At 70.8% G+C, this 115,343-nt stretch carries 92 protein-coding genes and 6 pseudogenes (2 of these 98 only partly in view); 45 read left to right on the forward strand and 53 right to left on the reverse strand.

All coding sequences use genetic code 11. The features are described from left to right. Both ACQF4J_RS44285 and ACQF4J_RS44290 read right to left on the reverse strand, forming a co-directional pair. A protein-coding gene (locus ACQF4J_RS44285; protein ID WP_427168336.1) for a response regulator transcription factor crosses the window boundary here: on the reverse strand, window positions 1–379 show its 5' portion. 311 nt of this gene lie to the left of the window's left edge; the window shows 379 of its 690 coding nt (coding positions 1–379); the start codon lies at window positions 377–379; the stop codon falls past the left edge of the window. Window positions 380–517: 138 nt separating this feature from the next. Beyond that, window positions 518–745 (reverse strand): hypothetical protein, encoded by a 228-nt coding sequence (locus ACQF4J_RS44290; RefSeq protein WP_427168337.1) that lies wholly within the window; start codon window positions 743–745, stop codon window positions 518–520. Window positions 746–1,368: 623 nt separating this feature from the next. Between ACQF4J_RS44290 and ACQF4J_RS44295 the strand changes: the two genes are divergently transcribed. The 4 genes from ACQF4J_RS44295 (at window position 1,369) to ACQF4J_RS44310 (ending at window position 6,207) form a co-directional block, all read left to right on the forward strand. Next, on the forward strand, window positions 1,369–3,627 hold the full coding sequence (locus ACQF4J_RS44295) for an MMPL family transporter (RefSeq protein WP_427168338.1): 2,259 nt from the start codon (window positions 1,369–1,371) through the stop codon (window positions 3,625–3,627). Further along, on the forward strand, window positions 3,624–4,337 hold the full coding sequence (locus ACQF4J_RS44300) for an LmeA family phospholipid-binding protein (protein WP_427168339.1): 714 nt from the start codon (window positions 3,624–3,626) through the stop codon (window positions 4,335–4,337). The genes ACQF4J_RS44295 and ACQF4J_RS44300 overlap by 4 nt, the downstream gene beginning before the upstream one ends. Window positions 4,338–4,414: 77 nt before the next feature. Next, the gene (locus ACQF4J_RS44305; RefSeq protein ID WP_427168340.1) at window positions 4,415–5,263 is read left to right on the forward strand and encodes an inositol monophosphatase family protein; all 849 of its coding nucleotides are present in this window, start codon (window positions 4,415–4,417) and stop codon (window positions 5,261–5,263) included. A gap of 200 nt (window positions 5,264–5,463) precedes the next feature. Continuing rightward, on the forward strand, window positions 5,464–6,207 hold the full coding sequence (locus ACQF4J_RS44310) for an SOS response-associated peptidase (protein ID WP_427168341.1): 744 nt from the start codon (window positions 5,464–5,466) through the stop codon (window positions 6,205–6,207). Window positions 6,208–6,252: 45 nt separating this feature from the next. Here ACQF4J_RS44310 and ACQF4J_RS44315 read toward each other — a convergent pair whose 3' ends face one another. Beyond that, entirely contained in the window at window positions 6,253–6,597 is a 345-nt protein-coding gene (locus tag ACQF4J_RS44315; protein WP_351573608.1) for a cytoplasmic protein, read from the reverse strand. Between the two features lie 22 nt (window positions 6,598–6,619). Here ACQF4J_RS44315 and ACQF4J_RS44320 point away from each other — a divergent pair, with 22 nt between their 5' ends. Further along, complete coding sequence (locus ACQF4J_RS44320) at window positions 6,620–7,240, forward strand: TetR/AcrR family transcriptional regulator (protein WP_351573605.1); 621 nt, start codon at window positions 6,620–6,622, stop codon at window positions 7,238–7,240. 6 nt (window positions 7,241–7,246) lie between these two features. On the opposite strand, the gene ACQF4J_RS44325 is transcribed toward ACQF4J_RS44320, so the two are convergent. The 4 genes and pseudogenes from ACQF4J_RS44325 to ACQF4J_RS44340 all read right to left on the reverse strand — a co-directional run bounded on the left by ACQF4J_RS44325 (window position 7,247) and on the right by ACQF4J_RS44340 (window position 10,378). Continuing rightward, a complete protein-coding gene (locus ACQF4J_RS44325; RefSeq protein WP_351573602.1) occupies window positions 7,247–7,858 on the reverse strand; it encodes a dihydrofolate reductase family protein in 612 nt (203 codons plus the stop codon). 74 nt (window positions 7,859–7,932) lie between these two features. Further along, window positions 7,933–8,775, reverse strand: coding sequence for a helix-turn-helix domain-containing protein (locus ACQF4J_RS44330; RefSeq protein WP_351573600.1), 843 nt, complete (start codon window positions 8,773–8,775; stop codon window positions 7,933–7,935). Between the two features lie 110 nt (window positions 8,776–8,885). Continuing rightward, window positions 8,886–9,487 (reverse strand): annotated as a pseudogene (locus ACQF4J_RS44335) (MFS transporter); the annotation flags it as partial. A gap of 21 nt (window positions 9,488–9,508) precedes the next feature. After that, window positions 9,509–10,378: an IS5 family transposase gene (locus tag ACQF4J_RS44340; protein ID WP_427168342.1), complete on the reverse strand. Its 870-nt coding sequence runs from the start codon at window positions 10,376–10,378 to the stop codon at window positions 9,509–9,511. A gap of 277 nt (window positions 10,379–10,655) precedes the next feature. Here ACQF4J_RS44340 and ACQF4J_RS44345 point away from each other — a divergent pair. Continuing rightward, a protein-coding gene (locus ACQF4J_RS44345; protein WP_427168343.1) for an IS5 family transposase occupies window positions 10,656–11,464 on the forward strand; the annotation gives its coding sequence in 2 pieces (ribosomal slippage) (window positions 10,656–11,013 and window positions 11,013–11,464; 810 coding nt in all). On the opposite strand, the gene ACQF4J_RS44350 is transcribed toward ACQF4J_RS44345, so the two are convergent. The 4 genes and pseudogenes from ACQF4J_RS44350 to ACQF4J_RS44365 form a co-directional block, all read right to left on the reverse strand. Further along, window positions 11,454–12,128 carry an MFS transporter gene (locus ACQF4J_RS44350; RefSeq protein WP_427168344.1) on the reverse strand — a complete coding sequence of 225 codons (675 nt, stop codon included), beginning with the start codon at window positions 12,126–12,128 and terminating at the stop codon, window positions 11,454–11,456. The genes ACQF4J_RS44345 and ACQF4J_RS44350 overlap by 11 nt on opposite strands. Window positions 12,129–12,190: 62 nt before the next feature. Beyond that, a pseudogene (locus tag ACQF4J_RS44355) lies at window positions 12,191–13,570 on the reverse strand (aldehyde dehydrogenase family protein). 67 nt (window positions 13,571–13,637) lie between these two features. Beyond that, a complete protein-coding gene (locus tag ACQF4J_RS44360; protein WP_427168345.1) occupies window positions 13,638–14,465 on the reverse strand; it encodes a thiamine pyrophosphate-dependent enzyme in 828 nt (275 codons plus the stop codon). Further along, window positions 14,465–15,217, reverse strand: a complete 753-nt coding sequence (locus ACQF4J_RS44365) for a thiamine pyrophosphate-binding protein (protein WP_427168346.1) — start codon at window positions 15,215–15,217, stop codon at window positions 14,465–14,467. Before ACQF4J_RS44365 ends, ACQF4J_RS44360 begins: the two co-directional genes overlap by 1 nt. Before the next feature lie 99 nt (window positions 15,218–15,316). Here ACQF4J_RS44365 and ACQF4J_RS44370 point away from each other — a divergent pair, with 99 nt between their 5' ends. Beyond that, the gene (locus ACQF4J_RS44370) at window positions 15,317–16,249 is read left to right on the forward strand and encodes a LysR substrate-binding domain-containing protein (protein WP_427168347.1); all 933 of its coding nucleotides are present in this window, start codon (window positions 15,317–15,319) and stop codon (window positions 16,247–16,249) included. 85 nt (window positions 16,250–16,334) lie between these two features. On the opposite strand, the gene ACQF4J_RS44375 is transcribed toward ACQF4J_RS44370, so the two are convergent. Then, entirely contained in the window at window positions 16,335–16,544 is a 210-nt protein-coding gene (locus tag ACQF4J_RS44375) for a hypothetical protein (RefSeq protein WP_427168348.1), read from the reverse strand. A 41-nt stretch (window positions 16,545–16,585) separates the two neighbouring features. Between ACQF4J_RS44375 and ACQF4J_RS44380 the strand changes: the two genes are divergently transcribed. Both ACQF4J_RS44380 and ACQF4J_RS44385 read left to right on the forward strand, forming a co-directional pair. Next, complete coding sequence (locus ACQF4J_RS44380) at window positions 16,586–16,801, forward strand: hypothetical protein (protein WP_427168349.1); 216 nt, start codon at window positions 16,586–16,588, stop codon at window positions 16,799–16,801. A 275-nt stretch (window positions 16,802–17,076) separates the two neighbouring features. Further along, complete coding sequence (locus ACQF4J_RS44385) at window positions 17,077–17,769, forward strand: hypothetical protein (protein ID WP_427168350.1); 693 nt, start codon at window positions 17,077–17,079, stop codon at window positions 17,767–17,769. Between the two features lie 115 nt (window positions 17,770–17,884). Here the strand turns inward: ACQF4J_RS44385 and ACQF4J_RS44390 are convergent, their stop codons facing one another. From ACQF4J_RS44390 to ACQF4J_RS44400, 3 genes are all read right to left on the reverse strand, one after another. Continuing rightward, entirely contained in the window at window positions 17,885–20,038 is a 2,154-nt protein-coding gene (locus tag ACQF4J_RS44390; RefSeq protein ID WP_427168351.1) for a hypothetical protein, read from the reverse strand. Window positions 20,039–20,136: 98 nt separating this feature from the next. Next, the gene (locus tag ACQF4J_RS44395) at window positions 20,137–20,433 is read right to left on the reverse strand and encodes a hypothetical protein (RefSeq protein WP_427168352.1); all 297 of its coding nucleotides are present in this window, start codon (window positions 20,431–20,433) and stop codon (window positions 20,137–20,139) included. 251 nt (window positions 20,434–20,684) lie between these two features. After that, window positions 20,685–21,191, reverse strand: a complete 507-nt coding sequence (locus ACQF4J_RS44400; RefSeq protein WP_427168353.1) for a hypothetical protein — start codon at window positions 21,189–21,191, stop codon at window positions 20,685–20,687. A 222-nt stretch (window positions 21,192–21,413) separates the two neighbouring features. On the opposite strand from ACQF4J_RS44400, the gene ACQF4J_RS44405 reads away from it, so the two are divergent. Further along, window positions 21,414–21,638 carry a hypothetical protein gene (locus ACQF4J_RS44405; protein ID WP_427168354.1) on the forward strand — a complete coding sequence of 75 codons (225 nt, stop codon included), beginning with the start codon at window positions 21,414–21,416 and terminating at the stop codon, window positions 21,636–21,638. Window positions 21,639–22,122: 484 nt separating this feature from the next. Here the strand turns inward: ACQF4J_RS44405 and manD are convergent, their stop codons facing one another. Together manD and ACQF4J_RS44415 are read right to left on the reverse strand one after the other, a co-directional pair. After that, entirely contained in the window at window positions 22,123–23,370 is a 1,248-nt protein-coding gene (gene manD / locus ACQF4J_RS44410; RefSeq protein WP_427168355.1) for a D-mannonate dehydratase ManD, read from the reverse strand. A 68-nt stretch (window positions 23,371–23,438) separates the two neighbouring features. Next, window positions 23,439–24,881 carry a gluconokinase, GntK/IdnK-type gene (locus tag ACQF4J_RS44415; RefSeq protein ID WP_427168356.1) on the reverse strand — a complete coding sequence of 481 codons (1,443 nt, stop codon included), beginning with the start codon at window positions 24,879–24,881 and terminating at the stop codon, window positions 23,439–23,441. Between the two features lie 324 nt (window positions 24,882–25,205). Here ACQF4J_RS44415 and ACQF4J_RS44420 point away from each other — a divergent pair, with 324 nt between their 5' ends. Next, window positions 25,206–25,403, forward strand: a complete 198-nt coding sequence (locus ACQF4J_RS44420; protein WP_427168357.1) for a hypothetical protein — start codon at window positions 25,206–25,208, stop codon at window positions 25,401–25,403. Between the two features lie 332 nt (window positions 25,404–25,735). On the opposite strand, the gene ACQF4J_RS44425 is transcribed toward ACQF4J_RS44420, so the two are convergent. The 12 genes and pseudogenes from ACQF4J_RS44425 to ACQF4J_RS44480 form a co-directional block, all read right to left on the reverse strand. Continuing rightward, a complete protein-coding gene (locus tag ACQF4J_RS44425) occupies window positions 25,736–26,176 on the reverse strand; it encodes a hypothetical protein (RefSeq protein WP_427168358.1) in 441 nt (146 codons plus the stop codon). 16 nt (window positions 26,177–26,192) lie between these two features. Then, on the reverse strand, window positions 26,193–29,603 hold the full coding sequence (locus tag ACQF4J_RS44430; RefSeq protein ID WP_427168359.1) for a CHAT domain-containing protein: 3,411 nt from the start codon (window positions 29,601–29,603) through the stop codon (window positions 26,193–26,195). Further along, a complete protein-coding gene (locus ACQF4J_RS44435) occupies window positions 29,600–30,910 on the reverse strand; it encodes a hypothetical protein (protein ID WP_427168360.1) in 1,311 nt (436 codons plus the stop codon). Before ACQF4J_RS44435 ends, ACQF4J_RS44430 begins: the two co-directional genes overlap by 4 nt. Then, window positions 30,907–31,899, reverse strand: a complete 993-nt coding sequence (locus ACQF4J_RS44440; RefSeq protein ID WP_427168361.1) for an AAA family ATPase — start codon at window positions 31,897–31,899, stop codon at window positions 30,907–30,909. The genes ACQF4J_RS44435 and ACQF4J_RS44440 overlap by 4 nt, the downstream gene beginning before the upstream one ends. Next, entirely contained in the window at window positions 31,890–33,191 is a 1,302-nt protein-coding gene (locus ACQF4J_RS44445) for a toll/interleukin-1 receptor domain-containing protein (RefSeq protein ID WP_427168362.1), read from the reverse strand. Before ACQF4J_RS44445 ends, ACQF4J_RS44440 begins: the two co-directional genes overlap by 10 nt. A gap of 37 nt (window positions 33,192–33,228) precedes the next feature. Next, window positions 33,229–35,268: a hypothetical protein gene (locus tag ACQF4J_RS44450; RefSeq protein WP_427168363.1), complete on the reverse strand. Its 2,040-nt coding sequence runs from the start codon at window positions 35,266–35,268 to the stop codon at window positions 33,229–33,231. A gap of 3 nt (window positions 35,269–35,271) precedes the next feature. Beyond that, a complete protein-coding gene (locus ACQF4J_RS44455) occupies window positions 35,272–36,366 on the reverse strand; it encodes a hypothetical protein (protein ID WP_427168364.1) in 1,095 nt (364 codons plus the stop codon). After that, window positions 36,363–37,496 carry a hypothetical protein gene (locus tag ACQF4J_RS44460; RefSeq protein ID WP_427168365.1) on the reverse strand — a complete coding sequence of 378 codons (1,134 nt, stop codon included), beginning with the start codon at window positions 37,494–37,496 and terminating at the stop codon, window positions 36,363–36,365. The genes ACQF4J_RS44455 and ACQF4J_RS44460 overlap by 4 nt, the downstream gene beginning before the upstream one ends. Beyond that, window positions 37,493–40,177 carry a hypothetical protein gene (locus tag ACQF4J_RS44465; protein ID WP_427168366.1) on the reverse strand — a complete coding sequence of 895 codons (2,685 nt, stop codon included), beginning with the start codon at window positions 40,175–40,177 and terminating at the stop codon, window positions 37,493–37,495. The genes ACQF4J_RS44460 and ACQF4J_RS44465 overlap by 4 nt, the downstream gene beginning before the upstream one ends. Next, window positions 40,174–44,127: a tubulin-like doman-containing protein gene (locus tag ACQF4J_RS44470; protein WP_427168367.1), complete on the reverse strand. Its 3,954-nt coding sequence runs from the start codon at window positions 44,125–44,127 to the stop codon at window positions 40,174–40,176. Before ACQF4J_RS44470 ends, ACQF4J_RS44465 begins: the two co-directional genes overlap by 4 nt. A gap of 107 nt (window positions 44,128–44,234) precedes the next feature. After that, window positions 44,235–46,535, reverse strand: coding sequence for a VWA domain-containing protein (locus tag ACQF4J_RS44475; RefSeq protein WP_427168368.1), 2,301 nt, complete (start codon window positions 46,533–46,535; stop codon window positions 44,235–44,237). Window positions 46,536–47,125: 590 nt separating this feature from the next. Next, window positions 47,126–47,248, reverse strand: a pseudogene (locus ACQF4J_RS44480) (transposase); the annotation flags it as partial. Between ACQF4J_RS44480 and ACQF4J_RS44485 the strand changes: the two are divergent. The 3 genes and pseudogenes from ACQF4J_RS44485 (at window position 47,235) to ACQF4J_RS44495 (ending at window position 49,702) form a co-directional block, all read left to right on the forward strand. Beyond that, window positions 47,235–47,648 (forward strand): sensor histidine kinase, encoded by a 414-nt coding sequence (locus tag ACQF4J_RS44485; RefSeq protein WP_427168369.1) that lies wholly within the window; start codon window positions 47,235–47,237, stop codon window positions 47,646–47,648. The pseudogene ACQF4J_RS44480 and the gene ACQF4J_RS44485 overlap by 14 nt on opposite strands. After that, window positions 47,645–48,854, forward strand: a pseudogene (locus ACQF4J_RS44490) (PP2C family protein-serine/threonine phosphatase). The gene ACQF4J_RS44485 and the pseudogene ACQF4J_RS44490 overlap by 4 nt, the downstream one beginning before the upstream one ends. A gap of 293 nt (window positions 48,855–49,147) precedes the next feature. After that, a complete protein-coding gene (locus ACQF4J_RS44495) occupies window positions 49,148–49,702 on the forward strand; it encodes a DUF3291 domain-containing protein (protein ID WP_427168370.1) in 555 nt (184 codons plus the stop codon). Window positions 49,703–49,728: 26 nt separating this feature from the next. Here the strand turns inward: ACQF4J_RS44495 and ACQF4J_RS44500 are convergent, their stop codons facing one another. Continuing rightward, window positions 49,729–50,820 carry a winged helix DNA-binding domain-containing protein gene (locus ACQF4J_RS44500; protein ID WP_427168371.1) on the reverse strand — a complete coding sequence of 364 codons (1,092 nt, stop codon included), beginning with the start codon at window positions 50,818–50,820 and terminating at the stop codon, window positions 49,729–49,731. Between the two features lie 21 nt (window positions 50,821–50,841). Beyond that, window positions 50,842–51,570 (reverse strand): alpha/beta fold hydrolase, encoded by a 729-nt coding sequence (locus tag ACQF4J_RS44505; protein ID WP_427168372.1) that lies wholly within the window; start codon window positions 51,568–51,570, stop codon window positions 50,842–50,844. 193 nt (window positions 51,571–51,763) lie between these two features. Here ACQF4J_RS44505 and tnpA point away from each other — a divergent pair. Both tnpA and ACQF4J_RS44515 read left to right on the forward strand, forming a co-directional pair. Further along, window positions 51,764–52,189: pseudogene (gene tnpA, locus ACQF4J_RS44510) on the forward strand (IS200/IS605 family transposase). Then, window positions 52,186–53,406 carry an RNA-guided endonuclease InsQ/TnpB family protein gene (locus ACQF4J_RS44515; protein WP_427168373.1) on the forward strand — a complete coding sequence of 407 codons (1,221 nt, stop codon included), beginning with the start codon at window positions 52,186–52,188 and terminating at the stop codon, window positions 53,404–53,406. The pseudogene tnpA and the gene ACQF4J_RS44515 overlap by 4 nt, the downstream one beginning before the upstream one ends. 225 nt (window positions 53,407–53,631) lie before the next feature. On the opposite strand, the gene ACQF4J_RS44520 is transcribed toward ACQF4J_RS44515, so the two are convergent. Beyond that, a complete protein-coding gene (locus ACQF4J_RS44520) occupies window positions 53,632–55,548 on the reverse strand; it encodes a lamin tail domain-containing protein (RefSeq protein WP_427168374.1) in 1,917 nt (638 codons plus the stop codon). Between the two features lie 206 nt (window positions 55,549–55,754). Between ACQF4J_RS44520 and ACQF4J_RS44525 the strand changes: the two genes are divergently transcribed. Next, window positions 55,755–56,591 (forward strand): hypothetical protein, encoded by an 837-nt coding sequence (locus tag ACQF4J_RS44525; protein ID WP_351803971.1) that lies wholly within the window; start codon window positions 55,755–55,757, stop codon window positions 56,589–56,591. A gap of 36 nt (window positions 56,592–56,627) precedes the next feature. Here the strand turns inward: ACQF4J_RS44525 and ACQF4J_RS44530 are convergent, their stop codons facing one another. Then, window positions 56,628–58,139 (reverse strand): carotenoid oxygenase family protein, encoded by a 1,512-nt coding sequence (locus ACQF4J_RS44530; protein ID WP_427168375.1) that lies wholly within the window; start codon window positions 58,137–58,139, stop codon window positions 56,628–56,630. A gap of 250 nt (window positions 58,140–58,389) precedes the next feature. Between ACQF4J_RS44530 and ACQF4J_RS44535 the strand changes: the two genes are divergently transcribed. After that, a complete protein-coding gene (locus tag ACQF4J_RS44535) occupies window positions 58,390–58,809 on the forward strand; it encodes a hypothetical protein (RefSeq protein WP_427168376.1) in 420 nt (139 codons plus the stop codon). 22 nt (window positions 58,810–58,831) lie between these two features. Here the strand turns inward: ACQF4J_RS44535 and ACQF4J_RS44540 are convergent, their stop codons facing one another. Further along, window positions 58,832–59,191 (reverse strand): hypothetical protein, encoded by a 360-nt coding sequence (locus tag ACQF4J_RS44540; RefSeq protein WP_427168377.1) that lies wholly within the window; start codon window positions 59,189–59,191, stop codon window positions 58,832–58,834. Window positions 59,192–59,290: 99 nt separating this feature from the next. Beyond that, on the reverse strand, window positions 59,291–59,821 hold the full coding sequence (locus ACQF4J_RS44545; protein WP_427168378.1) for a hypothetical protein: 531 nt from the start codon (window positions 59,819–59,821) through the stop codon (window positions 59,291–59,293). Between the two features lie 122 nt (window positions 59,822–59,943). Here ACQF4J_RS44545 and ACQF4J_RS44550 point away from each other — a divergent pair, with 122 nt between their 5' ends. Beyond that, on the forward strand, window positions 59,944–60,543 hold the full coding sequence (locus tag ACQF4J_RS44550) for a cation transporter (protein ID WP_351582004.1): 600 nt from the start codon (window positions 59,944–59,946) through the stop codon (window positions 60,541–60,543). A 98-nt stretch (window positions 60,544–60,641) separates the two neighbouring features. On the opposite strand, the gene ACQF4J_RS44555 is transcribed toward ACQF4J_RS44550, so the two are convergent. Further along, window positions 60,642–61,328, reverse strand: a complete 687-nt coding sequence (locus ACQF4J_RS44555) for a DUF1775 domain-containing protein (RefSeq protein ID WP_427168379.1) — start codon at window positions 61,326–61,328, stop codon at window positions 60,642–60,644. Beyond that, a complete protein-coding gene (locus ACQF4J_RS44560) occupies window positions 61,325–62,137 on the reverse strand; it encodes a hypothetical protein (RefSeq protein ID WP_427168380.1) in 813 nt (270 codons plus the stop codon). Before ACQF4J_RS44560 ends, ACQF4J_RS44555 begins: the two co-directional genes overlap by 4 nt. 264 nt (window positions 62,138–62,401) lie before the next feature. Here ACQF4J_RS44560 and ACQF4J_RS44565 point away from each other — a divergent pair, with 264 nt between their 5' ends. Beyond that, on the forward strand, window positions 62,402–63,472 hold the full coding sequence (locus ACQF4J_RS44565; protein WP_427168381.1) for a cation diffusion facilitator family transporter: 1,071 nt from the start codon (window positions 62,402–62,404) through the stop codon (window positions 63,470–63,472). A 36-nt stretch (window positions 63,473–63,508) separates the two neighbouring features. On the opposite strand, the gene ACQF4J_RS44570 is transcribed toward ACQF4J_RS44565, so the two are convergent. The 3 genes from ACQF4J_RS44570 to ACQF4J_RS44580 all read right to left on the reverse strand — a co-directional run bounded on the left by ACQF4J_RS44570 (window position 63,509) and on the right by ACQF4J_RS44580 (window position 66,945). Next, complete coding sequence (locus ACQF4J_RS44570; RefSeq protein WP_427168382.1) at window positions 63,509–64,699, reverse strand: beta-1,3-glucanase family protein; 1,191 nt, start codon at window positions 64,697–64,699, stop codon at window positions 63,509–63,511. A gap of 91 nt (window positions 64,700–64,790) precedes the next feature. After that, entirely contained in the window at window positions 64,791–66,062 is a 1,272-nt protein-coding gene (locus ACQF4J_RS44575) for a family 16 glycosylhydrolase (RefSeq protein ID WP_351803952.1), read from the reverse strand. 328 nt (window positions 66,063–66,390) lie between these two features. Continuing rightward, entirely contained in the window at window positions 66,391–66,945 is a 555-nt protein-coding gene (locus ACQF4J_RS44580; protein WP_351581994.1) for a hypothetical protein, read from the reverse strand. Between the two features lie 222 nt (window positions 66,946–67,167). Between ACQF4J_RS44580 and ACQF4J_RS44585 the strand changes: the two genes are divergently transcribed. From ACQF4J_RS44585 to ACQF4J_RS44595, 3 genes are all read left to right on the forward strand, one after another. Further along, window positions 67,168–67,929, forward strand: coding sequence for a hypothetical protein (locus tag ACQF4J_RS44585; protein WP_351581992.1), 762 nt, complete (start codon window positions 67,168–67,170; stop codon window positions 67,927–67,929). A gap of 73 nt (window positions 67,930–68,002) precedes the next feature. Then, window positions 68,003–68,410: a BlaI/MecI/CopY family transcriptional regulator gene (locus tag ACQF4J_RS44590; protein ID WP_351582011.1), complete on the forward strand. Its 408-nt coding sequence runs from the start codon at window positions 68,003–68,005 to the stop codon at window positions 68,408–68,410. A gap of 4 nt (window positions 68,411–68,414) precedes the next feature. Beyond that, the gene (locus ACQF4J_RS44595) at window positions 68,415–69,419 is read left to right on the forward strand and encodes a M56 family metallopeptidase (RefSeq protein WP_427168383.1); all 1,005 of its coding nucleotides are present in this window, start codon (window positions 68,415–68,417) and stop codon (window positions 69,417–69,419) included. A gap of 93 nt (window positions 69,420–69,512) precedes the next feature. On the opposite strand, the gene rfbD is transcribed toward ACQF4J_RS44595, so the two are convergent. From rfbD to ACQF4J_RS44610, 3 genes are read right to left on the reverse strand one after another with little or no spacing between them, the layout of a single operon-like run. Then, a complete protein-coding gene (gene rfbD / locus ACQF4J_RS44600; RefSeq protein ID WP_427168692.1) occupies window positions 69,513–70,361 on the reverse strand; it encodes a dTDP-4-dehydrorhamnose reductase in 849 nt (282 codons plus the stop codon). A gap of 32 nt (window positions 70,362–70,393) precedes the next feature. Next, the gene (gene rfbB / locus ACQF4J_RS44605) at window positions 70,394–71,377 is read right to left on the reverse strand and encodes a dTDP-glucose 4,6-dehydratase (RefSeq protein ID WP_427168384.1); all 984 of its coding nucleotides are present in this window, start codon (window positions 71,375–71,377) and stop codon (window positions 70,394–70,396) included. Beyond that, window positions 71,374–72,441, reverse strand: coding sequence for a glucose-1-phosphate thymidylyltransferase (locus ACQF4J_RS44610; protein WP_351581984.1), 1,068 nt, complete (start codon window positions 72,439–72,441; stop codon window positions 71,374–71,376). Before ACQF4J_RS44610 ends, rfbB begins: the two co-directional genes overlap by 4 nt. A gap of 453 nt (window positions 72,442–72,894) precedes the next feature. On the opposite strand from ACQF4J_RS44610, the gene ACQF4J_RS44615 reads away from it, so the two are divergent. The 5 genes from ACQF4J_RS44615 (at window position 72,895) to ACQF4J_RS44635 (ending at window position 78,624) form a co-directional block, all read left to right on the forward strand. Then, the gene (locus tag ACQF4J_RS44615; protein ID WP_427168385.1) at window positions 72,895–74,889 is read left to right on the forward strand and encodes a glycosyltransferase; all 1,995 of its coding nucleotides are present in this window, start codon (window positions 72,895–72,897) and stop codon (window positions 74,887–74,889) included. A 27-nt stretch (window positions 74,890–74,916) separates the two neighbouring features. Next, entirely contained in the window at window positions 74,917–75,513 is a 597-nt protein-coding gene (gene rfbC / locus ACQF4J_RS44620; protein ID WP_427168386.1) for a dTDP-4-dehydrorhamnose 3,5-epimerase, read from the forward strand. 224 nt (window positions 75,514–75,737) lie between these two features. Continuing rightward, window positions 75,738–77,000 carry an alpha/beta hydrolase gene (locus tag ACQF4J_RS44625; RefSeq protein ID WP_351581978.1) on the forward strand — a complete coding sequence of 421 codons (1,263 nt, stop codon included), beginning with the start codon at window positions 75,738–75,740 and terminating at the stop codon, window positions 76,998–77,000. Window positions 77,001–77,058: 58 nt separating this feature from the next. Beyond that, window positions 77,059–77,898, forward strand: coding sequence for a COG4705 family protein (locus tag ACQF4J_RS44630; RefSeq protein WP_351581976.1), 840 nt, complete (start codon window positions 77,059–77,061; stop codon window positions 77,896–77,898). Window positions 77,899–77,931: 33 nt separating this feature from the next. Then, complete coding sequence (locus ACQF4J_RS44635; RefSeq protein ID WP_427168387.1) at window positions 77,932–78,624, forward strand: DUF2461 family protein; 693 nt, start codon at window positions 77,932–77,934, stop codon at window positions 78,622–78,624. Between the two features lie 76 nt (window positions 78,625–78,700). Here the strand turns inward: ACQF4J_RS44635 and ACQF4J_RS44640 are convergent, their stop codons facing one another. After that, window positions 78,701–79,147 carry a hypothetical protein gene (locus ACQF4J_RS44640; RefSeq protein ID WP_427168388.1) on the reverse strand — a complete coding sequence of 149 codons (447 nt, stop codon included), beginning with the start codon at window positions 79,145–79,147 and terminating at the stop codon, window positions 78,701–78,703. 111 nt (window positions 79,148–79,258) lie between these two features. Next, window positions 79,259–80,674 (reverse strand): cytochrome P450, encoded by a 1,416-nt coding sequence (locus ACQF4J_RS44645; RefSeq protein ID WP_427168389.1) that lies wholly within the window; start codon window positions 80,672–80,674, stop codon window positions 79,259–79,261. Window positions 80,675–81,115: 441 nt separating this feature from the next. Between ACQF4J_RS44645 and ACQF4J_RS44650 the strand changes: the two genes are divergently transcribed. From ACQF4J_RS44650 to ACQF4J_RS44670, 5 genes are all read left to right on the forward strand, one after another. Continuing rightward, complete coding sequence (locus ACQF4J_RS44650; protein ID WP_427168390.1) at window positions 81,116–81,982, forward strand: DUF4132 domain-containing protein; 867 nt, start codon at window positions 81,116–81,118, stop codon at window positions 81,980–81,982. Continuing rightward, complete coding sequence (locus tag ACQF4J_RS44655) at window positions 81,979–86,892, forward strand: DNA-binding protein (RefSeq protein WP_427168391.1); 4,914 nt, start codon at window positions 81,979–81,981, stop codon at window positions 86,890–86,892. Before ACQF4J_RS44650 ends, ACQF4J_RS44655 begins: the two co-directional genes overlap by 4 nt. Before the next feature lie 91 nt (window positions 86,893–86,983). Beyond that, entirely contained in the window at window positions 86,984–88,144 is a 1,161-nt protein-coding gene (locus tag ACQF4J_RS44660; RefSeq protein ID WP_427168392.1) for an AAA family ATPase, read from the forward strand. After that, window positions 88,141–91,671, forward strand: coding sequence for a vWA domain-containing protein (locus ACQF4J_RS44665; RefSeq protein WP_427168393.1), 3,531 nt, complete (start codon window positions 88,141–88,143; stop codon window positions 91,669–91,671). Before ACQF4J_RS44660 ends, ACQF4J_RS44665 begins: the two co-directional genes overlap by 4 nt. Continuing rightward, complete coding sequence (locus ACQF4J_RS44670; protein WP_427168394.1) at window positions 91,668–93,533, forward strand: hypothetical protein; 1,866 nt, start codon at window positions 91,668–91,670, stop codon at window positions 93,531–93,533. Before ACQF4J_RS44665 ends, ACQF4J_RS44670 begins: the two co-directional genes overlap by 4 nt. Before the next feature lie 103 nt (window positions 93,534–93,636). Here ACQF4J_RS44670 and ACQF4J_RS44675 read toward each other — a convergent pair whose 3' ends face one another. Together ACQF4J_RS44675 and ACQF4J_RS44680 are read right to left on the reverse strand one after the other, a co-directional pair. Continuing rightward, complete coding sequence (locus tag ACQF4J_RS44675; protein WP_351806860.1) at window positions 93,637–94,929, reverse strand: cytochrome P450; 1,293 nt, start codon at window positions 94,927–94,929, stop codon at window positions 93,637–93,639. A 56-nt stretch (window positions 94,930–94,985) separates the two neighbouring features. Then, window positions 94,986–96,416 carry a glutamine synthetase family protein gene (locus ACQF4J_RS44680; protein ID WP_427168395.1) on the reverse strand — a complete coding sequence of 477 codons (1,431 nt, stop codon included), beginning with the start codon at window positions 96,414–96,416 and terminating at the stop codon, window positions 94,986–94,988. A 338-nt stretch (window positions 96,417–96,754) separates the two neighbouring features. Here ACQF4J_RS44680 and ACQF4J_RS44685 point away from each other — a divergent pair, with 338 nt between their 5' ends. The 11 genes from ACQF4J_RS44685 (at window position 96,755) to ACQF4J_RS44735 (ending at window position 107,865) form a co-directional block, all read left to right on the forward strand. Next, window positions 96,755–96,943, forward strand: a complete 189-nt coding sequence (locus tag ACQF4J_RS44685; RefSeq protein WP_142148151.1) for a ferredoxin — start codon at window positions 96,755–96,757, stop codon at window positions 96,941–96,943. Between the two features lie 3 nt (window positions 96,944–96,946). Then, the gene (locus ACQF4J_RS44690) at window positions 96,947–98,155 is read left to right on the forward strand and encodes an NAD(P)/FAD-dependent oxidoreductase (protein WP_427168396.1); all 1,209 of its coding nucleotides are present in this window, start codon (window positions 96,947–96,949) and stop codon (window positions 98,153–98,155) included. A 29-nt stretch (window positions 98,156–98,184) separates the two neighbouring features. Then, window positions 98,185–98,991, forward strand: a complete 807-nt coding sequence (locus ACQF4J_RS44695; RefSeq protein WP_351806862.1) for an acetoacetate decarboxylase family protein — start codon at window positions 98,185–98,187, stop codon at window positions 98,989–98,991. Window positions 98,992–99,025: 34 nt separating this feature from the next. Beyond that, complete coding sequence (locus ACQF4J_RS44700; protein ID WP_427168397.1) at window positions 99,026–100,489, forward strand: aldehyde dehydrogenase; 1,464 nt, start codon at window positions 99,026–99,028, stop codon at window positions 100,487–100,489. Then, window positions 100,482–101,417, forward strand: coding sequence for a 3,4-dihydroxyphenylacetate 2,3-dioxygenase (locus ACQF4J_RS44705; RefSeq protein ID WP_351806866.1), 936 nt, complete (start codon window positions 100,482–100,484; stop codon window positions 101,415–101,417). The genes ACQF4J_RS44700 and ACQF4J_RS44705 overlap by 8 nt, the downstream gene beginning before the upstream one ends. Window positions 101,418–101,452: 35 nt before the next feature. Then, complete coding sequence (locus tag ACQF4J_RS44710) at window positions 101,453–102,298, forward strand: fumarylacetoacetate hydrolase family protein (protein WP_427168398.1); 846 nt, start codon at window positions 101,453–101,455, stop codon at window positions 102,296–102,298. Window positions 102,299–102,326: 28 nt separating this feature from the next. Next, window positions 102,327–102,941 carry a TetR/AcrR family transcriptional regulator gene (locus ACQF4J_RS44715; RefSeq protein ID WP_351571706.1) on the forward strand — a complete coding sequence of 205 codons (615 nt, stop codon included), beginning with the start codon at window positions 102,327–102,329 and terminating at the stop codon, window positions 102,939–102,941. A 194-nt stretch (window positions 102,942–103,135) separates the two neighbouring features. Then, entirely contained in the window at window positions 103,136–104,596 is a 1,461-nt protein-coding gene (locus ACQF4J_RS44720) for an APC family permease (RefSeq protein WP_427168399.1), read from the forward strand. A 104-nt stretch (window positions 104,597–104,700) separates the two neighbouring features. Then, window positions 104,701–106,191 (forward strand): aldehyde dehydrogenase, encoded by a 1,491-nt coding sequence (locus ACQF4J_RS44725; RefSeq protein WP_351803275.1) that lies wholly within the window; start codon window positions 104,701–104,703, stop codon window positions 106,189–106,191. After that, window positions 106,188–106,913: a gamma-glutamyl-gamma-aminobutyrate hydrolase family protein gene (locus ACQF4J_RS44730; RefSeq protein ID WP_351571698.1), complete on the forward strand. Its 726-nt coding sequence runs from the start codon at window positions 106,188–106,190 to the stop codon at window positions 106,911–106,913. The genes ACQF4J_RS44725 and ACQF4J_RS44730 overlap by 4 nt, the downstream gene beginning before the upstream one ends. 16 nt (window positions 106,914–106,929) lie before the next feature. Next, window positions 106,930–107,865 carry a hypothetical protein gene (locus ACQF4J_RS44735; protein WP_427168400.1) on the forward strand — a complete coding sequence of 312 codons (936 nt, stop codon included), beginning with the start codon at window positions 106,930–106,932 and terminating at the stop codon, window positions 107,863–107,865. Between the two features lie 24 nt (window positions 107,866–107,889). Here the strand turns inward: ACQF4J_RS44735 and ACQF4J_RS44740 are convergent, their stop codons facing one another. After that, window positions 107,890–108,462: a MarR family winged helix-turn-helix transcriptional regulator gene (locus ACQF4J_RS44740; protein ID WP_351571692.1), complete on the reverse strand. Its 573-nt coding sequence runs from the start codon at window positions 108,460–108,462 to the stop codon at window positions 107,890–107,892. Between the two features lie 127 nt (window positions 108,463–108,589). Then, window positions 108,590–109,411 (reverse strand): GntR family transcriptional regulator, encoded by an 822-nt coding sequence (locus tag ACQF4J_RS44745; RefSeq protein ID WP_427168401.1) that lies wholly within the window; start codon window positions 109,409–109,411, stop codon window positions 108,590–108,592. Window positions 109,412–109,764: 353 nt separating this feature from the next. Between ACQF4J_RS44745 and ACQF4J_RS44750 the strand changes: the two genes are divergently transcribed. Next, window positions 109,765–111,216: a cellulose binding domain-containing protein gene (locus tag ACQF4J_RS44750; protein WP_427168402.1), complete on the forward strand. Its 1,452-nt coding sequence runs from the start codon at window positions 109,765–109,767 to the stop codon at window positions 111,214–111,216. 105 nt (window positions 111,217–111,321) lie between these two features. Here the strand turns inward: ACQF4J_RS44750 and ACQF4J_RS44755 are convergent, their stop codons facing one another. The 4 genes and pseudogenes from ACQF4J_RS44755 to ACQF4J_RS44770 form a co-directional block, all read right to left on the reverse strand. After that, window positions 111,322–111,867: an MFS transporter gene (locus tag ACQF4J_RS44755; protein ID WP_427168403.1), complete on the reverse strand. Its 546-nt coding sequence runs from the start codon at window positions 111,865–111,867 to the stop codon at window positions 111,322–111,324. Between the two features lie 373 nt (window positions 111,868–112,240). After that, a pseudogene (locus tag ACQF4J_RS44760) lies at window positions 112,241–112,396 on the reverse strand (PQQ-binding-like beta-propeller repeat protein); the annotation flags it as partial. Further along, window positions 112,356–114,392, reverse strand: a complete 2,037-nt coding sequence (locus tag ACQF4J_RS44765) for a WD40 repeat domain-containing protein (protein WP_427168404.1) — start codon at window positions 114,390–114,392, stop codon at window positions 112,356–112,358. The gene ACQF4J_RS44765 and the pseudogene ACQF4J_RS44760, both read right to left, overlap by 41 nt. Window positions 114,393–114,869: 477 nt before the next feature. Then, window positions 114,870–115,343: the 3' portion of a TetR/AcrR family transcriptional regulator gene (locus tag ACQF4J_RS44770; protein ID WP_351571679.1), read on the reverse strand. Its footprint extends 129 nt past the window's final position; 474 of the gene's 603 nt are visible here — the last part of the coding sequence; the start codon falls outside the window, past its right edge — the gene reads right to left on this strand; the stop codon is at window positions 114,870–114,872.

The following is a 115,343-nucleotide window of genomic DNA, read 5'->3' on the forward strand; positions in this document are numbered from 1 at the left end:
GCCCGGCGGCGCGTCGCAGCAGGCTTTTCACGCGGGCGACCAGTTCCTGTGGAGAGAAGGGCTTGGTGAGGTAGTCGTCGCCGCCGAGCTCCAGGCCGAGGATGCGGTCGGTCACGTCGTCCCGGGCCGTCACGAACAGCACGGGCGTCCAGTCGCCCTCCTCGCGCAACTGCCGGCAGACCTCCATGCCGTCCATGCCGGGCAGCGCGATGTCCAGGACGACGGCGACCGGTCGCATACGGCGTACGGCGGCCAGCGCGGCGTCGCCGGTGCTCTCGACGTGCACGCCGAAGCCCTCCCGGCTCAGGTAGCGCCGCTGCAGGTCGGCGATGTTTCGCTCGTCCTCGACGACAAGGACGAGCCCCTTGCTCTCCGGCATGTGCCTCTCTTTCCCCAGCCCGGCCCTCGATGCTAACCACCTGCACCGGGCCTGAGCGTCCGCGCGAGCGGCCCTTACACGCCCCGAACATTCGTCGAACCTTCCGCTCGCAAGGCGCGGCCAAGCTGAGGCCGTCGATCAAGGGGAGGACCTCATGAACCGCACGCTCGGTGCCGCATCCCGCCGCACCACCACCGTCGCCCTGGCCGTCGCGTCCACCGGCGCCGTGGCCGTACTGGCCTGGACGGCGTCGGTGGCCCGGCCGGACACCACGACATCGGCCGGTTTCTCCACCACGGCGGTCGCCCTCGCCGACGCCGAAACGACCGGCTTCACCGGCGCCGCGTTCCGTCCTGTGCCGGGCATGCTGCCGGCGGACCTGCGAGCAGACCTGCGCGCGCTGCCCACCATGCAGCCGGAGCAGCGGCAGAAGGCGGCGGCGAAGATCTGGCATGCCGCGCTGGCCGGCGGCTACGGAACCCCGGTGAAAGTCCGCGCCGAGGCCGCGCAGCGCCACTTCCAAGCGCTGCCTACACAACTACGCCATGACATTGCGGAGTTGAGAGGCCTCAGTGGCGAGGCTCGGGCAGAGGAACGGACGGCGATCCGCGACAAGGCGCTCGCGGGCGGATACGGCGAGCAGGTGCGGCATCGCCGAGCGCCACGCCGCAGCCCTGCAGCACGGCTGACCGCGAGCGGTACGCCCGTGCCGGCCCGTACGCCGCGCCCGTGCCGGCGACGCCGCGCCCGTGCCGACGCCGTACGCCGCGCCCGTAGCCGTGCCGACCCGGTCATCGAGCGGCAGCCGACCACCGGCAGGGTGTACCCCACCCGCGACCCGCGACCCGCGACCCGCGACCCGCGACCCGCGACCCAGGGCAGGGTCGCCGGTGCAACTCGCACCCCCCCGGGCACCCGCCCGCAGCCACGCCCCGACACCATCACCGACCCACCGCCCCGCACGCCGTGGGCTGAGAAGAAACGACGGCATGACCAATCAACCTGTCACCCCCCAGCAACCCGCCCGCACCGAAGCGCCCGAACGCGTCGGCCGGCTGCACCGGCTCGGCCGCTGGTGCGCACGGCGACCGTGGTGGGTGATCTGTGTCTGGCTGCTGGTGCTGCTCTCCGCACTGGCCGCCGACCGGGCCTGGGGAGGCAGTTACGACGACGACTTCGCCCTCCCGGGCACCTCCGTGCAGACCGGATCCGACCTGCTGGACGCGCACGGCTCCGCCGGCGTCCGCGGCACCGCCGCGCAGATCGTGCTGCACACCGGTACCGGGTCCCTCGCCGCCCATCGGGGCGCCGTGGACACCGCGGTCACCGAACTGAGGAAGCTGCCCGAAGTGATAACGGTGGCCGATCCGTTGAACACACCCGGCGCGGTCTCCGCCGACGGCACCACCGGCATCATGACGGTCCGCTTCACCGAGAACCCCGCCCGCTTCGCGCCCTCCTACCTGGACGGCGTCGACGACGCCGTGCACGGCCTGCGCGCCGACCGCGTCGAGGTCGAATACGGTGGTCCACTGGGGCAGTTGGCCCGACCGAAGGCCGCCGACCGCCTGTCTGAGGTGATCGGCCTCGTCACCGCCATCGTCGTGCTGCTGGCCGGGTTCGGCAGCGTGGCCGCCGCCGGACTGCCGCTGCTGACGGCGGTCGCCGGTCTGCTGACCGGAATCTCGCTGCTCGGCCTGCTGGCCGCGGCGTTCACCTTCGGCAACGCCGCACCCACGCTGGCCACCATGATGGGCCTGGGCGTCGGCATCGACTACGCCCTGTTCCTGATCACCCGGCACCGCCGGCTGCTGCGCGACGTCGACGACCCGGCGGAGGCCGCCGGCCGGGCCGTCGCCACCAGCGGCCGTGCCGTGATCGTCGCGGCGGCCACCGTCGCCCTCGCCCTCGGCGGCCTGTACGTCTCCGGCGTGACCTTCATCGGCACCCTCGGTGTCGCCGCCGGCCTGACCGTCCTGATCGCCGCCGTCGCCGCACTCACCCTGGCGCCCGCCTTCCTGGGGGTGGCCGGCCGCCGCATCGACCGCTGGCGGGTGCGCACCCCCGTCGACGAGCCGACCGGCACGGCCGACACCTGGCATCGCTGGGCCGCCACCGTGGGCCGCCGCCCCTGGCTCTTCCTCGCCGTCGGCGCACTCGCGCTGGCCGTCCTCGCGATCCCGGCCGCCTCCATGCGACTGGGCCACGTCGACAACGGCGCCGACCCGACCGACTACACCGACCGCCGCGCCTACGACCTGATCGCCGACGGCTTCGGACCGGGCACCAACGGACAGTTCACCATCGTCGCCGACCTCCGCGACGCGCACACCGACAGCGCCACGCTGTCCCGGACACTGCACGACGCCCTCGCCGCGGCCCCCGGAGTGGCCGACGTGAGCACACCGGTCGCGGCGGGCAACGAGCCGACGCTGCTCATCGCCACGGTCACACCCCGCACCGGCCCGCAGGATCAGGGCACCTCCGACCTGCTGCACCGCCTGGAGGACGACACCCTCCCAGACGCCCTCGCCGGCACCGGCGCCCACGGCTACGTCACCGGTGTCACCGCCGCCCAACTCACCTTCCGTGACGTGGTCGTGGACCGTCTGCCCGTCATCGTCGCGGTGGTGGTCGCCGCGGCCTTCCTGCTCCTGCTCACCGTCTTCCGCAGCCTCCTGGTGGCCCTCAAGGCCGCCCTGCTCAACCTGCTGTCGATCGGCGCCGCCTACGGCGTTGTCGTCGCGGTCTTCCAATGGGGCTGGGGCGGCTCGCTGTTCGGTGTGGAGGAGCCCGTACCCGTGGAGTCGTACGTGCCGATGATGATGTTCGCGATCGTCTTCGGCCTGTCCATGGACTACGAGGTCTTCCTGCTCTCCCGCATCCGCGAGTCCTGGCTGCACACGAAGGACAACCACCGCAGCGTCGCCACCGGACTGGCCGGTACCGCCCGCGTCATCACCTGCGCCGCGCTCATCATGACGAGCGTCTTCCTGGCCTTCCTGCTCTCCACCAACGTGGTGATCAAGATGCTGGCACTCGGCCTGGGCGTGAGCGTCATCCTCGACGCCACCGTGGTCCGGCTCGTGCTGGTGCCCTCCACCATGTACCTGCTCGGCCAGGCGAACTGGTGGCTGCCGCGGTGGCTGGACCGCCTCCTGCCGCACCTGGACCCCGAAGGCCCGGCACCCGCTGGAACCCCGGACGGCCAGGCCCTCCCGGCCCTCGCCAAGGAGCCGAACGGATGATCCGCGCCGCGTTCCGCCGACACCGCGCGCTGTCCATCACGGCCCTCGCCCTGACCGTCGTCCTGCTGGCCGCCACCGCGGCCGAACTCGCCGCCCGCACGATGCTGCAGGACCGCCTGGCCACGGCGGCGGGCCGGGCCCTCGGCAAGGACAGCACCGTCGACATCGACGGCGGCCCCGCTCTGCTCGCCCTGCTCGACCGGCACCTCGACGCGGTGACCATCAGCAACGACCACGCCACCCTGGGCCGTATCCCCGACGTCTCCGTCCGCGCCCGTCTTCAGGACGTACGCCTGACGGGGGAGCGCGCGGGCACCGTCGCCGCCGTCCACGCCCACGTCGAGATCCCCGCGACGTCCCTGCAGGACCTGACCGGTACTAACGGAAGTCGCCTTCCCGTCACGGACGTTCGCCTCGACGAGAAGGCCGACACCATCACCCTGGGCCTCGGCCAGGGCGGCCTCGGACAGGCGACCGTACAACCCCGCCTGCAGGACGGGCGCGTGGCCCTTCACCTCGAGAACGCCGAGATCCTCGGCAGACCCGCGCCGCCCCGATTCCTCGACCGCATCCAGAACACGCTCACGACCCGCACGGACGCCGACTACCCCCTGGGCCTCAAAGCCACCAGCCTCGACGTCACGACCACGGGCCTGTCCATCGGCCTGGACGCGGGCCACACACGGCTGCCGGCGAGGACGAGGACGTGAGCGTCGCTTTCTCAGCGCAGGTGAAGTGGCCGTGGTTGTGGCGGCACTTGGGGCCGGGCCCGTGAAAGGCTCGACGAATGGACCACGCCCTCGATGCTCCGCCCGTCGACCGGGAACTTCTGGACTTCGCCGTTCGCCTGGCCGGTCGTGCGGGACAGATGTCGGCGCAAGGCTTCTTCAGGGATGACTGGCACAGCAGTCTCAAGGAGGACGGCACCGAGGTCACCGAGATCGACGTGGCGGTCGAAGAGCTGATCAGGAACGAGTTGAGCAAGCAGGCGCCGGACGACGGAATCTACGGAGAGGAGTGCGGTTCGACCAGTGGGTCCTCAGGACGACGATGGATCATCGACCCGATCAACGGCACGACGTACTTCACCCACCGAGTGCCGCTGTTCTCGAACGACCTCGCCTTCGAGGACGAGTACGGACCGGCCATAGGCGTGATCAACATGCCGCTGAGCCGGCAAATGGTCGCGGCGGCCCGTGGGTTGGGCTGCTGGGTGCTGCCTGGTTCCACCCCGGATCTGCGGTCGGGTCGCCGCGCCCGGCTCACGGAACGGACCGCTCTGGGTGGAGCAAGGACTTTGATGCACAACCCGGCCGGTTGGCCCGAGGAACTCCTCTGCGGCCTCCACCGTCGGGTACTCCTGCTGCCTTCAACCGGCATGATCGTGGCCGTGGTCACGGGCCGAGCCGATGCCGGCATCATCGCCGGACCGCCGATGGGCTACGAAGACGTCGCCCCGATGCCCGTCATCATCACGGAGGCGGGCGGCCGTGTGACCGACCTGAACGGAGCGCCCGTCCTGGAAGGCGACATGTCGGTCCTCGTCACCAACGGCCGACTGCACGACGGGTTCTTGGAGTTGGTGCAGGGCTTGCCACACAGCCGCGACTACCGAGCCCTCGACGACGGCGATTGACGCGACCGACACCCGGCGAGCCGGCCCTGCCGTCTCTGTTCGTCGACGTCCTCCAGCCCACCGACGACGGAAGGCTGCTGCTCGCCCGCATGCCGACCCGCCCGCCCCGGCCGCCGGCACCTACCGGACGGTGGCGGCCGCCGGATGCGACACCCTACCGGCGTGCTTGCGTGGCACGGGCTTGGTGCGAGAGTGGCGGTATGTGTGGTCGATATGTATCCGCTCGCAGTCCGCAGGAGCTGGCCCCGCTCTTCCACGTGCCCGACGTGCCGGCCAAGGAGACGCTCGCGCCGAACTGGAACGTCGCCCCGACGGACGACGTCTGGGCCGTCCTCGAGCGGGCCCCTCGCGGCCAGCGTTCCTCCGACGTGGTGGTGGAGCGGGAGCTGCGGCCGCTGCGGTGGGGGCTGGTGCCGTCGTGGGCGAAGGACGTCAGGATCGGGGCGCGGATGATCAACGCCCGGGTCGAGACCGTGCACGAGAAGCCCGCGTTCCGTAGCGCGTTCGGCAGGCGCCGCTGTCTGCTGCCGGCCGACGGGTTCTACGAGTGGCAGCAGACCAAGGACCCCGGCACCGGCAAGGTGCGCAAGCAGCCGTACTTCATCCATCCCGAGGACGACCAAGTGATGGCGCTGGCCGGGCTGTACGAATACTGGCGTGATCCGGCCGTCAAGGACGACGACGATCCGGCGGCCTGGCTGATGACCTGCACCATCATCACCACCGAAGCCACCGACGCCGCAGGCCGCGTGCACCCCCGCATGCCGCTCGCCCTCACCCCCGAGCACTACGACGACTGGCTCGACCCCACCCACCAGAACGCCGACAGGCTGCGGGATCTGCTCGGCCGGCCTGCCGATGGCCACCTTGACGCCCGGCCCGTCTCCACTGCCGTCAACAATGTCCGGAACAACGGCCCGCAGCTCCTGGACGAATCCGCTTAATGAGCCTGCCCGATGCGCTTGGGGGCATTGTCCGGGAGGGCCGCCTCAGGGAGCGGACGGTCCCAACGCGGCATCCGGGCGCGGGGCGCCCGGCCGGGGTTCCTTGAGCTCGATGAACAGTGAATGGGTAGCCGTCTGACCGACGTTGCGGCCTTGATGTTCCTGCGCGTCCAGCCAGCGCGCTTGCCCCGCCTCCAGGGTGACGGGGACCTCTCGGCCGCCGGCCGCGATCACCCGCTGGAACGAGGACAAGGTCACCATGACGGTGTCCGGATGGGCATGCAGGTGCGTCGCATCGCCCGGTGCGTCGCGGTATTCCAGCACCCGCACGCGTTCGTTCTCCCACACGACCCGATACAGCTGCGGGTCAGTGACCACAGGATCGTTCATGGGACTACGGTACCATGACGGCATGGAAGTACCATATGAGTCGACGGGCCGAATCCGGCAGAAGCAGCGCACCCGTGACGCTCTTGTCGGAGCAGCCCGCTCCCTGTTGGAGAACGGACGCACCCCGACCGTCGAACAGGCGGCTGACGCCGCCGGCATTTCCCGCACCACGGCCTACCGCTACTTCCCCAACCAGAAAGAGCTGCTCCTGGCCGCGATACCGGCCATCGACCGGCCCAGCCTCCTCGACGAGGACGCACCCGATGACGTCCACGCCCGTCTCGACCTGGTGATGACCGAGCAGACGGAGATCCTGCGCAAGTGGGAGCCGCAGCTGCGGGCGGCGTTGCGGCTGTCTCTGGACCAGGAACCACAGACGCCGCGCGACGGCCGCCCGGTCCTGCGGCAGGGGAGAGCCATCACATGGATCGAGGATGCCCTGGCGCCGCTGGCGGAGTCGCACCCGCACATCGACCGCAGACGACTTGCCGTGGCCATTCGCGCCGGCTCCGGAATCGAGGCCTGGGTCTGGATGGTCGACATCGCCTCCGTGTCACGGACGGAGGCCGCGACCCTCATGCGAGAGTCGGCACAAGCGTTGCTGACCGCTGCCCTGGCACAACCCGGCGGCCTCGGTCGTTGAAGATCTCTAGCGTCGTACCTTGAACTTCAGGTGCAGCACCCTGTCGCCCTGGATGACCACGTGTGGGTCCTCCAGCAGATGCTGCTCGTCGATGCCGCCGAAATAGCGTCGGCCCGACCCGAAGACCACCGGGACCACATCCATCGCGACCTCGTCCACGAGACCGGCCGCGAGGATCTGGGCGCCCGCGTCGCCGGCGTTCACCGCGACGATCCGCTCTCCGGCGAGTTCCTGGGCCTTGTCGATGGCGGCCGCCACGCCGTCGACGAAATGGTAGGACGCTTCGGGGTGCCACCCCTCGGGCTTGGGCCGGTGGGACACGACGACCACGTGATCGCCTGCGGGTGGCTTGCCTTCCCAGCCGTTCACCTGGTCGAACAGGTTGCGGCCCATCACAATGGTGCCGATCGACTCCCACATCGACCGGACGTAGTCCGCCGACGCCCGTGAGACCTTGATGCGACTTCCGGTCCCGGAATGGTCGTACCGCTCGTCCGCGCCCACCTCGATCGGGACGTCCCCGCTGAAGTACCACTCGTGAAGGGGCCCGACGTCGCCCTTCTCGTCGGCGATGAAGCCGTCCACCGACACCACGCTGTGCATGATCACCGTACCCACGGGCCCTCCTCGACATCTCCTTGCGGTCTCGCCGCAATCCTTTCGCGGCTGGAGGGGTGCGGGCATGTAAGAAATCAATCGGCCGGCATCGGGCCCTCGTCGTGCGGACCTGTCGGCCCGGTCGGGAGTCGACGCCGCAGGGCCAGGTACTGCGTGGGAGTGTGGCCGGTGAAGTCCTTGAACTCCCTGCTGAAGTGAGCGTGGTCGAAGTAGCCCGCTGCTTGGGCGAGTTCGGACCAGTCGACGGGGCGCCGGGCGTCCACCGAGAGGATCAGGCGCGCGAAGCGGTAGATCCGCGCCATCCGCTTGGGGGTCACCCCGACATGAGTCCTGAACATGTTGGCCAGGTGGTTGCCACTCACCCCGGCGGCATCGGCCAGCGCGGCGACGGGGATCGTGCCGTGCGCGGTCTCCAGACGCCGGCCTGTGTGCTGCACCAGGTCGAGGCCACGTGCCGGGGCGTCGGCCAGTCGTGATCGCAGCTCCTCCTCCAGCACCCGCAACGTCTCGGCGGCCGACGCGGTATCGCCGACCCGGTTGCGGATCCGGTCCGCGGAGCGTTGCCAGAGGGCATCGGCCGGCGCCCAGCGGTCACGCAGCTCGCTGGCCGGCAGATCGACGAACGGGGACATCCCCCAGGGTTTGAAGTGCACGCCGACGAGCCGCACATGCGGGGGGTACTCGAAGAGGAAGCGCCTGGTCCACACGCCCATGAACCACGCATCGGTGAAGACTGCCAGTGGCACCGAACGGTCGGAGTCCCACAGCCGGACGGGTCCGCTCAGGTGCAGGAAGAAGTGTGCCGACGGCATCGGCGGAACGTTCATCAGCCGGTGGTGCGGCACCCCGGTCAGACAGTAGAGGTCGTCGATGAACTGGTCGAGCGGCGGAGCGGGCACCCGGCCGACGTATTCCATGGATTCAGTGTGGCTGTCGGGGTTCTTCAGCGCATCAAGCACAGGGGGCGGGGCGGTACGGCCCTTTCGGTGCCGTACCGCCCTCCTGTCACGGGTCCGACCGCGGGCTCGGCGGCCGGAGCGTTCGCGGTGGCCTCCGCCTGTGCCGCGGCGGCCCGGCCGGGCAGGGTGAGCACGGCCAGGAATCCGGCGACCGCCACGGCGGCGAAGAAGTAGAAGCCCCAGGGGTGGCCGATGCCGGCCGCCACGAGGACACCGGTGATCGACGGGCCGACGATGGAGCCGATGCGGCCGATGCCGGAGGCCGAGCCGAGGGCGGTGCCGCGGACCGAGGCCGGATAGAAGTTCGTCACGTACGCGTAGACCAGCACCTGGGCCGAGAAGACGAACACACCGGTGAGGAAGACGACGGTGTCGAGGAGCAGGTCGCTGTGCATCCTGACGCTGAGGCAGGCCAGCATGGCCACCGATATCGCGAACCAGCCGAGCGTGGTGTGCTTGATGCCCGCCGGTCGGCCACGAACCCGCCCAGCACCAGGCCGACGACGCCGCCGACGTTGAGGATGAGCAGTTGGGTGACGGCCGTGGGGACGGGGTAGCCGGCGTCGTTCATGAGCTTGGGCAGCCAGGTGTTGAGGCCGTAGACCAGGAGCAGGCCCATGAACGAGGCGACCCAGATGCCGATGCCGGCGCGGAGGTAGGCCGGCTTTAGAGGTCGTTTTCTCCCGTTGTTTCATCCCGGAATCTGCTGTTTGGTCTGCAGTATCGGGTCGCGCCAGGAGATGATGTTCTCGCTGGTGAGGCGGCGGACCATGAGGTCTGTCATAGCGATGTGGACCATGGCTTCGGAGCGGGCGGGTAGGGTTTCGTAGTCGCGGGCCAGGCGGCGGTGAAGCATGAGCCAGCCGTAGGTCCGCTCGACCACCCACCGCTTCGGGATCGGAGTGAATCCCCTGGTCCCGGGCGGGCGTTGCGTGATTTCCATGTCGATGCCGAGGCTGGCGGCGTGCTCGACGAGGTGCTGGCGGTAGCCGCCGTCGACCCACACCTTGCGGATGCGGGGGTGTTCGGCGGCGACCTGGTCCAGGAGCTGGTTGCCGGCGATGGAGTCCTGCACGCTCGCCGCGGTGACCAGCGCGGCAAGGAGGAGCCCTGTCGTGTCGGTGACGATGCTCCGCTTCCTCCCGACGATCTTCTTCCCGGCATCGATGCCCTGGCCGGAGACGAGCACGCTGGTGGAGGTCTTCACGCTCTGCGCGTCGATCACGCAGGCCGACGGTTCGGCCTCCCGTCCTTCCTTCTGCCGTAAGAGTTGCCTGAGCAAGCCATTGAGCTGGGCGAACACGCCTTCCTGCTGCCACCTGGCGAAGTAGCCGTAGACCGTGTTCCAGTGCGGAAAGTCGTGCGGAAGGTAGCGCCACTGCACCCCGGTACGGTCCACGTACAAGATCGCGTCCATGATGTCGCGCAGGTCGTGCTCGGGCGGCCGGCCGAAGTCCAGGGCCCGGCCGCGGCGCTCGAAACGCCAGGCCGAGAGCACAGGCTCGATCAACTCCCAACGGGCATCGGACAGATCACTCGGATACGGGCGTCGCTTCGGCATGCTTCCGGCGTACTGGCTGCGAACGAGTGCGCCCAGTCGCACACCAACGGCGGTCGAAGCACACGTCCTCGAAGACCGGGCATCCTGGGATGAGACAGGATTACGGCCTTTTCCGTCCCATCCGCAACCTCCCACGACTCGCCAGCATCCACTGTCTCCGCGACCTCGCCTGCACCGCCACCCACCGCTTAAGGAATCGCCTAATAAGCGGACGTGATAGATGAAAACGACCTCTTAGACAGCGTTTCTAATGGCGTGATCACTCGTTGAGCCGTGCATGACTGATCTGGTGGAGCGTTTGGTGCCGGACGAGTTGTGGACGCTGTTTCGGCGGGTGGTCCCGTCGACGGAGGTCATACGCCCGCAAGGTGGCGGGAGACGGCGGGCGGGGGACCGTGAATGTCTGGCAGCGATCATCTTCGTGGCCACCTCGGGCTGCACGTGGCGGCAGCTTCCGCCAGTGTTCGGACCGGCCTGGCCCACCGTCTACCGGCGCTTCGCCCAATGGAGTCGGGACCGTGTCTGGGCTCGGCTCCACCGCGTCATCCTCGACGAGCTCGGCGCCCGGGGCGAGTTGGATTGGTCGCGGTGCGCGATCGACTCGGTCAGCCTGCGGGCGGCAAAAGGGGGCCACTGACCGGACCGAATCCGACCGACCGCGGCAAGCTGGGATCGAAAATCCACCTGGTCACCGATCGGAACGGACTGCCGATCTCGCTGGGGATCTCGGGCGCCAACATGCACGACAGCCTCGGCCTCGAACCGCTCGTACGCGGGATCCCACCCATCCGATCCCGCCGCGGCCCACGGCGACGAAGGCCGGCGAAACTGCACGCGGACAAGGGCTACGACTACGACCATCTGCGCCGATGGCTCCGCAAGCGCGGCATCCGCCACCGCATCGCACGCAAGGGCATCGAGTCCTCAAAACGGCTCGGCCGACACCGCTGGGTCGTCGAGAGAACGGTCTCCTGGCTGGCCGGATGCCGTCGTCTCCAGCGCCGTTATGAGCGCAAGGCCGAACACTTCCTCGCCTTCGTCGGCATGGCCGCTGCCCTCATCTGCCACCGTCGCCTCACCAAATGAAACGGCGTCTACCGTAGGAGTTCGCCGAATGCGACGCGCTGGGCGCGCTTCCTTGGCGCGGACGAACGCCTCCGACTCCGGCAGACGGAACCACTGGACGGCCGCGATGACGAGTCCGGCGATGCCGAGGACGTAGAACAGGACCTGCCAGTTGTCGGTGACCTGCAGGGCCAGCAGGGACGTGATCACGGCACCGGTGTGGTAGCCGGTCATGGTCAGCCCGGCGTGCAGCGGGCATGTGCTCGGCCATCATCGTCAGCGACGCCGGCATGCAGGCGCCGAGAGCGATACCGGCGACGAGCCGGAGCGCGGCGAACATCCCGACGGAGGTGGCCAGGGGCACCAGGAGGGTGAAGACGGAGAACTCCACCACTGAGCCGATGAGCAGCAGCCGCCGTCCGAAGCGGTCGGCGAGCGGGCCGACCAGGACAGCGCCGATGGCGACGCCGACGAGCGAAAGCGTGGCGACCGTGGTGGCGTCCGCGGCCGTCATGCCCAGGTGACGGGTCTTGAGCAGGGTGGGGATGATGGCGCCGAGGACGACGAGGTCGTACCCCTCGAGCATGACGGTGATCCAGCACAGGACCACGGTCCAGACGTTGCGGTCGGACGTGCTCGTTCTCGAGGCGGCGCCGGTGGTGTCCGGCGCGGTGGTGGGTGTCATGGCTTCGTTCCCTCTGGAGCGGCTACGGGGGACGGGATGGAGGGCGGACGGGGGAGCGGGGATCAGAACGGGTAGTCGGCGATGTCCGGGCGGACCGTGACCCATTGGGTCTCGGTGAAGGCCTCGACGTTGGCGGCGGCTCCGCCGAACCGGGACCCGGTACCGGAGGCCTTGACTCCGCCGAAGGGCGCGTTGGGCTCGTCGCCGACGGTCTGCTCGTTGATGTGGACCTTGCCGGAGTCGATCCGGTCGGCGAGCTTCATCGCCGTACCGACGTCGCCGAGGATGCCGACGGACAGGCCGTACTAGCAGTCGTCGACGATCCGCGCGGCCTCCTCGAGCGTGGTGAAGCCGATGACGGGTGCGACGGGACCGAAGATCTCCTCGCGCCACGCCCGCATGTCGGTGGTGAGGCCGGTCAGGACGGTCGCCGGGTATCCGGCGCCGTCGATCTCGCCGCCCGCCACCAGCGTCGCGCCCGCCGCGACGCTGTCGGTGACGATGCCGTGCACCCGCTCCAGCTGCCGGCGGTCGATGATCGGGCCGAGCGCCACGTCTTCGCGGGCGGGGTCCCCGACGGGCAGCGCCCGCGCCTTCGCGGCCAGCGCGGCGCTGTACTCGTCGAGCAGCGACTTGTGCACGATGTGGCGGCCGGTGGTCATGCAGATCTGCCCCTGATGCAGATACGAGCCGAACGCACCGGCCGAGGCCGCCTTCTGCACGTCCGCGCCCGGCAGCACCACCAGCGCGTTGTTCCCGCCGAGTTCGAGGTGGGTCCGCTTGAGCAGACGGCCCGCCTGCTCGCCGATGGCGCGGCCGACCGGAGTGGAGCCGGTGAAGGAGATGACCCGTACCTGGGGTGCCTCGACGACCGCCTGGCCGACCGCGCCGTCGCCCGGCAGCAGATGCAGCAGTCCGGAGGGCGGCCCGGCCTCCTCGAAGATCCGGGCGATGACGACGCCACCGCTGACCGCCGGCGGGAAGTTGAACGGCGCGATCACGCTCACGATGCCGGCGGGGCGGCGCCGGGCGAACGACCAGCGGGCCTCCTCGGACGTCAGTACTTCTCCCTGAGGGTGCGTGGGCAGGCCCGCGCACTCGAAGCACTCGCCGATCGCTAGCTGCACCTCGAGCGCCGCCTTGGCCCGTACCGAGCCAGCCTCGCGTATCAGCCAGTCCTCGATCTCGGCGGCGTACTCGGTGAACAGCTCGCCCGCGCGACGCAGTACGGCCGCCCGCTGCCGCGGGGGCGTGGCCGCCCAGGACCGCTGCGCCTCGGCGGCCCGGGCGGCGGCGCGGTGCACGTCCTCGGGTGTGGCCAGGCCCACGGTGCCGAGCTGTGCGCCGGTCGCCGGTTCGGTGACCGGGTGTTCGCGGGTGGCGTCCTGCCAGCCGTCGCTGAGGAACTTCTTGCTCCAGACGTCGCTGTCCAGGAGTGTCATCGGTCTTCCTTCCGTCACCCGAGGGGGATGGGTTCTGCGAGGTGTATGCGTGGGGTGGGCGTCGTGGTCAGGACGGTGTTGTGAGCGCCGTGTCGACCTGGATCAGCCGGGGTCCGTCCGGGCGTCGGGACAGCGCCGCCCGTAGTTCGTCCACGCTGTCGACGTGCTGGGCGGACACGCCGTAGCCCTCGGCGATGCGGGTGAAGTCCAGGCCCGGGATGTCCATGCCGGGTGCGTCCGGGACACCCAGCAGGCCGCTGAACCAGCGCAGCGCGCCGTAGGTGCCGTTGCGTAGCAGCACCACGGTCACGGGCACGCGGTGCTGGGCGGCCGTCCACAGGGCGGTGATGCCGTAGTTGGCCGAGCCGTCCCCGATCACGCCGACGACCGGCCGGTCGGGCTGGGCCATGGCGACCCCGACGGCGCCGGGCAGGCCGAAGCCGAGTCCGCCCGCTGCCGGGAAGTAGTAGGAGCCGGGGCGTCGCAGGTCCATCTGGCGCCACCACGAGGAGTTCGTCGAGGTCGACTCCACCACGTACGCCGTGTCTTCGGGCAGTTCGTCCCGGAGGGAGGCGAAGACCTCCTCGGGATGCAGTCTCGTCCCCTGTGCGGTGGCCGGCGCGGGGGCGGGCCGGTAATCGCCCGCCGGCTCCGTCGACGCGTCGAGCAGCTTGAGCAGCAGGTCGATGACGGCGGCCGGGTCGGCTGCCAGAGCCTCGCCCATCGGCGCGCGGGCGGCGCCGGAGGCGTCCTCCGTGACCTGGATCAATCGCGTGCCCTCGGGCAGATACCGGCCGGGCAGGTACTCGTGATAGCGGAAGACCGGTGCCCCGAGCACCAGCACGAGGTCATGCCCCGCGAAAGCCCGGGCGACGGGTTCGATGCCCGCGGGCATCACACCGCGGAACTGCGGGTGGCGGTTGGGAAAGGCAGCCGGAACAGCGACGGTGCCGCCCACACCGGAGCCCCGAGCCGCTCGGCCAGCCGCACCGCGTCGTCGAAGAGACCGGCGGAGTCGATGTCACCGCCCAGCACCAGCGCGGGCCTGCGCGCTGCGGCGACCGCATCCGCCAGCCGGCGCCCCTGCTCCGCGCCGGGGACCGCGGCGCGGAGCACCGGTCGGTCCAGCACGGCCGACGCGTTCTCGTCCGCGTCCACCGCCCAGTCGTCGTAGGGGACGGAGAGGTAGGTGGGCCGACGCTGCAGCTGCGCCTCGAAGACGGCCTGGGCGAGGGCCCGGGGCACGTCCTGGGCACAGGCCGGCTCGGCCGCCCAGCCGACGAGCGGCTTCATCAGCGACGGGGCGTCGACGTTGGCGAGGTTGGCCTCCGGCCCGATGGCCGGCCGCACCTGCTGGCCGGCCACGACGACCAGGGGAGTGCGCGAGGCCACGGCGTTGGTGAGGGCACTCATCGCGTTGCCGGAGCCGGACGCGGCATGCAGGTTGACGAGCACCGGACGTCCCGTGGCCTGTGCGTAGCCGTCGGCCATGCCCACCACGGCACCCTCGTGCAGCCCCAGGACGTACCGGAAGCCCTCCGGCAGGTCGGCGAGGAAGGGCAGCTCGTTGGAGCCGGGATTACCGAAGACGGTGGTGAGCTCCTGGCGCTGGAGGAACTTATGGCAGACACAGCGCACGGATGGCACAGATGTTCCTTTCGTAGCGGCGTCGCAGTGACGCAGGCCACCACCGCACGACATTCGAACCAATAAATGTTGGCAGGCCGCGATATAGACTCGCTCGATATGAGCAGCTTCGATCTCAACCTCGCCCGCGTCTTCGTGCTGCTCTACGAGACCGGCAGCGTCACGGCGACGGCCGAAACCCTCCACGTCACCCAGCCCACGGTGAGCTACAGCCTGGCCAAACTGCGCCGGCACTTTGACGACGAGCTGTTCCGACGCACCGGCCGCGGCCTGACCCCGACCGCCGGTGCCCAGCGCCTCTACGAGCCCTTGCAGCGCGCGCTGGCCGGCATGGACGCCGTGATCCGCCAGGACGACGACTTCGACCCGGCCACCATGTCAGGGCGTTTCACCGTCGCCCTCTCCGACCTGGGCGAGGCCACGCTGCTGCCCCGGCTGGCCGCCGCGGCCCGCGAAAGCGCTCCCCGCGTCTCCTTCACCGTCCGCGCGCTGGACGTGGACGCCGCCGAGAGCCAGCTGCGCCGCGGTGAACTCGACGCCTTCGTCGCCACCCCGGTCCTCACGTCCCACCGCACCGTCCGCATCCCGCTCTTCCACGAGCGCTACGTCGGTATGGTCGCCGCCGACCACCCCCGCATCCGCGGCGCGTCCGTCACGCTGGCCGACCTCGCGGCCGAGCAGCACGCCACGGTGTACGGCCCCCACGGCCACGTCGTGCCCCGCTCGCTCCTGGCCACCCACGGCCTCCTTGAGCGCGTCGCCGTCGATGCCACGCGCTTCACGATGCTGCCCTACCTGCTGGAACACACCGACCTCATCGCGATCGTCCCAGAGTACGTCGGCGAGGTGTTCACCGCCTCCCACCGCCTCCGCCTCGTCAGGCTCCCGTTCGACACGGAACCGATCGAAGTGGCGCTCTACGCCCGGCACGAGGCATCACGCAGTCCGTCCCAGCGGTGGCTGGTGCAGTTCATGGCGGAGGTACTGGGGGAGTTGGTCAGTCCGGCACAGCTGCCGCCCAGCGCGGGCTGAATGCGGAAGCCGTGTTCCGGGCGGCGCGCCGGTCAGAAGGTTTAACGCGGTCCCGGGGTCCCGGTGGGAGCGTGCCGTTCGTCCCTCAGAACGCGGCCTCCTGGCCCCGGTCACGGGCGTGGCCTGCCTCGGTGACGACGCCGCTGCTGGCGCATGGAATCGCTGTCTGGCTGGTGGCCGCTTCATGGGCGCTCGCCGCGCCCAGGAACCGGCGACTGCCGAATATTACGGGATAGCCGCCGCGCTCGGCCTGCTGTTCGGTGCCCAGATGACCATGGACGTCCCGGCCGGGCATGTGCTGGCCCTGGTCACCTCCGGAGCCATGCTGGCAGCCGGGTGGCACTTCACCGGGTGTGGCTGCCGGCACTGGGCGCCTACGGGACCGTGCAGACGGTGCTGCAGACGGCAGAGCGATACCTGCCGGGTTCGCTCGCCGCACCACTGCCTGTCCTCACCGTCGGCGTGGTCCTGCTCGTCTTCGTGCTGCTGGCCAAGTGGACGAAGAGGAGCCACCCGACGGGAACGGGGCGGCCGCGGCGGACCGTCGGCTGAGGCTGGCCGTTGGGACGACGGGACCCGCTGCGGGGCCGACCGGCCCTCGCGCGGGCCCTCGCCGCCCGGTATGCAGGAATGAGGCGACGGGCGCCTTGACGAGGGCAGCCGCACGGAGCCGCCGGCGGTTGGTACGGGCAAGGGCGCGCGGCCAACCGCATGGACGACCGCCGCGCTACGTGCCCCGCGGATCCGGCGAAAGGCTCGCTTCCATCGACGCTCCCCATGGACGCCCCGACGCTCCCCATGGACGCCCCGATCGACAGGAGGACACAATGACCGAGCAGCAGTCATGCCGCAGGCGACCGCAAGCGCGTCTGCTCCCCTTCACGGTGGCCTCCGCCGCTCTGGCTCTCTACGCACTGCGGTTGCGCCCCCGCCTGCTGACGTGGGGCGCGACTCCGGACGAGACCGACCGCGCGTACCCCGGCGACGAGCTCTTCCCCGACGCCGACGGCACGTCGACCATGGCCACCACCCTTCCGGCGCCACCTGAGAAGGTCTGGCCCTGGCTGGTGCAGATGGGAGGAGATCGCGCCGGCTGGTACAGCTGGGACCTCCTGGACCACTTCGGAGAGCCCAGCGCGGATCGCATCGCGCCCGAGTGGCAAACCCTTGAGGAAGGGCAGCGACTGCCCGCGACACGGGACGGTCAGGCGTGGTTCACGGTGGTTCTCCTGGAGCCGAACCGCACGCTAGTGCTGCGTTCGGATCTCAGCCTGCCCTCTGGTCACTCCTTCGATCCGGACTGGGACCCTCGTCCGGTGGCGCGCATGGACGGCGTCTGGGGCTTCCATCTGCGGCCGACCGCCGACGGAATGACGCGCCTGGTGGTCCGCACCCGTGGGCAGGGCCGACCGCGCAGCCTCACCCGGCCGTTCGACCTGCTGCTGGGCGAACCCGCCCACTTCATCATGCAGACCCGGCAGTTCCACAACCTGCGTACCCGGCTCTCCGCAGTAGCGTGACACGTGGCCGAGCCGCTGGTGCGAAGGTCCGTCGGGCAGCGCAATCAGTTCGGAACGGAGAATTCGGGCGCGTGCAAGTTCGGGCACGGCGCGACTTGGCCGAGCTCGCCGAAACTCAACGCGGCTTCCCGTCATTCACATCGTTGGGGCCGGCTGTGAGGCCGCGTGCGTCCGGGGTCATGAGGAGGCTGGCGCCCTTCAGGCGGCGTGCCAGGGAGGCCCTTTGGGCGGCAAACCAGCCTCGGCCTTCCGCGGCGACGGATTCGAGGATCCGGAGGGCGGTGGAGACCCCGGAGGATTCGAGAGCGAGTTGGGAGAGTTGTTCTGGGTTCTCCAAGAGGCGGTCGAGGAAGTCATGAAAGTTCTCGACGACGATGTCGAGGCTCTCAGAGTTGACGAGGGAGAGGCGCAGAGCTTGGCCGAGGATCAGTTCGTCCGGGGGACGGGTCCCCGCACTGATGCCGGGGACCTCCTTGCCGATGGGCACGATCTTGCGGAGTGCACCGACGCCGCGGAGGCCGATCTGGGTGACGGCGACGGAGCCGATGGCGTCGTAGCGGAAGGCTCTGCGGTCTTCCCGGTTGTGGCGGGCGGTGATGAAGTCCATGGTCCACTCGTGCTGGCGGACGCCGCCTTCGGTGAGCAGGAAAAGGCGGATGATGTACGACGAGTAGCGGGGCGGGCCGTAGAGGTTGCGGGCCCTGGCGCACCCGGGGTTGGCTTCGGTGACGAAGAAGTACTTGCGAACGTCGTAATGGCTGAGGCCGTAGTGGTCGAGTGATTCCCGGCGCAGGGCCCGGAGATCGTAGTCGAGCCATTTGGCCATCTCGTTGTCGGTGGGGCGGTCGGCGAGGTAGTCGCGCCATTGTTGCCAGACCCGCAGTTCGTTCGCGTATCTGAGGCCGAAGGCCTGGACGTCGGCGGTGTGCGTACGGCGCTTGGCGAAGACCGCGTATCCCGCCCTGCCGGCCAGGATGCCTGCGACGACGAGCAGCGCTATGGCCCAGAAACCGGTGCCGGCGTCCACCGAGAGGAGGTCGCCGATACCGATGAGGGCTCCGATGCCGAAGGAGACGACGCCGACCCAGAAGGCGAGGGAGATCTGCGGCGGGACGCTCAGCTGCTGCTGGTAGGCGAAGAGGGTGCGGTTGCGCCAGGCGAGGGCGGTTTCCTCGGCATGCATCGCGACGAGCCATTCCAGACCCGACACATCATTCGTGCCGCCATAGGCGATGGTGAGTTCGTTGGCCAGGCTGAGACGTACGCCGGCGGAGTGCTGACTCCAGGCGGACAGCTCCTCGCCGTCGCGGAACTGGCGGTTGAACTGCTGGGCGATGACCTTGGAGATGTCGGCGTGGAAATCCTCGTGTCGCCGGGTGGGCCAGGCAATGCGGTAAGCCCCGGGGACCACGGCCGGGTTGAAGGGCACGGCACCGTTCACCCAGGTCGAGTGCCATGGCTGTGATCCTGGCGGGGTGGCGAAGTGGCGGCGGTCTTCGTCCGCCAGGCGTTCGCCGAGCCAGCGGCGTTCCATGCCGTACCGCGCGGCGGCGGTCCCGCCGGGGCCGCAGGTCAGCAGGACGAGGACGGCTGTGCCGACGCTTCCCCGGAAGAGGACCGCGAGGACGAGGATCAGGCCGAGGGCACCCAGAGCCGCGGCGGCCGTCAGGGCGGCCTGGTCTGCACCGGTGACATCCGGAGTGGCGGCAATGCGCTGCTTGGGTTCGACCGGGTCGGGGATGAAGAACTTGAGTGCCCTGTTCTGGCGGTCGCCGGCACAGCGTTTCTCCGCCACCTCCGCCGCGTCCCAGGCGTCCAGACGGTCCCGGGCCGCTCCGTGAATGATCATCTGGAGATGTCGCAGTACCTCCGAACGTCGGGTCGCGGGCAGTGCGTCGATACCGCTGAACAGCGAAAAGAGTTGTCCGTCCGCGTTCTCGGCCTCCGGTGGCCGACTCAGTAGCATCAGCAGCTGGCAGATGATGCGAACAGCCGGCCGGTATGCGTCGGGCCCCTCTTCGCCTGTCGGCCCACTGGCCTCGTCCATGTAAGCAGCCACTTGGCGGAGGCGCTCCATGTTCTCCTCGCCGAGGAGTTCGAAGGATTGGCCGCTGAGGATCGCCAGCATCAAGTAGTAGGCGCGTGCTGGAGTTCGCCCTGCGTCGAAGGCCTTCTCGAGGTACCGCAGGGCGCTGAGCCGGTTGTTGCTGTTCAGTTCGCGCACACCGGCCGTGAACTGCTCCTCAGGAGGTGCGTCGGCGCCAGGCATGTACACGTTTCCGTGGACGACTCCGAACTGGGGCCCCCACGAAGTGCCCCAATTGTTGAACGTCGGCCTTCCGCCGTCCGGCGGACCGGGCGGCGGGGTCATCGTCGCCCCGTGACGATGGTGATTAGACCGGCTACGGCTCCCGCGAGTCCGCTCACGTCTTCCACCAGGCCCTTGAGCTTGCGCAGGGCGCGGATGAAGGCGTTCTTCTGTTCCTCGTCGTCGGGCTCGGTGAGCTGGGCGGCCTCATCCAGGGCCTGCTGGGCGTCCGCGTAGGTGCCGTCGTCGACCTGGCTCTGCGCATGGGCCTCATCAAGGGCCCGGCGGAGGGCGGTGAGGTGGTCCGCGAGGGACGGCTCCGAGGGCTGCTCGTACCGGGGCGTCGAGATGTTCACATCGCGTTCGGCTTTGCCGATTTGAGGACCGTGGCTGTCGCCATAGTTATGGAATGTGATGTTATCAGACATTATTCATCCCCCAACCCAGAGATCTCGCTATATGCAGTGAATCTATGCCATATCCAAGCATGCAAATGACGTCCTGTCAGGCAAACGGGCAGCCCTGAAGGACCTCAACTGCCCTTCCCTTAGCAGGAGTTCCGTCGCACGGCCGGGTCTCCCCCCGGCAGGGAAGTTCGGGCTGCTGTTCAAGCTCTTGACGTCGACGTGGATGAGTTCGCTGGCCGGTCGCGTTCGTAGTGGCGAATGGGCTGGCCGGTGGATTGGTCGAGGCAGGCCGGGGGCGCGGGCCATGCCGGTTGAGGATGCGGTGCACAGGGGAGGAGGCGGCCAGGCTCGGGACCGGTCCGAGGCGAGCGGGGCCAGCTCTTGGGGACGGCTGGGGTGATCGACGAGTACTGAGTGCCGGCGGTGACTGCCTGGGGCTTGTCGGGGTTGGCGACGTTGTGAATGGTCGTGATGCGGCCTTCTGGATCGACGTCGAGGGTCAGCGTGGCGATCACGCGGTCCGGGCCGCGGAAGACCACGCCCGGACTGCCGTTGATCCAGGTGAGCTCCGACCGCATCTGGCCGGGCTCGATGCCCTGGTAGGGCGAGGTGGCGAGCGTGTCGGACCAACGGGCCACGGTCTTCGATCCGACGACCGGTTCGAGGGCTTGGCGGAACTTTCCGCCGCCATCGGTCCACAGCGTCACGCCTGGGGAGAGCGGCTCCTTGAGAAGATGATGTCGCCGCCCGCCGTCGCCGCGAAGAAGCGCTCCGTGACGTCGCGTTGGCGGGCTCCGGTAAGGATCGGCTCGGGGAGCCATGGCCCCGACGTAGGTCTCGCTCTGATGGCGAGTCGAACGGGACCGCTCAATCGCCACGTTGCATCCGAAGGCCAAGGGGCCCACCTGGACGCGGCGCGCGTTCGGCTCGTGCGCGTCGGTACACACAGCGGCGTCGAAGTCGCCAAGGCGCTGCCGGACGGAGTCGAGTTCCCTGGCGGTTGCAGCGTCCCGGCGGGGGCGGTGCTGTGGACCGGCGGCACCCATGTCTCACCGGTGGCCGCCCCCGCGGGTCTGACCACCGACGAATGCGATCGTATGGTCACCGACAGCGCAGTGCGCTCGGTCTCCCACCCGGAGTTGTTAAGGGTGTAGGCGAGGTCGTCGACGCCGGGAACGGCGACGGTGTACGCGATGCTGCCCAGGCCGCAGACCAGGGTGTCGGAGCGCAGAATTCCGTCGTCGTCCATCCGGACGGTCTTCGCGTCGGCGTCCACGGCCCGTGTCACGAATGGAACGTCAGCTTGCGTCTGGTGGTCGTTCGCACGGCGGGAAAGTCCGACACGAAAGAGGCGCCAGAGCCTTGAACGCAAAAGCGGCACAGCGGCACAGCGGCACAAGGTCTTCGTACTGGGCGCAGGCTATGCCGGACTCTCCGACCCGTACGACACCTTCACCGAGCGGCTCCGACTGCACATGACCGCCACCGGTCAGGACACGGCCGAGATGAGACTCCCGGAACTGGGCGGTGACCCAGCCACGGACGAAGGCGGCGCCGGCACCGTCCAGCAGACGAGGGGACCCGCGTCACGTTAAAGGGAGCGTTTGTCGGGCTGCACCGGAGCCTCGGGCCCGCCCGCTACCAGTCGTGGACCGTGCCGTCCCGGAGCCTGTTCACCGGCAGGTAGGCCGGCTGGTAGGGGAACCGGGCCGCTGCCTCGGTGTCGAGCTCGATGCCGAGGCCGGGGGTGTCGGAGGGGTGCAGCAGTCCGTCCTTGAACCAGTACGAGGTGCGGAAGACCTCCAGGGTCCGTTCGGAGTGCTGCATGTACTCCTGGATGCCGAAGTTGTGTATAGCGAGGTCGAGATGGAGCGCGGCCGCCATCCCCACGGGCGAGATGTCGGTGGGGCCGTGCATGCCGGACTTGATGCCGTAGACGCCCGCGAGGTCGAGCAGTTTCTTCATTCCGGTCACGCCGCCGGCGTGGGTGACCGCGGAGCGCACGTAGTCGATCAGCCGCTCGTGCAGCAACGTGGTGCAGTCGTAGACGGAGTTGAACACTTCGCCGATGGCCAGCGGTGTCGTCGTGTGCTGCCGTATCAGGCGCAGTGCCGCTTGGTCCTCGCCCGGTGTGGCGTCCTCCAGCCAGAACAGGTCGTACGGCTCCAGCGCCTTGCCCAGGCGAGCGGCCTCGATCGGCGTCATCCGGTGGTGCCCGTCGTGGAGCAGGGGCAGTTCGGGGCCGAACTCGGCGCGTACGGCCTCGAAGACGGTGGGGAGGTGCCGTAGGTAGGCGCGTGTGTCCCAGGTCTCCACCGCTGGAAGTGGGCGGTTGCTGCCTCCGGTGGCGCGGCGCGCGGGTTCGTAGTCGTAGCGCTCGCCGCCGCCGGCGCTGGAAGTGGCCACGCCGTACACCGAGTCGAGGCCTGGGATGCCGGTTTGGACGCGGATGGCGCGGAATCCCGCCTCCAGGTGCGCGCGGACGGAGTCGAGGAGTTCGGGCACGTCGCGTCCGGAGGCGTGGCCGTAGGCGAGCGCGCCGGTGCGCGACGCGCCCCCGAGGAGCTGGTAGAGGGGCATGCCTGCGGCCTTGGCCTTGATGTCCCACAGCGCAGTGTCGACGGCTGCGATGGCCGCCATCGTGACGGGACCGCGCCGCCAGTAGGCGCCGCGGTAGAGGTACTGCCAGGTGTCCTCGATGCGGGAGGCGTCGCCGTCGGTGATCAGCGGCAGGACGTGGTCCTCCAGGTAGGACCTGACGGCCAGTTCACGGCCGTTGAGGGTTGCGTCGCCGAGGCCGACGAGGCCGTCCTCGGTAGTGATGCGCAAGGTGACGAAGTTGCGTCCGGGACTGGTGACGATCACCTCGGCGGACTTGATACGCATGTCGGTTCCCCCTCTGTTCGGTCGGTTCGTCGGCGCCTGGTGACGGGGCCCGGCGGGGCCGGGAGTCGTCAGTGGGCGCGGATGCGCCGGGCCAGTTCGGTCTGGACCTCGGCGATGATCCGCTCGGGTGGCAAGGTCGCGTCGACCGTCATGCCGGCCTCGTCCTCCTCGAGCGGTTCGAGGTCGTCGAATTGGGTGGGCACCAAGGAGGCGGGCATGAAGTGGCCCTCCCTGCCGGCCACTCGGGACGTCGCCTCGTCCGGGGTGAGCGCGAGGTGGACGAAGAACACGTCCGGACGGGCCACGCGCAGCAGTTCTCGGTAGATGCGTCTGAGGGCGGAGCAGGTGATCACCAGTCCCTCGTCCGGGGCCGCCGCCCGCATTCGGTCGCCGATGGCGGCCAGCCATGGGCTGCGGTTGCGGTCGTCCAGGGGGATGCCGTTGGCCAGCGACTCACGGTTGCGCGGGGGATGGAACCGGTCACCCTCCTCGAACGGTACGCGGAGCGAGTCCGCCAGGTGGGCGCCGACGGTGGTCTTGCCGCATCCGCTGACCCCCATGACCACGATGGGAACGTGCCCGGCGTCGATGACGGCGGCCATGGCCGTGCGGAAACCCGACCGGTAGGCGCCGGGCAGCCCGTCCACGTCGAACTGGCGCAGCCCGGCGCGCAGTCGGGCCAGGACGACCGGGTCGTGCAGTCGCCCGCGCCGGATCTCGGCCATGATGGCCTCCGCGAAGGCCTCCGCGGCCGTCGCCAACCCCTGGTCGACGGCGTAGGCCAGTCCCATGTGCAGCCACATGGCGATCGGCTGCGGCCGTACCGGATAGCTCTGGACGATGTCGGCACCGACGGCGGCCGGGACGGGCGCCAGCCTTGGCTCCTCGTCCCCGTAGGACCACCGGTCGATGCGGTGGTTGAGGGCCATCACGACCGGGTGCGCCAGGCGCAGGAAGAGCTCGTTGCGCGAGCCGGCGAGGAGGCTGCGGTGGAAGGCGGCGTCGATGTCCCGGAAGCGCTGGCGGATCGGGGCGCCCTCTTTCCGGCGCGCGAAGTCCGGGTCCTCGCTGAGCGCGAGCAGGGAGCGGGCGTGGCTGGTCAGGTCGTGGCAGATCTCCGCGGACCGGCTCATCGCGGCCAGCCTGGCGGCGCGAGGCTCGATCACCTCGCGCAGTTCGGTGAGCGACCGCATCTGACTGGAGGGCGCCACCTCCAGTCGCCAGGCTATGACGTCGGCGTCCAGCAGGTCCCAACGTTCCAGTGGCTGTACGGTGGCGCCGATCCGTGGCTGCAGATTGACCAGACCCTTTTGGTGCAGTGCCTGTAGCGCCTCGCGGGCCATGGGCCGGGTGACCCCGAACTCGTGCATGACGGCGTCCACCGTCAGGTGCTGGTCGCGGGGCTTGCCGCCCTCCACGATCTGACATCCCAGCTGGCCGACCAACTTCGCCGTAGAACCCCGCAACGCGTCCTCGGACCCTGCGGGCAGGTCCGGTTCGGGACCAGTCATGGCACTGATGCTAGGTCACAGCGCTTCTCTGGTCAGTGCTCTGGTATGAGGTGAAAGGAGTGCGGGGAGCTCCAGGGGTGCACGACGGAGCGCGTTCACGGCAACAACTGCTCTCGAACAACCAGTTGGACCCCGTGATGATGCATCAGAAGCCTTTTCTGATAGTGCTCATATACGTACCGTGGTCGACATTCGAGATGCTCGATGGTGCCGGAGCACTGGTCGGAGTGCGCGTCCGAGGTGACGGCATCGGGCCGGTGCAGGCGCGCGGCAGCCGGAACATGGCTGCCCCATCCCGTCCTGACGCAGTCGCAGGAGAGCCGTATGCCCGAACCGACCTCACCCACGCCCCCGCCGGAGCGGTTGTCACTGCGCTGGGCCCTGATCCTGCTGGCCTCGGTCGTGGTGGGACTGCTGGCGGGCCTGCTGACCTACGCCGAGTCGGGCAACTGGCCCGGCTCGCTGCTGGCGGCCCTCGGTGCGAGCGGAGCGGCACTGACGACATTGCCCTCGCTGTTATGACGTCGCGCGCAACGACCGGCGCCGAGGCGGTCGATGCGGCCGGTCGACGCCTCGGTCGTGCCGAGGCGAAGCCGGGGTCTCGGGCGAAGTCTGCTGCCGTGATGCCGTCGGGATGCCCGGGCGGCCACTCCACCAACGCGATCCGGTAGGACCGACTGCGAGGAAGCCGCCGGCCGAGTTGATGAGGTTCACTCCGTCCGGCGTGAGCGCCGCCCGGATGTCCCGTGCGACCAGCAGGACGAGTCCAACACGGGGTGGGCCCTCTCAGGCGTCAGCTGCCACACGTCCCTGATGTGCTGTCTGGGCACGATCAGGGTGTGGCGCACGAGGACTCAGCGGTCCGCGACGACCGCCGCCGCGACGAAGACCAGGTCGACGAGCGCGATGACCCCGTAGAAGTTCATCATCGTGCGGGACAGGGCCACCGTGCCCAAGGTGACGCGAGGCAGATAGGGCCGGACGTCCATGGCGAACGGCGGCACCCCGGAGGTACGGCCCCGCACGTCGTCGTACAGCTCGCGGAACAGCCGCTCCTGCCTGAGGTAGTGGGAGTCCAGCAGCCAGAATCCGAGCACCGGGATCAGGCCCGCCGCCGCGAGCTGCCAGCTCAGACGGTTGACCAGGACCCCGAAGAAGACTCCGCCGACCGTCATGGTCCACCCCTTGATCAGGAACGAGCTGTTGCCCAGGCGGGTCACCACCGCCTGGATGAACTCCAGATGCTTGATCTCGTCGGACGTGTACGGTCTGGCGACGTCGCTGGTGGAAGTCACGGGCTCTCCGGTCGGTCTACGTGCCGATGTGCACGACATGGTGCGGTGGGCGCCGGTCCTGTGCCGGCCGGTGCGCGGCCTCGCTCGCCCGGTGCAGGGCGAAGGGGGCCAGATCGGGTCGGGGAATCCTGCCGCCGTCCAGGAGGACGCCGTAAAACCGTGTGATGAGGGCCTCGACTCCCGGGGCGGACGTCCAAGGCGGGGTGAGCGAGGTGACGACGTGTCGGCAGCCCGCCCGACGCAGGCCGCCGACCAGGGTGTCCCGGTCGGGCTCGCTGCCCGAGCCGCTGGACTCGCCGTAACCGGAGAGGACCGTGAGGCGGGTCCGGGAGAGGTCGGCGGCGGCGATGTCGGCGCCGGTGAGCGGCCCGTCCGCCAGTGCGATCGCCCAGCCGCCGGAATGCGGTACCGAGCGGGCTACCAGGTGGACGACCTCGACGCTGGCGGCGGCTTCGAGGACGGCCGAGCGGGTCGCCTGGCCGCCGGTGAGGAGGTCGAAATCCATGCCCGTGCCCGCGAGGACGCGCAGCTCCGCCTCGGCCCGTGCCGCCCAGGCCGTGTCGCTGGCCCCGGGTGAGACCACCACCACGGGGCGCACTCCGGCCGATACAGGGCTCGAGTGTTCGGTGCCGAGGAACTCGGACAGGCAGGAGACGTACGAGGGCACGGCGCCCGTGCCGTCCCGTGTCGGCGACCATGCCTCATGGACCGGGAGACGGGCGAGCGGCCCGGTCGGGCACCAGAACACCCGGCGTGGCCAGGAGGCGTCCCCGTTCCGGGCCGCGCGTTCGAGTTGCTCCGCCACCGGGCGGAGTGCCGCACGCAGGTCCGGATCGCCCGGGGACCACCGGCGCACGGTCGCGGCGGTGAGGCCGGGGAGGGATACGGCGGTGAGCGTCCCGTCGCCCAGGATCAGCGCGTCACCGCGCAGGTCCGACGCGAGGAGCACGGCCACCGGACCCTCCCGGCCCGCCCCACCCGGCAACCCGTCGACCAAGTGGGCGGAGAGCCGGGAGAGTTCTCGGCGCAGAGCGGAGCGTCGCCGCCAATGCGGCTGCCAGGAGTCCGCGTCCGGGCCGTGCAGGGAGCGTGCGGCTAGGACGACCCGGTGGACGGCGAGGCCCCGCTCCAGGAGGCGCAGCGCCTCGACGGGCGGCTCGCCCGCCGCAAGCGCGCAGGCGGCGGCGTTCTCCGCCGCGCCCGCCATGCCCTCCGTCGCGTCGGGGCGTCCGACGCGGTCGGCGTGGTCCCAGTCGGTCTGCTCCAGCAGCGCGAACCAGCGGTCGTGGGCCCGTACAGCCAGGGGCATCGCGTCCGCCGTGATGGCGAGCCGGGCGGCGGTGCGGGCCGCAGTGATCCGCTCGTCGTGGGGGCCGGAGTCCGCGGCGTCGAGGTTGAGCCGGGCCACCGCCTCCGTCTCCGCGGGATGGCGGCGCAGCCACATCTCGCTCGCCGCGACGCGGGCGAGACATGCGGTCAGTTCGACACGGGTCTCGCTTCGCGCGTCGGGCCCGAGGGCCCCACGGGCGAGAGCCACCGCTTCGTCGATCCCGGCCAGCGTGGATTCCGGCAACACGGGGCCGTCGGTCAGCCTCATGTAGTCCGACCAGGCACGCAGCAGTTCGGTCAGCGCCGGACCGAGTAGCGGTGGCGCGCCTCGGTCGTCCGGCGGCCCGGCATCGAGCCGGGCCCGGGTCACCACCTGCCGCAGCAGGCGCACCGCGGCGTAGGCCTCGTCGACACCGCCGGTAAGCTGCGCAAGCTGCCGCCAGGCCCGGGCCAGGAGCAGATGGGCGGGAACCGCCGCCTCGTCGGCGGGCAGCGGGGCTTCCAGGTCGGGGAGGAACAGGCCCGCCGCGCGCTCCAGGACGGTCCGGTCACCGTCGGCTGCATACTGCCGCAGGTTCTTGTCGAGCACCCGGGCGAGGAGTTGATACCTCGTCGGGAAAGCAGTCCCGCCGAGGCGGCGCATCCGGAAGGCGCCGTCCGGAGGGACGATGTGCTGGGCCGTCTCCCGGGCGTGGCCGTCCCTCCAGGGGTGGTCGAACCTCCACAGGCGGTCCTCGACGGCCATGACCCACTGGTGCCGCAGCGTCCCCGTCCGGCCGGTGAGGATCTCCCTGTCCTCCCGGAGGCAGCCCCGCAGGGGGACGAGCAGGGGTCTGGGCGCCCCGTTCCGGTCCGCCCAGGCGTTGAGGATCTCGACCTGGTCGTACACGGCGGGGGAGCCGAGCAGTTCCCGGTCGAGCAGGAACATCACGGCGTCCATGCGTTCCGGCCAGGGAACGGCGGCACCGGTCCGGTGGTGCGTGGGCCACAGTTCCTCCAGGTCGCGGACCTCGCAGCCGAGCCGGCGAAGGCGATCGTTCAGCTGGTCACGGACCTTCCGAGAGAAGGAGTCCTGGGAGGCGGACCGCAGGAAGACCGTCGGGCAAGCGCCGGGGAGCGCCGCATGCCGTACCGGCGGCGGGCGGTGGGCGGGGAAGGGGGCGTAAACATGGCCGTTCCCCGTCGTCAGACGGCTGGCGGGGGTGCAGCCGGACACCGCGACGTGTTCGCCGGGAGCGAGGTGGAGCGGTCGGGTGGGGCTGTCCGGACCGGTCCGCAGTTCGAGGACCAGGGGTTCGGTCGCCGGGACGCCGATGAGGAGGGCACCCGGCTCGCCCTCGGGGTCCCCCACGATGTGCAGCGTGTCTCCGACGGGCCGGACGGCGACGAGGGTGTCGGGTACCTTGCCCTCCCCCGACGCGGCCACCGCCCTCTTCACCAGCGCGACGTCCCGGCAGCCGATCTCGGGGACGTCGCGCGGGCCGGTCTCGGCGGTCGGTTCCAGGAACGACGCGACGGAGCGGAACTGCCAGCCGGTGACCGTGTGCCGCAGCCTCGGTGGCAGCCGCCGGGCCACACTGACGATCCAGTCGGCGATCGCCTCTCGGCCCTCTTCCTCGACCAGGGCGCGCAGCACGGACCGCAGAGCCTCCTCGGCCTGGCGCACTCCGGCTCCGTCGCCCTCGTCACGCGACAGGAGCCACAGCGCCTCCTCCTCGATCCGCATGAGCGGGGAGAGGTGGCGATGCCGGCTGGTGATCATTTCGGACAGCCGGTCCGCCGGGGCGACACCCGGCGGTGCCGCGCAGCGCGCGAGCACCTCCGGCAACTGGGGGCGCAGGGCGTGCTGGACGTCCACCCGGAGCACCATGGCCCGGGTGCTGCGGGTCGCCGTCCAGGCGCTGAACCAGAGGTCGGACTCCGCGCCGACGTCGGCCTGCGGCAGCAGCGTGACCCGCACGGCCCGGATCAGCTCGGGCTCGATCCGGACCGTCGTGCTCAGCAGCGTGGCCAGGTCGACCGCATGGGGCGGCGGGGCGGGCGGTAGGTCCCGCCACGCCTCCTCGGCGCCCTCGCCAGGGCTGGTGCGCGGGGTCATGGCCGTCCGCCCTGGTTCGACGACGGCCGCAAGGGGGCACCGCATCGCTCGCGCCAGGCTCCCACGTGGGCCGCCACGCGGCCGACCGTGGTGCCGCGGTCCCAGCTCAGCGCGGGCATGACGGCCGGCAGCCACCCCGGGAGGCGTCCCGGCGGCACCGGGAGCAGGGCCAGCGGGCGGGCCCCGGCGTGTCGTACCGTGTCGGCGAAGCGCTGCCACTCCTCCGGGGTGCCGCGGGCGGGATCACCCGGCGGACCGATCGTGCCGCAGTCGCTCAGCAGGAGGACCGCGCCCCCGCGGGACGGCGGCGCGTACTCCCCCCAGGTCCACGACGGTCCCGTGCCCGCGCCGCGGAGCGGGGAGTACGCGAAGTGGAGTTCCCGTGTCTTGTCCTTGCCGACCAGTGCGCGCACCCGGGTGCACAGCTCGGTCTGGTCCCGGGCGAACGGTTCCATGGCGGAGCCGTGGTCGACGAGGATCTGCACACCGTGCCGTAGTGTCCGCCGCGCGCGCCGCGGCAGGAAGGCCAGCGGCAGTCCCCGGGCGAGGGACTCCACGACCTGCTCGACGTCGGCGTCCCCGTCCCGGGCGGTGTCCGACAGCGCGGCCTCCAACAGTGCGACCGTCGAGCTCCGTGCCAGCAACGGGGTGTACGGCGGCTGACCGCCCATCCGGTCGGGCTCGGGGCGGGGCAGCGGGGCGCGGGTCCAGGTCTGGTGCCAGGTGTGGGTGGATTCCACCGGCGCCGACGGGCAAGGCGGCGCGGTCTGCTCGGGGTCCGGGGGCACCGGCTCCTGGAACGGGTCGGGTTCGCCGTGCGTGCCGGTGGCGTCCCGGAGGCGTGTCCCCGTACCGCCGGAGTGGGAGGGGCCCCTGGACGGCGACGGACCGCGCTCGCTCCGTGGGCCGTCGGGAACGGAACGCTGCGGGTGGGCGGGGACCGGTGCGGCCTTCGCCTGGCCGTCCGCCTCGGGTGGCTTGACCGAGGTCGTGTCCGTCGAGGACGCCGGGATCGGGGTCGGCTCCACCGCGGGGGCCGGATCGAGGCGGAGGACCGTCGTCTCCGGGGGCAGGGAGGGGGTATGGAGTCCTGTGGGGGGAGACCGCCGCGGGCCCGCGCCCCTTCCCGGCGCCGCGTCGGGTCGTGGCCTCAGCCCCAGCATGGAGACGATACGCAGCCGGTCCTCCTCGGTGCAGTCGATCATCTCCAGGGCGATGGCGAGATCCCCGAGCCATACGTCCGGGCGGTCGTGGGGCCCCCGCCCACCGGTCCTCCGGCTGTCGCGCCGGTCGCTGTCGCCCGTCACGCCGTCGGACCGTCCCCTGGCTGCTGGTTCTTCAGGAGGACGAGGTCTCGCAGACGCTCCCAGCGCGGGTCACCGGAGACAGTGATGCCGAGCGAGAGGCACGCGTACAGCGCGTCGAGGTACTCGGCGGTGCTCGGCTCCCGCACCCCGTCCCGGCGGGCCTGCATGCGGGCTTTCTCGACCTCCGCCGCCACCGCCTCGGCCAGCCGCTCCCACCCATCGGGAGCCTCCCGGCCCCTGAGGTGCTCCTGGGCGATCTCGACCAGCCGGTTCTTGTCCGGGAACGGCAGGGAGACGACGACACAGCGCCGCAGGAACGCCTGCGGCAGCTCACGCTCGTCGTTGGTCGTGATCACCACCAGGTGTCGGGGGGCGGTGGGCCCGGCCGTGGTCTGCCGTTCCAGCTGTACGGGGCTCCCGGTCTCCGCCACGGTGAAGTCGGCCGCGCCCAACGGCACGAGCAGTCCGTTGGGGACGTCCGGCTCCGCTTTGTCGATCTCGTCGATGAGTACGACGGCGCAGTCCTTGTCGCGCCCGGCGTTCGTCTCGGGCATGGGTTCGGGGCACGGGTCGACGTCCGCGCGGTCCGAGCCCGCGCGTCCCCGCCACAGCGCCGAGTCCCGGGCGTACGCCCACCACAGCGGCCCCGGCCGCACGTACGCGTAGTCGTCCAGGGGGCCGCCCCCGTTGTGAGCCTGCGCGTCCGCGAGGCGCCGCACCGTGTCGAAGGTCCAGAGCAGGTCGGTGGCCTGGGTGCGGTAGGTGACCACGTGCTCGTAGTAGCGCCAGCCCCGCAGCTCCGCGATGTGCGCAGCGAGCGAAGACTTGCCGCAGCCTGGGCTGCCGCGCAGCAGCAGCGGGCGGCCGGTGGCGAGCGCCACCTGCACGGCCAGCTTTCCCTCGTCCGGCATGAGATAGCGGGACCCGTCGCCGCGGTCCGTGGTGCCCCAGGTGCGGATGTGCGTGTAGACGTCGTGCTTCAGCGGCATGCGGCGCTCCAGGACGGGGCGGTGTACTCCACTTGGACGGCCCGGTTCAGTCGGTGTACGCGCCGATGACCGTTCTCCTCCTGGACCGCATCCAGCGCGGGCCGGGCCACGACGGCTTTCTTGAGGCCCCACTCCTGCTGTTCGGTGTCGTCCGGCGTGTCCTCCAGCAGGGCGACGACATGGAGCCAGGGAGCCTTGAGCCGGAGTTCCTCGACGACGGCGGCGAGCCTTCGGCGGCCGCGCCGCTCGACGGGCAGGACGGCGAACACGTTGGTCTGCGGATCGGGCCACGGCCCGTCGCCGACCGGGATCATCAGCCGTTCCAGGGCCTGCCGCACTCCTTCCACGACGTCGACGGCGGTCATCGCCTCGTCGGCCCGCAGCGGGTCGAGCGACGTCTGGACGTAGCGTGCCCGATCCTGGCGCATCGCGCGCCCGATGTGGTGCTCCGCGGTCTTCTGGATGCGTGCGGTGAGCAGGATGGTTCTGCCCTCCCCCGTCTCCTCGTCGGGGACGAAGGCACGGGTCGCCTCCTCCTTCACCCAGCTCGGTGCGAGGTCCTGCGCGAGGCTCGGTCCGGCTCCGCGCAGGGATGGGTCGAGATGGCTCACGGCCTGCGGGACCTTGTCCCCGAGTTCGGCACCGAGCAGCGTCCGGGCGAGGAAGCGCGCGCCGTTGAAGATCCGTGCTCGGTGGGCTTCCTCCTGCTCCAGCCCGAGTTTGCGCGCGGCGGCCTCCAGCACCCTGCCGTCCACGTCTCCGATGCGCTGCGAGACCCGCTCGACCCAGTCGCACATCGACGGGCCCTCGCAGGGGGGCGCGGGCAACGGGGCGAACTCCTCGACGACGTCGGCGGCTATGGCCCCCGGGCCGGCCCCCGCCTCGTACTTGAGTGCCTGTCTGGTGTTCAGGACGCCGAGGCAGGCCTTGTCCAGGTCGCCCGGCTGGACCCCGTCGAGCAGGACGACGAGCAGGAAGACGCCCTGCATGTCGTGGCGATGGCGCAGGATCTCCGCCTCCCGCCGGGGCCATTCCCGGGGAAGTGCCTCGCAGGCGAGGACACACACGGCCGCATCGCAGCGGTCCAGCTCCTCGTGGATCTGCGATCTCCACTCCTGTTGGTGGTCCAGCGACTGCCGGTCCAGGAACACGTCGTACCCGGCGCCGATCAGTGCCTTTCGGATCTCCCTGCAAACCTCCCAGCTGTACGGGCTGTCCGCCGAGCCGTGGCTGATGAAAACCCGCTGCCGTGTTCCAGCGCAGCCGCCCCCCTGGCTTTCCTTACAAGTCATGTACGTCGTCCTTTTCCATTCGCTCGTGGGTTGCCCGTCACACGGCGAGCATCAGCAGGAGGAATAGCAGGGCCGCGACACAGGTCATCGCCATGCAGAAGAACTTCCACGTGTCGTCCGAGTGCGGGGGTTGTCCCCTGTCCCGTCGTGCGCCGGTCCGCAGCGCGGGACGAGGCTCGGCGTCCGCCCTGCCCAGGTACTGCACCAGCTCCCACCAGGCGTCGGAAGGGAGTTGGGGCACGCCGTAGGCGGGTGCGAAGGCGATCAGCCGCAGGAAGTGCCGCTCCACCGGCCCGTCCCTCTCACACGCACGGCGGATCAGGTCCACCAGATGGTCCGCGAGCGGCTTGTGCCCGATGTAGGGCAGGACGGCCCAGTGGAGCAGCCAGAACGCCCTCTCCGCGGCGTGCCGCGGGTCCGGCTCGGCCGCCCCCTCTGCGCCGACGCGTCGGTCGGGGCGCAGGTACAGCCGTTTCCGGAGCATCCGGCGGCCGAGCCGAAGGGCCTCCCCTGTAGTGCGCCGTGTCGTGCGGGACGCCAGCGCGTCCAAGAGCAGGTCGGCTTCCTGACTCGGGAAGTGCACGGCGTCCAGTCGGTTGAGCAGGGTCTCGTCGGACAGGTCGCCGTTCTCCTGGAACGAGCTGCCGTACCCTCGGCGCGGCATGAGGGCGTTGCGCAGGCCGCGGCCTCGGGTGAGGGGCTCGGGCAGGGGGCGGGGTTCGAGAGGCACGTACGGCGACGGGTTCCGGTGCGGTTCGTCCGCGGTGGGCCGCACGACTTGCGGATAGGTGCCGATCGTCAGGGCGCCGTCGTCGGTTTCCTCCCGCGCCGGCGGGGCGAACGGGGGTGGGGGCGCGGCGAACTCCGAGACCCCGAGCGAGTGGGGCGGCGGCGGGACGGCGGGCTGCTCGTGGAAACGGTCCGGCGCCGAGACAGGGCCTCCAACCCCCGAGCCGACGGACGCCGGGCCATCGGCCCGCACCCCGCCGGACAACAGGCCGTCGAAGCGCACACCGCTCACCGCCCCGCCGTCGGCAATCCCCTCGAAGGTCGTCTCCGGTCGTCCTTCGAGTACGCGGTGCCGAGGGTCGACGGCCGGGGCGCCCAGGGGCACGGCGGGGCCGTCGATGCCGGGCATGCCACCCGCCGCCGACAGCGGACGAGTCCGCAGCTGCTCCCTGAGGGCACGCAGGCGCTGCCACGGCGGTACGTCGGCCCCGGCGGGGCACAGCTTCAGCACTTGGTGCACCTCCTCCGCCTTGACCGGCTCGGAGAGGAACCTGCGCACCAGTTCCTCCGCGATCCCGTGGGCCTCGTCGTCCGGAGCCTCGGCCAGGGCGATCCGCTCCAGCCGGGGGTCCTCGACGGCCGAGGTCCGCCAGGACGGCACACCCATGACGCGCAGCGGGTGGCTGTCCGTGGTGTCGTAGGTCGCGTAGGTCCAGAAGTCCCGCCCCAGCCAGCCGCCGAAGAGCCCGGACAGTCCCCAGATCAGCAGCGGGGTGGCGTTGGTGCCGTCGGCCGAGAACTCCGGGATGCGTACAGACATGAAGTGACCGGGGGTGCGTAGCAGTTGGGCGGCGACCACGATGAGCGGCTCACGCACGGTCTCCACCTGGGCCGTGAAGCGCTGCCACTCCGGCTGGACGACCTCCGTGAGGTCGTCGCGCCCGAGGGTCCGCAAACTGCGGGCGGGGTCGGTCCCGGGCAGTCGGTCGACGGCTCCCGGCAGCGGCAGCGGCAGACGGCCGAGCGTCAGACACACCCTGGCCTTCAGCACCTCCCGGCTACCGATCAGGGCGTGCGACTCCGTGCTGGCCCTGCCGTGGGCGTCGGGGCCCCGTCGGCGGTTGATGACGACGATCTGTCCGTCGGCTCGGCGGACTTGGCGGATCTGGCTCGGCTGCGCGGTCCCCTCGGTCTGGAGCAACGGCGCCAGTTCCTCGTGCAGTTCCTCGGCGCGGGCCCGCTCGCACGAGTACGCCACCGCGGTGATGCCGGTGCCGGTCCGGTGGCGGTTGCCCTCCCAGCGGAAGACGACCTGATCCAGCCTCTGTTCACTCTGCCGCTTCACCACGTGTCACGCCCCCGCCGTGGACGGCCGCCGCGGCGCGCTGTCACCCAGCGCTCCGCACATGGCGAGGATCGACAACAGCGGCCCCAGCACCCGCCGGGACCGCACCCCGTGCGGGAAGTAGCCGTTGGTCGGCTGGCCTCCGGTTGCCGAGGCGAAGTGCAGGCTGCACCGCAGCGCGCTGTCGAACGGCCGCAGCCAGGCCGGCGCGGCGTGCTGGCGCAGGAAGGCGTACACGTCACGGCTCTCCTCACGCATCCGGTGTGGGTCGAACGGCGCCGTCGTGGGCCGGCCGAGCCAGCGGTCGACGGGCGGCTCGAACCGCAGCAGGTCGGCCTTGCCCACCACCAGGGCCGTGGCCACGTCGAGGTACGCCCCCCTGCGCGGCAGCCGGTCCAGCACCGTCTCGAAGGCGGGGTCGCTCCGGCTGACGACGAGCCGGTACTGCTCCCGGGCCTCGTCGAGCTGCGGCAGCGCGCAGGCCAGCAGCGGGTCGACGACGAACACCAGGGCGTCGACGCCGAGCAGGAAGCGCAGCAGGGTGTCCGTCCGGACCAGGTCCTCCCCGCCGAGGTCGAAGAACGCCACCGGCCTGACCTGGCCGTCCGTGCCCGTCAGGAGCAGCGCCTCGACGAACTCCGCGAACGGGGTCTGTCCGGTGGACTCCAGTTGCTTGCCCTCCCGCAGCAGGGCCACCCGGTCCCGTATGAACTCCGAGTGGTCGGCCGGGTTGACGGACTGCCAGCGCACTCCGTACGGCTCCAGTCCGCCGTCCGTGACCTCGGCGATCATCTGGGTCAGCAGATGGCTCTTGCCGGTGCCGGACGTGCCGACCATGGCGACGGTCAGGGGGCGGCCGTGAACGAGGTAGGGGACGGGGATGTAGTGCGCCTTCACCCCGGCGGTGTTGCCGCACAGCTGGAAGGCTCCGCGCAGGACGTCGGCACGCCGCAGCGGATTGGTGTGCCTGGCCAGGTCGAGCCGCTCGAACTGGAGTTTCTCGTTGCGTACGTGCAGGGCCCGTTCGTCGTACACGACGATCTCGAGGCAGTACGGGCACATCACCTGGCCGGGTTCGAGCTGGGCCGAGGTGGTGGTCATCGGCGTCCCCTTTCGCTTCTGCCGCGATCCCGCTCGGCTCCTCCGCCCAGCCAGCGCCGGGAGGTGCGCTCGCCGTCCGCCGGCCCGGTGCCCCTAGGGGGCGCGCCGGACCACGCCGTCCCGTCGGGCTCCGTCGGCGCGTCCCGACCGGGCGCACCGAACCCGTCGGCGCCCGCGGCCGCGCGTTTGCGGGCGAGGGCCGCGTCGAACTCCCTGCGGTGCGGTTCGAGCGGGTCGGGTACGGCGGTGACCATGGCGGTCGGATCGGAGTCCGGCATGATCAGGCCAAGCAGGTGGGTGGCCGTCGGCCGGCCCTCGGCGCGGGACGCGAAGGCGCCGCCGAGGGTATGGGCCAGCGAGCGGTAGGCGTCGAGATCCGCGGGCGGCCCGTCCGGTCTGCCCTGGCGGCCGGCCACGAGCTGGTACATCAGTTGGGCGGTGCTCCACAGCGCGTCACGGGCGTCGGCCTCGCCGACACCGGACCGTTGTTCGGGGGGCGCGTAGGGCGGGACGCCCCAGGGGGTGCGCGGGCTGCCGATCCGGGCGACGGCCGCCAAGTCCCATAGCTGTGCCCGCTGTCCGTCCCACCGGACGGCCGCGGGCACGATGCCCCGGTGCACCAGCCCGATGCTCTCCAGCAGCCGCACCGCGAGCACCAGGTCGCGCTCGATGATCCGCTGATCGCTGGTGGAGATGCCGTGGGCGAGTCCGGTGGCGGGCTCGCCGCGGGGCTCGGAGTAGATCAAGAAGGGTTCGGCGGCGTCCATGTCGTAGCCGACCGGTACCGGGAAGAGCCCCTGGTACGAGCTGCCGCCGAAGGCCCGGTGGATCATCAGGGCGGCCCCCACCTCGGCCTCCAGGGTCAGGTACTCCTGCTGGTCGGACGCGTCGGTGGCGGACAGCCGTACCTGTACGCCCTTCCAGGCGTCGCCGAGCAGCACCCTGCGGGCCAGCAGGGGCGGGCGGACGACCCGCCGGAGATCCGACCCGATCCGGGTGGGCACGGTGTGGCGGCGACCGCCCGGGGTGGTGAAAGACAGGTCGGGGGGCATCTCGGTGCCGCCCCTCGGCGGCCGGAAGCCCTGGGCGGCCGTCTCGGACTCCGGGGCCCCGGCGGTCCGCCCGTTCACAGGCCCTCCTCGTAGGAGAGCCGGTCCCGGGCCGTCGGCGCGTCCTCGGCCCACTCGCGCAGCCGGACCGAGGCGACCACTCCGAGCCGGAGCGGGACCAGCTTGAGGAGCCCGGCGTACCGGCCGGTGGGCGTCCACACGGAACGACTGGGCACGCCCTCGGTGACGACGGCCGGGGCCTGCCAGGGCTCCCGGGCCCCGGCGCCCGTTCCCCCGTGTCCGTCGGTGCTCTTCCACACGGCCTGCGGGGCGAACCTGATCCACTCCACCGCGCCGGGATCCCGGCTGAGCAGCGGGGCCTGGTCCGCCGAGGCCAGGTCCACCATGCGGCGGCCCTGCGGGTCGAGCTCGATCGCGTCGGCCACCCGCTGGTGCCCGATGCCGAGCAGGCCCTCGGCGCTGCCGCGCCGGTCCGCCGAGCGGGTGAACGGCGGGGGCGAGACCACTCCCTGAGTGAACAGGTGACGGCGGGTCACCTCCAGCATCTGCCGGATCCGCCGCTCGACGTCGGTGAGTGCGCCGGCTCCGGCCTGTCCCCGGGAGACGACGCCCCAGTAGAGGTCGAGCGCGTGGACGAGGGTGTCGGTGAGGTCGTCAACGAGGGTGTCCACGAGATGGGGGCCGCCCTCGCCGGCCTCTCGGTCCAGCCAGCGCGGACCGGCGCCGAGCAGGGCGTCGGAGCTCGGTACGCGTTTGGCGGTGCGGCCAGGGGCGGTGCGCTGGGGGCCGATCGTCGGGCCGGTCTCGCGCTCGGGCCCCTCGGCGGTTGACGTCCGGCTGTAGGGGTCCGGTGCCGGCATCCAGTCGGGCCGTTCCCGGGCGTCTGGGAAGTCCGCGGCGGGGCCGGGTGTCGGCTCCGCCCGGTCGGCCTCCCGCCAGCCGCCGTCCGCCGTCGCCCGCTCCGACTCCTCCGGCCTGCCGTCCAGTTCCTCGGCGCTCAGCGCGGCGCCGCGCAGCACTCCGGCGACCATGCGGGCGGCGTCGGCGCAGTAGCGGCGCTCCTCGGCGGCCCAGCGCTGCCGGAACACGGCGTCCGCGAGCAGCGCGTCGAGGCCGTCCAGCGCCCGTCGGGCGTCGTCCGCCCCGGTCAGTTCCCACCACGTGTCCACCGCACGACGCCAGCGGACCAGCACCAGGACGCAGGCAAGCCCCAGCCCGAACAGGGCACCGCACAGGGCTGCCCAGGACGGCACGAGGCCCACGCGGGTCACGAGATGTCCGCAGGCCGCGCCCACCGCCAAGGCCACGGCCTGGGCGGCGACGCCGATCGGCATCGAGCCGGAGTCGGCGCGTCCGGGGTGATGTGCCCGGGTGAGCAGGCCGCCGCCGGCGAGGACCGCCAGGATGACGAGGGCCGCGAGTGTGCCGGGCCAGGTGTACAGGCCGGCCAGCGCGCCCGCCGCGCCCGCCCCGGCGAGCTGCCCGAAGCTGATGGTGGCGACACCGAAGCGCTGTTCCGCCGAGACGCTTTGCGGCAGTTCGGGCGGGCAGCGGTGGTCGGCCTCGATGAGCAGTCCGGCGCTCGGGGCGGGCGCGACCTGCTCGGAGAGGGCGGCGAAGCGTTCGGCGACGCTGCGCAGCGTGAGGCGCTCGCCCAGCATGCGTTCCGCCAGCCGCTGGAGTCCGTCGCCCACCGCCTCCCGGCTGCCCGCGTACGGCGGTACCCGGACGCCGAGTTCGGTCAGCAGCAGGGTGGACTCCGGGGTTGCGGCCGCGGCGCCCGGGGCGCCGTCGTTCAGGGCCCGCAGGACCAGGGCCCGGTATCCGCTGAGCCCGTGGGAGGCGGAGTCGAGCGCCGCCTCGCAGGCGCGCCGGCCCGCGCCGAGGAGCAGCCCACCGAATCCGCTGAGCTGGGCCCAGCCCGCGTACGCCTCGTCGAGGGCGCTGGAGCAGCCGGTGTACGCGCGGTCCGCGGCGCCGCCGGAAGTGCGGTGGGCCGGCACCGGGCCTGCCGGGCGGCCGGCGGCCAGTTCGTCCACCGGCTTGGGGAGTTCGACCCGGGAGGTGTCGTCGTCCCCGGCGCGCTGGGCGCCGGTGTAGTGCCCGCCGGCAAACCGGGTCAGCGCCTCCCGCCAGGCCCGGGCCCGGGCGGCGCCGGACAGGTCGTGCTCCAGGACGTGGACGCCGGGCACGGCGACGGCCTCGGGGAACCGGGCGAGGGCCTCCAGGGTCTCGTCGAATAGTCCGCGCAGCAGATCTACGAGGACGGCCAGCGCCTCCGGGTCGTCGGGGCGGACGGGATCCCCGGCGGTACGGGCCGCGCGCAGGTCGCCCGCCCAGAGCAGCCCGGCGTCCGGACCGTGCAGGGCGGCTGGGCGCACGAGGCGGCGCCGGTACGCGCTCGGAGCGTCGGGGGCGGCTGTGGACCGTCCCCCGATCTCGTCCCGGGCGGCGGTGAGGGCGTCCTCGGCGTCGGGCAGATCGCCGACGACCAGACCGAGCAGCCACGCCCTGGTGCCGTAGCCGAGGATCATCTCGTACAGGCTGTGGTGGTCCAACAGCCCGCGCGGCGTGTCCAGCAGGAGGAAGCGGTAGTGCCCGTTGCCCGGTTCCGGGAGTCCCTCGGTGCGCAGCTGCTCCTGGACCGCCGCGCGCAGTGCGCCGGGGCTGGCCAGGGTGTGGGCGCCGGAGCGCAGGTCCAGCACGATGACGGCGTGCGCCGCGCCTGTCGTCCGGCTCACTCGGAGTCACCCCACGGGTCGTCGGCGGGCCCGCGCTCGGTCGTCCTGCCGGTCGCCGGGTCGGGTTCGGAGGGGTCCTGGGTGTCGTTCTCAGCGGTCCACGGGAAGCCCGTGTCCTTGCCGTCGGGCCAGCCGTCGCCCGAGGCCGCGGGATACGGCGGATAGTGCGCGAAGGGCGGCACGGCGGCCGACCCCGTGCCGTGTGCTGACAGGTGATCGGCGTCGTCCTGCGCGCCGTCCGGGTCCTCGGCGGGCTGCGACGCGGCGCCGTACGAGTTCGCCGGGGTGGGGAAGGGCGCGTCGTCGGAGGCGTCGGTCTCCCATGGGAAGTCGTTGTCGGTGTTGTTCGGTTCGGCCTCGTGGGTCGATGATTCGGCGCTCGGGGTGCCATGGCCGTCCCGGGGCCCGGGGGTGCCGGAGGTTCCGGGGGCAGAGGCGGGACGGTAGGCGGCGGCGCGGGTGGAGGCCGCGTGCTCGTCATCCGTCGCCGGGGGGCCCGTGAGCCGTTCCGGCCAGGAGGGTTTCTCCGGCCAGGCATACAGGTCGTCGCCGTCCCCCGGGGCGGAGGGCGGGCGCGGGGCGGACGGCTCGGCGGCCGGCGAGGGTGCCTCGGCGGGCGGGGTCGCACCGCGCCGACCACGCGGCTCGTGCCGAGCGTCGGACTCGTGCCGGACGTCGGGCTCGTGACCGGTGCCCGTGCCCTGCCAGGGCCCCGGCTCGTGCCGGGGCTCGTGTCGCAGAGGCGCTGTGCCCCAGTCGTCCTCGGCGCGTTGGCGGGGCGCGGGGTGCGTGAAAGGGTGGGCGGGAGACGGAGGTCGGCCCAGTACGGCGGCTTCGAGGAGCCGAAGCGTCGGCTGGAGGGCCCGCTTCTCGGTAAAGGTCACATCCAGGGCGCCCGGCAGGGTCTCGGCCCAGAACTGCCGCAGAGGGCGCATCCATTCGACCGACCACTGCCCGGTCTGGAGCTCCAGCTTCTCCAGGAGCTCCAGCTGGCGCCGGGCGATGTCTTTGACGAACCGCACGTAGAGCGGGTCCGGGGTGCTGCCGGCCAACGCGAGGCCGTTCGGCTGGACTCTCATGAGGACGCTGCAGTAGTCCTCGACGATGCGTCCCTCGTCGAGCAGTGCCCACCGTTCGTAGGAGCGCAGCAGCCCGGCCCAGCCGGAGATCTCGCCCTGGTAGTCGTCCAGGCGCAGGGTCATGCCCGGGACGTCGGGTCCGTCCTCCTCATACAGCCGCACCCGGATCCGCCGGGGTGATTCGACGTCCCCCTCGATCACGGTGACCTGGCCGTTCCACATGGCGCAGAGCAGCCGGTGCAGGATGTGCCGGCGGTCCTCCTCCGTACTGGCCAGCCAGTCGTCGCGGTAGCCGAGCCGCTGCCGCCAGCCCAGCACGTCCTCGCTCTGCTCCACGTCCCGGGCGCGCGCCCACCGCCGCAGGACGTTACGGGCCTCGGGCACCTCGGTGAGGCTCATCTCGCTGCGGAACAGCACCACCGTGATCGAGTCGGTCTCCACCCCCCGGAACTCGATGGACCGCTTCCCGTCGCGCGGCAGCAGCAACGACTTGCGCAGATACTCTTCGACCGCATTCTTGTTCTGGATCCGGGGATAGACGATGAGGATCTTCAGCGGTCCCCCGCCCTCGGGCACGAACCCGTGGGGCAGCAGGCCCGCGATCTTGAACCGGAACTGTTCCAGCGCGCCCTTGCCGATGTCCTCGGCCGTGTCGCCGACCCCCGCCGCCGCGCTCAGCAGCATGGCCATGGACGGCAGCAGCGGACGTTCGTCGGCCAGCGCACCGCTCTCCGCGAAGAGGGTCTTGACCCGTTGCTCGACCACGGACTTGACAGTGGCGACGGCTGCGGCGGGGTTGCGTCGGCCGACGGCCTGAGCGGCCTGCCAGGCGTCACCGTCGACGAGCTTGAGCAGCAGCGCCGACTCGTCGTCGTTCTCGCGCAGGTTGACCCGCTTGACCAGCCGTTCCCGCAGGTCGTCGTAGAACTCCAGCAGGTTGCTCTGCGGGGGCAACAGATAGGAGACGCCCGTGCGGTCGTCGTACAGCTCCTGGACCTGTTCGTCGAAGGCCCGAGGCTCCTCCTCCATGTGCTTGCGGAACGCCTCGACCAGCAGGGTCACCTCGGTGTTGAGGGCGGCCGCGGCCGGGCGCCAGCGCTGTTCCTGGCGCCGCCACCCCTCGTGCCAGACCGTGCGGCACCGCCACTGGAACCAGCGGTCCTGCGCCTCGACGGCCGCGGCCACGTCCGCGTCGCCCCAACGCGCCTTCGACAGACCGCCGATGCGGCCCCTGATCCGGGGAACGGCCGGAGGCTGTGTGTGGACGCCCGCCGGGCGCGCGGGCTGTCGGCTGCGGTTCTCCAGCATGCCGAGGAAACCGAGCACGGTGACCGGATTCGGGTCGCCCGGCACCCCCTTGATGACCCGGTCTGCCTGGAAGATGTCCACGGACCGCAGCAGCCGCTCCAGCGCGGGACGGGGGGCGAACTGCTCGGCCAGCACGGGCGCCCGGCGATCCACCTTGCGCCGCAGATCCTCCGTCAGCGCCTGCATGTCACTGAGCCGGTCGCGGAGTGCCTGCTCGATGGCGACACCGCCGCGGGGCAGCGGATCGGGTTCGGGCACCGGCAGCGCCTCCCGGTTCCACAGCTCCTCCAGCCCGGAGTCGGCGAACAGCTTGCGGACCGTGCCCGCGTACTCGTGGCTCGCGTTGGCGGTGGGTTCGGTGAGCCTGCGGACCGACGCGGCCAGCATCCGGGAGGAGACCAGTTCGGCCAGTTCGTCGAGGGGTGCCGTCATCGAGGCGACCAGGCTGGTCGACACGCCCCGGTGTCCGATCCCGGAGGCAGCCCGCGCGGCCCGGTGGAGACCGCGGTTGATGAAGCTCGCGGCGAACGTCTGATAGTCGTCGTCGGCGCGCGGACGCGGCCCGCTGCCGTCGCCGAGTTCGGTGCCGACGAGTGACATCACCAGGGAGACGATCGAGCGGCGCAGGTCGTCGGGGCGGATGCCGGCGGTACGGCTGAACAGGAAGGCGGTGGGCACCATGCCGGTGCGCAGCCGGATCGGGTGGACGCCCGGGTAGCGGATGTGCATCGCCGCGTCGAGGTCGGAGTCGCCGAGGTCGGACTCTGCGGTGGGCACGTTCTGTTCGTCGACCAGCCGGAACAGGTCCACCACCGCGCGTGCGGCGTTGAGTTCGGCTTCGCGGCCGCCGCCCGCCGAGGTCGGGAAGGCCGAGGGCATGACCACCAGCGGGTAGATACGGGCCCCGGTGAAGTTCTTGGCCCGGAACGCCTCCCCGATGAGATGGAGGTAGTCGAGGAAGATCCCGGCTCCGGTGCCGCCGGCCACGGAGTGGGCCACGAACACGTCGCAGCCGGACATGGGCCCGCCGCCGAGCTGGCTGAGCTCGCCACCGGACCGGCTGATGGCGTCGATCGCCTGCATCAGCGGCCCCATGACGGGATCCAGGCCGTTGCGCAGTGTGCCGAACAGCGCGGCGCGGCCGACGGTGGGCAGCTGGCCCGCTCCGTTGCGCAGCGGGGTGACCTTGGGCTCGCCCGCGCGCGGCGGCAGCCAGCCGCTCACCTCGTCCCGCATCACGGCACGCAGTTCGCGGGTGACCTCGGGAGAGCTGTCGTGGTCAGGGAGCAGGTCGTGGGTGGCGCGGGCGGTCCGGCTGTAGGCGGCGCGCAGGCCGGCGTCGGCACTGAGGTGAGGCAGCCGGGCGAGTTCCGACTCGCTGAAGTCGGCGTACACGAACTGGAGGCACTCGGGGAGCTGGTAGCGCAGGGGGATGCCGAGGCTGTTCAGAGCCGTGCCGTCGGGGCCGCAGAGTTCGGCGCGCAGCCGTCGTTCCAGCTCGGTTCCGACGAGACCGCCGGTGCCGCCCAGACCGACGAAGAGCATCGGCTGGAAGATCTTCATGGTGTGGTCCTCCGCCGGGACGGTTGACGTCCCGGTCGCTGGTGTGGAAGTACGTGGGTTCGTGCATTCGTGCGCAACAGACCCGCACAGGGGCTCGGCACGGGACTTCAAAGGTCCGGATGCTCCGCCGGATCCGGGACGCCGAGGGGGTACGCGCCGTTGTCGTAGGAGTCCGCCGGCGGGCCGGCGGGGCGCGTGGTGCGGCGCCTGTCCGGCAGTGGCGAGCGGATGCCCCGGCCGACGGACGGGCGGCGTTCCTTGCTCTCGACGACGTGCAGGGAGAGCGGGCCGTGCAGGGGCACGGCCTCCCCGAAGCGCAGGGTGCGTTCGCCGTGGCCGCTGGTCCGCAGGACCACTCCGCCGTTGAGGCCGCGCCGCACGGCGTACGTCCCTCCGGAGCGCCGTACTATCCGGGGGCTGTCGGAGGCCGTGTCGACGACGTCGAACTCGTACCAGTTGCCGCGGCCGGTCTTGGCCTTGCCGCTGCCGACCAGGGTGCCGTCGGCGTCCCGCAGTTCGAAGAGGAGTCCGGCGGGTGCGATCCGCAGGCGGTTGACGCGACGCCGGGAGACCAGCAGCACGGCCACGCCGGCCAAGGCGAACGCCGCGGGAATGACAACCTTCCACCACCGGTCCCAGAGCTGCTCCAACTCGCCGGGGACGGCGGTGACCGTGATGGCGAGCGGCGCGTCGTCCAGGACGCGGCCGCCCTCCACCGCGATGACCTTGCCGCCCAGTTCGGTGCCGTCGCCGTCGATGGGGGCGCCGAGTTCGTCCGCCGCGGCGACCTTGACGGTCACGGGGACGGTGCGGATCGCGCCGGGTTCGACACTCACCCGTGTGGGGGTGACGCTCAGGCCGGTGCCCTTGCCGTCGGCGACGGAGAGCAGCACCTCGTGCGCGGTGCCGCCCCGGTTGCCGACCTTCAGCGTGCCGGGCACGCGGCCACCGGGGTGGACTCCGGCGGCCGGGATGTCGAGGACGGCGTCGAACGTGGAGTTCGCCGGGGAGACGCCGGTCGGGTAGTACCGGGTGTCCGGGCTGAGGCCGACCGATTCGACGGTGCTGGTGAAGAGCAGGGACCCGGTCGCCCGGCGAGGCACGGTGACGGTTCCGGAGAAGACGCCGTCGGAGCCCTTCTCGTCCGGTCCCGTGCCGTCGTCGGTCAGGGTGATGGGCACCTGTCGGCGGAATCCGTCACCGGTGAGCCGGCCCACGACGGAGATGCCGCGCAGATCCCGCGCGTCGAGCCTGACGCTGTTGGGCGTGAGCACCTCGACCTCGACGCGGGTGCGCTGTCCGGCCCTGGGCGAGGGCTTCTCCAGGCGGATGTCGGAGCGTACGGCGCCCCGCCATAGAGCGCTGATGCTGGCCACCCGGTCGCGGTGGCCTTCCGGTGCGTCGAGGTGCACCCGCCAGCGCCCGGGCAGGGGGCGGGTGACGCGGAGCGACTCGACCGCCTTGCCGCGGCCGGTGAACTCGAAGGAGGAGCCGCCCGTCTGCGAAGCGTCCGCGGAGTCGTCTATTCGGCGTCCTCGGGGGTCGTAGTAGGTGGCCCGTACGGCGGGATCACCCTTGGAGACGACGATGGTGCCCTCGGTGGCCAGCGGGGAGACCCGGACGTGGAGGTCCGCGGGCGGGCGGCCTTGGCTGCCGGACTCCTGGTAGAGACACCGTGCGGCGGCGAACGCCGCCTGCAGGGCCCGGCCGAGCTGCTCGGCCCCGGGCACGGTGGCCGCCCTGGGGCGGGTCTGCGGGAGGTCGCGGCATCCGTCGCGGTAGCCGGCGGCGGCCATCTCCTCCAGCCGCTTCTCGTCCACGTCGTCCCCGAAGCCCAGGGGCCAGATCTGCACCTTGGCGTCCCTGGCTTCCCGGAGCGCCTGGGCGAGGTCCGCGTCGGCCTGGGCGTCCCGGGTAGTGGGGTCGAGGCCGCGGTAGCGGTAGCTGTCGCGGACGTCGAGGTGTCCGTCGGTGAGCAGGAACAGCACCCTGGGCCGGCCGAGGTCCCGGGCCTCCACGAGACGGGTGACGCCCTGGCGTACGGCGGAGATGAAGTCGGTCCCCGATCCCTCGGCCTCGGTGCGCCGGTTCAGTCCGGCCGCGCACTGGCCGATCCGTTCCCGGCCCACGGTGTCGAGCTGCCGCATCGAGCAGACCTCGTCGACGGGTGACTGCCCGGCGGTGGTGGCGTCGGCGAAGCCGTAGACCATCATCCGCGACCGTGCGGAGGGTTCACCGACCGAGATCGAGGAGACCGCGTCCCTCTCCCGGTCGAGGTCGCCGGCGCCCAGACTGGCCGACTCGTCCACCGCGACGGCGTAGTCGACCGGGTCGTCGGCGGCCACGGCGCTGGTCATGACGGAGTCGGCCGGGGCCGCGCCGGGCAGGGCCACCGCGGCGAGCGCCATGGCGGCGAGTCCGTAGGCGCTCCGGCGCGCTTGTGCCCGTACGTATGTCCGTGTCCGCGTCCGTGGCCTACCGAACAGAGAGAACACATTCGATTGCACGCTCGAACACCCCCCTTGAATGTGTCACGCCGATTCCCCTGAAATTCCCCGTTTTCTCGGCCGCCCACGGAATGAGCCCCCATCGTCGGCGCCGGTGTCGCACAGCTTAGGCTCACGCGCCCCCGCCTTTGGCTGAAATTCCGCTCTTTCCGAAGGGTTGCGCGATCAATCCGAAAAAGAGATCACGCAAATAAAGCAATCGGTCACGCCAGGATGATCGGTGAATGAATTTGCCCACTAGTGTTCTTTCCTGATTCGCGGCAGGACGCGGACCTCCCAGGAGGGTGGCGGAGCGAGCTCCAGCTGTCGGATCAGAGCGGCCACCCCGGTGCCGACCGCGCCGCGGTCCTCGCCCAGCCGCGCGGTCAGGAGGAGTCGAGGCGCTCGACGAGCCCCCTGGCAGCGCAGCGTTGTCAAGCGGACCGCCCTCCGCATCGGCAACGTCCTGGTGATCGTCTCCGGGGCTCCGGCGCTCGTCGACATCCACCTCGCCGACGCCGCAAGGAGCGCAGGAACTCGCTCCAAAACGCCTCGGTCTCGCTGTCACCGACCATCACGCCCAGCGCCTCACGGCCGCCGTCCTCGCCGCTGCCGGTGGCGATGACCACGGCCTGGCAGAACCTGCTGTCCAACGCCATCAAGTTCCGCAGCCCGGACCGGCCACCCCGCATTCACATCAGCGCCGTCCCCGACACCGGCGTCTGGGAGTTCGCGGTCACCGACAACAGCATCGGCATCGCGCCGGAGTTCCAGGAGAAGATCTTCGTCCTCTTCCAGCGACTGCACACCAAGGACGTCCACCCCGGAACGGGTATCGGCCTGGCCATGTGCAAGAAGGTCGTGGAGTTCCACGGCGGCATGATCAAGATCGACCCCGAATACCGGCTGGGTACCCGGGTCGTCGTCACCCTGCCCGTCGCGAAGGCCGAGACGGATGCCATGGCCGAGGCGTCTGCCACGACCGAGGCAGCCGTGGCTGCCTCGACGGGAGATGCGGACAGGAGACAGCCGTGACCGCCCCCCTCGGAGGTCGCGACGGGTCGTACGACCTGCTCCTGGTGGAGGACGACGACGGAGACGCCCTCCTCGTCGAAGAACTTCTCTACGACATCGATCTGCCGCACACCCTCACCCGCTGCCCTCCGGCCGCCGACGCGCGCCGCGTCCTGGCCGCACGCACCGTCGACTGCGTTCTGCTTGACCTCCACCTGCCGGACGCGTCCGGCAGGTGGAGGTCAAGGCGATCCAGAAAGACACCCACGCCGCCATCATCGTTCTGACCGGACTGGACGAACCCCGTGCCGGAGTCGACGCCCTCGCAACCGGCGCCCAGGGCTACCTTCAAGGGCAAGGTCGAATCCGACCTGGTGCAGCGCGCCGTGCGCTACGCCATGCAGCGAAAGCAGGCCGAACGCGCCAATGCCGCCCTGCAGATCGGCCGCCTGCGTGCCGAGGAGAACGCATGTCTCGAACGGGGCCTGCTGCCTGAACCCCTCCTGTCGTGCACGACCGCCACTGCCTCCAGCCGCTACTACCCCGGGCGGGCGAAGGCCCTGCTCGGAAGTGACCTCCTCGATGTCGTCCAGACCGACGACGGACAGGTCCACGCCGTCACCGGAGACGTCAGCGGCCACGGCCCCGACGCCGCGCGCGGCACTCGGCGTGTGCCTGCCCATAGCCTGTCGCGCACTCACCCTCGGCGGCCACCGCAACCAGCAACTGCTCCACCTGCTGGAGAAGATCCACATCGCCGAACGTGCGGGCAGTGACTTTACTACCTGCACCATCACTACCCTCGACTCGAAAGAGGCCGGCCTCACCCTGCACCTGGCCGGCCACCACGAGCCCCTCCTCATCACTCCCGACGGAGCCGGTGAGGTCACCGCCGCACACGGAGTCGCGCTGGGTATCGCACCCTTCTCGGCAAGTGGGCCCGCCACCCAGCTCGCCCTCCCGCCCCGCGGTGCGCTCATCGCCTACACCGACGGTCTCATCGAAGGCTACGCGGGCAACACGACCACACGGCTCGGCGTGGACGGCCTCCTGCGCATCATCGACACGATCCGCACCCCAGACCCCGGCGCCCACCTGGACGATCTCATCGCCCGCACCCGCACCCTCAACGCCAGCCGGCACACTGACGACCTCGCGGTCCTGCGCCTCGACTGGAACGTCGACGCGTCCGGTGCCGTGGCGAAGGGGCAGGGAAGCGCACTGTAGCGGGCCACCGCCACCCTGCGGCGGCGCCCACGCCGTCTCGTTTCTCGGCATGTGGTGGACCAGTGCGGACTTTCACGGATGCGGGTGACGCCGACGCCCAGTTGCCGTCTGGACCTGTGCAAGAGCCACGTGTTGCAGGGGAATCGCAACTTCGACACGGCTCGCGGAGGCAGCTACCTTCATCTGGTCTTCGGAGGTCGCCACGATCGCGCCGGGCTCCATCAGGCCGAGCCGGACGCGATGAGTATGCCACCGAACCAGGCTCCGCCACGCAGCCCACCAGGGAGATACGCATGCCCCACATTGCCCTGTACACCTTCGGCGTCCTGAAATCACCTCTCGCCGATCCCGCACCTCTCACGCGCGAGTTCTACGAGACGGGTGAGGCCGTCTACCGGAAGATCAGCCAGCACCCCGGATACGTCGCTCATGCTGAAGCGGCTGAGGGTGAGCGGGGCGTGCTCTTCGATGCGGATTGGGGTGCGTGGGGAGAGTTCGCCGTACCGACGTGGTACGCCAAGGGCCGTACAGCGGACACCACCGCCCTTGCCGCGACCCTCTCACTCTGGACCGACTTGCGCTCCGCATTCGACGCCGTTTACACCGGTCTCCACCGTGAGGCGTTGAACAGGCGTTACGACTGGTTCGAGAGGACAGAGCACCCGAATCACGTGTTCTGGTGGGTCCACGACGGCGCGATACCCTCCTGGCGGGACGGCGTTTCCAAGCTGGCGCACCTCAACGACCACGGCTCCGCGCCGCAGGCCTTCACCTTCCACAACGCGTTCGCCCCGAACGGAACTCCGACCAGGATGGAAAGCATCGCCCCGAACAGGGATCAGCGATAGCGGCCGTTACGGGTATGACGCCGACCTCACTGACGACCGGAATCCGGTCGCGAGTGGGACTGCAGGAAGCGGGTGATGGCTGCGGCTTCGGCGTCGACCCCGAGCAGGATCTGAGGCGGTAGGGGCTCGAACGCATCGACCTGGACGGAGCGCGCGCCGGATCGGGTCCAGGTTGCGACGACCAGGCCATCGGCGATGACGGTCGGTCGGATTACGCCACCACCCGGCCAGACGCGGGCGTGGTGAGAGTCGGGGACGGACGCCTCACGGGTGCGGTATCCGACGAGGTAGTTGTCGTAGGCGGGAAGCATGCGGACATCGGGGATACCGGACGGGGCTTCGGGGTCTTCCTCCCAGCCGGCCAGGACGGTCTGTGTGCCGTGTTCGGTGATCGCGCCGGACTGCGCCAGCGCCTTCCAGGCCTTGCGGGCCCAGGTGACGGGGAGTCCGGACCAGGCGGCGAAGTCTTCGGGCGTGGCGGGTGCGTGCGCGGCCAGATAGCGGCGGCCCAGCTCAGTCAGGGCAGTTGCTCCCTCCAGCCGGGAGACGCCGGTGGGCAGCCAGTCGTCGAGCAGCACGTACGTGGCGACACCGTCACGCTGCGGGCCGTGGCAGAGGACGCCGCCGAGTGCGGCGTGGCGGATCAGGTGGAAGGGCGCCTGACCGTCCGCCGGAACGCCGAGGGTGGTGAGGTGCTCGGTCAACTCGGCGCGGGTGAGCGGCCCGTGCGTGGCCAGGACGCGCCGGATGAGGCGGTCGGCGCGCCGGCGCTGATCGTCGTCCAGTCCGAGCTGCCGGTAGCGGCGGCTGGTGCCAGCGAGGATCCGGGGAGCGAGCAGTCGCAGAACCCAGTGGAGGTCCTCGCTGGGGATGGTGTGCAGAGTTCCACGCATGAACCAGCCGCGGACGATGCTCCGCTCCTCCTCGTACGCGGTGCGGATGCCGGTAGCCGTGATGCCCCGTCCCCGTACTCGGATGCCGAGGTCGGCGGCCGTGCGGTCCTGGGCCTGGATGGCGAAGACCCGGCGTACGACCGCCCCGGCGGAGGCTTCCCGCACTCCGCCGGCCAGGGCCTGCGCGCGGGCCCGCAGCTGGCGGACGCTCTCGTGCTCACGCATTGAGCCGCGCATCCGTCCCGGTCAGGAGACGGCCGTGTGCAGGATGCCGGCAAGGTCGGTAGGTGCCGACAGCATCGGCCAGTGCCCGGTGGACAAGTCGAAACGCCGCCAAGGCGCATGGTTGAGGAAAGCCAGCATCGGCACCCCGCTGTCCAGCAACCCCTGGAAGTCGTGGCAGGCGACCAGGACACGGTCCACACCGGGTCCGACTTCCACCGGGCCGGCCAGCCGCTGGGTGTAGGTGCCGAACGGCTGAGGAGTGGCACGTTCACGCAGCACCTCCCGTCGGCCCTCGTCCAGTCCGTCGAGACTGCCGGACAGGGCCTCGAACGGCGGCATCGGCAACCGCCGGCCGTCACCATGAGCCGTGACCCGCTGACCCAGCTCATCCGCTGCCTCCGGCGACATGAGGTCGAGCATGCGCATCCCCTCGGCGAACGGGGCGCTGTCCACGTAGACCACGCGCTCCAAACGGTCGCCGAGACGCCCGGCCGCGCCGCTGACGGGGGCTGCCGCATAGCTGTGGGCGACCAGAGTGACCTCGCGCAGATCGCCCTTCTCGACGATCTCGGTGATGTCCGCGATGTGCGTGTCCAGCTCGGTCCGCGGTCCGCCCTCCTCCGCACGCTCGGCCAGCCCGGTCAGCGTCAGCGGCAGAGCCGTGTGGCCGTGCTCTCGCAGGGCGCGGACGGTGTCCTCCCAGGCCCAGGCGCCGAGCCAGGCGCCTGGAACGAGTACGAACGTGGCCATGTGATCTCCCTGAAAAGAGGTGTTGTGGGGAGCGTAGAGTCCATCAGTACCTAACCAGGGGATGCCTCGATCTAATTGGGTGGGGTTGGGCCTCTGAGTTCTGCTGTGACCTCAACTGGGTCCATGGATCTGTACTGTCCACTGGAGTCAGCCTTTCTGCCGCGTAGAAAGGCGGAGCTTGTATGGTCGCGGTGTGAATGCGACTAGGAAGGTTCACCGATTCTCCGGCGGTGTGTATGACCTGGGGCTCCACGCGGTGTGGTGCCTGAAGGACCGCCGTCCGGTCCTCGGCGGACGGGTCGCGGAACGGCTGGACGTGTTGATCCGGCAGAAGGCCGACGAACACAGGTGGGAGATCATCGGCCTTGAGGGGTGCCCGAGCGGGTACACCTGTTCGTCGAGCACGGTGCGAAGTCGTCTGCCCCGTGCGTGGCGAGCCAGTTCAAGGGCTTCACATCCCGCGTGCTGCGCGAGGAGTTTCCGCACCTGAAGTCGCGGATGCCCCCTGAGGTCGTCGTCGTACTTCGCCGCCTCGGTCGGAGCCGCGTCGGCCGCCACGGTTGGGAGGCACCTCAACGCCCAGTGGGAACGCCTATGGAAGAGGGTGGACGGGTCGTGATCCGGGCGTACAAGTTCCTCCTGCGCCCAACGGGCCGTCAGTCGGTCGCGATCGGCGAGATGCTGCGGGACCACTGTTCCCTGTACAACGGCGCCCTACAGGAACGCCGTGACGCTTACCGGCACGCCTCCAAGACCACCGTCCGCTACGTGGACCAGTCTGCCCAGCTCAAGGAGATCCGGGCGTTCGATCCGCAGCGGCAGGGCCGCTGGTCGTTCTCCTCCCAGCAAGCTACCCTGCGCCGCCTGGACAAGGCGTTCGGTGCGTTCTTCCGCCGGGTCAAGGCCGGGCAGAGACCGGGCTATCCCCGCTTCAAGGGCACAGGGTACTTCGACACCGTCACCTTCCCCAAGGACGGCGACGGCTGCCGATGGGACTCCACCCCCCACGACCCCCTCACGCGCGTCCGCATCCAGGGGGTCGGGCACGTCCGTGTGCACCAGCATCGGCCCGTGCGCGGCCAGGTCAAGACCCTCTCGGTGAAGCGAGAGGGAACCCGCTGGTACATCGTCCTGGCCTGTGACAATGTGCCCGTTGAAGAACTGCCGCCCGCCGGGGCGATCGTTGGCATCGATATGGGTGTCGCCCACTTCCTGACCACCTCGGACGGTGAACACGTCGCCAACCCGCACCTTTTCACCGCGATGGCTGAGGAGCTGGCTGAGGCGCAACGGAACCTCGCCATGTTCCCGAAGCGCACCCGGCAGCGCACCAAGCACCACCGCGCGGCGGCCCGAAGGGTCGCCAAGCTGCACGCCAAGATCCGGCGGCAGCGTGCGGACTTCCACCACAAGACCGCCCGCACGCTCATAACAGACCACGACGTGATCGCGCACGAGCGTCTCAACACGGCGGGTATTACCAAGAGCCCCGCACCGAAGGCCGATCCTGAGCAGCCCGGCGTGTTCCTGGCGAACGGTGCTGCAGCGAAGTCCGGCCTCAACCGCAGCATTCTCGATGCGGGTTGGGCGCAGTTCCTCGGAAACCTGGCGAACAAGGCTGAGAGTGCCCGTCGCCTCGTGGTCCCGGTGGACGCGCGCAACACCTCCCGTACGTGCCCCGAGTGCGGGCACGTCGCGAAGGGGAACCGCCTCACCCAGGCAAGGTTCGCATGCACGGCGTGCGGGTTCACGGCGAACGCGGACCACGTCGGGGCTACGAACGTCCTCAACAGGGCCGGGCTGGCCCTCTGCGCGGCGGTTCAGCCACCGACGTAGGAAGCCCGGGCGTTTTACGCGTGGGTGGAGTCACACAGGACAGAATCGGCCTGAGCCTGAAATGCCAAGTCATCCATCAGCTCCTGGCATCAGCCGCCGAACGAGCAGCGGGACAACTGCCACAGTGAAGAGGTATGGCGACGTCACGGCTCGAGTGATGATCAGTTAGGCGTCCCCACGTGGTAGGTGGCTCACGCACAGTGCTACCTCCTGCATTCGGCGGGATCAGCAGGGGAAAGTACCGCTGTAGATGGCGTGTCCGTAGGAGGAGCTTCCCGTGCCGAAGCCGTAGATGCCGTCGTCGCTCCAGACCGCCTCGCGGAAGCCGTTGACGCAGGCCTGCGGCGGCGCGATCGCGAAGCCCTCCAGGTTGTCGGTGGGCATCACGGCCGGGTTCGTGTAGGTCGCCTCCGGAACGATCGCGCCACCGGCGTTCACTTTCATCAGGGTGTGGGTCTCGCCGCAGGTGTTGTCGCAAGTTGCGACGATGCGCTGGGTTCCGGCGTCGAACATCACGTCCATCACGGAGACCTTGCCGGTCGCGATCGTGCCGAAGGTGGTGTACGTGCCGTCGGAGTTGAGTCCGTAGACGTGCAGAGTGCCGTCCCACTCCAAGCCGGCGAAGAACAGGCCCGAACCGTGCAGCGGGTATTTCGCGGGGTCGTATGCGGCGCCGGTGCGCGGGTCGACCCAGCCGTTCGCGGTCAGCCACGTGTCCGGCACGTATCCGACGCCCTCGAAGCCCAGGTTGGCGTCGTCCTTGCTGCCGGTGTCGAGCTGCGGGAACTGCGAGGTCATGTCCCACTGGTGGATCGGCGTGAGCGTCGATCCGGTCGCGGCCGGATCGAACTCCATGATGGTGTCCTTCGGCACGGTGTTGTCGGCGTTGTCGCGCTCGGAGGTCACGTAGATGTGGCCGTTGGCGCCGACCGTCAGACCCTCGGAGTCCGGCTGACCGGTGCCGTCGGCGAAGCGAATCTGCTTCCCGGTCGCGCTCCACGAAGCATCCGGAACCCACTTGCCGCTGCTCTTGACCAGCTTGTACAGCCAGTTCTTGTTCTTGGCGGCCCACAGCACCGACGGGTTCGCCGGATCGAACGCCAGGCCGCTCAGGTCCCGCCCTTCAGGGCCGGTGGACGTGGTGAACGCGCAGACGTTGTCGGCGATCGTGACGTCCAGCCCGCCCGGCCACGCCAGGGTGCCCGCCGGGGTGGAACCCGTACCGGACGGCGCCTCGGGGGTGCAGCCGCTGGTCAACGAGCCACCGCCTCCCAGCAGTTGACCGCCGGTGCCACCACCGCCGTTGCCCGAGCAGGAGTTCGCGCCGCCGAGTGTCGCGGTCGTAGAGGTCTGGAACCAGCCGGTGGCGTTGGCGCAGCGCTCGTCCGACGGCTTGGCCCCACCGGTCGTCCAGGTCACCGAGTCCACGGTGTTGCCGTTGCCGTCGAGGAGGACGACCGAGTCGTTGTCGCCCAGACCAAGGGTGGAGTTGAAGGTGACGTAGCCCCCTGCGGGGATGCTGCTCGCGCTCGGGGAGGAAGACGAGATCGACACGGGGGAGTGGGTGGTGTCGTTGTCGACGTACTTCCACGCCCCGATGCTGACCGCGCTCGTTCCCCCGTTGTACAACTCCACGGTGTCCGCGCCGTCAGAGGTGACCTCGTTGATCCGCACCCGGCTCGCCGCCGGTGTCGAGGACGGGCAGCCCGAGGTGTTGGAGGTGCCGAACGTGGACGCCGCGGTCGTGGTCACCCAGGACCCAGTGCCGTCGCCGCCGCACCGCGCCATCGCCGGCTTCGCTAGGTTGGCGGCCCACTCGACGCGGTCGACCACTGTGCCGCTGGTCGTGTAGATGACGACCTTGTCCGAGTCGCCCAGTCCTTTGGGCGAGTTGAAGGTGACGAAGCCGCCTGCCGGGATCGTGCTCGAGGACGGGCTGAACGTCTGCGGCGAGAAGCCGTCGTCGGACATCTTCCAGCCACTGATGCTCACTGCGGTGGAGCCGGCGTTGTACAGCTCCACCGTGTCGCTGTTCGAGGAGGTGACCTCATTGATCCGAACGTTCTGGTAGCCGGCCGGGTCCGCGGCAGCCGCCGGCTGAGCGGCGACCAGCCCTGTGGCGAGCAGTCCTGAAAGCGTCAAAGCCGCGGCGCACGCAGAGGCGACGCCGGCACGCGAGGGTGAGGTAGGCACGAGGCGGAACTCTGCCGACACGATCTTGAAACCGCGTGTATTCCAGCTGAACATCACCCGCACCCGCACCCGCACCCGACGCCAGCCGCCGTAGCGAGGTGCGGGCGGCTCGGCGCTCTGGGTAGGTTGGTGGCCACCGACTCAGGAGATGTTTCGTGCCCGGCCGCCCCAGCGTTCTGTTCGTGACCGATCTCGCCTACCAGGCCCGGGGACGGCGCTACTGCGACGAGGACATCTTCCTGTCCTCGCGGCTGCGCGACGACTTCGACGTCGCTCTGTGCCACCCGCTGGACGCCGCCGCTCTGATGGACGCCTTCGACGCGGTCGTGGTCCGCAACAGCGGCCCTGTGGTGCACTACCAGAAGGAATACGAGGCCTTCCGGGACCAGGCCACGGCGCGCGGCACTCGGGTCTACAACCCGCTGTCCGGCCGGGCCGACATGGTCGGCAAGCAGTACCTGCTGGACCTGACCGCAGCCGGATACCCGGTCATCCCCACGATCGACCGGCTCGAGGACCTCGGTCGCCTGCCCGACGCCGACCAGTTCGCGGTCAAGCCGAAGGCAGGGGCGGACTCCATCGGCCTCGGCTTCGTGCCTCAGGAACGGCTGGCCACCCTCGACTACGGCGACATCCTGGTCCAGCCTCGCATCGATTTCCGCTACGAGGTGTCCTTCTACTACGTGGACGATGTCTTCCAGTACGCCCTGCACGCGCCCGACATCGAACGGCGCTGGGTCCTTGAGCCCTACCGGCCCACCGAAGCCGACCTCGACTTCGCCCGCCGCTTCATCGACTGGAACACCATAGACCACGGCATCCAGCGCGTGGACGCCTGCCGTACCCAGGAAGGTGACCTCCTTCTGGTCGAGTTGGAAGACCTCAACCCCTACCTGTCCCTGGACCACCTCGACGACCCGACCCGCGACGGATTCGTCACCAGCATGACGACCTCCCTCCACCGGTTCCTGGGCACCCCACCCAGCCGCTGAAGCGGCGCCGTCGACGGGCGAGGCACTTGCCGAGGGCTAGGCGTCCGCGACCCAGCTGCCGTGGAACCCCAGCGGAACGCGGCCGGGCAGGTGAATCCGGGCCAGCGGGTGCCCGCCGAAGTCCTGCGCCGCGAGGATCACCAGGTCGGTCGCACCACGATCGGGGTCGTTCACGTACGACAGAACGTAACCGTCGTCCTCGTCGCGCCCGCCGCGCCGCGGAACGAACACCGGCTCGCTGACCGCCGCGCCCTCGGGGAAGCGGTGGAGCTGTTTACCGCCTCGCAGCATGTCGTGCTTCACCAGGTAGTTGGTGAACTTCTCATCCGGCGGTACGCCGTCGACGGTCTCGTACGCCCGCCACATCTCGGCCGCGCTCGCGGTGTAGGCATAGCGGTGCCGACGGGAGACGAGCGATTCATTGATGCGGGGGAATTCCTGCGGACGGTCGTCCAGCCGGCTGCCGCGCACCCGGCCCGCGCGCAGGTCGATCGTCCAGCGGTCGAGCGTCGGGGCACCGGTCGCGGACGGTCCGCCCATCCCGCGGCCGGCGGCGTAGAACGGCGCAGGGAACCCGATGTACTCCAGCACGACCGTGTCGCCCTGGTCGTAGGCGTTCAGCGTGTGCGAGTAGTACACCGGGTCGATCTCGAACCAGCGCGTGGCGCCACCCGTGCGCGGCAACAAACCGATCCGCATGGGATGTTCGTCGTTCCACACGTACGGCACGACCGCGCCCGCCTCCGCGGCGCCGGCGTCGAAGGTGATCGGCACGTCCACGATCACCACGTACTTCTCGGTGAGCGCGAAGTCGTGCATCATCGGCGCGTCCGCGACGGGAATGCGCGTGGTCCGTGCGACCCTGCCGGTCCTGTCGATCATGACGTGTCGCACATGGTCCCAGGTCGGGTAGTACGCGATCGCGTGCAGCTCGTCGGCCGCCGCGTCGTACTTGGTGTGCGCGGTGAACGCGCCCTGGAGAGTGGAGCGGAAGTCGTACGGGCGCACGGTGCGCAGCTCGCCGTCCAGTTGGTACGGCAGCGGCCCGCCCTCCTGCAGCGCCAGGATGCGGCCCTTGTACGGGATCACGTGCGTGTTGCACGCGAAGTCGTCCGGCGGCACCTGGCCCGGGTACGTCTCTCCCAGCTTCGCCGTCACCTGCGAGGACCGCACCCAGCGGTTGCGGTACCACTCCGCCTGGCCGTCACGCAGCCGGACTCCGTGCACCATCCCGTCGCCGAGCATCCAGTGATGAGCGCGGACGTCCTCAAGGCCCAGCGCGTTCGGGCCGTTGCGCAGGTAGCGGCCGTCCAGGTCGCGCGGGATGCGCCCGGTGACCTTGAGGTCAAACGCGGTCAACTCCTCGGTGACCGGCGCGAAGGCCCCCTCCAGGAACGGCCTCGCCCCGCTCCCACCGCTCTTCGCGCCTGCGGCACTCGCCTGCGCCGCAGCCGTGAAGAAGCCGGGCCCGAGGCCGCCTCCGACCACGCTGCCCGCTGCCGCGACCGCTGCGCCCTTGAGGATTCTCCGCCGCGTGTGACTGGCCATCGTATTTCCCCGTTTCCGTTGTCGACGCAGGCTTCGTCGGCCGGCGTCGTGACGACGGGAGCAACCCTCCTCCTGGGCCGCTCCCGAAACAGGAGGTCCAGGCCCCGAGTCGGGGGGTGGTGCCAGCACCACCCCCCGACCCGAAACGCGTCATGGGACGTTTCGACGGTCATGGAAAGGGTGGCAACCGCCCCCGTACGCACCTAAGTTCAGGCGTCCTCAGACTGGCCGCTCGGAAGGGCAGGGGCACATGCCGAAACAGTTGAAGAAGGGGCTCGCGTCCCGTCGCGCCGCCGCGTCGGTCGGCGCATTGGCGATGGCCGCGGCCGCGGTCTGCGCCGTCGCCACGCGGGCGTCGGCCGCGGGCTGGGCCTGCGACCACGACGGGCACACCGTGTGGTGCGCATCCGTGACCGGCATCTCGGCCGGTTCCTACCTGGCCTCCCACAACGGGCCGACCTACGCCTCGGGGACGACCGGACACCGCTACAACAACGGCGACACCATGATGCTGGCGTGCTGGACCACAGGGGACGGTGACGCGGACGGCCACGGAGACCACTACTGGTTCGCGCTCGACTTCGACAGCGACGGCGGCTACATCAACGACTGGTATGTGACCACCGGATCACCGTCCCAATGGAAGCCGCACGTTCCCCAGTGCCGCTGACGAAACTCACGTCGTGCTGCGGTCAGCCGCGCTCCGCGACAGCAATGCGCCCCGATCCCAAGGATGACCGTCCCCGGGCCGGGACGGCGAAGCGTCGCGCGAAAGTGAGGAGGGTGTCGTCCGTGCCCACCCGCAGGCCGTGCTCCGCGAGCAGCGCGGCCAGCCGCTCCGGCTTCCAGAGCGAGCGCCACGGCTCGCCCGAGGTAAGGGAACTGGCGAGCACGCGTGTCAGCAGTCTCCCCGCGGCCGCCTTCGCCGACGGGGCCTGGTAGTTGACGACGAGCGCGCTGCCCGAGGCCGAGCGGGCGGCGAGTGCGGTCACGGTGGCGCGTACCTGCTCGACCTTGGATCCTCGGGGGGAGAGAGGGTCAACACGCGGCATGGAGCGGACAGGGAGGTGCCCACCGTGGAGGCAGGTGCGAGCGCGGCCCGGTCGTCCTGTCACCGGTTCACCGGACCCGGCTTACGTACCTTCACCTCCTCACAGTTGATCCCCCCTGCCGGCCGGTTTCGGCGGATGCGTCCCGCCGCCGTCCTTGATGTCCTGCTCGCAGGTTCGTCGGTCGTAGGACTGGTCGTTGGGGATCAGCAGCACTCCGGCAACCTGCTCAGGGTGGTCGACGGCGAGCCAGTCGTCGCCCGTGAGGGAACCGTCCGGCTTGGACCACGCCCCGGACGAATAGACCGTCCGGCAGCCCAACGCCACGCGCTCCTTGTCGACCGCGCATGCGTCCACCGCGGGGCCGGATGTCTCGTCGGCGCCGTCGAAGCGGTAGTGGAAGTGGACCTGGTCACCTTCGGACGGCACCTGTGGGTGGGGCTCGAGGCGCCAGTCGACGACCTCGGCGGTGACGCCGAGAGGCTGCCCGGACGTGTCCTCGACCTGCACTCGGACACGGGCCTCACCCCGCTCGGCGGTCGTGTCGGTGCAGCCCCAGTGGGAAGAGCAGCCGGACAGGACGAGAATCACCAGAGCCGACGGAGCACCGGCAAGTACCCGTGCAGTGAACACTGAGACGACCTCCGGTCCGGGCGGGGCGGAGCAGTTTACCGAGTCACTGAGTCGAACCGGCCGTGAGACCCGTTCGTGCCGTCCCCTGATCAGGTCCCCGGTGGGTCTGGGAGGATCTCGCGGTGACCAGGACTGATGACATCGCCCGCCAGACGCTCGTCCGCCGCGGCTTCGCGCTGGAGTACGCCACCCTCGGCTGGAACGTGATCGGCATCGTGGTGCTCGCCGTCGCCGCGATTTCGGCGAGATCTGTGGCGCTGGCCGGGTTCGGCCTGGACTCCCTGATCGAGATCGGCGCCTCCGCCGTGGTGATCTGGGAACTGTCGGGCACGGGTGAGGAGCGCCGGCGCCGGGCGCTGAGGCTGATCGGTGTCGGTTTCGCGCTCCTGGCGACGTATCTGCTGGTGCAGTCCACCTGGGCACTGGCCACCGGCTTTCGTCCACACCACTCGCCGTTGGGCATCGGCTGGACCGCCGTGACGGCCGCGGTGATGTTCGGGCTCGCCGCGGGCAAGGCGCGCACCGGTACCGCGCTGGACAATCCGGTACTCAGGACCGAGGGCCGGGTCACGCTGATCGACGGCCTGCTGGCCGCCGCCGTACTCCTCGGCCTCCTGCTGAACTCCCTGGCCGGCCTGTGGTGGGCCGACCCGGCCGCAGGATACGTACTGGTCTACTACGCGCTGCGCGAGGTCAAGGAGATCTTCCTCGGCGAGCACTGACGGCCCCGGCCGGTTGCTCCACAGCGCGTCGCGAATACGACGCCGGTCGGTCCGTGGAGGTTCGGACCGACCGGCGTCGTTGCCGCCTTCGGCGTGGATCAGCTGTCGGACGACGGCGTGCCGCGCCGCTTCACCAGCCACCACACCCCGGCGCCGAGAAGAGCCGGCACAGCGAGGACCACGCCGATGACGAGGCCGGTCGAGCTGCTGCCGTCCGCCCCGGTCGCTGTGGCCTCAGTGGTGGAGTCCGCGGCTTCGATGTCCGACTCGCTGGTGGACGGGGCCGGGCTGGGCGTCGCGGCCTCGGTCACGTCAGCGCTCGGACTGGGGCTCACCGGCTCGGCGCCCGGCGCCGCCGCCTTCAACTTCAGGACCGGTGCAGGCTGTTCGGACTCCGCGCCGCCGCTGGGGAGCTCGATCCAGCGGGAGACCTCGCCGTCGCTGTAGGTCTCGACCGTCTTGAAGGCGATCTGCTTGGCGTCCGGCAGCTGCCGGACCTCGATCTTGTGCTCGGCGTCGACGCCGGGCTTCAGGGCGGGGCCGGTGAGGCTGTATCCGTCGTCGGTGGTCTTGAACTTCCAGCCCTTGGGCGCCTCTTGGAGTGTCACGTCGCCGGGGGTGATGCCCTCGGGCAGCACGATGCGCAGCTGGGTGAAGCCCGCCGAGTCGGACTCGGCCTCGGAGACGAAGCTGAGGGTGACGTTCTCGGCCAGCGCCTGCGGAGTGTCGGCCTCGACCTCCGCGTGGGCGGCGGCCGGCGCGGCCAGGGCGAGTGTCGCCGTCATCGCGACGGCAGAGGCGAGCGCTGTACGGCGGCCGGCGCGCGCCGCCGGGCGTGGGGCGATGGGCGTGGGCATGGACACAGGGGTGCTCCTTGCTGGTACGGGAAGGACCGGTCCCGTAGCGGCCGGGACCGGAGGACGTGCTGGAGGTACTCCCGTCGCGGTGGCCCCCTGCGCACCACCGCGTACTCCAGTACGTCGTCCCAGGCGGGCGTCGCCACCTCGAAGGCAGCGCCCGGCCGCCGGCCGGGAAGTGAGAAGACCGGCCGGCCGGTGTTGCCCGTCAGCCGTGCCAGCATGTGGGCCAGTGCCGCCACCGCTGCCCTGGCGACGGTGCCGGGCGCGGCCGTCATCCGGGCGTCCGCCCGGCACAGCAGCAAGGCCACCACGAGGGCGGTGACCACATGCACGGTCGTCATCGCCGTACCGGCGTGATGCCAGGCATGCCCGTCCCCCACCGCGGCCGTGGTGTGTCCGGCGTGCATCCCGCGCCCCGGCATCGCGGCCGGTGCGCCGCCGTTCGCGTAGGACAGGGTGAGGTGCAGCCCCGCCTGCGTCGCCAGCGTCCACAGGACGGTCGCGGCAGGCGTGTAGCGGCGACGTGCCAGTGGCCACACGGCCACGAACTGGACCGCGACCGACGCACCCACGAACCGCCACGGCGCCGCGCCCTCGGCGATCGCGTGGTGCCCGAAGGCCGCGAGCACGGTGCCGAGCACGGCGAACAGGCCGGCCCGCGCGCAGGTTCCCGCGCGGCTCGCCCGGCCTGCTCCGGCACGCACTCGGTGCCCGGTCACGTGATCACGCGGCACGGTGGTAACGGTCGCATCGGCAGGCTTTCGTGGGCGTCCGGGATCGGGGTGCCCTGGAACCTACCCGTCACCTGGTGCCGTTCGTCGCACCGGGTGGGTGTAGTGGAAACCGGCCCCATTTTCATCCAGTCGTATTGCGTTTTCGCAGGTCAGGGTGATTCTTGACGGAGATGACAACGGTCACCGATGCAGTCTTTGGTGATGGCCCCGCCCATGCGTTTCACTGCGGTTCAGACATCCGACGCGAGGGGGTAGTCGTACGACATGACCGATCACGGGCACGACGCCGATCACGGGCATGACCACGAGGCCGGGCACGGGCACGGGGGGCATGGGCACGGTGACGGCGTAGGTGGGCACGCCGGGCACTCCCACGGTGTCTCGGCGGATGCCGACCGCCGCTGGCTGGCGATCGCCCTCACCTTGATCACGGTGTTCATGGTGGCCGAGGTGGTCGTCGGCATCATCGCGGGCTCGCTGGCCCTGATCTCGGACGCGGCGCACATGCTCACCGACGCCGCCTCGATCGTGCTCGCCCTGATCGCGATGCGGCTGGCAGCCCGCCCGGCCCGCGGTGGCTTCACGTACGGTCTCAAGCGCGCCGAGATCCTCTCCGCGCAGGCCAACGGCCTGACCTTGCTGTTGCTCGGGGCCTGGCTGGGGTACGAGGCCGTCCGCCGTCTGATCAGCCCGCCCGAGGTCGCCGGTGGCCTCATGCTGGCCACCGCGCTCGTCGGCATCGTCGTCAACGTCGTGGCCGCCTGGTGCATCTCGAAGGCCAACCGGACCTCGCTGAACGTCGAAGGCGCCTACCAGCACATCCTGAACGACCTGTTCGCCTTCATCGGCACCGCGATCGCCGCGCTGATCGTCGTGCTGACCGGGTTCGACCGCGCCGACGCCATCGCCACCCTTGTCGTGGTCGTCCTGATGTTCAAGGCGGGCTACGGGCTGGTGCGCGACTCCGGACGGATCTTCCTGGAGGCCGCGCCGGTCGGCTTCGACCCGGACGCGATCGGAGACGAACTGGCCTCCCAGCCGCAGGTCGTGGAGATCCACGACCTGCACGTGTGGACCATCACCTCCGGTGAGCCCGCCCTCTCCGCGCACGTCCTGGTCGAACCGGGCGGTGACTGCCATGCCGTGCGCCGTCACCTCCAGCAGCTCCTGCGCGTCAAGCACGACATCGGCCACGCCACCCTGCAGGTCGACCACCTCGGCGAGGGCGCCGACGTGGAGGATCTGCTCCAGATCACCACGCCTTCGACGGAACCGGCGGAGCACTGCGACGACGCGCACGGCCCCGTCCACCGGCACGGCCCGCACGAGCACTGACGGCCGGTCCTGGTGGCGGTTCCGTGCGGGGCGCCGTCAGAACGGCGACAGCGTGAGCGTGAGGCCGGTCGGCCGGGTGTCCTGAATGTACGAGGCGAAGTCCGCGACGTCGTCGAAGGCGAAGCCGTAGGCCTTGCCGTCCTTGGTCGCCGCGTGGATGGCCTTCGCGTAGTGGTTGGTCAGGTCGCCCTGGTAGAAGGCGGCGGGGTCGGTGGCGGGCTGGGCGGTGTCGGCCAGGAGTGTCGAGCGGTTGAAGCCCGCCCCCAGGACGGCGGCGACGGGGCCGGTGGTGCCGTCGTTGGGAGCGGCGAGGTTGCCGTCGCAGAAGAGGACGTCGCGGGTCGAGGGCTTGGCGAGGGACACGGAGGCCGGCCCGTCGAAGGTGAGGCGCTCGCCGCGCACCCGGCCGGTGAACGTGCCGGCGTTGGTGGTGACCTTGAGGTCCTTGCCGGTGTAGGTGCTCCACACCTCGTCGATGTACGGGGCGAAGTAGTCCGCGGCGAAGAGACCCGCGTCCAGGCCGTGGCCGGGAGCGATGATCCGCGTGTCGTCGACGACCAGCCGCGCGAAGTCCTCGACCCGCTTGACGGCGGCGAAGGCGGCGGCGCGCCCGCCGTCGCGCAGGGCACCCGTCGTCTGGTCCTTGTCGCCGGTGAGCCGGATGCTCATCGGCACGCTGAACATGTCGACCATGGTGGTGTTGCAGAACATCCCGGCCGCGTTGTACGTGAACTCGGCGCAGTCGTGCAGGATGCCGTAGCTGGGGTCCGACGTGACCCATCCGGCCGGGTACTGCAGGGCCGCGTTGCCGTTGCCGTCGGTGACGGCCTTGAACTTGAGCTTCTCGCCGAGCGACACGTAGATGCGGCCCGACATGTAGGGCAGGGACAGCTTGGTGTCGCCGCTGCTCGACAGGGGGATGGCGTAGTCGGTGAAGCCGTCGGCTCCGTTGTCCGACAGGGCGATGGGGGCGACGGTTCCGTCCGGGGTGAGCCGTACCTGCTTGCCGTCGAGGTTGCCGACGACGTAGAGGTGGACGGAGGTGTCGGCGAACGAACCGCTGTTGTTGACGACGGTCACCGGGAGCGAGTCGCTCGCCGCGGCGTCGGTCTGGCCTGCGAGGGCGTGCGGAGCGACGGCGGCGATCGCCGGGACGGCGACGGCCGCGCCGCCCAGGGCGAACAGCACCTTGCGGCGGGTCAGGTTGCGCTGGTGGCGGGGTGTCATGCGTACGACTCCTTGGGGGCCGGCCGGGCGGACCGGGCCACTCGGGGGATGGGGCGAGGGCGGGGGGTGGCCGGCGGTGTGCCGGGGACGTTCAGCTGATGGTCCACTTCTGGTTCGTCGCGCGGGTGCACGTCCAGATCTGCAACGGGGTGCCGTCGGCCGAGGAGTTGCCCTTGGCGTCGAGACACTTGTCGGCGCCGGTGTTGGTCAGGTCGTGGGCGGCGGTGTAGGTCCACTGCTGGGCTGCCGTGCCGTTGCAGGTGTAGAGCTGTACGACCGCGCCGTCGTCGTGTGAACCGGCCTTGACGTCAAGGCACTTGCCGAGGGCCCGCACGGTGCCGTCGCTGACCGGGGTCCACTTCTGGGCGTCGTCGCCCGTGCAGTCGTGCAGCTGGACGGGGGTGCCGTCGGCGGTGGCGGCGCCCGCGACGTCCACGCACATGTCGCCGATGCCCTTGATGGCGCCGCTGCGGGTGGTGCCGCCGGTGCTGCCGGAGTCCGAGGCGGTGACGTGGACGTAGTCGACGGTCATCGTCTGCGGGAAGGAGGTGGTGGCGTCGGGGCTGCCGGGCCAGTCACCGCCGACGGCGAAGTTCAGGATGATGAAGAACGGGTGGTCGTAGACCCACTTGTTGCCGCCCACGTCGGCGGGGGTGCGGGTCTCGTAGACCTGGCCGTCCACCGACCACTTGATCGCGGACGGGCTCCAGTCGACGGCGAAGACATGGAAGTCGTCGGCGAAGGACGTGCCGTTCGGCAGGGTGTACGCGGCGCCGATGCCGCCCGAGCCGGAGTAGCCGGGGCCGTGGATCGTCCCGTGGACGGTGCCGGGCTCGCTGCCGACGTTCTCCATGATGTCGATCTCGCCGCTGTTCGGCCAGCCGGCGCTGCCGAGGTCGTCGCCCAGCATCCAGAACGCCGGCCAGACGCCCTGGCCGCGCGGCACCTTGATGCGGGACTCGAAGTGGCCGTACTTCTGGGTGAAGGCCTTGGCCGTGTTCAGTCGCGCCGAGGTGTACTGGCAGGTGCCGTACCAGCACTGCAGACCCGGGTCGCTGTTCTTGCGGGCGGTGATGACCAGATTGCCGTGGCCGTCGAGCGCGGCGTTGTCGGTGCTGTTCGTGTAGTACTGCAACTCGTGGTTGCCGTTGCCGCCGCCGCCCGTCTCCCGGGTCCACTTGGAGGAGTCTGGCGCGCTGCCCGCGGCGCCGTTGAAGTCCTCGGACCATGTCTGCGCCGCGGCCGCGTTCGCGCGGTTGGTGGCCGGACCTGTCGTGTTGAAGAGGATGGCGCAGGCGAGGGCGGTGGTGATCAGCAGCACCAGCCCTCCGTACGACCATCGGCGTGCGCGATGAGCTGCCATGCGGGAAACACACCTCGTCTTTGGGGATGTTCGGCTCGGCGGTGGACGGCTCTCGCTGGAGGGCGCGGACGGAAGGGGCGTCTGAGAGCGCTCTCAATTTTGCGTCGGGCGTCACCGGTGGGCCATGACCATACGCACGATCATTTGCCCTGCCAACCGGAACGCGCAGCCCCAAGTGTCCCTGACCTGCGGCTATTTGAGAGGGTGGGGGAGACTGAAGAACGTTTAATTCGCGTTTAAACCACGCTTAAGGCGTCGGCCGCAGGCGGTGATCTTTATGTCCGGGATGCCTCTTGCCGCCGTCACGGCCGACGTCGTGGGTTGTGCCTCAGTGCGACCCGTTGCCTCCTGGGCTGGTGGCAACAAGGCCGACTACGCCTCCGAGCGCGGTGGTGGCAAGAGCGAGCGGAGCCTCTGCCGGCTTCTTCTGGTATATGAGCACGAACGCCAGCACACCGAAGACGAAGACTGCGGCAGCCAACGTGGAGACCACGATGTACCAGAGCGTCTGCGCCGTCTTGGCATTGGGCTGGCCCAGAACGCTGCGGGCCAGTTCCTGGCGCTGATCCGGTTTCAGGGCGTCAACTGCACGCCCGGCGGCGGCCCGTTTCTGCTCGTCCGTGTTCATACCGTTGATGAGCACAGTGGCAAGGTCCTGCTTGCCTTCGTCGGGCAGAGCGTCAAGCACACTGCCGAAGGCCGCTTGCTGCTGCTCGCGTGTGCTCATTCCTTGGACGAGGGCGGCGGCCAGGTCGGGCTTTGCCTCATCCGGCAGCGCTTGGGCCAATTCAGTGACCCTTTCCGCCGTGGCGGGGGGCTCCGGCGTCGTGCCCGCTCCTTCTGGTTCGGCTTGGGGCGGCGTAACGCTCTCCTGCTCCGGCACGGAAGCCTCCCGCGTAGATGAGGTCGCTCGACTGCGTACTTTTCCCGCGACGGATTGTCCCTCCAGGGCGGCACCGGCGCAGCTGTACATGCCGTGTTCCGGTACGCAGTTGGGTTCAGCAAAGTTCCGCAAGTCATCCCTGTGTGGCGCACGGCTGTAATCCGCAGCGGTGGGCGCGTGCCTTGCCATCCGTTGGGCGCGGGCGCGGTGCAGACTGTCGGCATGGCCGAGAACGAAGCGCAGGTCAGCCCTCCTGAATCGCTCCTGCGGTTGATCGACAATCTCGCGCGGTTCCATCGCGAGCACGAGGAGTACTACTCCCAAGCGCCGTTGCGGCAGGCCAGTGAGCTGCAGGCGCGCTCTCGGGTGCTCAAGGCGCTGGCTGACCGGTGGAGCGAGGCCGGCGTGGGTGAGCGGGCGTCGTCGGTCGGATTCAGCGGTGCGGAGGACCTGAATGCCCCCGGACTCGTCGCGGAGTCGGGAGTGCTGTTCATGGAGGGTGAGGGCGAGCCCGCCGAATTGCGGCGGTTGAAGCGTGAGGTCCGACAGGTCGCGGATGACGTCGAGCAGACGGGTGCCTGGCTGACTCAGGCGATGGAGCAGGCCTGGGAGATCGCGGGGAGCCTGGCCGCCTACCCCGCGCTGGCCGACCTGCTCGGGGAACGGCACCGGATCATCTCCAACGACTGGCAGTCGGCCGCACTGCAGTCCCTGATGGCGCGGCTGCTGCGGCGCGCCCTGGACCTGCTGGCCAAGGTCGACTTCACACCCGCGGCACTGCGGGCCGACCTGGCAGAAGAACGGCACGCCCCCGCCTATCTGTACTCGGCTTCCGAACTGCTGGATCGGGCGGCCGACCTGATGGCGGAGTCGGCGATGCTGGTGCATGACAATGAGCGGCGCTGGCGTGTCTTCCGTGTTCGAGTTCGCGAGTTGCGGTCCGCATCACCGGGTCCGCAAGGTGGAGACCGTCGCACGAAGTGATCGCCGCCCTCGTCTTCTACAGGACGTAGTAACTCCCGGTAGGGTGGCGGCCGAGCAGGAAGGCGGTGAACAGGTGCGCGAGCGGAGCGAGGAAAGCGGTGGGGCGACCGGGAGAAGGGCGCGCGGGGAGCTGGAGAGTGGCGTTCTCGCCGCTCTGTGGGCAGCGAAGGAGCCGCTGACCGCTCGGCAGGTCCTGGAACGTCTCCCCGGGGCTCTCGCCTACACGACGGTGCTGACGATCCTGTCGCGTCTCTACGACAAGGGGATGCTCGTACGTCATCCCGTGGGCCGCGGCAATGCGTATGAGCCCGTCCGGGACGAGGCGACCGAGACGGCCGTGCGGATGCACAGCCTGCTGGAGCGTGGCTCGGACCGGGAGGCGGTGTTGTCTCGCTTCGTGTCCGAACTGTCGCGGGAGGACGAGCGGTTGCTGCACCGTCTGCTGGGCGGGCAGGACGCCGGCCGCGACGACGGGCAGTGAACCGGTGACGATCAGCGTCTACGTCCCGCTCGTGGTCACCGTGGTCCTCGCGGGCCTCGCTCCTAGGGTGGCTCGGCAACGTGCACCGCGGCCCGCCGCCTGGTCCCTGGCATGCGCGGCGGTGGTGACGGCGATCGGCTGGCTCGGCTCGCTGGCCCTGCTGGCGTTCACCGCCTTCGCGCAGATCCCGGAGGTCGCGGAGGAGGGGCATTGGTCGGTGGCCGCGCTGCGCACTCACGACCCGGTGTTCCTGTCCGTCGCGGCCGTCAGCGCCCTGGCCCTGGTGGTGGGGCTCGTGTCGCTGGGCGTGGCGGCCGTACGCCAGGTCCGTCACCTCCTGTGGGCCCGCCGGGAATGCGGCCGGGTGCCCGGAGACACCGAGCTGGCGGTGCTCGACGACGACGTTCCGCAGGCATTCGCGCTGCCCGGCGCGCCTGGGCGGATCGTGGTGTCCCGGGGGATGCTGCGTTGCCTCGGTGACGCGGAGCGCGAGGCCATGCTGGCGCACGAACGGGCCCATCTCCATGGCCGCCACCACCTGTTCCAGACCGTGTGGCGGCTCACGGCGGCCGTCACCCCGCTGCTGCGACCGCTGGCCGAGGCGGGTGGTTTCGCCTTGGAGCGCTGGGCCGACGAGGAGGCCGCCGCCCGCGTCGGCAGTCGTACGGTCGTCGCCCGCGCCGTCGGACGGGCGGCCCTCGCATCCGCGGCCGTGGTACGGCCCGCCGCCCTGGCCGCGACCGGCGGGTCGGTGCCCCAGCGGGTGCAGGCCCTGCTGTCTCCGCCGCCCCCGCGTCGCTCCCTGCCCTTCGTGGCGGGCGCACTCCTGCTCACCCTGTGCTGCGTCAGCCTGGCCAACGCCGCCTCGGACAGCGAGAGCCTGGTCGACAGCGCGGAGCGTGCGCAATGCGCCGCGGACGCCGGGGCGACGACGGCTTCGGCCTTGGCTGGGTGCAGCCCGCATCAGCCGGAACCTTGTTGTGATCACCATGGAGCCGACGATCGCTGAAGGAACCGCAGCCGGCCACAAGGCACCGCGGTGCCGCGAGAGCATGCCGGTTCAGCATCCCGGTAGCGCGGGCTCGGAGCTTCTTGCGTCGGACTACGGCCGCTCGGCGGCAAGCATCGCCGGAAACGCTTCATGCAGGGCCTCGCGCCAGCCCCGGATGGGCTCAACCCCGGCGGCTGCCCAGCGGTCGTGGCCGAGGACGCTGTAGCTCGGCCGGGGCGCCGGGCGAGGGTAGGCGGCGCTCGTGGTCGGGCGGACTCGCTCGGTGTCCGCGCCGAGCAGCCCGAAGATCTCCCGGGCGAGGTCGAACCAGGTGGCTTCACCGCTGCTGGTGCCGTGGTAGATCCCGGCCGGGGCGACCCCGTGCAGTGCGGAGCGGCCGAGGCGGACGAGCCGGTCGGCGAGGTCGACGGTCCAGGTGGGCTGGCCGCGCTGGTCGTCGACCACGTCGAGGGTGTCCTTGACGCTCTCCAGTTTGATCATCGTACGGACGAAGTTGCCGCCGTCGGCTCCGTACAGCCATGCCGTGCGTACCACGTAGCCCGAGTCGGGGAGCGCGGCCAGTACGGCCTGCTCGCCGGCGAGTTTGGTGCGGCCGTAGGCACTTCGTGGAGCTGTGGGGGCGTCCTCCGCGTAGGGCGAGTCGGCGTCGCCCGCGAAGACGTAGTCCGTGGAGACCTGGAGCAGCCTGGCTCCGGTCTCGGCGCAGGCTGCTGCCAGGTTCCGGGGGCCGTGGCCGTTGATCCGCAGGGCCTCGGCCTCCTGGGCCTCGGCGTCGTCGACGGCGGTCCAGGCCGCGCAGTTGACGGTCACGTCCGGCCGGTGCTTCGCGACGGCTTCGTGCACCGCGTCCGGGTCCGTGATGTCGAGGTCCCCGCGGGCCAGGCCCACGACCTGCTCTCTGTCCGCCGCCAGGCGGGCCATGAGGTCCTTGCCGAGCATGCCGCCCGCGCCGGTGATCAGCCAGGTGGATGTCACAGTGCCGCTCGCTCCTTCAGGGGCTCCCACCAGTCGCGGTTGTCCCGGTACCAGGCGACGGTCTCGGCGAGGCCGGTGACGAAGTCCTTGCGGGGTGCGTAGCCCAGTTCCGTCCGGATCTTGGTGCAGTCCACGGAGTAGCGGCGGTCGTGGCCCTTGCGGTCGGCGACGTACTCGACGCTGTCCCAGCCGGCGTCGCAGGCCTGCAGCAGGAGGGAGGTGAGTTCCTTGTTGGACAGTTCGGTGCCGCCGCCGATGTTGTAGACGTCGCCGGCGCGGCCCCGGGTGCGCACCAGGTCGATGCCCTGGACGTGGTCGTCGATGTGCAGCCAGTCGCGGACGTTGCCGCCGTCGCCGTAGAGCGGGACCTTCTTGCCGTCCAGCAGGTTCGTGATGAACAGCGGGATGACCTTCTCGGGGAAGTGGTGGTGCCCGTAGTTGTTGGAGCAGCGCGTCACGCGTACGTCGAGGCCGTGGGTGCGGTGGTACGACAGCGCGATCAGGTCGCTGGAGGCCTTGGCGGAGGAGTACGGCGAGTTGGGCTGCAGCGGGTGCGTCTCCGGCCAGGAGCCCTCGTCGATGGAGCCGTAGACCTCGTCGGTGGAGATGTGTACGAAGGTCCTGATGCCGGACCGGTGTGCGGCGTCGATGAGGGTGTGGGTGCCGACCACGTTCGTACGGACGAACTCCGCGCCGCCGTCGATGGAGCGGTCCACGTGCGACTCGGCCGCGAAGTGCACCACCTCGTCGTGCTCGGCCATCAGCTTGCCCACGAGCTCGGGGTCGCAGATGTCGCCCTGCACGAAGGCGAAGCCCGGGTGGTCGCGGACCTCGTCGAGGTTGGCCGGGTTGCCCGCGTAGGTGAGCTTGTCCAGCACGGTGATCGCCACGTCGCCGGGGCCGTCGGGTCCCAGGAGGGTGCGGACGTAGTGGGAGCCGATGAAACCGGCGCCGCCGGTCACCAGGATTCTTGTCGTCATGAGGAGATCTGTACCTTGCTGTGGTCGCCGAGCACCAGACGGTGGACCGCGGGGTTGCGGGGCGCGGGGGTGACCTCCACGTTGCGGCCGATGAGCGAGGCCTCGACGCGCCGGACGCCGGTGATGGAGGAGTCACGCAGCACGATCGAGTACTCGACCTCGCTGTCCTCGATCCGGCAGCCCTCGGAGATGGACGTGAACGGGCCGACGTACGAGCCGTTGATCACCGAACCGCGTCCGATGACGGCAGGGCCGACGATGCGCGACCCGCGGACCTCGGCGCCCGCGTCGATACGCACACGGCCGATGATCTCGCTGGAGTCGTCGACGGTGCCCTCGACGTGGGGCTCGAGCCTCTCCAGGACGGAGCGGTTGACCTCCAGCATGTCGGCGACGTTCCCGGTGTCCTTCCAGTAGCCGGAGATGGTCGTCGAGCGGACGTCCTTGTTCTGGTCGATCAGCCACTGGATGGCGTGAGTGATCTCCAGCTCGCCGCGCCAGGAGGGCTCGATGCTGCGGACGGCCTCGTGGACCGCGGGTGTGAAGAGATAGACACCCACCAGTGCGAGGTCGCTCTTGGGGTGTTTCGGCTTCTCCTCCAGTCCCTTGACGCGGCCGCTCTCGTCGAGCTCGGCGACACCGAACGACGTCGGGTTGGGCACCTGGGTCAGCAGGATCTGGGCGTCGGGGCGTTCGTTACGGAACTCGTCGACAAGGCCCGTGATGCCGCCGACGATGAAGTTGTCGCCGAGGTACATCACGAAGTCGTCGTCACCCAGGAACTCGCGTGCGATGAGCACCGCGTGGGCCAGACCGAGCGGCTTGTCCTGCGGTATGTAGGTGACGTTGATTCCGAGTTTCGAGCCGTCACCCACGACTTCCCGGATCTCTTCGGCGGTGTCGCCGACGATGATCCCGACGTCTGTGATGCCGGCATCGGCGATGGCCTCCAGCCCGTAGAACAGCACGGGTTTGTTGGCGACGGGCACCAGTTGCTTGGCCGATGTGTGTGTGATGGGACGCAGGCGAGTGCCCGAACCACCCGACAGCACAAGGGCTTTCATTCGCGGCATGCTAGATCCAGTCAAGTCACGGCTCCATCCGCTGTGTCATAGGTCGCCGAATCATGTCGGATATTCCATGATTTCCATGAGTAAGAGTCCGGTATGACATCACTTTGATGTGATGACGGTGAGTCGGCCGGGGAACAAGCCGATGTCGGAGCGGCCAACTGAACACTACAACATGTAGTAGGTTCGTCGATGCGGAGGCGGAGTCGCTCCGGAGCGGTGTCCAGGCTGTCATCGAACCGACGAACGAACCGTTGACCAGGCAAGAGCCCGGACGGGTGGTCGGGGCCCCTGCCCGAACGGAACTACCGACGTTCTCGTCCCGTCTGTACAAGAGTGCTTGTGCATGGCCCGGCAGGTCGGCGGCCAGGACTGTCACCCGTGCGGGGCGAGGAGTCCGAGATGGCCGTCACGAAGTCGCTGAGTAGCGGAGGAGCGGAAAGTCACGTGCCGATCAAAGTGAGCGTCGTGGTCCCGGTGTACAACCCGGGCGTGTACATCGAGGACTGCATCGCCTCTCTTCTGCGCCAGAGCCTGCCGGACGACGAGTACGAGGCGATCTTCGTCGACGACGGGTCCACCGACGAGACCCCCGAGCGCCTGGATCGGCTCGCCGCCGAGTATCCGCACATGCACGTCATCCACCAGGAGGGCTCCGGGTGGTCGGGCAAGCCCCGCAACGTCGGTATGGCCGCCGCCAAGGGTGAGTTCATCCAGTTCGTGGACAACGACGACTGGCTGGGCGACGAAGCCCTTGAGCGGATGTACGACTACGGCGTGGAGAACGGCGCCGACGTCATCGTGGGCAAGATGGCCGGCAAAGGGCGTCCGGTCCCGCGGGAGCTGTTCCGCAAGAACCGGCCGTACGCGAATGTCGAGAACGCCCCGCTGATCGACAGTCTCACCCCGCACAAAATGTTCCGGAAGGCGTTCCTGGACAAGTACGACCTCCGCTACAAGGAGGGGCGCCGCCGCCTGGAGGACCACGTCTTCGTCGCCGAGGCGTATCTGCGGGCGGACAATGTCGCCGTCCTCAGCGACTACCTCTGCTACTACCACGTCAAGCGCGACGACGCCTCCAACGCGGGCTTCCAGCGATTCGACCCGGTCGGCTATTTCAACAATCTTCGCGAGGCCCTCGATGTCGTCGAGGAACTCACCGAGCCCGGGCCGCTGCGCGACCGGCTCTTCCGCCGCTGGCTGCGCAACGAGATGGTCGAGCGGATGCGCGGACAGCGTCTGCTGAAGCTGCCCGCCGACTACCGCCAGGAACTCTTCGACGAGATGCACAAGGTGGTCGTCGAGCGATTCGGGCCCGGAGTCGCGGCCGGTCTGCCGACCACACAGCGGATCGTCGCCGACCTGATCGCGGCCGGCCGACTCCCCGACATCGAGGAGTTCGCCCGGTGGGAGTCACGGGTCAAGCCCTCCGGCGTCCTCGACGACCTCCGCTGGCAGGACGGCAAGCTGACGATCGGTTACACCGCCGAGTACAAGTCGGGCGGCGAACCCATCGTCTTCCGTACCGACGGCGAGAAGGACCTCCTCGTCCCGCCCCTGCCGCAGACCAGCCTGGACGCCATCGCCCAGCTGGGCGCGGACACCTCCGCCCCGCTGGCCAAGTCCAAGGTCGACCTCGTCGTGCGGGATCGTGCGACAGCCGCGGAGTTCTTCCAGCCGGTCGAGTTCACCCGCGAGAAGATCCCGGTGAAGCGCCGGGAGGGACACTTCCGGCACGTCTTCCGAGCCACCTCACGGATCGACCCGTTGTCGGCCGCGAACGGCGCCGCACTGGATGCGGGCGTCTGGGACGTCTACATCCGCATCACCTCCTGCGGGTGGACCAAGGATGCCCGCCTCGGTGCCGTACGCAGCGAAGGGGCCGGGCGTGGACGCGGCGCCGCCGTTGCCGGTTCTCCGGCCCGTCTCTTCCTGCCCTTCTGGACCGATCCGCACGGCAACCTCTCGCTCGACGTCGACCAGCAGACCGAACGGATCGCGTACGAGTTCGCCGGCCTCACGTCCGCCGATGTGATCGTGACAACGGACCCCGGCGGCCTCACCGTTGCCTTGCCGTTCCACGTCCGGGGCGAGAGCGAGGCGAACCTGAGGCTGACGGAGGCCGCGACCAGCCGGTCGGTGGTACTGCCCGGCACGCTGAGCGCCCGCGGGGTCGGCGAGGCCGAGCTGAGGGCCGGCCTGCCGCTCGAGGAACTGGTGGGAGGCCAATGGCGGTTGGAGCTGATCCTGCCGTCGCCCGGAGCCGGCAAGCCGGTGGCACTCCCGCTGGCGCTCGATGTCCGCGCGAGCGGAGGTGTCGTAGTCAAGCGCCTCGCTGGCGCAGCCAAGAAGCCCGCGCGGAGGCGGCTCGGCTTCCACCTCCTGAGGCCGGCGTTCTTGCGCCGCGCGGCGGGCAGGCTCCGTCGGACGCTGAAGAAGTAACCGAACCACGCGAACAAGGATCACCACGTGCGACCACTGGACATCGAAGGCGCTTGGATACTGGAACCCAAGGTCTTCCCCGACGACCGCGGCAGCTTCCACGAATGGTTCCGCGGCGCCGATTTCCGTGAGGCGACCGGCCAGGACCTCAACCTGGCGCAGGCCAACTGCTCCGTCTCCAGGCGGGGCACCCTGCGCGGCATCCACTTCGCCGACGTCCCGCCGAGCCAGGCCAAGTACCTCACCTGCGTGCGCGGCGCGGTCATAGATGTCGTCGTCGACATCCGCGTCGGCTCCCCGACGTACAAGCAGTGGGAAGCCGTCCGGCTCGACGACCAGACCCACCACGCCGTCTACCTGTCCGAGGGCCTCGGGCACGCCTTCTTCGCCCTCACGGACGACGCGACGGTCGTCTACCTGTGTTCCGAGGGCTACGCCCCCGAGCGCGAGCACGGCATCCATCCGCTGGACCCGGACCTCGCCGTCGAGTGGCCGACCGGCATCCGACCGCTGCTGTCCCCGAAGGACGAGCAGGCGCCGTCGCTCGCCGCCGCGGAGGCACAGGGCCTGCTCCCGGCGTACGAGGGCTGCGTCGCCTATCGCAGGACTCTCGCCGACGGCTGACGGCTGACGGCTGACGGCTGACGGCTGACGGCTGACGGCTGTCGGCTGAGGGCTGTCGGCTGACGACCGACGACTGCTTCGGAGTGCGACGGGCCCTTCCTACGGAAACGCGGAAGGGCCCGCTCGTTTGTTCCATGAGCGTTTCTTGGTGAACGCACAAGGGTCACCAAACCTCTTCCTGGTGACAGAACGACCACGGGCAAGGAAATCAGGGACTGAGTGGCATGGGCTTGACCAGCAAGACAACCGTGTACGTGATGGCGCTACTGGCCGCCGTCTCAGTGGCGCTGTTGGTCTGGCTCTGGCCACGGCTGGCCAGGCAGGGGCTGTGGCAGGTGCTCGGACGGCTTGCGGCCGTCGGCGTGACCCAGGTGACGATCATCGCGACGTTCGCCTGCTGGCTGAACTCGTCGTACCAGTTCTTCGGATCGTGGGGCGAGCTCTTCGGCAACGTCGACACCTCTCCCGTCGGCGTCACGCAGGCGGCCGGCCACAACGGCGACGGGACGGTCACCGGCGTCTCCGTGAAGGGTCCCTTGGTGCAGCCCGCCGGCGACCAGCAGCTGAGCCGGGTCAGCGGACTGCCCACCGGGCCCGCCGCGGTGAACGGGCGGGTCGAGTCCGTGAAGGTCATAGGGCGCCGCACGGGCGTGGTCGACCCGGCGTTCGTCTACCTGCCGCCGCAGTACTTCCAGAAGGCGTACCACAGGCAACGCTTCCCGGTGATCGTCGCCCTCAGTGGCTATCCCGGCAGCATCTTCAACCTGGCCCAGTACCTGCGGGTGTCGCAGACCGCCGGACAGCTGCAGAAGAGCGGACAGATGCAGCCGACCATCATGGTGATGATCCGGCCGACGATCGCCCCACCGCGTGACACCGAGTGCGTGAACGTGCCCGGCGGGCCGCAGACCGAGACGTTCCTGGCCAGGGATCTTCCCGACGCCCTGAAGTCCACCTACCGGGTGGGTCACGACGCCAACTCCTGGGGCGTCATGGGGTACTCCTCCGGCGCCAGCTGCGCCCTGCAGCTGACGATGCGCGACCCGCACGTGTACACAACGGCCGGTGCGCTTTCGCCCGACTACAAGGTCAAGGACGACCCCACGACCGGCAACCTCTTCGGCAGTGGGCTGGGCCGGGTCAACCGGATCAACGGGCACGACCTGATGTGGCGGCTCAAGCACCTGCCCATACCCCAGGTCTCCGTCCTGGTCGCCGACAGCAAACACGGCGAGAAGGGCTACGCCCAGACGCTGGCCTTCATCAAGGCGGTCAAAGCACCTATGCGGGTGGTGTCGATCCTCCCCGATCAGGGCAGCCACAACTTCCCCACCTGGACGCGGGAGATGCCGGCCACCCTGAAGTGGATGAACCAGCAGCTGACCTTCCCCCAGGACGTCGTACCCCGGCACCACCGCACACCGGCCCACACCACGGTGCGCGCCTCGGGCGTCGAGCCCTCGCGGACCGCGACCCGGCACAGGTGAGGTGAGCAGCACGCGCAGTCAGGATGCGTTCAGGTAGGTCCTGGCAGGGTCGGGCCTCATGACCTACGAACTGTCCGAGACACCCGAAGCCGCGCGGGACACCACCGGTCCCACGCGGCACGCACCCCGCCTCCGCCTGAACAAGGTTCCCGAGGTCACCGTCTACTTCTGGATCATCAAGGTCCTGTGCACGACGGTCGGGGAGACCGCGGCCGACCTGCTCAACGAGAAGGCCGGTCTCGGCCTGACGGGTGTCTCGGTTCTGATGAGCGCCCTGCTCGCAGTCGTGCTGGTCGTGCAGTTCCGCACCACCGCCTACCGAGCGGGTGTGTACTGGCTCGCCGTCGCCCTGATCAGCGTCGTCGGCACCCTGATCAGCGACAACCTCACCGACAACATGGGCGTGCCGCTGGAGACGACCACCACGGTGTTCGGGGTCGTCCTCGCCGTCGTGTTCGTCGTCTGGTACCGGCGGGAGCGGACCCTGTCCATCCGCAGCATCGACACCACCAGCCGCGAGGCCTTCTACTGGCTGGCCGTGCTGTTCACCTTCGCCCTCGGCACCGCGGCCGGCGACCTGGTCTCCGAGCGCATGGACCTCGGCTACTGGCTCTCCGCGATCCTGTTCGCCCTGGCCATCGCCGCCGTGGGCATCGCCCACTTCACCCTCGGCCTGGACGCGGTCTGGAGCTTCTGGATCGCCTACGTCCTCACCCGCCCCCTGGGCGCCTCGATCGGCGACTACCTCTCCCAGCCGACCGGAGACGGCGGCCTCGGCCTCGGCACCGTCATCACGAGCGTGCTCTTCCTGGCGGTCATCCTCGGCCTGGTGGTGTATCTGACGGTGACCCGCAAGGACGTCGCGGACAACGGGAAGTTGGTCCGGCAGGCGGGCTGAACGGTGTCGGGCTGCCGTAGCATCACCTCCTGCATGCACCGCGAGTCCTGGCGGCACAGGGAGACCGGAGGACCGGAAGCGATGGCTGGGCCAAGGCAGTTCGCCGGTTGGGACGAGGCCGCGTTCGACGTACTGTTGCGTCTTGACGGTGAGCCGTCGCAAGAGGTGATGCGCGAGGTTCGCAAGGACCGCGAACGCCTCGTACGGCAACCGATGGTCTCGCTTCTGCACGACTTGGCCTGGGCGGATCCCGCGTTCGAGGACCATTCCGTGTGGCGGTACGGGAAGACATCGTGGTGGTGGCAGAACCAGTCCGCTGTCGTACGCGTCGCCCGGAACGTCGAGATCGGCCTGCGCTTCAACCTGGATGGCCTGCATGTGCAGGGCGCGTGGTGGTACGCCGACTCCGTGCAGGTCGCCAGGTTCAGGGCGGCGGTCGCCGCCGAGCCAAGCGGCACCGAACTGGGCGACCTGGTCTCGGACCTGAGGAGCAAGGGGTTTGAAATCACCGGGGACCTGCTCAAACGCGTGCCCCGGGACCACCCCACCGACCATCCTCGAGCGGACTTGCTGCGCCACCGATCGCTGCTCGCCACACGGCACCTCGGCTGTGACGAATGGCTTCGGACACCGGAGGCCGTCGACCGTGTCCTGGCCACGCATGAGCAACTCGGGCCACTGCTCAGCTGGTTGACTGCCAACGTGTCGGCTGAAGTGGGCCGGTAGCGGGTAGGCGCTCGGGTCCTAAAGCTTGTCGCAACCTTCCTTGACATCCGGGGGTGTGGGAGGGCCCTTTTCGATCTCACTGTTCAGGTGTGGAACTGTGCCCGTGCCACTCGCGGGCGCCGGACCGCCTCATCAGGTCCTCGATCGTGGCGGCGTCGGTCAGGAGCGGATGCACACGCTGGACGTAACCGGCCTGGCCCAGGAGAGACTTTCGCATCTGTTTGAGATTTCGGGCGCTGTAGGAGATGCCACCGCGCTTCTCCACGACGCCTGCGGTGATGGCCAACGGCTCGATGTCGACTGTCAGCATCACGGCATCCGTTGTGAAGCTGACGCTGCACTCCACCCCGCCCTCCCTGAAGTCGAGAGCGACTCTGTACGCAACCCCGCCGCCCCGGTACGTGGAGACGGGCAGGACCCGCTCGGTCTCGGTCGGGCCGGACAGCCCAAGAGCCGTCGCGGTTTCCGCGTACACCGCCCGCACCTCCTCGAAGAAGGATTTCGTTGATGGGACCATGGTCACCTCGCGTCCTCTCAGCACTTCAGTGCGCTTGTGGGCGGGTCCTGCGTCCAGCGTCAGGCCGAGGCCAGGCGGAACGGGGCCGGCACCCGTGCGGGCTGCTCGACCGGCCCCTCAGTCGCCCGGGTCCGAATGGAACTCCATGGTCAAGGCGTCGGGTTTGACAGTGATGACGGCCTGGGGGCGCGGTGGAGGGGAGGTCATTGTGAACCGGGGCCAGAGCTGGAGGAGGGTCGCGAGGATGATGGTGAGCTCCACCCAGGCGAAGTTCTCTCCGATGCACTTGCGGCGGCCGTCGCCGAAGGCGAGGAAGGACCCTCGGGTGGCCGCGACGCGGTCCGTCTCCCAGCGGTCCGGGTCGAAGGTGTCGGGGTCGGGGTAGTAGGAGGGGTCGTGCTGGTGCAGGTAGGGACTCCACACGACATCCGCGCCCTTGGGTATGAGGTGTCCGCCGAGGACGATGTCGCGGGCGGCGGTCCGCGTCACCATCCAGGAAACCCCGTACTTTCTGAGGGCCTCCTGCAGAACCCGTCGCGCGTAGGGGAGTTGGTCGAGGTCGTCGTAGCGCAGCGGCCGGTCCTGGCAGACGGAGGCCAGTTCCTCGCGAAGTCGTCGTTCCACGGCGGGATTGCCGGCGATCTCGTACAGCGCCCAGGCGAGTGTGGTGCCGGTGGTCTCGATCGCTCCGGCGAGGAGGGTGATGGCCTCGTCCTGGAGTTGGCGGCGGCCCAGTTGGTCCTCCACACCGATCAGGGTTTCGAACAGGCCTCCTGGCTGTCGCCGCCGCGCCTGGGACGCATGGGGGCATGCCTCGGCACCCGACGCACCGTCCGGCGCGGCGGATCCGGGTGCGGTGGCGTCGGCGTGGTGGTCGATGGCCTGGTCGATGAGAGCGCGCAGGCGGGCGACACGGTCGGCGTGCGCGCGGTTGGCGGGCAGCGGCAGTCGCGTGATCCAGGGCGGCAGAAGGACCTGCCGAATCGTTCCTCCCATGATTTCGGGCATGAGGGCGGTGAACTCGCCCTCCAGATGCGCGGGGAGGTCCGCGCCGAACACGGCGACGAGGAACGTCGCGAGGGTGATCTCGTTCATGCCGGCGAACAAGTCGAGCGGTTCGGCCGCGGGCCAGGCGCCGACCATCGTCCGCACCTGATCGATCATGGCGTTTCCGCGCTCGGCGATGTGCGCCTTGCTGAACATGGGCTGCATCAGACGGCGGTTGCGCCGATGGGTGTCGCCGTCGGCGACGGTCGCGACCCCGTCGCCGAGGAAGACCCGCAACGCGTCGTAGTACTTGCCGCCCTTGGGGAAGTGGGCGGCGTCGGTCACCAGGACACGCCGGGCCAGCGCGGGGTCCGTGACCACGTAGGCGGATGTGGGGCCGATGCGTATGCGCACCACACTGCCGTGTTCGCGCAGCGAGGTGATGAACGGCAGCGGATCGCGGACGAGGCGGAGGCCGTGCCCGATCAGGGGCAGTCGGCCGGGGGCTGTGGGGGTGGGGATGGGTGCCGTGGTGGGGGCGCTCATCACGCGCTCACTCCTCGTGGGGGAGGGATCAAAACGCCCGAATACATGCCCATGGCAGCTTCTTTCGATGCGCCCCGACGATGATCTCCACGTCACATACCCGTCCCCCTGTGTTCCTGTCCGCCCAAGGCGCGCCGCAGGCGTGTTCTGTCCGTGTCGCCCCGCGGACACGCGTCGCGTACCCAGCAACCGTCCACCACCTGGCTGAAACCACACGGCTGGACAGGCGCGCCCGCGTGCCTTCCCCACCGTGCGAAACCGGGAGCGCAGCAGCCGCCCGCCGACCCCGTCACCCCGGACTGTAGACGCCCTGTGACCCGCTCCCGCCACCGATTGTCAGTGATCGCCGCTAACGTTCCTCACATCGTCGCACTGGCGCCGGGATGCCCCCGGCTGAACTGTGCTTTCTTCTTGCTGTCTTGATGTGGAAGGCGGGGACTCGTGGGTTGGCTCTCGGCGGGTGACGGGTACGAAGTCGCCCTGGTGGAAGGGCGGGTGGCGGCGCGTGCCACCTCGGGCCGGGCCGCGGGGCGGCAGCTGAAATCGCTGCCGCGCGCGCTGCGCGACCATCCTGAGGTGGACCGGCTGCGGCGGTTCGCCGAATGGCTGGATCGGCACGCCACGGCATGCGTCGCGCAGGTCGACGCCTGGATGGTGTCGTCGCTGCCCGTCCCCACCGGTCTGCTGGCCCGGGTGTGGCCGGACGAGGCCTGGCAGTCGGCGCTGCGCGACCTCGCCGTGGTGGGCGACGATCCCGACGAGGTCGGTTTCCTGCGCGGGGCCACGGAGGACGGCGAACTGCGCGTGGTCAACCTGGACGGCGAGACGGTACGGCTGTCCCCGCGAACCGTCACGCTTCCGCACCCGGTGCTGCTCCCGGATCTCGACGACATCCGCGAGTTCGCGGCGGAGCTGGGCATCGTCCAGCGCGTGGAACAGATCCACCGTGCGACCTGGCAACGGCCCGAGGAACTCGACCCCAAGGCCACCGAGATACGCGAGTTCACCGGCGGTTCCTTCCGTTCCCGCTTCGCCCTGGCCGCACGGGCGAGTTCGCTCGGCTACCGCGTCTCGGGGGGCTACTCCACGGCCCGGGTCCGCGACGGCGGCCGCACCGTCGAGGCCGGCGTGTGGATCGGCGAGCCGTACTGGGAGGACACGGTGGAGACCGGCAGCCTCACCTGGCACGACCAGGACGGCCGTGCCCTGCCGCTGCGGGAGGTGGGCCCGGTGGCCTGGTCGGAGGGGATGCGGATGGCCGCGGCGCTCTACGCCGGGCGCACGATCGAGGAAGGCAAGAACGCATGAGCGGGGGGACGCAGGTGTCGTACGAGGAACTGCTGAGCGCGGGCGGGGTGCTGCCGCCGGACGCCGAGGGGGCCGGCGAGCGGGCAGTGCAGTTGACGGCGCGTGCTTATCGTCATCCGGGCCTTGAGGACCGTGTGGTGGTCCGTCTGGTCGCCGGTGAGCTGGGCGCCGCCGAGGACCTGGCCGCCGGGTTCCTGGGCCTGGAGCCGGCCGCGGAACCGGCCGTCGTGGGTCTCGGGCTGCGCCAGTCGCTGGGCTTTCCCGAGTGGGTGCTGGTGCACCACCCGGAGGACGGCCACCACGCGCTGGGCGTCGTACCGGATCTGGAGCGGGCGGCCCGGCAGGCGAAGTCCCGCCCGAAGGCCGCGCTCGACGCCTACCTGGAGCTCGGTCAGCGGCTTGCCGCGTCGGTCCCGCACTTCCTGCCGACCTTCTACGAGCAGGCCGGCCGGGTGTTCCTCGCCGAGGAGAACGCCACCTACGCCGCCCAGTTGTTCACCCGCGCCCGCAAGGCGGAGGCAGAACACGGGCTGACCGTGGAGGAGGAGCGCCTGGACGCGGTGTTCCTGGAGTTCGCGCTGGCCGGCGCGCTGCCGGTGAAGGTGCTCTCCGCCTACGGCAGGGAACTGGCCGCCCGGGTGTCCGCGCAGGAGGCGCTGGAGCGCTTCACCCGCCTGTGCCTGCGCCGCACCGCGGGCGGGCTGCCGCCGTCCGCTCAGATGGCCAACGACCTGCGCAAGCTCGCCCGCGGAGCCGGACGGGACGCCGACCGGGCCGAGCAGGACTACCTGGCCGAGCTGCTCGGCCTGCCGGCCACGATGCGTGCCGCGGCCGGCTGGTGGAAGGGCCACCGGGCCGCGCTGGTGGCGCTGGCCGAGCGGGAGCCGCGGGTGCGCGGCGCTCTGCTGGACATGTTCCCCGCCGGCGGCGACGAGGACATGCCCGCGATGTGGCTGCAGGTCCTGGAGACGTCCGGCGCCACGACGGGACTGTGGGACGACTCCCTGCCCGCCGACCAGCGGCCGAGCGACGGCACCGCGGGCTGGCTGGAGCGCTTCCTGACGTTCCGGGAGCGGGCCCGGTCCTGGCGCAGCTCCACCCGGATGCCGGAGCTGTACCCGCTGGCCGAGCGCGTCGCGGCCCGGCTGCGCACCGAACTCGCCTCGTCCGGGCGCGGGTTGAGGGTCACGCACGACATCGACCTGATCGACCTGCTGCTCTCCCTGGACGTGCCAGTGGCCGCTCCCGGCAAGGACCAGGAGCTGCCGCTGACGGCGTGGGCCATCGGCGAAGGACAGCGGGAGCTGATCCACCTCGGCGCCGACGCCCGGTTCTTCGACGCCTTCCTGCGCGGCGCCGACCGGTTCCACCAGGGCGACCAGGCGCTGCGCGCCATTCGTCTGCTGGCGGCCTCGCCCGGCGGCCGCCCCTGGCTGGCCGAGTGGGTGAGGACCGTGGTCCGTGGCTTCACCGCGGTGGGTCTGCCCGGACTGCCGAACGCGCTGACCCGGCTGGGGTGGCTGCCCGCCGAGGCGCTGGCGCTGGCCGAGGACGACGTCCGCGCCGCCGTCGGTACTGATCTCGCGCCGGTGCTGGCCCGCACCCTGCGCGCCGGGCTCTTCGACGAACTGGGCTGGCCGGCCTGGGAGGAGGCGACGGCCGAGCTCGTCGCCAAGGACCGGGTGCAGGACATCGTGGTCGCCGACGCCTGGCCCCACCTCGTCGTGGCCGGCAACGCCCAGGCCCGTGTGATCGGCGCGGACGGGACCGTGCTCACCCACGACCTGCGCCTGCCGGCGAACGACGTCTCGGGCGACCCGGGCTTCCACCACGTGGACGGCGAACTCCTCGTGTACTGGAACTCCCGCAGAGACGGCCTGCGCGGCTACTGGCACTCGCGCGCCGACCGCATCGAGTCCCTCAAGGGCGCGCACTCCACCCGGGGCACCGAGATGGACTGGTACCGCGGCGACTTCCCCATCACCCTGCCGCTGGCGGACGGTGGCCGGACCACCGGTCGCGGTGTCGTGCACGCCGGGGACACCACCCTGCCCGACGAACGGCCACTGCTCTTCGACGGATCGTCGTACTGGGTCTGGCACGCCGACTCCGAGGACCGTGAGGCGCACGGCTGGTACGAGTACGATCCGGCCACGAACGAGCGCGGCCGGATGAGCAAGCCCGCCTTCCTCGCCGACGCCCTGCGCGACGCTCCCACGGGCAGCAGCTATGTGGGCGGCAGACTGCGCCCCGCTCCCGCCACCGACACCACTCCGACCTGCGCTCCCCTGAACGGCCTGACCGGACTGCGCGTGGTGGAACTGCCCGACGGTTCGCGGCGCGCCGAGGACCTCACCGGACACACCGTCACCCTGCCCGCCGCAGCCGGTGTGCCGAACGCGCTGGTCGTCTTCCCGGGCGCGGACCGGCCCACGGCCGTCGTCCGCAACAACTGGCAGCTCGAACTGGTCGACGCCGACGGCGTCCAGACCGCCTGGGCCAAGACCGACCGCACCCCCGGCGACTTCGGCGAGGGCACCCTGCTGCTGCCTCCCGTGCAGTTCTGGGAGTGCCTGACAGCCCGTGACCCAGAAGGGTCGAAGGCGCTGCGAATCATCGACCGTAATACGGCCGCGGCACTGCTGGCGGCCGCGTCCGGCGAGCACAGCGAGGACGGGAAAGCCCTGGCCGACGCCATCCGCACCCTCCTCCCGGTCAGCCACGACGCGCTGGTCAAGGGCATCGCCGGAGTCGCCCGCTACGCCGCGGCCCAGCAGGCCGTGCTGGACGCGGCGGCCACCCGGCTGACCCGCGCCCTCGAGGGCGGCCTGGAGGACGAGGGCCCGGCCGGACCGGCGGACAGCGTCCTCATGGCGGCGATGAACGGGCTCGGCTCCTCGCGCGGCTATTGGTGGAACCGCGACGACGAGGCCGACACCGCCTTCCGCGCCCTGCGCGTCCTGGCCCGCGCCACCGGACGCGCCGACACCACCCTGCCCGGCCTTGCGGACGTTCGCCTCCACCTCGACGGTCACCCGCTGCCCTCCGGACAGCCCGACCTGGAGACGCTGCTGGAGCGGGCGACCGCACTGGCCTACCGGGCGGCCTCCGCCACCACCACCGACGAGCACCGCCAGGTCCTGCGCACCCTCCTCGCCGAGTTCGACCGCCTCGGTCTGACACCGGACGACTCCACCGCCTGGCGCAGGGTGCACCTGCACCTGGAGGCGGCACCACTGCGCACCGCCGCGGGCGCATGGCGCGACGGCTCATGGAACGGCGTACTCCCACTGGCCGACGGCGCCTTCATCGCCGTCACGGGCCGCCGCTCCCTCGACGACGACGGCGCCTGCTTCACCGGCTACTTCCACGACCCGTCCGGACGCTTCGAGACGCCGCAGCCCTACAAGGCGCTTGAGTCGCGACCGCTGGGCGAGAGCCCGGTCCCGGGCCGGATGGGGACGTTCCTCGCCGAACTGGCCGAGCGCGGCCCGGCCCCCTGGTTCCCGCAGGCCGCCGAGGAGTTCGCCCGTCTCACCGGCGTGACCGAGACGATGGCCCGGCTCGTCGTGGCCGGCCTGCCGGGGATCGACGTCTACGAGCGCACCTTCCTCACGCCCGAGGCCCGCACCCTCATCGGGGTGAAGGTGGCCCCGGCGGCGGTCGCCAAGGACGAACTGCACGGCGTCGACGGCGCGGTGCGTGCCGCGGTCGTGGGCGCGCTGCTGCCCGCCGAGCCGGCCCGGCTGTGGACCGAGGGCCCGGACGTGGCGGCCGCCGCCGCTGCGTGGAACGCCCAGGTCGGCAAGCGAGTCGCCGTCCCGGAGGAACTGCTCGGTGACGCGATCCGCGCCTTCCGGCACGCCTCCTGGCCGATCCGTCAGGCGCTGCCCGCCCTGGTGGACCCGGCCGCCTCGCCCCGGCTCAGCCGGGACCTCACCTGGGCGGTCAACGGCGACCGGGTGCGGCCCGTCGGCGACGACACGAACGGCTTCACCGCGGAGACACTGGTCGGCGCGGTCGGCCTGACCGCCTGGCTCGCCCACCGGCTGCCCGCCGGCGACCCGGTCCGCGCCGCGCTGCCCCCGGCGCTGACCGCCGTCCGCGAACGGCTCGCCCACCCCGGACTCATGCTCGACCTGGGTCGCTACATCAGCCTCCCCGACTTCCGCAAGACCGCCGGTACCCCCACCGAGGCCGGTCCGGGCTTCGAGCGGTACGGCGCCGTCGTCCTGGCCACCCACGACGACCAGCCCGCCCCGGCCATCCGCGTCGACCTCCTCGACGAGGCCGGCCAGGACCCCTACCTGCCCGCGGTGCGCGTCGACAACCAGCGGCCCTACGCCGCCGAGGTGGCGCTGCGCCTGGTCCGCGACCAGGCGTTCGCGGCCCTGCTCGCCGACCCCGGCGAGCCGATCGCGGGGGAGCGGGGCAAGGACGGCACCTGGTGGCCGCAGGATCCCAGCCGCTCGGTTCCCGAGCTGGTCACCGAGGTGGCCAAGGAGTACGGGCTGGGCGAGGACGCCGCCACCCTCTATCTGATGCTGCTGACCATGCCCGACCCGACCGACCGCATGACGGCCCGGTGGACGGCCTGGAAGCCGGCGCGGCTGAAGGCGGCGCGCGCCGAACTGGCCGCCACCGACCTCGTGGTCGAGGCCAGCCGCACCCGGGCCGGCCGGTCGCTGTTCCTGCCCGGCGGCTGGGTGGAGCAGTCGGCCCCGCGGGTGCCGCTGGAGCGCTGGAAGCTGCCCCTGTTCGCCGAAGTGAGCGACGAACACGTCCCGTTCGGCGTGATCGTGCCGTTCGAGCCGGCCGCCGACCTGTACCGCAGGGCATGGCAGCGCGTACAAGACGGCGACGCTCCCCGGTTCGAGGAGCTGAAGGTCCGCCGGGGCCGCCGCCGCTGACCCACCATCGGCCGGGGCGCCGCCCACCGGCGGCCCCCGGCCTGCACCCCCCACGCATCGACTTCGACCGATCTACCGAGCAAGGACATCCATGCCCCTGACCGACACGGTGACGGCCCTTCCGGCCCGGCAGACCCTGCCCGCCGAAGAGCGCTTCGCCACCGAACTCGCCTTCCTCGCCGCCCACGACGACGGCCCCCGTCCGCCCGGCTGGCTGCTGACGCCGCGCGCCGTGATCACCTTCGTGTGCGGCAGCGGCGGCGAAGCCCTGAAGCTGCCCGAGCCGCCCGAGGGGCTGCCGGACGAACTCGTCATCGCCCCGAAGTTCGTCGGCGAACGCGCCCTGGTGGAGCGGTGCGTGGTCACCCTCGCCGGAGAGCGCGGGCTGCTGCTCGTCGGCGAGCCGGGCACCGCCAAGTCGATGCTGTCGGAGCTGCTGTCGGCGGCCGTCTGCGGCACCAGCGCGCTCACCGTGCAGGGCACCGCCGGTACCACCGAGGACGCCCTGCGCTACGGCTGGAACTACGCCCTGCTGCTCGCCCAGGGCCCGACCCCGCAAGCCCTGGTGGACTCGCCGGTGCTCGCCGCGATGCGCGACGGGAAGGTGGCCCGGGTCGAGGAGATCACCCGCTGCCTGCCCGAGGTGCAGGACGCCCTGGTGTCGATCCTGTCGGACCGTCGGATGAGCGTGCCGGAGCTGTCCGGCTCCGACGACGCCCAGGTCGCCGCCGCGCCCGGCTTCACCGTCATCGCCACCGCCAACCTCCGCGACCGCGGTGTGTCGGAGATGTCCGCCGCGCTCAAGCGCCGCTTCAACTTCGAGACCGTGCACCCGATCGCGGACGTCGAGGCCGAGACCGAGCTCGTCAAGCGGCAGGCCACGGCCGCAGTCGCGCGGGCGGGCGCGGCCTTCGGCGTCGACGACGCAGTCCTCGACGTCCTGGTGACCGTCTTCCGCGACCTGCGGGCCGGACGCTCCGCCGAGGGCTGGGACGTGGAACGCCCGGGCACGGTGATGTCCACCGCGGAGGCGGTCCAGGTCGCCGTCTCCCTCGGGGTGGCCGCCGCCTATCTCCCCGGCGGAGACTCCCTCGACCTGGTGCCCGGCCATCTGCTGGGTGTGGTCCGCAAGGACGACCCGGCCGACCACGCGCGCCTGCTCGGCTACTGGGACGGCCCGGTACGCCGCCGCGCCGAGGACGGCTCGGCGACCTGGCGGCGCCTGTGGGACCTGCGGGAGAACCTTCGGTGACGCTCGCCCTGGAACCGCGGGCGGCCCTGACTGCCCTCGCCGACTGCACCGCTCCGTACCTGCTGGGCGTACGGCACCACAGCCCCGCGCTCGCCGCCGCGGTGCCCGCCCTGCTGGACGCCGCCGGCGCCGAGGTCGTCTGCGTGGAGCTGCCCGCCGACTTCCAGTCGTGGCTGGTGCATCTCGGCGCGCCGGGCACCGTCGCCCCCATCGCGCTGGCCGGGGCCGGCGAGGGCGGCCGGCTCGGCTTCTATCCCTTCGCCGACTTCTCGCCCGAGCTCGCGGCGATCCGCTGGGCCCGGGAACGCGGGGCGGAGGTCGTCTGCTGCGACCTGCCGATGTCCGATCCGAGGTGGGGCGCCGAGCGGCCGGTCGCGGGGGAGGGCGAACGGGGTCGGTCCGCCGAGGCGCCCACCGCGTTCGCGGCGGCTCTGACCGCGTCCGCGACCGGCCGCGACGGCGACGACATGTGGGACCGCAGCGTGGAGGTCCTCGCCCCGGGCTGCGCCCCCGAAGCGGTCCGCCGGGCCGCGCTGGGCGTCGGCTGGGCACTGCGGCGTGACGCCGAATCGACGGGCGGCGTGCCCCCGGTCGATCTGGCGCGTGAGGCTCACATGCGCGCCACGATCGCCCGCGCCTCGACCGGCGGCCACCGGGTCGCGGCCGTCGTCGGAGCCTTCCACGCCCCGGCGTTGACGACGTGGGAGGCGGCGGAACGGGCTGGGCGGGTCGATGCCGGGGAGGGCCCGGCCGTGGTCACCTCCCTGGTGCCGTACGCCTTCGACCTGCTCGACTCCCGCTCCGGTTACCCGGCGGGCATCCGCGACCCGCGCTGGCAGCAGGAGGTGTTCACCGCGGGCGGCGACCCCGAGCGGCTGCACGACGCGGCCGCGCGGGCGATCACCGCGGTGTGCCGCGAGCTGCGGGCGGCCGGACACGTCGCCGGCACGGGCGAGGCCCGCGAGACCCTGCGGGTGGCGGGCGACCTGGCCCGGCTGCGCGGCCTGGCGGCACCCGGCCGCGGCGAGGTGCTGGAAGCGCTGACGACGGTGATGGGGCAGGGTGAGCCGCTCGGCCGCGGCCGTGCACTGGCCCGGGCGCTGGAGACCGTCCTCGTCGGCACGGACCGGGGCCGCATCGCCCCCGGCACGCCCCGCTCCGGTCTCGGCCCGTCCGTCGAGGCCGAACTCGCCGCGCTGCGGCTGCCCGGACCGGACGACCCCGCATCGCGCGAGCTGCGGCTGGACCCGCTGCGCTCGGCCCTCGACGGCCGCCGCGAGATCCTTCTGCAGCGCCTGGCGGTGTGCGGCACCGGGTACGGCGAACCGATCCAGGTGGCGGGTACCGGCGACGCGGCCGCCCTGACCACCCGTTGGCGGCTTGCCTGGACGCCGGCGGTGCCGGTCCGCCTGGACCTGGCCGGTATCCGGGGCGTCACCGCGGCCCTGGCCGCCGAGGGCACCCTGCGGGAGACCTTCCGCAGGGAGGCGGCGGAGGGCGGACCCACCAGCGCCCTGGTCCTGGCGGGACTGGGCGACGCCGCCCGCTGCGACCTGCCCGCGCTGGTGACCGAGCGGCTCGCCGACGCCGCCGAAATCCTCCCCGCCTGCGCCACCCTGCCCGAACTCCTCACCGCCCTGGACCTTTTGGAGGCCCTGCGGCGCGGCCACCTGCCCGGCACCACACCCGAGAGCCGGCAGGACGCGGCCGAACTCGCCGCGGAACTGCTGGAGTCGGCCGTACGATCCCTGCCGGGCCTGGCCGGCAGTGACGACCCGCAGGACGCCGACGCCCTCGTGGCACTGGCCTCACGGGCGGGCGAACACCGCCTCGGCCTGCGCATGGACGACGCCCTGGACGACCTCGCACGCCAGGCCTCCCCGCTCATGCAGGGAGCCGCGCTCGCCGCTCGGGCCCTGCTCGACCTGGACGACGCCACGACCCTCGGCCGCCGTGCCGCGGGCTGGATCGACAACGCCACCGGGCCTGACGCCCGGCACGCGATGAGCCGCCGACTCACAGGACTGCTCAGCGGCGCCGCACCACTGCTGCAGGCGGCGCCGGCCGCGCTGGACTCGCTGCTCCACCGGATCGACACGCTCACCGACCAGGCATTCCTCGACCGCCTTCCCGCCCTGCGCGGCGGCTTCGACACCCTCAGCCCCGCCGGCCGCGACCGGCTGCTGTCCACGGTGACCGAGCGCCTCGGCGACCGTCTGGACCTGTCGCTCAGCGCCTCACCGCGGCTGCTCGCCCTGTGGACGGCCGCCGACGCGGCCGGCCGCGCGGCGGTGACATCGCTGCGTCCGCCGCTGGGAACGGGGCTGGACGGCACCGCGCGCACCACGGCAGAAGCGACCCCGTCCGACCGATCCGCGCCCGCCGAGGCACCGGTCGGCCCCGCACCGCACCTCACGCCGGCCGACCGCTGGCGTCTGCTGCTGGGCCGGGAGAGCGACAAACTGCCGCCGAACGCCCGCCGTCTCGCCCACGCCCTCGACGAGCTGTACGGCACCGGCCGCGGCGAGGGCTCCTCGGACCTCGGCCGGGAGGGCGGCCAGGGCGGCGGCCAGGACGCCTCCTTCCCGACCGCCCGCGAGTGGGCGCAGGAACTCGACGCGCTGTTCGGCGCCGATGTCCGCGAGGAGGTCCTGGCCCGGGCCGCCGACCTGGGCCGCACCGACGTCCTGGCCGAGCTCGACCCCAAGGCCGTACGCCCCTCGGTCGACCTGCTGACCTCCGTGCTGTCCCTGGCCGGCGGGATGCCCGAGCAGCAACTCGCCAGGCTGCGCCCGCTGGTGCGCCGCCTGGTCGACGAACTCGCCAAGGAACTGGCCACCCGGCTGCGCCCGGCACTGACCGGACTGGCCACCCCACGTCCCACCCGCCGCCCGGGAGGACGGATCGACCTGCCGCGCACCCTGCGGGCCAACCTCGCCCACACCCGCCGGACCGACGACGGCCGCACCCTGGTCGTCCCGGAGCGGCCGGTGTTCAGCACCCGTTCCCGCCGGGAGGCGGACTGGCGGCTGGTGCTGGTGGTCGACGTGTCCGGGTCCATGGAGGCGTCCGTCGTCTGGTCGGCCCTGACGGCGGCCGTCCTGGGCGGAGTGCCCACGCTCAGCACCCACTTCCTCGCCTTCTCCACCGAAGTGATCGACCTGACCGACCGCGTCGACGACCCGCTGTCGCTCCTGCTGGAGGTAAGGGTCGGCGGTGGCACCCACATCGCGGCCGGCCTGGCCCAGGCCCGGTCGCTGGTGACGGTCCCCAGCCGGACCCTCGTCGTGGTGGTCAGCGACTTCGAGGAGGGCTACCCGCTCGGCGGGCTCCTCGGCGAGGTACGGGCCCTCGCGAGCTCCGGGGTGCACCTGATGGGCTGCGCCGCCCTGGACGACACCGGCACCCCTCGCTACTCGGTCCCGGTGGCCCAGCAGCTCGTCGCGGCCGGCATGCCGGTCGCCGCCCTCAGCCCCCTCGCCCTGGCCCGCTGGGTGGGCGACCGCCTCCGGGGAGAGAACCGATGAACACCGAACTGCCCCCCGTGGCACCCGAGGTGGTCGCCGCCGCCGTTGAGCAGCTGACGTCCCGGCTGCGCAAGAAGCTGGACGCCACGATCGAGACATACACGACGCTGCCCGTCACCACGGACGGCACGGTACGTCGCGTGCGGTGCGGCGAGGACGCCGAAGTCACCCTCACCCCCGGCCCGTCGGGGGCGATCACGGACGCCGCGCAGGCCGAGTGCAGCTGCCTGCTGGCCCCCCGGTGCCTGCATCGCACGGCGGTCCTGGGGGCCGCGCCGGTGGCCGACAGCGACGCGGTCGCCGACCCCCCGGACCAGCCGTTCGAAGGTGGAGCGGAGGCTGCCGAACCGGACGGCGGTGCACAGGAGTCCGGCACGCCGGACAACGTCGCACCGCCGACCGGCCCGACCGCGGCGCAGGTCACCGCCGCATCCGGCCTGTGGGCCGCCGCGGCGGCGGTGCTGGCCGCCGGAGTGCCCGGTGCGGGCGCCGTACCGCAGGCGGAGCTGCTGCGGGCCGCGCACACCGCCCGGCTCGCCGGCCTGCATCGGGCCGAGGGGGCCGCCCTGAGGGTCGTCCGCGCGTTGCGGGCCGCCCGCGCCCGCCATGACGGCCACCGGCTGGCCGACCTGGTCGCCGGGCTGCGGGAGTTGCTGCTCACCAGCGGCCTGCTCGGCGCGTCCGATCCCGATCCGACCCTGGTCGGCACCGCCCGGCGCAGCTACCGTCCCGGCGGAAGCCTCAAGGTGCACGGGGTGTGCCGGGAGCCGGTGATCTCGGCCACCGGCTACGGCGGGGTCGTCACCCACGTCCTCGCCGAGGACGGACGCTGGTTGTCCGTGTCCGACGTCAAGCCCGGCGGACCGGCGCGGGCACGCGGCGCCGCCACGGCCACCGTCGCGCTCGGCTCCGGCAGCCTCGATCACGCGCAGCTCTCCAGGGGCGGCCTGCTGATCTCCGGCGCGACGCTCTCCCCGGACGGCCGGCTCGGCGCGGGAAAGGGCGTGCGGGCCACCCCGGTTGCGGGGCTCTCCTGGACGTCAGGCCCGCTCGCCGGTCTGTTCGCCCGGCCGCTGGCCCAGGCCGCCGCGGCACAGCTCGCCCCGGGCGACGACCCGGAGCCGACCGGGCCGCAGGCCGGTGAACTGATCGGCTGTGACGTGGTCGTCGTAGGGGCGGCCGAGGACCACCTGTTCGCGAGGGAACTGACACCCGACGGAGCCGACTCCGAAGGCCTCCTGCTCCGGCTCGTGCCGGCCAACGGCCACCCGGAGCTGGCTCATGCGGCCAACTTCCGCAAACTCGCCTCGCGTCCGGGACTGCGGCTGCGCGTCGTAGGGCGCCTCGACCCCGACCGTGCCGCGACACTGCGCCCTCTCGCGGTCGGTCCCGTGCCGGACGGTACGGCGACGCTGCTGCTGCCGCCCGAGTGGTCGGGACACGCCGATCTGGGCTACGACCGCCTCGAAGGGGCGCACTTTCCGCGGGCCGGTGAGTTGGTGCCGGTGGAGGGTCCGACCGCCTTGCCGCCGGATCCGGTGGCCGAGGCGCCCCTGTGGCGGCTGCGACGGCTGGTCGAGGTCGCGGTGTCCGGTGGCCGCCGGGCCGCCGCCGAGCCCGCCCGGGACGGTGACCGGGCCTCGGGTGCGGCGGCGCTGCGGCGCAGCGGCTTCCGGACGGCCGCGGACCTGGCGGACGCGCTCACCGCGGAGGCGGACCGGCGGGGCCGCGACGTGTTCGGCCGGACCCGGCATGCCGATCCGGACGCATACGCGCGGGTATGGCTCAGCGCGGCCGTGTATCTGTCCGGTACCGAGCGAGCGCTGGTCGAGGCGACGTGGCAGCCCTCGGCGGTCGCGTAACGGCAGCCTTGTCCCGCCTGTGAACTGCGGTCGCGCGGCAGGGGCGGTCCTGGACGGGGACCGCCCCTGCCGCGCTGCTGCCCGATGGCTGATGACTCTTGTCTCAGGCGAGCGTGACCTCGACCGGCAGCTTCTTGATGCCGTTGACGAAGTTGGATCGCACGCGCGGGACGTCGCCGGCCAGACGGATGTCCGCCAGGCGCGGGATCAGCTCCTCGAACATGATGCGGATCTCGGTGCGGGCCAGCAGGTTGCCCAGACACAGGTGCGGGCTGCCCTTGCCGAAGGTGACGTGGTCGTTGTCCTGCCGGGTGACGTCGAAGTCGTAGGGGTTGCCGAAGACGTCCTCGTCGCGGTTTCCGGAGGCGAACCACATGACGACCTTGTCGCCCTCCTTGATGTGCTTGCCGCCGACTTCGACGTCTCGGGTCGCGGTGCGGCGGAAGTGGTAGACGGGGGAGGCCCAGCGCAGGAACTCCTCGACGGCCGTCGGGATGAGGGACGGGTCGTCCTTGAGGCGGGCGAGCTGCTCAGGGTGCTGCAGGAGAGCGAGCATCGAGTGCGTGATGGTGTGCCGGGTGGTCTCGTTGCCGGCGACCACCAGCAGCAGGAAGTAGTTGTCGAAGTCCTGCGGGGAGAGCGGGACTCCGTCGCGTGGGGTCTCGTTGACCAGCCGGGAGATCAGGTCCGTGCCGTTGCCGCCGCGCCGCTGCCGGGCCAGTTCCCGCCCGTACGCGAAGACTTCGAGGGAGGCGGGGGAGCGGAAGGGCAGGTCGCGGTACTGCTCGCTCTCCGCGCTGTGCAGCAGGACGTCGGCGTAGTCGGGGTCGGTGTTGCCGATGATCCGGTTGCCCCAGTCGATGAGCTGCTGGTTGTCCTCCGGGGGCACGTCCAGCAGGCGGGCCAGGACGTTGATCGGGAAGTCGGCGGAGACCTCCTTGACGAAGTCGAAGGTGCCCCTGGCGAGCGCCGCGTCGAGGGTGGTGGCGGTCAGGCCGCGCAGGAAGTCGGCGTAGCTGTTGATGACGCCGGCGCCGAACTGCCGCTGGAGCAGGCTGCGCAGGGCGCGGTGACGGATTCCGTCCAGCTCCAGGATGGAGGCGCGCTTCTTGATCTGGTCGTCGTCCACCTCTTCCAGGTTGACGAACTTCATGGAGGTGAAGGTCTCGGCGTCGCGGTCGACGCGGGCGATGTCGGCGTGCCGGGTCAGGGCCCAGAAACCGGAGTTGGGGGCCTCCTCGGGCTGCCAGTGGACGGGGTCCTCGTGGCGGAGGGTGTGGAACATCCGCCAGGGGGTGACACCGTCGGTGAAGTTGTCGAGGTCCGCGAGGTCGACGTCGGCCAGGGGCAGCGGCTCGCGCACGGCCTCGGCCTGGGGCGGGGTGGTGGTGGTCATGCGGTGGGTCTCCTCAGCGTCATGGGTGGGGCCGGCGTCACAGGTGGTGGGCGTACTCACAGGTGGTAGGCGTACTCGGTGAACTCCCAGTCGGTGACATGCCGTTGGAAGCGCGCGACCTCGTCGCGCTTGTACGCGAGGTAGGAAGTGGTGAAGTCCTTGCCGAGCACCTCGGTCAGTGCCGTGTCGGCCTCCAGGGCGTCGAGCGCGGCGGGCAGGGACATCGGCAGCACGGGGGATCTCGTGGTGTCGTAGCCGTAGCCCTCCAGCGGGGCGGGAGGCTCCTCGCCGGCCAGCACCCCCAACAGGGCGGCCGCGATGGTGCCCGCGATGAGCAGGTAGGGGTTGGCGCTCGCGTCGCCCAGGCGCAGTTCGAGGCGGGAACCGGAGCCGCGTTCGGGCGGGATGCGCACCATCGCGCTGCGGTTGTCCAGGCCCCAGTCGATCAGCCAGGGGGCGAGGGTGTCGGGGCCGAAGCGCTTGTAGGAGTTGATCGTCGGGTTGGCGAGCGCGGCCAGCGCCGGGGCGTGGGCCAGGACGCCGGCTATGGCATGGCGCCCGGTGGCGGACAGGCCGTAGGGGGCGGACGGATCCGCGAAAGCGTTGGTGCCGTGCTCGCCCACGCCGTGCTCGCCCACGCCGTGCTCGCCCACGCCGTGCTCGCCCACGCCGTGCTCGCCCACGCTGTACTCGTCCACGCAGGAGAGGTGGAGGTGGAAGCCCGATCCGCCCGCACCGTTGAAGGGCTTGGCCATGAAGGTGGCGAGGCGGCCCTCCTTGCGGGCGAGTTCCTTGACCGCCGCCTTGAAGCGGAAGGCGCGGTCCGCGGCCGTCATGGCGTCGGAGTGGGTCAGGTTGATCTCGAACTGCGCGCCGTCGAACTCGTGGTTGCCGCTGATGACGCCGATGTTCATGTCGCGCAGCAGGCGCAGGGTGCGCAGCAGGTGGTTGTCGTCGTCGGCGCGCAGGCCCGCGGTGTAGACGACGCCCTCGGCGTCGCTGTACCTGCGCCACCCGGTCGGGGTGTCCGCGGCCGCGTCGCACAGGAAGTACTCCAGCTCGGGGCCGACGACGGGGCGCAGGCCGTGCGCTGCGCACCGGTCGAGGACGGCGCGCAGCAGGTCGCGTGGTGACTCCGGTGCCGGTCGTCCGGTGGCCGGGTCGGTGACGTCGCCCAGGCAGGTGGCGACGCCGGGTTCCCACGGCAGGGCGGTCAGTGTGTCGAGGTCGGGGCGTACGCAGATGTCGGGCAGACCCGCGTCGAGCCCGCCGGAGACGGGGACGACGTCGCCCTGGGGGCTGGTGTGGTAGACGGCGCGGCAGAAGGCGAGGCCGTGGTCGCAGGCCGAGGGCAGGTGGTCCAGCAGGACGTCCCGGGCCCGTTCGGTGCCGATGAGGTCGGGATAGGTCACCCGGACCACGTCGATGCCCTCGGCTGCCAGGCGTTCCATGTGCCGGCGGACGGGCGGGGTGTCGGATGCGCTCACCGGTGTCTCCTCGGGGGAAGGGGGCGCCGCCCAGGGCTCTGGGCGCTGGGGGAGAAAGGGAGGGTGAGGGCGACTGCGCACTGCGGGAAGGCAGGAAGCCGCTCTGTTTGGTGCCAAACGGTAGGGAGGTCGGCCACCTCCCCGCAAGGGTGTCGACGCAAAAATTTATCCACATGGATAGCTATTGACCAGAGGTCTCCGGCTTCCTATGTTGTTTGAAGCCAAACGAGTTGGGGTGCGGTGACTTGCGCACCCTTTGGCCGGGGCCCGGCCCCCGAGTGGTCCGGGCCCCTTCTTCTTCCCTCTCCGACGCCCCCTCAGTACCAGGAGGACCGGCCATGAAGGTCGTCGTCGACATGAACAAGTGCCAGGACCACGGCCAGTGCGTCTTCGCAGCCCCCGACGTCTTCCGCTTCGACGACGACGGCCGCCTGGCCTACGTGCCCGACCCCGACGACGCGCTGCGTGACGAGGTCGAGGAGGCCGCCGACGTCTGTCCGCTGCAGGCCATCCGGATCGAGGACTGAGCCGTGAGCGCACCCATCGTCGTGGCGGGCGCCTCCATGGCCGGCCTGCGCGCCGCCGAGCAGCTGCGCGCTGCCGGCTGGAACGGGCCGATCACCCTGGTCGGGGACGAGCCGCACATGCCGTACAACCGGCCGCCGCTGTCCAAGGAGGTGCTGGCGGGCAAGGCGTCCTTCGAGTCGCTCGCCTTCCGGCCCCGGGCCGCCGTCGCCGACGTCGAGTGGCGGCTGGGGACCAAGGCCGTGCGCGCGGACCTCGACCGGCGGATCGTCGAACTCGATGACGGTGAGGTTCTGCGGTACGGCGGCCTCGTCGTCGCCACCGGCATGCGTCCGCCGCGCTTGCGCTGCCCCGGGCCCGCCACCGGCCGGCACACCGTGCGGACCCTGGCCGACGCCCGGGACCTGCGCGAGGCGCTGACCGGGCCGGGCGTCCGCGTGGTCGTGGTCGGGGCGGGCTTCATCGGCTGCGAGGTGGCCGCCACCGCCGTGGCCCTGGGCGCCGCCGAAGTCACCGTGGTCGACCCACTGCCGCTGCCCATGGTCGGCCCGCTCGGCGAACTGCTGGCGAAAGCGCTGCGCGACCGCCATGAGCAGCGGGGCGTCCGCTTCGCCCTCGGCACCGGCGTGACCGGCTTCGAAGGCGACGACCGGGTCACCGGAGTGGCCCTGGCCGACGGCACCGTGCTCGCCGCGGACGTCGTCGTCGAGTCCGTCGGCTCCGTCGCCAACACCGAGTGGCTCGACGGCAACGGCCTCGACCTGACCGATGGTGTCCTCACCGACGAGCACCTGCGGGTCGGCGGCCGCCCCGACGTGATCGCCGTCGGCGACGTCGCCCGCTTCCCCAACGCCCGCTACGACGGCGTACCGCGCCGCGTCGAGCACTGGTCGATCCCCACGGACACCGCCAAGCACGCCGCCCGGCTCCTCGCCGCCCATCTGAACGGCACCGAGGCCGACCTCGCGCCGTTCGCTCCGCTGCCGACGTTCTGGAGCGACCAGCACGACTTCCGCCTCCAGTCCTTCGGCGCCCCCGCTCTCGGCAAGGAGGACGTACGCGTCCTGGAAGGCGACCTCGACGGGGACGTCCTGGTCGGCTACCACGTCGCCGGCCGGCTGGTCGGTGTCGTCGCCCTCGGCGGTCAGGCCGCCGCTGCCGCCGCCGCCCGCCACCGCGCCGAACTGCTCAAGCAGCCCGCCCTCACCGCGTAACGCTCCACGCAACCCCGTAAGGAATCCCAGTGACCCGTGTCCGTGGATACTTCCACCCCAAGACCGCGACGGGTGCTTCGTCGCTGATCCCCGCACCGCCGTGGCGCTACTCCGGCGACCTGCTCACCATCGAGTACCGCACCGACCCGGCCCGCGTACGGGAGCTGCTGCCCGAGCCGCTCCAGCTCGCCGACGAGGACCCCGGCGCGGTCGCGCTGATCTGGGCCGACTGGCAGTCCTGCTCCGCGTCGGGCGACGAGCTGCTGGACCCGGTGCTCGCCCAGTACAAGGAGGCGTTCGCGGTCGTCCGCTGCAAGTACAAGGGGCAGACCTACACCCGCTGCGTCTTCATCTGGGTCGACAAGGACTTCGCGATCGCCCGCGGGCTGCACCAGGGCTACCCCAAGAAGCTCGGCTCCATCCACCAGACCCGCCCGCACCCTTACGGGCCCGCCCCGCGCATCGAGGCCGGCGCCCGCTTCGGCGCGACCCTCGCCGCCGCCGACCGGCGCCTCGCCCAGGCGGTCGTCACCCTGCGCGAGCCGTCCGAGACCAACGGCTTCGTCAACGGCCATCCCATGGCCCACCACCGCTGGCTGCCCTCCATCGAAAAGGGCAAGGGCCTCGCCCTCGACGAGCTCATCGAGTCCGGTGCCGCCTCCTTCGAGGGCGGACAGCCCTGGGCGGGTGATGCCGAACTGGAGCTGTTCGAGGCGCCCACGGAGGAGCTGGCCCGCCTGGAGATCCGCGAGCCGATCGCCGCCTACTACCGGCAGGTCGGCGTGGTCTGGGACGGCGGACGCCTGCTGGAGTCCGGCACGTCCGGCGCCGAGTGAACCCGCCCCCACGACTTCCAGGAGCCCCGCGACCATGAGCGCACACCTGACCACCGTCGGCGGCGTCGCCGTCGACACCCGGCACTTCATCGGCGGCGAGCGCGTCGCCTCCACCGGGACCTTCACCGACGTCTCACCCATCGACGGCAGCACCCTGGGCGAGATCTCCCGGGGAACCGCGAGGGAGGCGGCCGCGGCCGTCGCCGCCGCCAAGGCCGCCTTCCCCGCCTGGGCCGCCACCCCCCGCGCCGAGCGCGCCCGCATCCTGCACGCCATCGCCGACGGCGTGGAGAAGCGCCTCGAAGAGCTCGCCGTCGTCGAGACCACCGACAACGGCGCCCTGCTGCGCTCGCACCGCCGTGGCGTCATGCCCCGCGTCGCCCACAATTTCCGCTTCTTCGCCGACTGGCTGCTGACGCTGCAGCACGAAGACTTCGACACCCGCGGGCACACCAACCACGTCAGCTGGGACCCGGCCGGCCCCTGCGTGCTGATCACCCCGTGGAACGCGCCGCTGATGCTGGCCACCTGGAAGGTCGCCCCCGCGCTGGCCGCCGGCAACACGGTGATCCTGAAGCCCGCGGAATGGACACCGCTCACCGCCTCGCTGCTCGCCGACATCGCGGCCGAGGCCGGACTGCCCGCCGGCGTCCTGAACGTGGTCCAGGGCTACGGCTCCGAGATCGGCGACGCCCTCACCTCGCACCCCGACGTGCGGCGCATCAGCTTCACCGGCTCCGTGCCCACCGCCCAGCACATCTCCGCCTCGGCAGCCGCCAACCTGACGCCTCTGAGCCTGGAGCTCGGCGGCAAGTCCCCGCTGCTGGTCTTCGCCGACGCCGACCTCGACCTCGCCGTGGACCTCGCCGTCGAGCAGTACGACAACGCCGGCCAGGTGTGCCTGGCCGCGACCCGCATCCTCGTGGAGGAGACCGTCGCCGACGAGTTCACTCGACGATTCGTCGACAAAGCGATCCGTCTCGCGCAAGGCGACCCCCGAGACGAGGCCACCGACATCGGCCCCAACATCCACCCCCGCCAGCTGGAGAAGATCGACGGCTTCGTGCAGCGGGCCCTCGCGGCCGGCGCCCACGCGGTCATCGGCGGCCACCGCGGGGACGGCCTGTACTACGCGCCGACCCTGCTCACGAACGTGGCGCAGGACAGCGAGATCGTCCAGGAAGAGGTCTTCGGCCCGGTCCTGACCCTCCAGACCTTCGCCACCGAGGAGGAGGCCGTACGCCTCGCCAACGACACCCGCTTCGGGCTGGCGGCCACGGTCGCCACCGGCGACCCCGAGCGCGCCGAGCGGGTCACCGCACAGCTGGTCGCGGGCACCGTCTGGGTCAACTGCTTCTTCGTCCGCGACCTCCAGGCACCCTTCGGCGGCTCCCGCCACTCCGGCGTCGGCCGCGAGGGCGGCACCTGGAGCTTCGACTTCTACTGCGACATCAAGAACACCGTCACCGCGCCGAAGGGATGGAAGGACCATGGGTGAGATCGTCGGGGCGGGCCTGCTCGCCCACGTCCCCACCGTCGTGCTGCCTGAGGCGGACAGGCTGGAGCTGAACGAGGGCAAGGAGATCACCCTCGTCACCGGCCTCCAGCAGCTCCGCGAGGACGTCTTCGAGCGCGACGACTACGACACCGTCGTCGTCCTCGACTCCCACTGGGCCACCACCGTCGAGTTCGTCGTCACCGCACAGGACCGCCGGGCCGGCCTGTTCACCTCCGAGGAACTGCCCCGCGGCATGAGCCGCATGCCCTACGACTTCCCCGGCGACCCCGAACTCGCGCACAACATCGCCTCCTTCGCCGACAAGCACGGCACCTGGATCACCCCGATCGACGACGCCTACCTGCCGATCTACTACGCCACGATCAACCTGTGGAAATTCCTCGGCGAGGGCCTGCCGGACAAGCGGTGGGTGACCATCGGCGTGTGCCAGACCGGCGACATGGAGGACCACCTGCGCCTGGGCCGCGCGCTCGCCGACGGCATCGCCGCCACCCCCGGCCGGCGCGTCCTGCTGATCGCCTCCGGCGCCCTCTCGCACACCTTCTGGCCGCTGCGCGAACTGCGCGACCACGAGGCCAGCGACCCGGCGCACATCTTCACGCCCGAGGCGCGTGAGGCGGACTTCGAGCGCATCGCCTGGTTCAAGGAGGGCCGCCACGACAAGGTCCTCGACACCATGGACGCGTTCTGGAAGTACAAGCCCGAGGCGAAGTTCTTCCACTACCTGATGATGGCCGGCGCCCTCGGCGAGCAGGCCTGCACCGCCAGAGCCCGCCAGTACGGCGAGTACGAGAACTCCATCGGCACCGGCCAGGTCCACCTGTGGTTCGACCGCCCGGCCGACGGTTGGACCGGCGACGGGCTGCCCGCGCCGACCGCACCCCGCACCCCGCACAGCCGCGCCTAGCCGACGCCGCCCAGCCCCGCAGAAAGGCTCCTGCCATGCCCGAGTACCGCCGCATCCTCCTCGACGGCGCAGTCGTCGAGACCGTCCGGGACGGTGACGAACTCGTCGCCGGAGACGGCCGCCGCGTCAAGATCGACGACGCGCGGCACCTGCCGCCTGTCGTCCCCTCCAAGGTCATCGCCGTCCACCTCAACCACCGCAGCCGGGTCGACGAATTCCGGATCGGCCTGCCCGGCACCCCCACCTACTTCCACAAGCCCACCTCCTCCCTCAACTCCCACAAGGGCGCGATCGTGCGTCCAGAGGGCTGCAAGTGGCTCAACTACGAGGGCGAGGTCGCCATCGTCATCGGCAGGACCGCCCGGAACATCGCGCCGGCCGAGGCGGGGGAGTACATCGCCGGCTACACGGTCGCCAACGACTACGGCCTGCACGACTTCCGCGACACCGACGCCGGCTCGATGCTGCGCGTCAAGGGCTCCGACACGCTGTGCCCCCTCGGTCCCGGCCTGGTGACCGACTGGGACTTCCACGGCAAGCGGCTGCGCACCTACGTCAACGGCGAGGTGGTCCAGGACGGCTCCACCGACGAGATGACCTGGGACATGCACTACCTCGTCGCCGACATCGCCCGCACGATCACCCTGTACCCCGGTGACGTCCTGCTCTCCGGCACTCCGGCCAACTCCCGGCCCGTCCGGCCCGGCGACGTCGTCGAGGTCGAGGCCGAGGGCCTGGGACGGCTCACCAACCACATCGTCACCGGTCCCACCGCCATCCGCTCGGACGTCGGGGCGCAGCCCACCGAGTCCGAGGAGGTGCTCTCCACCGCGCTCGGCGGCGACTGGGAGTTCCGCGGCATCCGCCCTCCGCGGCGCTGACCGGAGCCCCGCCGGTAGGGTCGTCGGCATGACCGACTCCGTCGAGCCCGCAGGTGAGCGCCGTAGCCGTAAGCGCGTGACGCACTACGGGACGGGGCGCACCGCCCTGCTGGACGCCGCCGTACGCGTGGTGGCCCGGGGCGGCCTGCGCAAGCTCACCTACCGGGCCGTCGCCGAGGAGGCCGGGGTCACGCACGGGCTGGTCGTCCACCACTTCGGGTCGCGGGACGCGCTGATCGAGGAGGCCGTCACCCACGCCATCCGTACCTCGCTGAGCAGCAGCGCCCTCGACATCGGCACCGGCAGGCCCTCCGACTTCGCCACCGGCCTGACGCAGATGGTCGAGTCCGGTCCCGAACTGCAGGCGTTCCAGTACGAGCTGCTGCTGGAGGCGCGACGCAGGCCGGAGCTGTTGCCGCACCTGCGCAACCTGTACGAGGAGTACTTCGAGGCGACCCGGCGTGAGCTGTCGCGCATGCTGCCGGGCACGGTGGAGCGCGGCACCTCGCGGCTGGTCTTCGCGGCGCTGGAGGGCCTGGTGCTGCACCAGCTGGTGTTCGGTGAGCGTGAGGTCACCGAAGAGGCGCTGAAGGAGTTGCGGACCCTGCTGGAGGGACTGGCGGAGGGCCGGGCCGAGCGCTGATCCGCGCTGTCCCGACGCCCTGGCCGTGTACCGGCGTCTGCGCTGCCGGCCCTCACTGGTCACGGCGCTGTAAGAATTCGGCGAGCGGCGGGATTCCCTGCTCCCACCCCCTTGTCAAACGGATAGTTCGGCCCCAGGATGAGGCAACTCGTTTGGCCTGAAACGATCCTCCCCCTCTCTGGCAGGTGATCCGAGTGGACAGTCAGACGGCCTCCGCGGAGCGGACCGTACGGGACGCCCCCACTTCAGCCGCACTCAAGCCCAACGCCCTGGGCGTCCTGGGCATCCTCTTCTTCGTTCTGTCCGGCCAGGCCCCGCTGACCGGAATCGCCGGCGCTGCCCCGATCTCGATCGCCATCGGCAACGGATCCGGCACACCGGCCGCATATGTGGTGGCCGGGGCCGTCATCCTCCTCTTCTCCGTGGGATTCGTCGCCATGGGGCGGCACGTCGTCGACGCCGGCGCCTTCTACACGTACATCGGCGCGGGCCTCGGCCGGACGGCCGGCGCGGGCAGCGCGAGCGTCGCCCTGTTCGCGTACTGCGTCATCCAGGCGGCGATGTACGGCCTGTACGGCTCGATCGTCAGCGGCCTCGTCGCCGCCCACACCGGGATCCACCTGGGGTGGTGGGTGTACGCCCTGGTCACGATGGCGGTCGTCCAGGCACTGGGTGCCGCCGGCATCGAGATGGGCGCCAAGATCCTCGCCGTCTTCGTCCTCGCCGAGTTCAGCATCCTGCTGGTCTTCGCCCTCGTCACCCTGTTCAAGGGCGGCGGCCCCGAAGGACTCGGCGCGGCCGACAGCTTCTCCACGTCGGCGGCGCTCCAGGGCGCCCCCGGAGTCGCCGTGATGTTCGCCGTGGCGTCGATGTTCGGCTTCGAGGCCACCGCCATCTACGGCGAAGAGGCCAGGGAACCGAAGAAGACCGTGCCGCGGGCCACCTACCTGTCGGTGGTCGTGGTCACCGGCTTCTTCGCGCTCACCTCCTGGATGCTCATCTCCGCATACGGCGCCTCACACGCGCCCGGCGCGGCGGGCAAGGCGCTGGCCGCCGGGGACTCCGCCGGCTTCGTCTTCGCCCCCATCGCGGACCAGTTCGGCGGCTGGGTCAACGACGTCCTGCCGGTCCTGCTGGCCACCTCCCTGTTCGCCGGCATCCTCACCTTCCACAACTCCGCCAACCGCTACCTGTTCTCCCTCAGCCGTGACGGGCAGCTTCCCGCGGGCCTGTGCCGCCTCAACCCCCGGCACTCTCCCTGGATCGCCGGCTGTGTCCAGACCCTGATCGCCGCCGTCCTGGTCGTGCCGTTCGCGCTGGCCGACAAGGACCCGGTGCTGACCCTGTTCTCCTGGTTCAGCGGTCTGGCCGTCCTGGCGATGATGCTGCTCTACCTACTGACCTCGGTGTCGGTCGTGGTGTACTTCCGCCGCCGGCGCACGGACTCCCGGACCTGGAACACCCTCGTCGCGCCGGTGCTGGGCGCACTCGGCCTCGCGGGCGCGATCTGGCTCATCCTCGCCAACTTCACCATCCTCATCGGCGGCGAGACGAGCACGGCCGTGTGGCTGGTTCTCACCGTGCCCGTCGTCATGGCGCTCGGCGTGCTCAACGAGCGGATACGCCGGCGACGCGCCGCACCCCTGACGCATTGACCCTCCTCTCCTCGGCGCGCGCCCGTACCTCGGACGGGCGCGCGCCCGCGGGAGTGCCCTCTTCTCTTTCGTAAGCGCTTCAACGACGTGGTCTGGAGGACCGCATGACCCCCGCCACCCACGACGACTGGCTGCACCGCGCCAAGAACTTCGCCCCGCACACCGCCCATCTGATCGACGGCGCCGACGAGTTCGGGGGCGGCAGCACGTTCCCCGTCGTCTCGCCCCGCGACGGGCAGGTCCTGGCCGAGGTGGCCGACGCCGGCGCCGCCGAGGTGGACGCGGCCGTCGCCTCCGCACGCCGGGCCTTCGACCACGGCCCCTGGCCGCGCCTGGCCCCCGCCGAACGCGGACGGATCCTGATCCGCCTCGCCGATCTCCTGGAGGAGCACCGGAGCGAACTGGCGCTCACCGTCAGCCTGGAGATGGGCAAACCGATCACGGACGCCCACGACATCGAGCTGCGTGCCGTGATCAACACCTTCCGCTGGTACGGCCAGCTCGCCGACAAGCTCACCGACGAGTCCCCGCACACCGCGCCGGACGCGCTCGCCCTGGTCACCCGGGAACCCGCCGGAGTCGTGGGCGCGGTCGTCCCCTGGAACTTCCCTCTGACGCTCGCCGGTTGGAAGATCGCCCCGGCCCTCGCCGCCGGCTGCACGGTCGTGCTCAAGCCCTCGGAGAACTCACCGCTCTCGGCGCTCCTGCTCGGCCGACTCGCCCTCGAGGCAGGGCTGCCGCCGGGTGCGCTCAATGTCATCGCCGGGGACGGCCCGGTGGCGGGCCGCGCCCTCGGGCTCCACCCCGACGTGGACGTCCTGGCCTTCACAGGTTCCACCGCCGTCGGCCGCCACTTCCTGCGCTACGCCGCCGACTCCAACCTCAAGCGGGTCTGGCTGGAACTGGGTGGCAAATCCCCGAACATCGTCCTGCCCGACGCCCCCGACCTGGGGAAGGCCGCCGCCACCGCGGCCTGGGGCATCTTCTTCAACCAGGGCGAGATGTGCACCGCGCCCTCCCGGCTGCTGGTGCACTCGTCCATCGCCGAAGAGGTCACCGAGGCAGTTGTGGCGCGCGCCCGCGCACTGCGCGTCGGCGACCCCCTCGACCCCGCCACCGAGATGGGCGCCCTGGTCGGCCGGGACCACCTCGACCGCGTGCTCGGCCACGTCCGCACCGCGGTCGACGACGGCGCCCGGTTGCGCACCGGCGGCGCGCGGACCCTCACCGAGACCGGAGGCGTCTACCTCGAACCGACCGTCTTCGACCAGGTCGACCCGGCCGGCCGGCTGGCCCGCGAGGAGATCTTCGGACCCGTGCTGTCCGTCCTCACCTTCGACGACCTCGACGAGGCGGTGGCCCTCGCCAACACCACCGAGTACGGCCTCGCCGCCGGCCTGTGGACATCCGACCTGTCCACCGCCCACCGCGTCTCCCGTGCCCTCAAGGCCGGCACGGTCTGGGTCAACTGCTACGAGGAGGGCGACCTGACCGTCCCCTTCGGCGGCATGAAGCAGTCCGGCAACGGACGCGACAAGTCCGCCCACGCCCTGGAGAAGTACACCGAAGTGAAGACCACCTGGATCCAGCTGTGACCCTCCGCCCGCTGATCGCGATCCCCGCCCGCTTCTCCGCCACCACCTCCGCCCTGCGCTACGCCGCCGAGGTCAACGCCCGTGCCCTGATCGAGGCCGTCTGGCGGGCCGGCGGCGAACCCGCCACCCTCCACCCGCACGCACCCGGAGGCACCGCCGACCCCGCCGAGGTCGCCACCCGGCTCGCCCGCTTCGACGGCCTGCTGCTGCCGGGCGGCGGCGACATCGCCCCCCACCGCTACGGAGCGGCCGACTCGCACGAGGCCGTCTACGACGTCGACGACGAGCAGGACGCCTTCGACCTCGAGGTGGCCCGGCAGGCCCTCGCGAGCGGTCTTCCGACGCTGGCCGTCTGCCGCGGCATGCAGGTGGTCAACACGGTCCTCGGGGGCACCCTGCACCAGGACATGGGCGGTCCCGAGCGCGAACACCGGCACGTCCGGCACCCTGTCTCCTTCGCCCCCGGCTCCACCCTGACGAGGATCACCGGTGCCGACAAGGCCGAGGCGTCCTGCTACCACCACCAGCACGTGGACCGGCTCGGCGAGGGACTGACCGTCACCGCCCGCGCGGCTGACGGCACCGTCGAAGCCGTCGAACTCTCCCACGGCCGGGACTGGTTCGTCGGCGTGCAGTGGCACCCCGAGGACACCGCGCACGAGGACCCCGCCCAGCAGCGTCTCTTCGACGCGCTGGTGCACGCCGCGCACGCGACACGCTGAGACGAGGCCGCTGCTGATGGCGCTCTTTGGCCGCCGTACCGCCGAAGCCCCGCGTCTGGCGCCGGAACTCGACGATGTGGCGCTCGGCCGTGTGCTGCGCGCCCTCGCCGGCGCACCCGGCGCGGGACGCCAGGACATCTTGGTCGCCCAGGCCGAGCGGCTGCTGCGAGAGGCGAACGGCGACTGGGACCGACGCGGCCACCGGGTCACGGTACTGGCCGGAGCCGCGCCCTCCCTCGCCCGGCGCTGGCGTCTGAAACATCCGCGCAGCGCCGACGCCCTTGTGCTGCACGCCTGGGCCGACGTACTCACGGCGCGTCTCACCGGCCGGCTCGACGACGCGGCCGCCACACGGGACACGTGCCGGCGTGCCGCAGAGGCGGCCCCCGCCGACCCCACGCCATGGGTGGCCCTGCTCGCGGCCCTGTGCGTCGAGGGACGTACGAGCGCCGAACTGACGCCCGTCTGGAAGGAGATCGCCGCCCGCGACCCCTGGAACCGCGAGGCCTACCTGACGATCTTCGTCCACCTGTCGCCGGACGGGCAGGGCAGCCAGGCGGCGCGAAGGGACTTCCTCGACGACGTCGTCACGGTCATGCCACCCCAGATGCCGCCCGCCTGCCTGCCGCTCACGGCAGCCGTCGACCAATACCACCGCGAGCTGGCCGGAAGCGGACTGAGCGCACTGGTCGCCGCCCGGTACTGGGAACAGCCTCAGAACACGCGCCTCCTGGACCGGACCACGGCCCACTGGCTCCGGGCCGGGCACCTGCGCCACGCGGCCCGCGTCGCCGACCTCAACCTGCTCGCCTACGCCCTCGCGAAGGCAGGCCGGACAGCAGAGGCCCGACTGGCTTTCGACGCCACGGAGAACCTGGTGTGCCCGTGGCCCTGGCAGGTCGACGGCGACCCGGTGGAACGCTACGTCCACTGGCGAGGGAGGTGCGGCTGACGGGCGGGCCCGGGAACGGCTCGGTCAGCCCCGGGACCGACGTCCGCTGCGGCGGGGCGCGGGTTCCTCGCCGTTCAGCAGAGCCCGGCGCCTGTCCTCGCCCTGCTCCTCGACCTGCAGCACGACTCGGCGCAGCCCGTCGGCGAGGCTGAGGCATTCCTCGTCGGTCAGCCGGGAGGTGACGAACGCCTCTTCCTCGTTGAACGCCGGGAAGACCCGGAGCATGAACTCCTCGCCCTCCTCGGTGAGGGACAGCAGGACCAGCCGCCCGTCCGTGGGATGGGCGGACCGACGCAGCAGCCCGCGTGATTCGAGCGTGCGGGAGACGCCGGTGAGCGTCCCCTTCGAGATGCCCGCCTCCTCGGCGACGTGCCGCGTCTCCGACTCCCCCCAGACCCACACCACCCACAGCACGACGAACGCGGTCCAGGTCAGGTCCGAGCCGCGCAGCACGGAGTTCTCCAGGTGGTGCCGCACAGTGGAGGCGGCTCGATAGATGTTGGCCACGGCCAGCATCTGCTCGCGCCGCACGGGAACGCCTCCCAGCTTGGCCTCCGCGAGCTTTTCCGCTTCGGTGATGGATCGCTGGCCGGGCAAGCGTGCTCCCTGAGTCTCCTCGGCGGGACCGGAGGGCCTGCGGTCCGTCCGGTCGTTCGGAACAGATTGTACGGGCGGGACCGAGGCCGGTATCCGTCTGGAGGACGGCTCCCACGTTGGCGTGCCTTCAGCGCAGGGTGGGCGGGGCGACTTCCCAGCGGGTGTCTGTGGCGGGTTCCATGCCCGGGGCGAGGCCCGTCGCGGGCGCCTGTCCACCCGTGGGCGAGGAGTTGAGTGTGAGGCGGGAGACGATGCGGTAGCGGTCACCGCGGTAGATGGAGTGGACGTATTCCACGGGCCGTCCGGTGTCGTCGGTGGTGAGCCGTTCGAAGAGCAGGGCGGGCGAGAGGTGCGGAACCTCGAGGAGGCGCGCCTCGGCCTGGCTGACGACCGTGGGCTCGATGCTTTGCACGGCATCGCTGACCTGGACGTGGTGGCGCTGGCGCAGGTGCTCGTACAGCTCGCCCGCCTCGAGCTCCTGTGTGGTGAGGGCGGGCACCACGTCCGCGCGGATATGGAGGTGCTCGATCGCCATAGGCGCGCCGTCGACGAGTCGCAGCCGGGCTGCGTAGACGATGTCCGCGGCGGGGGAGAGGCTGAGCTTGCGGCCTACGCGGGCGCCGGCGGCGATGGTGGTGAACTCCAGCAGGCGGCTGGACCAGGTGCCCGATGCCTGAGGGAGCGTCATGCCCTGGGATTCGGAGACGAGTTCCTGGGTGATCTTCTCGGGTGCGACGAACATCCCACGCCCGTGTTCCCGCACCAGCAGTCCCGCAGCGACGAGTTCGTCGACAGCCGCGCGCAGGGTTGGCCGCGACACGTTCAGCTCGGCGCACAACGACCGTTCGGAAGGAATTGCGTCTCCTGGGCGGCGTGCCTCGATGAGCTGCAGGATGTGATCGCGAACGCGCTCCCGCTTGAGGACCGCCCCCGACGCGCCAGCTTTCATCGTGCCGCTCCCGCTTCAGCCGTACCCGTAACGTACCTGACCAGTTGCCTCGGTCTTGACCACTGGCCAGGAGCTGGTCAACCGGAGTGTAGTCCGATCAGGCGGTGCCGTGCGGTGGGCCACCGGTGATTACCCCTCAAATTCGTTACTCCCGCCAGGGGTTGACGCTTCGATTGGTCTATGCCACCTTCATCGCCAGTAAGAGGTCACCTATCCAGTTACTCCACTGGTCAAGTCTCTTTCGGTGCCTTCGCGGAGCGATCTTCATGGGGGTGATCTCCCTCGGCGTCCTTTGCCGGCATGCCTGAGCCGCACCGACCAACCGAACGGCAGATTTCTCCGGAAGGAGCACCATGGAACCCCCCACCACCCCCACCATCACGTCCGCTCCCCATAGACGGCGCGTCGCCGTGGCGGCCGCCGTCGCCATGGCCACCGCAGCGGGCGGTCTGGCCGCCCTCACCGGCACGGCCACGGCCGCCGGCGAACCCGTGACCGTCCAGTACCGCACCAGCGCCCCGGGCGCCACGGCCGACCAGGTCGAGCCCTGGATCAAGGTCAAGAACACCGGCTCCGTCGCCGTCCAGCTCTCCGGCCTGAAGGTGCGTTACTACTTCAAGGCCGACGCAGGAAGCCCCAGTTACCGCTTCGCCTGCTCGTGGGCGGTGAAGGGCTGCGCCAACATCACCGGCACCTTCGGCACGCTCGCGCACCCGACGGCTTCCGCCGACCGCTACCTCGACATCGGCTTCACCTCGGGGGCCGGTGTCCTCGCCCCGGGCGAGGACACCGGAGACATGCAACTGCGGTTCTACCGAGCCGACTGGCAGACCCTGAACCAGAGCGACGACTACTCCTTCGGAGCCTCCCAGACGTCGTACGCGAACTGGCCGAAGATCACAGCCCAGTTGGCGGGGAGCAGCGTATGGGGCATCGCCCCCGAGGGCAACGACCCGACCGACCCGCCCACGGACCCGCCCACCGACCCCCCGACCGGCGGGCAGAGCCTGTTCGACGACTTCAACTACACGACCTCCAGCGATCCGAGGATCTCCGCGAACGGCTGGAACGTCCGCTCCAACTTTGGCGGCCCCGGAGTGCCGGGCGCCACCTGGGCCCCGGAGAACGTCACCTTCTCCAGCACCGGCGGCAACTCCGTGATGAACCTGCGGACCTCGACCTCGGGCACCGGGGAGAGCACCAAGCAGACCGAAGTGCTCACCAAGGCGATGAAGTTCAAGAACGGCACCTATGCCGCTCGGGTGCGCTTCGCCGACGCGCCGGTCTCCGGACCCGACGGCGACCACCTCGTCCAGACGTTCTTCACCATCAACGACCTCAAGGCCCCGATGTCCGACGACTACTCGGAGTACGACTTCGAGTACCTCCCCAACGGCGGCTGGGGCGAGTCCTCCGACATCCTCTACACGACGTCCTGGGAGACCTACAACCCCGACCCCTGGCAGGCGGTCAACCAGCACACCGAGTCCCGACAGAGCTACGCCGGCTGGCACGACCTGCTGCTGACCATCGACAACTCCACCATCAAGTACTACATCGACGGCCAGCTCTTCGGCACCCATGACGCCGCCTACCTGCCCGAGCGCGGCATGTCGATCAACTTCAACCAGTGGCTGATCGACTTCGGCGGCCTGAGCAGCACCACGGCCCGTTCCTACGACGAACAGGTCGACTACGTCCTCCACGTCAAGGACCAGGTTCTGACCCCGGCACAGGTCACGGCCAAGATCAACGCCTATCGCACGGGAGGTACCAACTTCGAGGACACCGTCCCCGCAAGCTGAAATGCGGCAGCGGATGTCACGCCTGGGGAGCGGTCGGGCTCCTCGGTGACCTGGGAGGTGAGGGCTTGTGCGGCACGGTTGTCAGAAGCCGTGCCGCACAAGCGGTCAACGGCTGCCGACTGTCATCTCCTGCCCGTGGGTGCGGTCGGACTCGGTGCGCAGGACGCGGGCGCCCACGGCGGTGGTCACGCACAACAGGGTCAACAGCACGAAGGCGTGGCCGAGGGTGACGAGATGGGTCAGCCAGCCGATCACTGCGGGGCCCGCGAGCATGCCGACGTCGCCGAGTCCGGCGACGCGGGAGACGTTGGCACCGGCGGCCGAGGGATCAGCGTGCCCGGCCGCGCTGAACAGTTGAGGGACGCATCCGGACAGGCCCAGGCCGAACAGCGCCCAGCCGCTGAACACGGCCCACACGCTCGGGCCGAGGGCCACGAGGGTGATGCCGATCGCGGCCATGGTCGCGCCGTGGCGAAGGATCGCCACGGAACCGAACCGCATGACCAAGCGGTCGGCGAGCAGACGGCCGACGGTCATGGCCGCGGCAAAGGCGCCGTAAGCGAAGGCCGCCAAGCCGGCGGACGCACCCAGGACGTCCTTCAGGTGCACGGCGCTCCAGTCGTTGGCGGCGCCCTCGCACAGCATGACCATCAGGGCCAGGACGGCCAGCAGCCAGACCCGGCCCGTGCTTCCGCTGCGCTCGACGATCGGGGGCGTCGCGGTCTCCTCCGAGGGGCCGGGCCCCTCGATGACGGAAACGCCGGGCAGCAGGGCCCGTGGCAGACAACGGCATCATCGTGCGGACCGTCTGACAGACATCACTTGCCCCAGGCCGGCCGAGATCAACATCGGCTGGGTGGTCAGTGCGGGATGCTGACGCTCGGACGATGACCCGCAAGGAGGTCAGGAGCGCCGCGATGCTCTGAACGCTCATGAGCAGCTTGGCGCGGGCGGACAGCGGCATGGTGTCGGTGGGGCTGAAGGCGGTGGAGTTGGTCACGGACACGTAAAAGTCGTCGTCGCTGCCGACGTACACAGTTCCGTCCACCACCACGGGCGTGGCATGCACTTCCCCGACGGTCTCCAGGCGCCAGCGTTCCTCCGCGCGACGGGTGGGACGGGGGAGTGGCCGACGGCGTTCACTGCCGGGTGAGCGGGAGGCTGAGGACTCCGCGGCCATGTCCGACGATCAGGTGCGCACCCGCGGTGGCCAGGCATGTGAGCGACACGTCCAAGGCTATGTGCTGCAGCGCCCCGGTCTGTGGTTCCCACACCCGCAGCCGGCGACCGTGACGGGTGCCAATGACCAGGACCGTGCGGCCGCCGTGCGGGGTGGCGGCGGTGATGAGCGGCGAGCCGGCCGTGCCTGTGGAACTGGGCAGAGCATCGCCGACCGGGTCACCGGTGGAAAGATCCCACAGCATGACGACACCAAGGTCGTCCGCCGTGGCCAGCAGGGTTCGGTCGGGTGTCCGGACAGCCTCCACGGCCGCCGCCCGGTGGTCGGCATCGGCGAGGGCGCGTGCGCTCAGTTGCACGGCCGCGCCGCGGTCCCAGGGGTCGTCGACGGCTGGATCCCAGACGTGAACGCGGCCCGCGGTGTCCGAGGCGGTGATCAGCGTGTGGTGGGCGGAGATCGGGACGGCGGTGAGGGACCGGATCGGACTGCCGTAGGGGTTGAGGCGCCTGACGCACTCACCGCTGTCCGGTTCCCACATCCGGACAGCGCCCTTGGGGGTGGCGGTGACGAGCAGGGTGCGGCCGTCGGGGACGACGGCGGTGCACATCGCGGTCACCCCGCCGGGCCAGTCGCCTGCAGGTTCGCGCACCGGCTGCCCGGTGAGGGGGTTCCACACGGCGATCGTCCCGCTGTCGCCTCCGCTTGCCACGAGGACGCGGCCGTCGGGGAGGGGCAGGGTGGTCATCGATCGGACGGCGTCAGGATGTCCTGGCAGCGGGTCGTGGACGAGGCGGCCGTCGGTCACGTCCCACAGACACACCACGCCCTTGTCTCCGGCGCCGGCCACGAGGGTCGGCCCGCGGAAGGGGTGGGAGATCACCGCCAGGGCGTCGATACTCCCAGGCGAATCGGGCACGGATTGGGAGAACACCCTTATACGGCCCCAGGGTGTGCCGTCGGCCGCGACCACGGCGCTGTCTTCCTGCCGCAGCCGGGTCGCCGCTCGGCTGGGTTGTCCGGCCACCGCTGATTCCCTCCCGGCAGCCGACCCGTCAAAGTCCGTACCTGCCCCGGCCGGACGGGGTTGAGGCAGCGCACCGTCCGGGCTCTCCACCAGGCCGTCCGCGATCGTCCACGTCCGTTCACAGTCCCAGCACCGGAAGTGCCCGGTGAGCGACATCAGTCGGCTGGCCAGTTCCCCTGCCGCCTGCTGCGGGGTACCTCTCACGGCGACCAGCCCGGCGACCAGGCACAGCACAGCCTGTCCTGGTGTTTCGGGGGGCACCCCCCTGACCGCGACGTCGCGCGCCACCCGCAGGAAGGCCTCCCACCTTTCCCCCAGCTCCTCCGCCCGCAATACCGTGGCGGCCTCACTCCAGGGATGCCCTTCCTCCCGGACGGGGGCGGGCTCGGGCAGCAGCGGAGCCTCGCAGGGCAAACGCGCCGGGTCCGTGAAGAAGTCGGGGATCTCCGTGTCGCTTTCGCAAGCGGGACACGACAACAGCAGGTCGCTTTCCTGGTCATCCGGGAGCTGCCACAGCACCTCGCCCATGGGGTGGCCGGCCAAGGCCACGCAAGCAAGGGCGAGTTGGGCACAAACCTGCCCGGGCGCACCAGCGGCGAGAAGGCTTCGGATGGCCGCCCGCTCGGCCAGCCGCAGTGCGGCGCCGAACCCCTCCTCAAGATCGGCCGGGACGGGGGGCCGGTAGTCGGCGCTCACCATGAAGCCGAGGTCCACCCAGAAGTCCACGGTCTGCCCAGGAGGAAGGACCGCTGCCGCCTCGACGACATACGGGAGGGCCGCGTAGGCCCCGTCGGCGAGGACCCCGTCGTCCATCAGGCCGCCGGACACATCCGTCCAGCTCCGCCGCCACGCATCGCCGCCCCCGGTGGCAGCCGCGGTGGCCAACTGCTCCAGGAGTACCTGCATCTCCTCGACCTTCACGCCGTCAAGACCCCGCCAACGAGGGCTGTCCAAGGGCAGCTTCGCAATCATGCAAGGAGTCTTGCAGGCGCCACTGACAATCAGCGGGTGCCTTGGTATCCGGCAGTCTTCGGTTATGCGCTGTTGAGCTGTCCACGGACTATCGCCCAGCGTCATGTCGATCACCGGTTGGCGAGCGCATTTCAACCGTCGAGACCTGGCGTGGCCGCGGGAAATGACCCCGTTCATGCGGGAGTTCAGCTCCGTGTTCGCCTATCTCGGTGAGGGGTTGGACGATCTGGGGGGTGCCCCAGGGGCAGCCCTTCCTGATCAGTCCGGCGGGCGGGTACGACGTGGCGTTGAACCGGTATTTCTCGGTGTGGCTGGCGTCTTCGCCGTGGAACACCCAGGCCGCCCATGCCCGGGACCTGCGCACGTACTTCGACTTCCTGTGGTTCGTGCGAGGCAGGCGGGACTGGCGTGATGCGTCCATGGACGACCGGGCGGAGTTCGAGTGCGAGTGGTGGCGGCGTCGTGATGAGCCGCGCTTCAGCGAGGCAGCAGGACGTCAACCTGCCCCCGGATGTCCTGCACGATCTCCTCGACGCTCAAGGCGATGTTCACGCTCGCCGCCATGCTGAGGAACATCACGGCGGACACGATGTGTGCCAGCGTCGCGGCGTCGCCCTCTGCGACCCGCTCGTCTCGGCGCAGCACGGCGGCGATGGCCTCCTCGGCCTGCGCGACGATGGCGAGTGCTTCGCTGTGCCGGGGCTCCTCGGGGTCACCGAAGGCCATCTCTCGCAGGTAGGTGCGTCCGTTGTCGATCTGGGTGCGGTTGCACTCCACGATCGGCCGGACGATCGCCAGCACCGCGTCCAGCACGCCTGGGACGGTCTCGGCGTCCGCCCGGCCCTGCTCGAGCGCTTCGGCGTACTTGGCGTTCTGCACAAGCAGGAGGAGTTCGCCCTTGGTCTTGGCATAAAGGAACAAGGTCCCGGTGCCGATGTCGGCCTTGTCCGC

The organism is Streptomyces sp. C1-1, from assembly GCF_050214755.1.
In the GTDB taxonomy this organism is placed as follows: domain Bacteria; phylum Actinomycetota; class Actinomycetes; order Streptomycetales; family Streptomycetaceae; genus Streptomyces.

What these genes read in the sequence shown, in the direction of transcription:
- ACQF4J_RS44570 (WP_427168382.1), bottom strand. Translation starts at nt 64,699, where the DNA reads ATGACACCCCGCCACCAGCGCAACCTGACCCGCCGCAAGGTGCTGTTC.
- ACQF4J_RS44430 (WP_427168359.1), bottom strand. Translation starts at nt 29,603, where the DNA reads ATGACCCCGCGCACCAGCCCTGGCGAGGGCGCCGAGGAGGCGTGGCGG.
- ACQF4J_RS44375 (WP_427168348.1), bottom strand. Translation starts at nt 16,544, where the DNA reads ATGCCCGGCCGGGACGTCCATGGTCATCTGGGCACCGAACAGCAGGCC.
- ACQF4J_RS44755 (WP_427168403.1), bottom strand. Translation starts at nt 111,867, where the DNA reads ATGGTCATGCTGTGCGAGGGCGCCGCCAACGACTGGAGCGCCGTGCAC.
- ACQF4J_RS44635 (WP_427168387.1), top strand. Translation starts at nt 77,932, where the DNA reads ATGCACCGCGAGTCCTGGCGGCACAGGGAGACCGGAGGACCGGAAGCG.
- ACQF4J_RS44705 (WP_351806866.1), top strand. Translation starts at nt 100,482, where the DNA reads ATGGGTGAGATCGTCGGGGCGGGCCTGCTCGCCCACGTCCCCACCGTC.
- ACQF4J_RS44565 (WP_427168381.1), top strand. Translation starts at nt 62,402, where the DNA reads ATGACCGATCACGGGCACGACGCCGATCACGGGCATGACCACGAGGCC.
- ACQF4J_RS44330 (WP_351573600.1), bottom strand. Translation starts at nt 8,775, where the DNA reads ATGGAATACGTCGGCCGGGTGCCCGCTCCGCCGCTCGACCAGTTCATC.
- ACQF4J_RS44370 (WP_427168347.1), top strand. Translation starts at nt 15,317, where the DNA reads ATGAGCAGCTTCGATCTCAACCTCGCCCGCGTCTTCGTGCTGCTCTAC.
- ACQF4J_RS44645 (WP_427168389.1), bottom strand. Translation starts at nt 80,674, where the DNA reads ATGAGCGCCCCCACCACGGCACCCATCCCCACCCCCACAGCCCCCGGC.
- ACQF4J_RS44765 (WP_427168404.1), bottom strand. Translation starts at nt 114,392, where the DNA reads ATGATTGCGAAGCTGCCCTTGGACAGCCCTCGTTGGCGGGGTCTTGAC.
- ACQF4J_RS44610 (WP_351581984.1), bottom strand. Translation starts at nt 72,441, where the DNA reads ATGAAAGCCCTTGTGCTGTCGGGTGGTTCGGGCACTCGCCTGCGTCCC.
- rfbB (WP_427168384.1), bottom strand. Translation starts at nt 71,377, where the DNA reads ATGACGACAAGAATCCTGGTGACCGGCGGCGCCGGTTTCATCGGCTCC.
- ACQF4J_RS44745 (WP_427168401.1), bottom strand. Translation starts at nt 109,411, where the DNA reads ATGAAAGCTGGCGCGTCGGGGGCGGTCCTCAAGCGGGAGCGCGTTCGC.
- ACQF4J_RS44710 (WP_427168398.1), top strand. Translation starts at nt 101,453, where the DNA reads ATGCCCGAGTACCGCCGCATCCTCCTCGACGGCGCAGTCGTCGAGACC.
- ACQF4J_RS44585 (WP_351581992.1), top strand. Translation starts at nt 67,168, where the DNA reads ATGGCCGAGAACGAAGCGCAGGTCAGCCCTCCTGAATCGCTCCTGCGG.
- ACQF4J_RS44540 (WP_427168377.1), bottom strand. Translation starts at nt 59,191, where the DNA reads ATGCCGCGTGTTGACCCTCTCTCCCCCCGAGGATCCAAGGTCGAGCAG.
- ACQF4J_RS44750 (WP_427168402.1), top strand. Translation starts at nt 109,765, where the DNA reads ATGGAACCCCCCACCACCCCCACCATCACGTCCGCTCCCCATAGACGG.
- ACQF4J_RS44475 (WP_427168368.1), bottom strand. Translation starts at nt 46,535, where the DNA reads ATGGCGCTCGCCGCGGTGGCCCTGCCCGGCGCGGCCCCGGCCGACTCC.
- ACQF4J_RS44735 (WP_427168400.1), top strand. Translation starts at nt 106,930, where the DNA reads ATGGCGCTCTTTGGCCGCCGTACCGCCGAAGCCCCGCGTCTGGCGCCG.
- ACQF4J_RS44660 (WP_427168392.1), top strand. Translation starts at nt 86,984, where the DNA reads ATGCCCCTGACCGACACGGTGACGGCCCTTCCGGCCCGGCAGACCCTG.
- ACQF4J_RS44420 (WP_427168357.1), top strand. Translation starts at nt 25,206, where the DNA reads ATGCCCGAACCGACCTCACCCACGCCCCCGCCGGAGCGGTTGTCACTG.
- ACQF4J_RS44440 (WP_427168361.1), bottom strand. Translation starts at nt 31,899, where the DNA reads ATGCCGCTGAAGCACGACGTCTACACGCACATCCGCACCTGGGGCACC.
- ACQF4J_RS44535 (WP_427168376.1), top strand. Translation starts at nt 58,390, where the DNA reads ATGCCGAAACAGTTGAAGAAGGGGCTCGCGTCCCGTCGCGCCGCCGCG.
- ACQF4J_RS44350 (WP_427168344.1), bottom strand. Translation starts at nt 12,128, where the DNA reads ATGACACCCACCACCGCGCCGGACACCACCGGCGCCGCCTCGAGAACG.
- ACQF4J_RS44485 (WP_427168369.1), top strand. Translation starts at nt 47,235, where the DNA reads ATGACCACGGCCTGGCAGAACCTGCTGTCCAACGCCATCAAGTTCCGC.
- ACQF4J_RS44700 (WP_427168397.1), top strand. Translation starts at nt 99,026, where the DNA reads ATGAGCGCACACCTGACCACCGTCGGCGGCGTCGCCGTCGACACCCGG.
- ACQF4J_RS44445 (WP_427168362.1), bottom strand. Translation starts at nt 33,191, where the DNA reads ATGACTTGTAAGGAAAGCCAGGGGGGCGGCTGCGCTGGAACACGGCAG.
- ACQF4J_RS44320 (WP_351573605.1), top strand. Translation starts at nt 6,620, where the DNA reads ATGGAAGTACCATATGAGTCGACGGGCCGAATCCGGCAGAAGCAGCGC.
- ACQF4J_RS44555 (WP_427168379.1), bottom strand. Translation starts at nt 61,328, where the DNA reads ATGACGGCGACACTCGCCCTGGCCGCGCCGGCCGCCGCCCACGCGGAG.
- ACQF4J_RS44685 (WP_142148151.1), top strand. Translation starts at nt 96,755, where the DNA reads ATGAAGGTCGTCGTCGACATGAACAAGTGCCAGGACCACGGCCAGTGC.
- ACQF4J_RS44715 (WP_351571706.1), top strand. Translation starts at nt 102,327, where the DNA reads ATGACCGACTCCGTCGAGCCCGCAGGTGAGCGCCGTAGCCGTAAGCGC.
- ACQF4J_RS44630 (WP_351581976.1), top strand. Translation starts at nt 77,059, where the DNA reads ATGACCTACGAACTGTCCGAGACACCCGAAGCCGCGCGGGACACCACC.
- ACQF4J_RS44625 (WP_351581978.1), top strand. Translation starts at nt 75,738, where the DNA reads ATGGGCTTGACCAGCAAGACAACCGTGTACGTGATGGCGCTACTGGCC.
- ACQF4J_RS44495 (WP_427168370.1), top strand. Translation starts at nt 49,148, where the DNA reads ATGCCCCACATTGCCCTGTACACCTTCGGCGTCCTGAAATCACCTCTC.
- ACQF4J_RS44305 (WP_427168340.1), top strand. Translation starts at nt 4,415, where the DNA reads ATGGACCACGCCCTCGATGCTCCGCCCGTCGACCGGGAACTTCTGGAC.
- ACQF4J_RS44360 (WP_427168345.1), bottom strand. Translation starts at nt 14,465, where the DNA reads ATGCCCGCGGGCATCGAACCCGTCGCCCGGGCTTTCGCGGGGCATGAC.
- ACQF4J_RS44725 (WP_351803275.1), top strand. Translation starts at nt 104,701, where the DNA reads ATGACCCCCGCCACCCACGACGACTGGCTGCACCGCGCCAAGAACTTC.
- ACQF4J_RS44385 (WP_427168350.1), top strand. Translation starts at nt 17,077, where the DNA reads ATGACCGAGCAGCAGTCATGCCGCAGGCGACCGCAAGCGCGTCTGCTC.
- ACQF4J_RS44655 (WP_427168391.1), top strand. Translation starts at nt 81,979, where the DNA reads ATGAGCGGGGGGACGCAGGTGTCGTACGAGGAACTGCTGAGCGCGGGC.
- rfbD (WP_427168692.1), bottom strand. Translation starts at nt 70,361, where the DNA reads ATGCTCGGCAAGGACCTCATGGCCCGCCTGGCGGCGGACAGAGAGCAG.
- ACQF4J_RS44670 (WP_427168394.1), top strand. Translation starts at nt 91,668, where the DNA reads ATGAACACCGAACTGCCCCCCGTGGCACCCGAGGTGGTCGCCGCCGCC.
- ACQF4J_RS44530 (WP_427168375.1), bottom strand. Translation starts at nt 58,139, where the DNA reads ATGGCCAGTCACACGCGGCGGAGAATCCTCAAGGGCGCAGCGGTCGCG.
- ACQF4J_RS44415 (WP_427168356.1), bottom strand. Translation starts at nt 24,881, where the DNA reads ATGACTGGTCCCGAACCGGACCTGCCCGCAGGGTCCGAGGACGCGTTG.
- ACQF4J_RS44295 (WP_427168338.1), top strand. Translation starts at nt 1,369, where the DNA reads ATGACCAATCAACCTGTCACCCCCCAGCAACCCGCCCGCACCGAAGCG.
- ACQF4J_RS44300 (WP_427168339.1), top strand. Translation starts at nt 3,624, where the DNA reads ATGATCCGCGCCGCGTTCCGCCGACACCGCGCGCTGTCCATCACGGCC.
- manD (WP_427168355.1), bottom strand. Translation starts at nt 23,370, where the DNA reads ATGCGTATCAAGTCCGCCGAGGTGATCGTCACCAGTCCCGGACGCAAC.
- ACQF4J_RS44290 (WP_427168337.1), bottom strand. Translation starts at nt 745, where the DNA reads ATGCCCGGCACAGGACGGAACGCGGCGCCGGTGAAGCCGGTCGTTTCG.
- ACQF4J_RS44340 (WP_427168342.1), bottom strand. Translation starts at nt 10,378, where the DNA reads ATGCCGAAGCGACGCCCGTATCCGAGTGATCTGTCCGATGCCCGTTGG.
- ACQF4J_RS44500 (WP_427168371.1), bottom strand. Translation starts at nt 50,820, where the DNA reads ATGCGTGAGCACGAGAGCGTCCGCCAGCTGCGGGCCCGCGCGCAGGCC.
- ACQF4J_RS44575 (WP_351803952.1), bottom strand. Translation starts at nt 66,062, where the DNA reads ATGGCAGCTCATCGCGCACGCCGATGGTCGTACGGAGGGCTGGTGCTG.
- ACQF4J_RS44315 (WP_351573608.1), bottom strand. Translation starts at nt 6,597, where the DNA reads ATGAACGATCCTGTGGTCACTGACCCGCAGCTGTATCGGGTCGTGTGG.
- ACQF4J_RS44310 (WP_427168341.1), top strand. Translation starts at nt 5,464, where the DNA reads ATGTGTGGTCGATATGTATCCGCTCGCAGTCCGCAGGAGCTGGCCCCG.
- ACQF4J_RS44675 (WP_351806860.1), bottom strand. Translation starts at nt 94,929, where the DNA reads ATGACCACCACCACCCCGCCCCAGGCCGAGGCCGTGCGCGAGCCGCTG.
- ACQF4J_RS44455 (WP_427168364.1), bottom strand. Translation starts at nt 36,366, where the DNA reads ATGACCACCACCTCGGCCCAGCTCGAACCCGGCCAGGTGATGTGCCCG.
- ACQF4J_RS44390 (WP_427168351.1), bottom strand. Translation starts at nt 20,038, where the DNA reads ATGCCTGGCGCCGACGCACCTCCTGAGGAGCAGTTCACGGCCGGTGTG.
- ACQF4J_RS44505 (WP_427168372.1), bottom strand. Translation starts at nt 51,570, where the DNA reads ATGGCCACGTTCGTACTCGTTCCAGGCGCCTGGCTCGGCGCCTGGGCC.
- ACQF4J_RS44470 (WP_427168367.1), bottom strand. Translation starts at nt 44,127, where the DNA reads ATGAAGATCTTCCAGCCGATGCTCTTCGTCGGTCTGGGCGGCACCGGC.